The organism is Yersinia alsatica (assembly GCF_902170305.1).
GTDB classification, from domain to species: domain Bacteria; phylum Pseudomonadota; class Gammaproteobacteria; order Enterobacterales; family Enterobacteriaceae; genus Yersinia; species Yersinia alsatica.
The window spans coordinates 230,686-346,028 of sequence record NZ_CABHWW010000028.1 but is presented as its reverse complement, the minus strand read 5'-3'; the positions used below and the strand labels follow the sequence as shown (position 1 = coordinate 346,028).

Below are 115,343 nucleotides of genomic sequence, written 5' to 3'. Positions count from 1 at the left end.
AAGCACGGTTTAATTCGCGCACTTGCTGAACACTAATGTGCCTATCGGTAATGTTCGCAAAAAATGCATGATGAGGAGATATGGGGATAAAAGGTTGTAAACCATCAGTATCTCCAGGGTAGTAATCAGCAACTAAAAACTCCCCTCTACTCGCTGTTAATATCCCCCACTTAGTATGCCCCATATGACGAGAAATCTTGCTCAGCATTACATGAATCTCAAGACCCGATGCAAGGTGGTGTAACAAGCCGTCATTTTCTAAAATGAAGCTATATCCATTTTTTTCTAGAATCTCTTGTTCATCAATAGATAAACGATGACCGAGTCCGTTGTTGAAATGCACATCATTTCTCTCCTTGTCCCTTGCAAGACCTCGTAAACGCCACAAGTGATAGTAACGGCTAATATCGTCATGCCTTCTCTCAGTAAAAGGAGTATCAATGTTGTCTATGACATTAAAAAAAGCGGTTTCGATACTGATCATATAGCCTTTTTCAGACCGATGATCCCAAGCTCGTTTTGCACAAAAAATTGCGGCGTCTGGTTTACGCTGCACCCATCGAGAAAGAGGTTTATCAAAAACAGCGACTGTCCCCTTTTCATCTGTAAACTTTTTTATGCAATGCGCCGCATGGATATGTTGATCAACGGATAATTGGTGAGGGTTTTTCTTTTGGACTCTTCTAAAAGTTGGTTGTGTCATAAGGATTTTCCCGGTGCCCATAACCGAAAAGTCAGCATCAACTCACCTTCAGGAGATACATTCAAGTCTCTCCTCATTTCTTGGAGCAGTAGTGACAACAACTGATCATGACGTTCAAGGGTTCGGCTCGGATTGCTTGACTTTGTTTCGTCCTGAAACGCTTGCAGGGCTTTGATCACTGATGCGGGCGCAACAAGATTAAGGTTGTTGCAAGCTACGGCAAACCGCTTTTGTCCCTGTAAATTGTTATCGCCTTCAAGAATGTCACTCAGACTAGAAACAAGTTCTTTATAGTGAGCTAAGCGTTCTTTTCGCAACTCGGCTTCTCGTTCACGTTTTTTCGTGAACCAGTAGCCAACAACTGCAACTGCTAACGCCGTTGAGGATGCTATTACTGTCGTGACAATTTCGAACGCCATCAACATAACTCCGCTAAACCGAGGACTTTGCCGAAATAGTTTTCGTTGAACCATTTAGAGGCGGCAGCACGATAGCCCTTAATTTTATTGTGCTTCAACTCAGGAAAAAGGCGATCATAACCGGCAACTTTCAGCGCCTCTACATACTCGAGAAACCCTAGTTCTATTAGACGTGGATGAATCGGAACCTGACGAATAGCGTTCACTGTTTTCAGTGATTTTTCACCGCCAGTCAACGCCTCGTCATCTATCACCTTATCCGGCTTATCGAGGTTAAAATCCACATAGGCGACACCGTTTTTGTCCATGCGAATATCCGCCAGATAAAGCTGGCAAAGTTCATTGATACGCCCGCCCAGATACAGCGCCAATAATGGCAGCCAATAGTGATACGGGCGAAAACTCGTGTAACGCCCGTATTGATTGGGCGTTCCCGCCCCGTTCTTAAACCACTCAGCAGAGAAAATTTGTATTAGCTCTTCTTCGGTGAACTGATCGCGGCGATCTTGCTCCCGCACCATAACGCGGCGCTGAGCAAGAACATTCTCGGCAGGGTTATCAAACAGGTAACGCTCGCTCTTGGCCCATTTCATCATTGAACCAAACGACTCAATATGCCTGCCAATCGCATCTCTGCTCATTACCGGCCGACCGTCAGCTAACGCCTTTTCAATCAGCTTGCGTGTATCTGAAATCTTATATTTACGCCGCAATAGATACAAATTGCCGGGCATATTCTGCATTCTGGTGACGTAATCTTTCACCACATCGCGATCCAATTCACCTAGAGGCAAATCTCCCATAATCTTCGTGAAGTGTTCAATTCGGGAGCGAATTTTACCCTCGGTGGCTAGCTTAATATCACCCGTATTTTTATAAACCAGAAACGCATCCAGCAGTTCTGAAACCGTCATGCTTGCATACGTCGGATTGCAATACGGATTGGTGGTAGCAGCCGCAGGAAGTGCTGTTGCGACAACTGCCGGAGCAGTTGGTAGAGTGGGTAACGCTGGCTCCGATTTCGCAAACGCTCTATCCCAGATACTGCGCAGCTTTTCAGCTTGCACATTGTTGATAAAGAGCGAACTCGCTTCCAGCGTAACTCCGGGCAAATCCAACAGCCAAAGTGCAAGTGGATTGCCATTGTTAGCCCTGAATGCAGCTATTTCCACAGCTAGCCCTTTCTGCAACGCCATAAGAGCAAACTGTGGCTGATAAAGCTGCATATATCCGTTTATCGCAGCCTCGGCGCCGTAATGTGCAATGTTGTTTAAAACGAATCCATGCGTATCAGGATCACGCTCAAGCATGCTGAAATCATCAATCAGAAAGCCACGCTGGTTCGCCACAAAGCCATACAACGGCACATTGTCTGCCAGAAGATGCTGAATGACCGTCTCAAGCCCAACCCCAAATGACTCACAAAACAACGACAGGCTGATTTTGCCAGCGCCAGCCAACAGTGGGGCGTTACCCCGAATCTTCTCTTTATCCAATTGTCTGAACTCTTCCAAAGACGCATACCACTTATCCAGCAAACGCGCGGCGATAGCTCTGGCATTTGCAACACGGGTTGTGCGGGTAGATGCATGTATTTCACGCTGCCCTATCAGGGCACGATAACGAACCGGAACGGTGATCCGCAGAACGTATATCCCGCTGGAACGTCGATAGAGATTATAACGCTGAGCCATCGGCTGTATCACTCCTTTGTAGGAGGATCACGAGTGCCATCACGTATGATTTTTAAAAAGACAGTGGAATTAATACGTTAAGGAAGTTTTGGAGCGGGTGAAGGGAATCGAACCCTCGTATAGAGCTTGGGAAGCTCTCGTTCTACCATTGAACTACACCCGCTTCGGTGTGCGGTTTGCATTATAACCGGTTCTTTGACGTGGGCAAGCGAAGATATAGCCTAAGCGCCGGTATTTTAAGCGATTAGATTAAATTAAGCCTAACAGCGGCTGTTTTTATGGAAATATTTTGCTCAGTAAAAAGGGCGCCGTAGCGCCCTAATGGATTTACCGTTAACCGAATTCTCTTATTTTACCGGGCGCATCGCCGGGAACAAGATAACATCACGGATGGTGTGGCTGTTGGTAAACAGCATCACCATACGGTCAATACCAATGCCCAGCCCCGCTGTTGGCGGCAAACCATGTTCCAGAGCAGTGACATAGTCTTCATCATAGAACATCGCTTCGTCATCACCCGCTTCTTTGGCGCTAACTTGATCAGCAAAACGTTGTGCCTGATCTTCAGCATCATTCAGCTCAGAAAAGCCGTTACCAATCTCGCGGCCACCAATGAAGAACTCGAAGCGGTCAGTGATAAACGGATTATCATCATTACGACGTGCCAGCGGAGAAACCTCTGCCGGGTATTCAGTAATGAAGGTTGGCTGGATCAGGTGGCTCTCTGCGGTCTCTTCAAAGATCTCACATTGAATGCGGCCTAAGCCCCAGCTCTTCTCTACTTTGATACCCAATGACTCAGCAATAGCCACAGCTTTGTCCATATCGTCTAAATCAGCCACATTGGTTTCAGGACGATATTTGCAAATGGCTTCTTTCATCGTCAACTTGGCAAAAGGCTTACCAAAATCAAAGGTCTGCTCACCATACTGCACCACACTGCTACCCAATATGGTTTCTGTCAGTGTACGGAACAGCTCTTCGGTCAGCACGATCAAGTCTTTGTAATCCGCATAGGCCATATAGAGTTCCATCATGGTGAACTCTGGGTTATGGCGCGGTGAAACACCTTCATTACGGAAGTTACGGTTGATTTCGAACACCCGTTCAAAACCGCCGACAACCAGGCGTTTCAGATACAGTTCTGGCGCGATACGCAGATACATATCGATATCCAGTGCATTGTGATGAGTCACAAACGGGCGCGCAGAAGCACCACCAGGGATCACTTGCATCATTGGAGTTTCGACTTCCATGAAGCCTTTTTCCACCATGAAACTACGGATACCTGACATCACTTGTGAGCGAACTTTGAATGTATGGCGAGACTCATCGTTAGCGATCAGATCCAGATAACGTTGGCGATAGCGCGTTTCCTGATCAGCCAGACCGTGGAATTTATCCGGCAGTGGGCGCAATGCTTTGGTCAGCAAACGCAGCTCGCTACAGTGGATAGACAACTCGCCGGTTTTAGTCTTAAACAACTTACCGCGCGCACCCAGGATATCGCCCAGATCCCACTTTTTGAATTCTTCGTTATAAACGCCTTCCGGCAGATCATCACGGGAAACGTACAGCTGGATTTTGCCGCCGACATCTTGCAGTGTCACAAATGAAGCTTTACCCATGATACGACGGGTCATCATACGGCCAGCCACAGTCACTTCGATATCCAGCGCTTCTAATTCTTCATTCTCTTTGCTGTCGTACTCAGCATGCAACTGGTCAGAAAGATGCTCACGGCGGAAATCATTAGGGAAAGCAATTCCCTTCTCCCGCAATGCAGCCAGTTTCTCCCGACGAGCTTGTAACTCACTATTGAGCTCTTGCGCTTGCTCAGCGACTTGTGGTTTTTGCTCTGACATCTCAGTTCCTCATAGCCCGGCTTTCAAACTTGCTTCAATGAATTTGTCCAGATCGCCATCCAGTACCGCTTGCGTGTTACGTGTTTCCACACCAGTACGCAAATCTTTGATACGGGAGTCATCCAGAACATAAGAACGGATCTGGCTACCCCAACCAATGTCGGACTTGTTATCTTCCAGAACCTGTTTATCAGCATTTTTCTTTTGCATCTCAAACTCATACAGCTTCGCTTTCAGCTGTTTCATCGCTTGATCTTTGTTTTTATGCTGTGAACGGTCATTCTGGCACTGAGTCACGATATTGGTAGGAATATGGGTAATACGTACCGCAGATTCCGTTTTGTTAACGTGCTGACCACCCGCACCAGATGCACGGTATACGTCAATACGCAGGTCCGCCGGGTTGATTTCGATATCAATGTCGTCATCAACTTCTGGGTAGACAAAGGCAGAACTGAAAGAGGTATGACGACGGCCGCCAGAGTCAAACGGGCTTTTACGTACCAGGCGATGTACGCCAGTTTCAGTACGTAACCAGCCAAATGCGTAATCGCCGATGATCTTAATGGTGGCAGACTTAAGGCCAGCAACATCACCATCAGATTCTTCAATGATTTCAGTTTTGAAACCCTTGGCTTCAGCCCAGCGCAGGTACATACGCAGCAGCATGCTGGCCCAGTCCTGAGCTTCTGTCCCACCGGAACCGGCTTGCAGGTCCAGATAGCAGTTAGCGCTGTCGTATTCACCAGAGAACATGCGGCGGAACTCGAGCTGGCCCAGCTTGCCATCAAGAATATCTAACTCAGCAACAGCTTCGTTAAAAGTCTCTTCGTCGTCAGCTTCAATGGCTAATTCCAACAAACCGGAAACGTCTTCCATACCTTGATCCAGTTGATCAATAGTGGTGACAATTTCTTCCAGCGCGGAACGCTCTTTACCCAGCGCTTGGGCGCGCTCAGGTTCATTCCAGACGTCGGGCTGTTCCAGCTCGGCGTTTACTTCTTCCAGTCGCTCTTTCTTGGCATCATAGTCAAAGATACCCCCTGAGAACATCTGTCCGATCAGACAGGTCCTGAATTCGGTTTTTTACCGGGTTTATTTCAAACATGGTTTAAAGTCTTACGTTGAGTCGTAGATGACGGAATGTCATTAGAACCGGTAATTCTAACGGATCTCAACGACGGTTTATAGCACGTTGACTATATTTGTAGCGCCTTATCCTGCTTACCTAGCGTTACAGCAGTGTAAGTAGCGCTTATTGGCTCGGCCCCTCCATGGACCTTGCCCCTTTGAGGCCACAATCAGCCGGGTTCAAACCTGCCTGCGCTAGATTTATCACTCGAGTGACTGATTAATAAGGCCACAAGTGCTGAATTAATAACTGAACACTGCGATTGCCACGATACTCATTAATATCGAGCTTATAGGCCAGCTTAACTTCACGCACACTGCTGTCGGGCCATAAAGTGGTATCGATATTAAAGGCAATACCATCCAGTAAAGGACCGCCATTCAATGGCTCGACCATCAGTTTCAGATGGCGTTCCCCCACCAGCCGTTGCTGCAAAATGCGGAATTTGCCATCAAATGTCGGTTCAGGGAAAGATTGCCCCCACGGGCCGCCATCGCGCAGTAACTCTGCGGTTTCCAGTGATAACTCGTTGCCCTTCAATTCACCATCTGACCAGATAATGCCTTCTAGCTGCGAGGCATCCATCCATTCACCAACTAAATCTGCAAAACGCTGGCGAAACTCCTCGAACTTATCCTGCTCCAGCGATAAGCCTGCCGCCATGGCATGGCCGCCAAATTTCAGCATCAACCCAGGGTTTAAGGTATCCAAACGCTCAAGAGCATCGCGCATATGTAAACCCGCGACACTACGCCCCGAGCCTTTCAGTAAACCGTCGCCCGCAGGAGCAAAGGCTATGACTGGTCGGTGAAAACGCTCTTTAATCCGCGAGGCTAAAATCCCCACGACCCCCTGATGCCATTCTGGGTGGTACATCGCAATGCCGTAAGGTAATTCAGTGCTGGTACGTTCCAGTTGGTCACACAGTTGCAAAGCTTCAACCTGCATTCCCTGCTCTATCTCACGGCGTGTCTGGTTTAGCGTATCCAGATCGATTGCCAGCGCCCTCGCCTGAGCAATATCGTCACTAAGCAGCAGTGCAACACCGATGGACATATCGTCCAGACGTCCGGCGGCATTAAGCCGAGGGCCGAGGGAGAAACCGAGGTCATTCGCCGCCAATTGGCGCGCATCGCGGTTGGCGACTTCCAGTAATGCACGAATACCGGGGCGGCATTTCCCTGCACGAATACGACTGAGCCCCTGATGCACCAAGATCCGATTATTAGCATCCAGCGGCACGACATCCGCCACAGTACCCAGCGCCACTAAATCCAGTAGCTCGGCCAAGTTGGGTACAGCCAAAGTACGCTGCTCAAACCAGCCGCAATCCCTAAGACGGGCGCGTAGTGCCAGCATTAGATAAAAAGTAACCCCAACGCCGGCCAGTGATTTAGAGAGAAAATCACATCCGACCAAATTCGGGTTAATGATGGCTTCTGCTGCTGGCAAGGTTTCACCCGGCAGATGGTGGTCGGTAACCAAGACTTGGATACCCTTGGCATGCGCCAAATCCACCCCTGCATGGGAAGAAATGCCGTTATCGACAGTGACGATCAGCTCCGCGCCGCGCGCCGCAACTTGCTCGACAACTTCAGGGCTAAGCCCATAGCCATCTTCAAAACGATTTGGCACCAGATAATCAATATTGCTGCCGCCCATGCTGCGTAACGCGAGCACGGCCAGCGCGGTGCTGGTTGCGCCATCCGCATCAAAGTCACCGACAATCACGATACGCCGCCGGTCGGCCAATGCTTGTTGCAACAACGTGACTCCGGCATCAATGCCGTCGAGTTGCTGCCAGGCCAACAAACCTTTTACGCCGCGCTCCAGCTCCTCGGCATTTTTTACACCTCGGCTGGCATAAAGACGGCGCAATAATGGGTGTAATTGCGCAGGCAAATGACTATCGTCCACCGGCTCACGACGGCGGAGTTGAGTTTTCAATGTCACGGAAGATTAACCCGCCGCTTTTACTGAGGCCTGATGCTTATTCAGCATCTGTAGCATTTCTTCTGGCTTCAAATACCCAGGAACGATAGTGCCGTCTTGCAGCACAATGGCAGGTGTCCCCTGAATACCAAACTGCACACCTAACTGGTAATGCTTGCTGATATCGGTTTTACAGGTTGCCGGAGAGATATCGACGCCTTTCATCGCATCGTCGAAAGCTTTGTTGCGGTCAGCCATGCACCAGATAGAGCGCATGTCTTTTTCTGCCTGCGAACTTAAGCCCTGACGCGGGAACGCCAGATAGCGCACGGTAATACCCAGCGCATTATAGTCTTTCATTTGCTCGTGCAATTTATGGCAATAGCCACAAGTAATATCGGTAAATACGGTAACGACGTGTTTTTCCTGCGGCGCTTTATACACAATCATTTCGCCACTTAATGCTTCCAGCTTTTTCACCAGCATCTGATTGGTCACATTCACTGGCTGGTTGCCACTGACGTCATATAGTGGCCCTTGCAACAGATGTTTACCGTCGGCTGAGATATAAAGCACTCCACTTTCTGTCATCACCGTGCTCAATCCGGGGATTGGCGATGGCTGGATATCAGCTTGCTGAATGTCTAATTTTTTCAACGTTTGTTGGATAGCGGCATCATCAGCATGAGCCAGCCCGGTGAATGCAGCGATTAATATCGGCAGCAGCAATAAACTTTTTTTCATTTATAAATCCTATCTCTTTCCACGTCGCTATTATGCGCGCGGATGATGCTGTTGATGTAGCTGCTTCAAGCGTTCAGTCGCTACATGGGTATAAATCTGAGTCGTCGACAGGTCGCTGTGGCCCAGTAACATTTGTACCACACGTAGGTCCGCACCGTGGTTCAACAGATGCGTGGCAAAAGCGTGCCGTAATACGTGGGGCGAAAGCCGTTCACTATCAATACCGGCAAGGATCGCATAGTGTTTGATTCGATGCCAGAAAGTCTGTCGGGTCATTTGCTGACTACGGTTGCTGGGGAATAGTACATCCAGTGACTGACCATTGATAAGCCATGGACGCCCGTGCTCCATGTAATTTTCAATCCAGTACACCGCCTCTTCTCCCAAGGGCACCAACCGTTCTTTGTTCCCTTTACCAATAACCCGCACCACTCCTTGACGTAGACTGACATCACTGATGGTCAGCCCAACCAACTCCGACACCCGTAAACCCGTGGCATAGAGCACCTCCAACATGGCTTTATCACGCAACTCCAGCGGGATATCAACATTGGGCGAATTGAGCAACGCATCAACCTGTGCCTCACTTAAATCTTTCGGCAGGCGCTGCGGTAATTTGGGCGATGAAAGCAGCGCCGTTGGGTCATCTTCACGTAATTTTTCACGGTATAAATATTGAAATAACCGCCGCATAGCACTGAGTAAGCGAGCTGAACTGGTGGCTTTATAACCGCCCTCAATACGCTCGGCAAGAAAGGACTGCAAGTCCTGCGAACCGGCGCGCAATAAATCACTACCGTGGTGTTCTAACCATCCACTCAGTGCATGTAAATCCAAGCGATATGAGGCCAGTGTATTCTCCGCCAGATTCCGTTCCAGCCACAGGGCATCAAGAAACTGTTCAATCAGCGGGTTATTTTGCTGTTGCATGACTGTTTCTCTCTTTGATTGAACTCAGTAGCCATTATGCCTGATGGCGAGACAAATCTGGTACACTCGATGCTATTCCTTATTAGTAATGCTATGGCTATACATCATGAAGATTGGTCTCTTTTACGGCTCCAGCACCTGTTATACCGAAATGGTAGCAGAAAAAATCCGCGATATTCTCGGTGAAGATTTGGTTGATTTACATAATGTAAAAGATGCCAGCCCCCACTTGATGGAAGAGTACTCCATTCTAATTCTGGGTATTCCTACTTGGGATTTCGGTGAGTTACAGGAAGACTGGGAAGCTATTTGGCCACAGCTAACGCAACTTAATCTCAAGGGAAAGATTGTTGCCATGTATGGCATGGGTGATCAATTCGGTTATAGCGAATGGTTCCTCGATGCGCTTGGTATGTTGCATGACCATATTGCGCCATTAGGGGTCAAATTTATTGGTTTTTGGCCTATCGACGGGTTTGAGTTTACCAGCCCAAAACCACTCAGCGCTGATGGTAAACACTTTGTTGGCCTAGCATTGGATGAAGTCAATCAATATGATTTAAGTGAAAAGCGCATCGAACAGTGGTGTGAGCAAATTTTGCTGGAGATGGATGCTCTGCTTTAGTCACATAAACGGGCACTTGGGGTGCCCGTTTTCATTAATGATAATTTAGGTTTATTTCCATAAGCGGAATGAATCTTGTGAGCCGCCTCCGGCTGGTGCCGCATCGATCGCCATCTCTTTAGCTTTAGCTTCAATCTCAGTGGATTCCGTATTTTTTGGCACGGTAAAACGCTGTGGATCTGCCACCTGATACCAATCCAGTCGTCTGGTTAGTAACATGACCGCGGCCAGAATAATAAACAGTAAACTAGCCCCTAATAACAGTGCATTGTCCTCTGATTGCAGCAGGCCAAACAAAACGCCGTACAACAGTAACAAGCCACCCGCAAATAACGCCCCGCGTAACCATCCCCCCAGTACTGCACTCAGATAAACAGCAATCAGCAGGCTACAACTCAAGCTGGCGATAAGATACGCGAGGGTAAAACCAAGATGCTCCGAAAATGCCAGTAACATCAGATAGAACAGCACCAATGCCGCGCCGACCAACAGATACTGGATCGGATGCACGCGCAGTGACGTTAAGCTCTCAAATAGGAAGAAGCTAAAGAAAGTCAGGCCGATAAACAGAATGGCATATTTAATTGCCCGTTCGGTTAACTGGTAGTGATCAACGGGTTCAATCAAGCTGGTGGTGAAAGCCGGTAGCTGGTCAAAATTAAAATTCACACTGTCACTGGCGAAGTGAATATTCATGCTGTTAGCCAGCCAGTTGCTGCTCCAATGTGCACGGAAGCCATTTTCATCAACCTTGCGCTGCAGGGGTAAAAACTCACCGACAAAATTAGGATGCGGCCAGTTGCTTTGTAAAGTCAGTTCGCTGCTTCGCCCTACCGGGATGACGGATAGACTATTGGTGCCCGTCAATGTCAGTTTAAAATCAATATTGAATTTACCCTGCTGAACCTGCGCCAATGTTAGCGGTGCATGGACTCCCTGCCCTGAGCGCCCCAAGAAAGCGCCAGGTTCGAAATTAATTTTTGAGCTTCCCAAGCTTAGGGGCGAAATCTGCTGGATCCCGCGTGAGTCACTCAACGCCAGTACCAGTGATGGTGTGCCAATAATAATTCCTTTACGATCTAAATCATTCAGCGAAGAGGATTCAAATTGCCCGTGGAAGTAGAGTTCTCCTTGATATACCTGAGCTTTATAAATACCCAATTGGCGAACTTCAACATTAGGTGCGCCAGTTATCGTCATAACCTCAGGCAGTAAGTAGCGATGGCGGCTGACCCGCTGCCCCTGTTTCTTGCCATCCACTTCAGTTTCAACCCATTCGCTGTATGGCACCACAATTAACGGGCCAAGGATCTTTTGTGCACGACTGGTACTGTCGCTCACTTTATCGATCACACTCTCCCGGTAACCACTGCGTTCATTAATAACATTCAACAACATTTCTTTTGGAATCATCATCAAAAGAATTAATCCTAGCAGCGTGGCTATTTTCCAAAACAGTACGGATTTGAACATGATTTTCACTCCTTTTAAGGTCAGGAGAGCAGCTTAAGAGAGTGAAGTGAAAGGAGAATGAGGTTATGTGAAGTGAAAGTGAAGTCGGTGGATCAGGTAATATCTAACGGCAGTGTCAAACAAGCGCGAACCCCATGCGGCGGGCGGTTTTCAAGGGAAATATTCCCTTGGTGAATAGCCGCGACCTCACGCACAAAATTCAGCCCCAAACCGGTACTTTTTGGGCTATTGGCGCGCGGTAATGAATAAAAACGGTCAAAAATCTTCTCTTGCGCATAATCAGGAATGCCACTGCCATTGTCTGCAACTGTTATTTGATACTTATCAGCTTGCCGCTGACCACTCACCGTCACCTCGCCATCAGCGGCTGTGAAATCCAGTGCATTATCAATCAGATTGGTCAGCGCCTGGCTAAGTAATAACCCATCGCCGGTTAATACTGCGTTATCGGCACAGATTAGCTGCAAACGGACTCCCCGGCTGGCAGCTTGAGCCTCTTTGGCACTAATGGCTTGTTTCACTATGCTGCTTATCTCTAGGGGAGAAAGCTGCAAATCAACCCGGCTCTCTAGCCGAGCCTGTATTAGCATTTTATCCACCAACTGTTTGATGCGCGCACTTTGCTGTTCAATATTCAGCAGAAAACGCTGGGCTGTAGCCGGTGGTGGGGATTCTCGTAATAGCTCCGCCGCGCCGGTAATGGCCGCCAACGGGCTTTTTAATTCGTGGGTCAGGGTGTGAACATATTGCTCAATGTAAGCTTTGCCGTCTAATTTAAGGCGCATGCTTTCCAATGCACGGGCCAAATCATTCAATTCGCTGCTCCCCATGGCTGGCAATGCCACAACCTGCCCTTCAGAGACTCGTTCGGCATAATCGACCAACTTGCCGATAGCCCGGTTAATCCACCACACAAACCCTAAACCAATCAGCAGGGCTATTCCCAGTAACACCCCGCCCGCCAACAAGATTTTACGTTCACTGCGTTTTATTACCGGTGCCATCGAAATATTGGGCTTGCCAACACTGAGCACGCCAATAATTCTATTCTCCACCATAACCGGAGCTGCCACATACATAACAGAGCTTTGCTCATCATGGGGATCTGTGCGGCTACTGCGAGCACCATACTCACCCCGCAGAGTCAGCCACACATCATTCCAACGCGAATAATCTTGCCCCACCGCTTTGCCCGATGAATCAAAAATCACTCGCCCATCAGCATCGGTTAGATAAACACGATATTCATTGCGATCCTTGCGGATACCTTCAATATTCGCGCCGATGGGCCGCAGATTCAGTGATGCAAAGGCTTGAGCTAACTGACCGCCCGCTACCTTATCTTGCAACATATCTTGGCGAGCAAACTGGGCCAGCAAAGTGGCCGTATCAACCAGCGTACCCTCAGTGGCGCGCCGCACTCCGGGCTTTACCTCTTGCACGAAAATACGAATGACAAAGTAACCCGCGATGGCGACTATCAGAAAATAACCCAGCAATAAGCGCACGCCTATTTTCATCTATTGTTGCTCATATTCGGTATGTCAGGCTGTAGCCCAGCCCGCGATGTGTGCGGATGGGAGACTCTTCATCAAAGGTAGTGCGCAGTTTTGAGCGCAGAGTTTTGATGTGAGTATCAACTGTGCGGTCTTGGCTCTCTTCCGCCTGCGCCCAGACAATATCCATTAGCTGCTGACGTGAGAATACGCGCTCCGGTGCCAGTAATAAGGTTTTCAACAGTAGATATTCATAGCGGGTTAGCCATAAAACCTGCTGATGATAAGTGACTCGCGCCCCGGCTTCATCGAGAGTGAAATGACCAAATTGATGTAAAGCAGTAGATGCCGCCACGGTTTGTGATTTTTGTAAGCGGCGTAATACTGTGCGCACTCTGGCACTCACTTCACGTGGAGAGAAAGGCTTTGCAATATAGTCGTCAGCGCCAATTTCCAGACCGATAATTCGGTCCAGCTCTTCGCTGCGGGCAGTCAAAAAGACCACCGGCAACTCTGGAACCTGCGCCAATAAGCGGCGGCACAGATCAAAACCATTGATGTCTGGCAAGCCCACATCCACTATTGCCAAAGCTGGCGGGCCATTGGCCAGCGCGGCAAGAGCAGGTTCCCCCCGGTCAAACCACCGGAGGGTAAAACCTTCGCTTTCTAAGGTATAAATCAGCGTGTCGGCGATGCTCGGCTCATCTTCTACTAACCAGATTAAGGGCTTCATTAACTGCCCTCCTCATCAGAGCCAAAGGCATGACGCAGCAGCACACACAGTTGCCGCCACTCTTCTTCCGACATACTGTCAGCCGCCAGCCATAAACGTTTGCGGGCCGAGCGACTCCCCGTCTGTTGCAAACTTAATAACGCGCCATAACGGGTAATCCATGGCTGTTTAATGACAATCCATTCATGCCTTTTCCATAGCACCACATTGCCGGGTTTCAGCCGGATCTCGCCCTGACAGGACGTAATATTTTTCTGGCTGCGGATACACTCAAACACCACCAACGTCAGTAATACCAACCAAAGTGCGGTATAACCCTGAGGCCAAGGCGCGACTAATGTCAGTATGACTAAAACGCCATGCGCCAATAAAGAGAAGAGTTGAGTGTGCCAGGATACCCGCAGGTCACATCGCCACTGGGCCACGGGCTTTATTTCGTGCTTGAATCAATTTGACCATTTGACGCAGCTCGCTATCCTGCGGCTCCCCGTGATTCATCAACCAATTAAATAAGTCTGGGTCATCGCACTCAAGTAAACGGATAAATGCCTGCTTCTCATTGTCACTCAAACCATCATATTCATATTCGAAAAATGGCATGATAGAGATATCCAGTTCCCGCATACCCCGACGGCACGCCCAGTGAATACGGGCTTTATTATCGATTTCCATGTCCTGATTGACTCCTCAATGAAGGATATTGTCCGAACCCGGCAGCCGCCCAATTCGGTGTATAAGACTATTGTACCTCAGATAATGGCGAATTTAGATATTGGGATAATAATGGTAAATCGGTGGAATAACTGCTTGCAAAGCTACCCGGCTATTTTACCATTGAGGCATCAGTCACAGCACCTTTTTGATATGCAGGTAAACCATGGCCTATAACACTCCATTTGCTGCTCGACCACTGCTCGCCTCTTCCGAGCTGCCATTAACCTTGATTTCACTTGATGACTGGGCGCTGGTCACGTTAACCGGCGCTGACCGGGTCAAGTATCTGCAAGGGCAAGTCACGGCGGATATTGATGCCCTGCCCACTGATCAACATGTGCTTTGTGCTCATTGCGATGCCAAAGGCAAGATGTGGAGCAACCTGCGGTTATTTTATCGTGGGGAAGGTTTGGCATATATCGAGCGCCGTAGTGTACTTGATAACCAATTGAGCGAACTAAAGAAATATGCGGTGTTTTCTAAAGTGGCGATTGCCGCGCAGCCTGATGCGGTTTTGTTAGGTGTGGCGGGTGCTCAGGCACAAGCCGCGTTGGCGCAAATCTTCAGCGAATTACCCAATGCCGAACATCCGGTCATACAGCAGGGCAATAGTACGTTGCTGCATTTATCACTGCCAGCCGAACGGTTCCTGTTGGTGACAGACAGTGAGCAAGCACAACAAATAGTGGAAAAACTGGCTGACAGCGCACAGCTGAATAACAGCAAACAGTGGCAGGCATTGGATATCGAAGCCGGTTTCCCCATTATTGATACCGATACCAGTGCGCAATTTATTCCGCAAGCAACAAACATTCAGGCGTTGAATGGCATCAGTTTCAGCAAAGGCTGTTACACCGGGCAAGAGATGGTCGCCAGAGCAAAATTCCGTGGTGCCAATAAGCGCGCGCTCTATTGGTTAGTGGGTAATGCTAACCGTGTACCGGCAGCGGGCGAAGATTTAGAGTGGCAATTAGGTGAGAATTGGCGTCGCACCGGTACTGTACTGGCTGCTATTCAGCTCAGTAATGGTACGGTGTGGGTTCAAGCGGTATTGAATAACGATCTGGCATCAGACAGTGTGCTGCGAGTGCGCGATGATGTAGAAAGTGTGCTCAGTATTCAGCCACTGCCTTATTCGCTGGTGGAAGATAAGTAATCGTTGGATTAAACACCAAGAGGCTGATTATTCGGCCTCCGAATACCCACCGCCCCTGTGACTGCAAGCATCAAAGTATAACCAAAGTCATTGGAGTCACAGGTAGGCAGCCAGTGAACTTATCCCGATGAGCTTACTCAAGTAAGTGATTCGGGTAAGTGAGCGCAGCTAACACCCCTGTGACTGCAAGGACGAAGGCTATTTCAGACATACAGATAAATCGCCATAAAATGGCAAACACTCCCGCCCAAGACAAAACCATGCCAAATGGCATGACCAAAGCGAATACGTTTAGAAGCATAGAAAATCACCCCTAGCGTATAGAGCAAACCGCCTATCGCCAGTAGAGCCAACCCGCCAATTTCAAGTTTGACTGCCAACTGATAGATCACAATTAGGGATAACCAGCCCATCGTCAGGTAAGTCACCAACGAGAGCACTTCAAAACGGTGAGCGAAAGCCAGTTTAAATATCACCCCAACCAGCGCTAGCCCCCAGATCACCGCCATCAAACCTCGTGCTAAGGGGGAGTCTAAGCCCACCAAGAGAAAAGGCGTATAGGTGCCAGCGATCAGAATATAAATGGCGCAATGGTCAAACTTTTGTAGCCAGAGTTTCGCCTTGCGGTGTGGAATAGCGTGATACAAGGTTGATGCCAGAAACAGCAAAATGATACTGCCGCCATACAGGCTATAGCTGGTCAGCGCCTTGGTATCAGCCCCGCTATCGACTGCCTGTACCAAGAGCAAAACCAAGCCAATAATGCCAAAGACCACGCCAATACCGTGGCTGATGCTATTGGCGATTTCCTCTGCCCATGGATAAGCCGGCGTGGTGGCAACTGCACAAGTGACCGGAGCCGTCGGTGTTACTGATTTATTCTTCAATACTGATTATCCTGAATATTAATAGTTATCTCATCCACTGAGCACAATGACTGCACAAAAATGCCGCACTCAGGTTAACTGAGAATGATTCCAGTGTACACGTGTAAGCTTAAATATTCTGTCAGCACATGTAACCCGTTATATATTGGGCTCCGTGATTTAGGTAAGTTAGCGCAGCGAATACCGCTTCAACATCAATAACAACCAAGAATAATGAGGTTTGCTATGTCATCAGTTCTGGATTTTGGCCCACTGACAGAGACTATCCAGTTTCTGATGGAAATCGATAAGCTGAAAGATATACAGCGACGAACCAAAGTGATTGCCAGTCTGCGGCAAGAAAATTCGGCCGAGCACAGTTGGCATTTTGCGGTGGCAGCCATGAGTCTGGCACCCTATGCAGGCCCGGATGTCGATATCAATCGCGTGATTAAAATGGCGCTGCTGCACGATATTGTTGAAATCGATGCTGGTGATGTCATTGTTTATGATCTGGTGGCCAGAGCCGCTATTCATGAACAAGAAGTGGCTGCCGCCAAACGCTTATTTGGCCTGTTGCCGCCAGAGTTAGGCAGACAATTTACGCAGCTGTGGGATGAGTATGAAGCCGAAGAAACTGCCGATGCCCGCTTTGCTACTGTGCTGGACCGCATTTTACCCATGCTGATTAACCTGCATACCGAGGGGCAAAGTTGGATAGATAATGGTATTCAGCTGCAGCAAGTCCTTGATCGCAACCAGTTAGTGGCAGAATGCTACCCTGAAATTTGGCAGCATTTATTGCCACAGTTACAAGCGGCGCAGCGGAAAGGCTGGCTGAAGTAGCAAAATATGGCTGCTGTTTATTTCCCGCCAGCCATGTCCAGCACACTGCCGGTAACATAAGAAGCATTGTCTGATAGTAACCAGACAATAGCTTCTGCCACCTCTTGCGGTTGGCCGCCACGTTTCATTGGCAGTGAATTTTTTACGCGATCAACCCGCCCCGGTTCACCACCACTGGCGTGTATGTCGGTATAGATTAAGCCCGGCCGAACGCCATTGACTCTGATACCTTGAGCCGCCACTTCTAGCGACAAGCCGGTGGTCAATGTATCAATCGCGCCTTTGGACGCGGCATAATCCAGATATTCGCCGGGAGCCCCCAACCGCGCAGCAGCAGAAGAGACATTAACAATCGCGCCGCCATTGCCACCGTGGCGCAATGCCATACGTTTGACCGCCTCGCGGCTGCATAAAAAATAGCCGGTCACGTTCGTGGTCAGCACCCGATTAATGCGCTCAGCCGTCAACCCTTCGATAGTGGATTGCGTGAATAAAATTCCTGCATTATTGACCAGTGCCGTGATTGGCCCCAACTGAGATTCCAGCTTTTCAAATAGCGCGATAACCTGAGACTCATCGGCGATATCCGCTTGTAATGCCACCGCCAAGCCGCCCGCTGCCGCGATTTCTGCCACCACCTGTCGGGCAGCCTGCTCATCATTAATATAATTTACGGCTACCCGATAACCGTGTTTTGCCAGCAGTAATGCTGTGGCGCGGCCAATTCCCCGGCTGCCTCCTGTCACTAGCGCGACTTTTTTATGCATATCCTTGCTCCTGATTCAGTCGTGAGTCTGTTTGCAAATTTGAAGAGTAAGAGTAGTCATTGATAACGGGAATACCAATAAAACAAAAGGGCCGCTTGCGCGACCCTCCAGATAACAAAGTAGGGAAATGTACCGCACGGCATAAGCCGTCAGAGCGGCGAACAGTGCAGCCCCCACTAGCCACCAAACTATTCGTAATCAGCCATCGGCACACATGAGCAGAATAAATTACGGTCGCCGTACACATCATCCAGACGTTTCACGCTCGGCCAATATTTATTCTCCATCACCCCGGCAACTGGGAATACTGCCAGCTCGCGGCTGTAAGGATGCTGCCAATCACCCACCAACTCAGCTTGAGTATGGGGCGCATTGACCAATGGGTTATCTTCCAGCGGCCATTCGCCCCGTGCTACTTTTTCGATTTCAGCGCGGATAGCCAGCATTGCGTCGATAAAGCGATCTAACTCAACTTTGCTTTCAGATTCAGTCGGTTCGACCATCAAGGTGCCCGCAACCGGGAAGGACATGGTCGGCGCATGGAAACCGAAATCAATTAAGCGCTTGGCGATATCCATTTCGCTGATACCTGTCGCTTCTTTCAGTGGGCGAATATCCAGAATACATTCATGCGCCACACGGCCATCGTGCCCGGTATACAGCACCGGATAAGCCGCTTTTAGGCGAGTAGCAATGTAGTTGGCATTCAAAATAGCCACCTGACTGGCACGTTTTAGGCCATCAGCTCCCATCATGCGGATATACATCCAGCTGATTGGCAAGATGGACGCACTACCAAAAGGTGCCGCAGACACCGCGCCTTGTTGGGTGGTCATGCCATCAATCTGCACCACACTGTGACCTGGAACAAAAGGTGCCAAATGTGCTTTAACCCCAATTGGCCCCATGCCTGGGCCGCCACCGCCGTGTGGGATACAGAAAGTTTTATGCAAGTTAAGGTGTGAAACGTCTGCGCCAATATAGCCCGGGGTGGTAATCCCCACCTGTGCGTTCATGTTCGCGCCATCAAGGTAAACCTGACCGCCAAACTGATGAACGATCTGGCAAACTTCACGGATAGTTTCTTCGTACACACCATGGGTTGACGGGTAAGTCACCATAATACAAGACAGCTCGTCACCCGCTTCGCCTGCTTTTTGGCGTAAATCGTGCAAATCGATATTGCCTTGTTTATCACAAGCCACCACCACAACCGACATACCGGCCATCTGGGCAGACGCCGGGTTAGTGCCGTGGGCTGAACTTGGGATTAAGCAAATATGGCGGTTCGCCTGATTGCGGCTCTCATGGTAACGGCGGATAGCCAGCAAACCGGCATACTCACCTTGCGCACCTGAGTTTGGCTGCATGCAGACGGCATCATAACCGGTCAGTTGCACCAACCACTGAGACAGCTGACCAATCATCTGCTGATAACCGGCAGCCTGCTCCGGCGGGCAGAATGGGTGCAATTCAGCAAATTCTGGCCACGTGATTGGGATCATCTCAGCGGCAGCATTTAGCTTCATGGTGCAAGAGCCCAGCGGGATCATCGCCTGATTCAGTGCTAAATCTTTGCGCTCTAAACGATGCATATAACGCATCATTTCGGTTTCGCTGTGGTAACGGTTAAATACCGGATGAGTCAGAATCGGGTCTTGGCGCAGCATCGCTGGCTGAATGGACTGGCTATTTTGGCTCACTTTGGCATCAAGCTGGTCAATATCCAAACCGTGGTTATCACCGGCTAATAGGGCAAACAGCGTCTGGATATCTTCACGCGAAGTGGTTTCATCCAGTGTGATCCCTACTGCGCCGTGAATGTCGGTGCGCAGGTTAATCCCGAAGCTTAATGCACGAGCTAGCACCGCCGCTTTATCTTTAACATCAACAGTTAAAGTATCGAACCAGTGCTGGAAACGCAGGGTAAGACCGGCTTGCTGTAAGCCAGCAGCCAGAATATCCGTCATGCGATGAATGCGGCCAGCGATATGCTGCAAGCCCTGTGGGCCGTGATAAACCGCATACAAGCTGGCGATATTGGCTAGCAGCACCTGCGAAGTACAAATATTGGAGTTGGCTTTTTCGCGGCGAATATGTTGCTCACGAGTTTGCATCGCCATGCGCAGCGCGGTATTACCCGCGGCATCGCGAGATACCCCGATAATCCGGCCCGGCATCGAACGTTTAAATTCATCGCGACAAGCAAAGAAGGCCGCATGTGGGCCACCGTAACCCATGGGTACACCAAAGCGTTGAGCAGAACCAAATACTACATCAGCGCCCTGTTTGCCCGGCGCAGTCAATAGCACCAAGGCCATGATATCGGCGGCAACACTGGTAATAATTTTGCGTTTTTTCAGCTCAGACAACAGCGCTGAATAGTCATGCAGTTCGCCCGTGGTGCCCACTTGTTGTAGCAGCACACCGAACACGCCTTCCAGCTCTAGCACTTTTTCGGCGCTATCAACAATCACTTCAAAACCAAAGGTTTCCGCGCGGGTACGTACCACATCCAGTGTTTGTGGATGCACGTCATCGGCAACGAAGAAACGATTCGCATCTTTTAGTTTACTGGCGCGCTTAGCCAGCGCCATGGATTCTGCCGCCGCCGTGGCTTCATCCAGCAAAGAAGCGGATGCCAAATCTAGCCCGGTCAGATCTTGAGTCAATTGCTGGAAGTTCAGCAGAGCCTCAAGGCGGCCTTGAGAAACTTCAGGCTGATATGGGGTATAAGCGGTGTACCAACCGGGGTTTTCCAACATATTGCGCAGGATAACCGGTGGCGTCAGTACTGGGCTGTAGCCCATGCCAATATAAGATTTATAGCGCTGATTCTGGCTGGCAATCCCTTTAAGTTCCGCTAATGCCTGATGTTCAGTGGCAGCATCACCCACTGGCGGCGGGCTGGGCAATTGGATATCTGCCGGAACAATCTGCTGGATTAATGTACTTAACGAGCTGGCGCCAACGGCGGCCAACATCTGTTGCTGTTGTTCAGTTGAAGAGCCGATATGGCGCTGAATAAAAGCATCGTTATGTTCAAGCTGGCTGAGATTCTGAGTCATTTGCTACAAATTCCTGAATAGAGCATGGGACGGGAAGCTGGACTGATTTCATAGGGCGTAATTTTACAGGCAATTTGGACACGGACAGCGCGCCAGAACCGGACCTACACATGAGCTTATAAATCATGAGTAGGTCAGGATTACTCGCTCCGCTCACCCATACGGGCCGCCTTGATAGGCGTTCAAAAGCATTTGCGCTTTTGTCTGAGCACTGCCCTGCTTCAAAATGGCAAATAAAATAGCCCTAACTTCATTTACTCTTCGATAGATGCTAAATAAGCCTCGGCATCTAACAGATTTGCCAGCTCGCCTTCATCAGAGGCTTTAATGCTGAACAACCAGCCGTCAGTATAAGGTGCGCTGTTCACCAACTCTGGTGAGCTTTCCAGTTCAGTATTCACGGCGATAATTTCGCCGCTGATCGGTGCATAAATGTCAGAAGCCGCTTTTACTGACTCGGCAACCGCGCAATCGCTACCCGCAGAAACTTCGCTCCCGACTTCAGGCAAATCAACAAACACCATGTCGCCCAATAATTCTTGCGCATGTTCAGTGATCCCGACGCTATAGACGCCATCACCATCGGCACGAACCCACTCATGAGATGACGCATATTTTAATTCTGCTGGTACATTGCTCATTGCTGCTCCTTAAAAGCGTAGAGCCAAAAAGTGAGGCTCGTATAATTCGGAATAATGACAAATAAATTTACAGCGTGACCGGCTTACCCGCCCGCACAAAACCCGGTTTTGTGACCCGCACCGGCATTTCGCGGTTACGGATTTGTACCACAGCACTTTCACCTATCCCTGCAGGGACACGAGCCAATGCAATACTGAAACCCAATGTTGGCGAGAAAGAACCGCTGGTTATCACGCCCACATGTTGATTGCCCGAAGCATCAGAAAAATGCACTGGCAACTCATTACGTAATACGCCCTTTTCCGTCATGATCAAGCCAACTAGTTGCTCGGTGCCCTTGGCACGTTGCTGTTCCAGTGCTTCACGGCCGATAAACTGACGATCTTCTGGCAACCAAGCCACTGTCCAGCCCATGTTGGCCGCAAGAGGAGAAATGCTTTCATCCATTTCCTGACCGTAGAGGTTCATACCGGCTTCCAGACGCAAAGTGTCACGCGCGCCAAGGCCTGCGGGTTTCACTCCGGCAGCCAACAGTTGCTGCCAAAACTCAACCACACGCTCTTTAGGTAAGGCGATTTCGTAGCCTGCTTCACCGGTATAGCCGGTGGTGGCAATAAACAAATCATCAGCTTGAATACCAAAGAATGGTTTCATGCCTGCAATGGCTTGTTGCTGCTCAGGGGTTAGCAAAGTAGCCACTTTCTTTTGTGCTTCTGGGCCTTGCACTGCAACCAGTGCCAGATCGTCACGCACCGTGACTTCAACCTGATAAGGTTCAGCATGCTGAATTATCCAGTCCAAGTCTTTATCTCGGGTGGCGGAGTTAACCACTAAGCGGAAATAATCTTCACGCAGGAAATAAACAATCAAATCGTCGATAACACCGCCGGAGGCATTCAGCATCCCGGTGTAAAGGGCTTTGCCCGGTTGGGTCAGTTTGGCGACATCATTGGCCAATAGGTAGCGCAGGAATTCACGGGTACGGGTACCCTGTAGATCGACAATGGTCATATGCGAGACATCGAACATACCGGCATCGGTGCGTACGACATGGTGTTCGTCGATTTGGGAACCATAATGCAATGGCATCATCCAGCCATGAAAATCTACCATGCGCGCGCCGCACGCCACGTGCTGCTCATACAGTGGGGTCTGCTTAGCCATCTCTTACCTCAAACAGTTTCATGTAATGAGTGTCTGATACTTTAACTCACCATAAACAGGCATATACCCTAGATAATTCGGGTTGCAGGAAAGCGGCAACTAAGTGAATCCCAGGAGCTTACATCAGTAAGTGACTGGGGTGAACGAAGGCAGCCAACGCACATGCAACGTGAAGTATGACGGGTCTACGCAAACGATACCTTTTACCCAACGTTATCACCGAATTCATCAGGTAACCATAAGCTAAAATAGGCAATAGCATGCTTTAAGACGACAAAAGGCAGGGGTATTGTGCAGAGTTTTTCACTGTAAAACTGCGCACGAAGGCACATAATTAACAATTGAACAGTAAAAACAGCGATATTATATAACTAAATAACCAAAACCCTGTCGGATTCAACTTTTCAGGTTTTGGTTATCCGTGAAAAAAACTAATGCGAAAACTGTGCTGAAATTAGATTATTTCAACTGAGAAGAGATTTAGTGAGCCACAAGATTACTCATCTAGCCAATCGGGTAAATCATTTAACCCCATCGCCTGCCGCACTAACTGCGGCTTCACTCCCGGCAAGTTATCGGCCAGTGTTAACCCAATATCACGCAACAACTTTTTAGCGGGATTACTGCCGGCAAACAGGTCGCGGAACCCCTGCATACTGGCAAGCATCACTGCGGCACTGTGCTTACGCCGGCGTTCATAACGGCGCAGATAGAGATGCTGGCCGATATCTTTCCCCTGACGCTGTAAACGTCGGAGCTCAGTAACTAGCTCGGCGGCATCCATAAAACCTAGATTTACCCCCTGCCCGGCCAATGGATGGACAGTATGAGCGGCATCCCCCACCAGAGCCAACCGATGGGCCGCAAAGCTACGCGCATAGCGCCCGGTCAGCGGGAAGGTTTGCCGCGCACTTTCGAGCTGACATTGCCCCAGCCGCATATCAAAGGCCATACCTAACTCACGGTTAAATTGCTCTGCTGGTAGCGCAACTAACTCAGCAGCGCGCTCGGGGGAGACGGACCAGACTATCGAACTGAGATGAGGGTCACTAAATGGTAGGAAAGCCAGAATACCATCACCGTGAAATACTTGGCGCGCCGTGGCCTGATGGGCTTCTTCGGTGCGAATGGCCGCCACCAGAGCATGATGGGCATAATCCCAAAATGTCAGCGGAATATCGGCATGTTGACGTAACCAAGAGTTAGCGCCATCGGCTCCAACCACCAGCTTCGCACTGAGCATACGATCATCGGTTAAGGTGATAAAAGCTTCGCTTTCGCCCCAAGCCACTTGTTTGAGGCTGGCCGGTGCCAACAGGGTCACATCCGCCAGTTGGCTGGCTCGCTGCCATAATGCTTGCTGAATGACTTGATTTTCAATGATATGTCCGAGATGGCTGAAACCGTATTCATCAGCATGGAACGCAATTTTGCCAAAACTGTCTTGATCCCAAACTTCCATACCGCTATAGGGACTGGCGCGCAGTGCCAAGATGCTCTCCCACACGCCAATTTTTTGCAGTAAGCGCTCACTGGCGGCATTAATCGCCGAGACTCGCAATGCCAATTCGCCGGTTAGCGGGGCTGGTAGCGGCTCTTGAGCGGGTTGATGCTCCAGAATGGCAATACGCAGACCACTACCTTGTAAGCCGCAAGCCAGTGCGAGGCCGACCATTCCGCCGCCAACTATAGCTATGTCATATGATTGCATTCAAATACATTCCCATAATAAATACTAACTTTGTCTACCCACTAGATTTCAGGATGCAGGAAGGCAGTAAACGAGTGAGTCCCGATGAGCTTACACCAGTAAGTGATTCGGAAGGCCGAGAGCAGCCAACACACCTGCAACTTGAAAGATGAAGGGTAGACAAAGTTAGCGCTTAACCCAGCCCAGCGTCCGTCGTGCAAAAGCATCACGAATGGTAGGGATACACTCCATTGACATCAGCGCAAGGTTGCGCCCAACCACCAGTGGCCCATAGCGATTGGCGAACAAGTGAATTAACCCATCGGTTACCCCGATAGTGGCCTGTTGATCTTGCTGCCGCCGCTGTTGATACTGGCTGAGCACCTCATAGTCGCCGGGATCTTTGCCTGCTTGTGCAATGGTTTCAGCCAGTGACATGACATCGCGCAGACCAAGATTAAACCCCTGACCCGCAATCGGATGCAGGGTTTGGGCCGCATTACCCACCAGAGCCAAACGGTGACTAACATGGCGTGAGGCGGTCAGTAATTGCAGTGGGTAGCTATGGCGCTTGCCCGCATGCAGGATTTTCCCCAGACGCCAGCCAAAAGCCCGCTGTAGTTCTGCTATAAAACGGGCATCATTCCAACTATCAACCTGCTGTTTATCTTCTTTGGCATGACACCAGACCAGCGAACTGCGCCCTTGTGACATTGGCAGCAACGCCAATGGCCCATTACGAGTAAAACGCTCAAAGGCTCGGCCATTGGGGAGTTCAGAGGTGGTGACATTGGCAATCACCGCTATCTGTTGATAATCCTGCTGTTGCCACTGAATATTGCACGCCTGAGCTAAAGCAGAATGAGACCCATCCGCTGCCACCAACAATTTGGCGCTCAGTTGTTGGCCGTTATCCAGTGTCACAGTGGCTGATTCCGCAGTACGAACCACTTCAACCACTTTGGCCGGGCAATGCAGAGTCACACCTGACGCTTGCTGTAACAAAGCGAATAGCCGTTTTCCGGCATCAAACAACTCAATCACCTGCCCCAATGCCGGAACGCGATAATCTTGCGCCTGTAAATTCACAAAACCGGAATGACCGCTGTCACTGACGTGAACATGTTTAATGGCGGTCGCGCAGTCTGCCAACGCCGACCAGATACCAATGCTATCGAGCTGCTGGCATGTCCCTTGCGCCAGCGCGATAGCTCTGGCATCAAAGCCCGGATGCTGCCGGTTATCCGGCTGTTGAGCTTCAACCAGTGCCACCGGCACCGCCCCTTTTGTAAGGGATGAAATAGCCAGCGCTAATGTCGCGCCAGCCATACCGCCACCGACAATTATCACGCTCATCAGTTATCTCGCCACCGCCATAAGTGCTTCAATAGCATCGGGATCTTTAACCACACTGGCAGTCAGATTTTCGTTACCGTCGGCGGTAATCACGATATCATCTTCAATACGGATGCCAATGCCGCGATATTGTGGCGGAACATCGGCATCCGGCGCGATATACAGGCCAGGTTCAATGGTCAGCACCATACCGGGTTCAAGAATACGCCCGCGATCGCTGTTGGTATAATCGCCAACATCATGTACATCCAGCCCCAACCAGTGACTCAAGCCATGCATAAAGAATGGCCGATGCGCCTGATCAGTCACTAGCTGTTCAACATCACCTTTCAGGATGCCCAAGTTAACCAAGCCGGTAATCATAATGCGCACCACCTGCGCCGTAACTTCGCGGATGCTGGTCCCCGGCCGGTACAATTCGAGTGATTTATTGATAGATGCCAGTACAATGTCGTAAATCTCGCGCTGTGCTGGGGTGAACTTGCCGTTAACCGGGAAAGTGCGCGTGATATCACCGGCATAGCCTTGATATTCACAGCCCGCATCAATCAACACCAGATCACCGTCGCGCAGTTCACACTCATTTTCGGTGTAATGCAAAATACAGCCGTTTTCGCCACCACCGACTATCGTGTTATACGCCGGATAGCGCGCACCATGGCGAGTAAATTCATGCAGAATCTCCCCTTCCAGTTGGTACTCAAACATACCCGGGCGGCATCTTTCCATCGCGCGGGTGTGGGCCATCGCACTGATTTCACCGGCGCGGCGCATCACCGCGATTTCTTCTTCTGACTTAAACAAACGCATCTCATGCAGCCATGGCCGCCAGTCAGTTAACGTTGCGGGTGCACGCAGATTTTTACGAAAACCGTTACGTAATCTTTCCAGTGCGGCGAACACAATTTTATCAGCATAATCATACTGGCCCTGCGCGTGATAAATCACATCAAGGCGATTAAGCAGCAAATAGAGTTGTTCGTCGATTTCGTCAAAAGGTAAGGCGCGATCGACCCCCAATTTAGCGGGAGCAGCCTCTTGCCCTAAGCGGCGACCAAACCAGATTTCTGCGGTTAAATCCCGCACCCGGTTAAACAGCACACTGTGGTTATGAGTCTCATCACTTTTCACCAGAATCAGCACAGCTTCTGGTTCATTGAAGCCGGTCAGATAACTAAAATCGCTATTCTGCCGATAAGGATATTCAGAATCCGCGCTGCGTGTGGCCTCTGGTGCGGCAAAAATAATGGCTGCACTGCCCGGGGCCATCTTCGCCAACAGCGCCTGACGACGGTTCTGGTATTCTTGCTGAGTCATTACACCCTCCTGAAATATCCGGTTTTCATCATTCAAAACATCATACTAGCTCGTTTAGTGTAATGTCGGCTTACGAATCTCTGGGGCTGTCGGCTTCTCTTGAGTAAATTCTATATGGCATAAAATAGCCGCGACACGCACATACTCGATAACTTCTTCCAACGATTGGGCCAGCTCTTCCTGATCTTCATCTTCGTCATATCCTAGCTGAGCGATATTACGCAAATCATCAATGGCTTCACCCACTTCATCTTTCACTTGTGCCAACTTCGGCTGCAACATTCCAAGCCCTAGCAGGAAATGGTTTACCCAGCCCGATAATGCATCAGCACGGTCAAAAACCGTAATCTCTTCCCCTTCGGGGATCAACAACTGGAACATAAAACCTTCGTTTTCCAGTGCTTCTTGTGTTGCTTCATGTAACTGTTGTAACGGCAAATCCAGCGACTGTGAGAAGGCCACACCCTCGTTGGTCAGGTCATGCACCATTGTGCGCCAGCCATTGTCTTTACTGCCACCGCAGAGCATGCCGCTGATCAGGCCATGCATTTCAGCAGGGGTTAATGCCACTGCTTGTTGGTTTAATGCCAGGGCAAGTGATTGGTAAGTTGGTAATGTATTCTCTATAGACATGCGTATTGGTCATCGTTGGCAGGATAAGTTCGTGTTATGCTACCACCAAGAAAGGTCGCTATACCAGAAAACGCAACGCTATATACCCTATAGATTTCAAGATGCAGGAAGGCGGCAAACACAAAAATCCGCATAAACTTACATCAGTAAGTGATTCGGGTGATTGAGAGCGGCCAGCACAGCTGCAATTTGAAAGATGGTGGGGATAAAAGGGGTTGTATCTTGGTATCGAGGTATATATAGTGACGCCCGCTTTGCAGCTACAAGCAATTTGCCTCTGTTTTTCAGGGCTGGCGCGAAATTAGTCAGGAAGGTCGCATGTCTGCACAACCGGTAGATATTCAAATTTTTGGTCGCTCGTTAAGAGTTAATTGTCCGCCAGAACAACAAGATGCGTTGAACATGGCAGCAGAAGATCTTAACCAACGGTTGCAAGATCTGAAAGTTCGCACTAGAGTCACCAATACTGAGCAGTTAGTTTTCATCGCGGCATTGAACGTATGTCACGAATTGGCTCAGGAAAGATTGAAAACCCGTGACTATGCCTCCAATATGGAGCAACGTATACGGATGCTACAACAGACCATTGAACAGGCATTGCTTGAACAGGGTCGCATCTCTGAACGTCAGGATGCACAGTTTGAATAAATCTCTGTTGAGTGATAGATTCAGCAGTGAGTAAAGAATTTCTCTGAGGTGTTTGCCAGCGGGCCAGTCCCCTGAGCCGATATTTAATACCAACAGAATGTAGTGCCTCCGTAACCGGTGCGCATGCTCGGTCCGCCGAGAAGCCTTAAGGTTGCGACGCTGCGTTCACCTTGAACCATGGGTTCAAGGGTTACAGCCTGCGGCGGCATCTCGGAGATCCCTTTCTTATCCTGTAACCGGTATTTTTTGGTTATTGCGTTTGTTTTTGATACAAGCAGTTTTCTTCTTACTTGTCTCAACCTGCATGTTTTCCATACCCTAAATAATTCGAGTTTCAGGAAGGCGGCACGTGAGCGAGTCCCGGTGAGCTTACATGAGTAAGTGATTCGGGTGATTGAACGCAGCCAACGCACATGCAACTTGAAGTATAACGGGTATAAGTTGATGACATGCCTTTGAATCCGCAACACGCCCTTGAACGGCAAAAAATTCGCAGTGAAATTCGTGAGCGTCGGCGTCTTTTGACTCCCGAGCAACAACAACATTCTGCTCATCTTGCCACCAAACATATCGCTTCCCACAATAAAATTCAGCAAGCCAATACTGTTGCCGTCTTCCTCTCTTTTGATGGTGAACTGGATACTGGCCCACTTATCGAATTATTGTGGCAGCAGAAAAAGCGGGTTTACCTCCCTGTTCTTCATCCTTTTAGCCCCGGCAATCTGTTATTTCTCAACTATCGCCCCGATAGTCAGCTTGTGCGTAATCGCCTGAAAATCCTTGAGCCTCAATTAGATGTGCGCGACGTTCTGCCCTTAAACCAGCTAGATGTGGTGATAACCCCGCTAGTGGCGTTTGACCACCATGGGCAACGTTTGGGTATGGGTGGAGGATTCTATGACCGCACGCTACAGCACTGGCAGCACGGCGGCCCCTATCCTATTGGTCTGGCCCATGATTGCCAGCGAGTAGCGCATTTACCGAGTGAATATTGGGACGTGCCGCTGCCAGAGATAGTGACGCCGGAAAAAGTCTGGCAGTGGTGAGCGGGAATTTTCAGCATAAAAAAACACCCGGTATTTTATAATCACCGAGTGTTTAGTCATTTCTGAACCGCACAACATAGACATACCCAATATCATTGACGTTGCAGCCAAGCTGCAAACACCAAGGGCGAAGGGTATATTAGTAAAGCAAACGTGCGCGAATCGTCCCTGGAATAGCCTTCATTGCCTGCAAGGCTTTTTCTGCATTTTCTGCATCATCAGTTTCAACGTCGATAACCACATAGCCGATTTCAGCACTGGTTTGCAGATACTGTGCGGCGATGTTGACGTTCTGCTCAGCAAAGATTTTGTTGATGCTGGTCAGAATGCCAGGGCGGTTCTCATGGATATGCAACAGGCGGCGGGTATTATCGCCGTGAGCTGGCAGTGAAACCTCTGGGAAGTTAACTGCCGACAGCGTTGAGCCGTTGTCAGAATATTTCGCCAGTTTACCGGCCACTTCATCACCGATATTTTCCTGTGCTTCCTGAGTGGAACCACCGATATGCGGAGTCAATAATACATTATCAAACTCGCACAATGGTGAATTGAACGGGTCTTTATTGGTTGCTGGCTCTTCAGGGAAAACATCAATTGCCGCGCCAGCCAAATGATTACTGGCCAATGCATCACACAGCGCAGGGATATCAACCACGGTACCGCGAGAGGCGTTAATCAGCATCGCGCCCGGCTTCATCAGTGCCAACTGCTCAGGGCCAATCATATTTTTAGTCGAGTGATTTTCCGGCACATGCAGGCTAATCACATCACTCATATTCAGTAAGTCTGACAGGTGGCGAACCTGCTGGGCATTCCCTAACGACAGTTTATTCTCGATATCGTAGAAGAATACTTTCATACCAACACTTTCAGCCAGAATACCCAGCTGAGTACCGATATGACCATAGCCAATGATACCCAGTTTCTTGCCACGGGCTTCATAGGAGCCTACCGCCAGCTTATTCCACTCGCCACGATGTGCTTTGGCGTTAGCGGAGGGAATGCCGCGGAACATCAGCAGTAACTCGCCCAGCACCATTTCGGCTACCGAACGGGTATTGGAGAAAGGCGCATTGAATACCGGCACACCGCGTTTGGTAGCCGCTTTTAAATCAACCTGATTGGTACCGATACAGAAACAACCTACTGCAACCAATTTTTCTGCTGCAGCAAAAACTTCTTCGGACAGATGCGTGCGCGATCGAATCCCGACGAAGTGAGCATCACGAATAGATTCTTTCAGTGATTCGGTGTCTAAGGCACCTTTATGATATTCAATATTGCTATAACCGGCCGCACGCAGATTATCAACCGTGCTCTGGTGCACCCCTTCCACTAACAGAAACTTAATTCTGTCTTTCTCCAGTGATACTTTTGCCATGTCCCCGACCCTATTTTCAGACTTCAGATGTGGCTGCCGATATCGAATGAATCCGGTCAGCACCCTGTCAACATAACAAATATTACGCGGGCGGCAATACAAACGATTGCTTGCCTATCAGCATAACAAACAGTGCAAATGTTAATTTATGGAATAAAAAACTGGCTGGAAGAGAGTTAATGGCAGGTTAAGAAAATGAAATGAGTAAATGTGATATATATCACCAAATTTAACCATTTTAAGAAAAGATATTTAAAGGCAAAAATTATCAGGGTGAAGTCAATAAACCACACCCTGAACAAGGTTTAGCCGATTACTTGAGGACCACGGTCTTAACACCTTCGGCGGTACCAATCAGTGCCACATCAGCACCTCGGTTGGCAAATAGCCCAACAGTGACCACTCCAGCGATACCATTAATTTTATTTTCTAACGCGATAGCATCCAAAATCGTCAAATTATGTACATCCAAAATAACGTTGCCGTTATCGGTCAGAACATTTTGGCGATATTCAGGTAGCCCACCCAATTTAACCAGTTCGCGGGCCACATAAGAACGGGCCATTGGGATGACTTCGACCGGCAGCGGGAACTTACCCAATACATCAACTTGCTTGGATGCATCAGCGATACAAATAAACTTACGGGCAATGGCGGCAATAATTTTTTCGCGGGTCAGTGCTGCACCACCGCCTTTAATCATCTGCATCTGACCGTTAATTTCATCGGCACCATCAACATAGATATCCAGTGCATCGACTTCGTTGCAATCAAATACCTGAATACCGTAACTTTTCAGTTTGGCGGTAGAGGCGTCAGAGCTGGAAACCGCCCCTTCAATTTGACCTTTGATAGAGCCAAGAGCATCAATAAAATGCGCTGCGGTTGAGCCGGTGCCAACCCCAACAATAGTGCCAGGTTTGACGTAATCTAATGCTGCCCAGCCCACTGCTTTTTTAAGTTCATCCTGAGTCATGGTAAGTTCGCGCCTTGATATGAAAGAAAACCTGAAGTCATTATAGAGCATATACACCAGAAATCTTCGCAATAAAGCCCACTTACTGGACGGTTAATTTTAGCTGGATCACAGTTATGCCGGTTTATTTGTGGCGGGTACCGAGGTATTCGGGCATAGAAAAATGATCAAAATGTGGCATAGTGCCTTATTAACTTAATATTTGGAGAGATGACTCCGATGAAACGCCCAGACTACCGTACGCTACAAGCGCTGGACGCGGTGATCCGTGAACGCGGTTTTGAACGCGCGGCACAAAAACTCTGTATCACCCAATCGGCAGTATCTCAACGCATTAAGCAGTTAGAGAATCTGTTCGGTCAGCCACTACTGGTGCGCACAGTGCCACCGCGCCCGACGGAACAAGGCCAGAAACTGCTCGCTTTATTGCATCAGGTTGAACTGCTGGAAGAAGAGTGGCTTGGTAATGACAGTGGCGGCGATACTCCGCTATTGCTGTCATTGGCGGTCAACGCCGACAGTTTGGCAACCTGGCTGCTTCCGGCATTGAAACCGGTGCTGGCAGACTCTCCGATTCGGCTCAATCTGCAAGTTGAAGATGAAACCCGAACCCAAGAGCGGCTACGTCGTGGCGAAGTCGTGGGCGCAGTTAGTATCCAACCTCAGCCCCTGCCGAGCTGTTTGGTCGATCAACTGGGCGCGCTGGATTATCTGTTTGTTGCATCCAAACCCTTCGCTGAGCGATATTTCCCCAACGGCGTCACGCGCTCGGCACTGCTGAAAGCACCAGCGGTCGCTTTTGACCATCTGGATGATATGCATCAGGCGTTTTTACAGCAGAATTTCGATTTATCGCCGGGCAGTGTGCCCTGCCATATTGTTAACTCGTCGGAAGCCTTTGTGCAGTTGGCAAGGCAAGGCACCACCTGCTGTATGATCCCGCATCTGCAAATCGAAAAAGAGCTGGCATCCGGGGAACTGATTAATTTAACGCCGGGGCTATTACAGCGGCGCATGCTGTTCTGGCACCGATTTGCGCCGGAAAGCCGGACAATGAGAAAAGTCACTGACGCCCTATTATCTTACGGGCGTCAGGTTTTACGACAAGACTAGCTTATTTAGCGGCGGCCGGAGCACTGGCGCTGGTTTGTAGCTCAAACACCACATCAACCTGATCATCAAAATGGATGGTCTGCTGTTCGTAAGTTTGAGCGGCATCCGTTGCCGGTGCAGCTTCGGCACTCTTAAACATCCGCGCTACCGGCATTGGCTGGTAGTTAGCTACATGATAACGAATGCTGTACACCGGCCCCAGCTTGACCTTAAATCCTTCAGCCAAAGAGCCCGCTTGGCTAATCGCATTCTCGATAGCTTTTTTACGTGCTTGCTCACGGTAAGTCTCTGGATTAGCAACACCAAGCTCTACGGCTCGAATCTCATTAAGACCCGATTTTAGTGCCCCATCCAGTAACTCATTCAATTTATCAAGCTGGCGCAGTGTTACCTGAACCTGACGCACTGCACGGTAGCCTTTCAATACCGCTTCACCGGTTTTCTGGTAATCGTATTCAGGCTGGGTACGGATATTGGCAGCATTGATATCTTTCTTATCAATGCCACTTTTACGCAGGAAATCAAAATATTGCGCCACGCGGGTATCCGCCTGCTTTTTAGCATCAGCGGCATCTTTGGCAGATACGCTAACTTCAATTGCGATAGTGGCAATATCCGGAGTCGCATCCACACTGGCAGTACCGGAGGTGACAACATGCGGCCCTTCTGGCACTTCGGCGGCTTGAACTTGTAGCGCCAAAGGTAACGTCCCTAATCCCATCATTGCGGCCAAAGCCAATGTCTTCAACTTCACGGAGCCTCCTAAAATACGCATGACAAATAAATCTGCTGCGGTTAGATAACCAGTGAATTCAATTAGTCACAAACACATTTGCAGTTAATTACACTCACTTGTATCTCATTGGCAACCTGATTCATTTGCCGTCAGTAACCTGAAATAACACATCAACCGTAGCATATCTTGGGAATCATGGGATTCAGATTAGTGATAAAAACTCACAGATTTAATCCCTGACGCGCTAACTGAAACGCAATAAACCACATCACGCCGCCCACCAGCAGATTAATCACTCGCTGTGACGTCGGGCGGTTCAGCCACGGTGATAACCACGCTGCCAGCAGAGCCAGTGCAAAAAACCAAGTAACAGAGGCAGTTACGGCACCAAACGCAAACCAAGGCCGAACATCAGGCAGTAGCTGACCTCCGAGGCTCCCCAACACCACAAAGGTATCAAGATAAACATGTGGATTGAGCCAGGTTACTGCTAATAGTGTCACGATGATGCGCCAGCGCCCCTGAGCACCAGCGGCAGCAGAGGAGGCGGTATTATCCCCCCGCCAGGCGGCTAACAGTGCTCCCCAGCCATACCACAGCAGGAATGCGACTCCGCCCCAAGTTACCAGCGCCAGCAGCAATGGTGAGCGGCTCAGTAAAGCACTGCCACCAAAAATACCGGCGCAAATCAAGATGATGTCACTGAGAGCACAAAGCCCGGCACTCATTAAATGGTGTTGCCGCTTAATTCCCTGATTCATCACAAAGGCATTTTGTGGCCCAAGGGGCAAAATCATGGCGGCACTGAGAGCAAAACCTTGCAAATAGACGGCTAACATACTGTTACCTTTGGATAATCCTCAGTATTAACCGAGGGAATAGGAAAGCAATTAGCAGCATATTACGGGGAGATGATCATCAGAGGAAATTGATATTTCTTATCAACTATAAGTAAAACTAATAATTAGTAAATAGGGGGCGATGAGAGGGACGAAAATAAGAGAAACGGGCCCAATGGCAGCCCGTATCAACATCATTTATTTTATGCTGGCTTATTAGATTCAGCGGTTGCTACCTGATGCAAATGCACATCCATCTGCGGGTAAGGAATACCAATTTTATTAGCATCCAGCGCGCGTTTGAAATTCTCCATCAGATCCCAATACACATCCATTGCATCGCCATTGGTGGTCCAGACACGCACGGTGAAGTTCAATGATGAAGGTGCCATCTCATTCAGACGTATCGTCACCCCTTTGTCGTGCATGATGCGTGAATCAGCGGCGATTATGTCGCCCAATACTTTTTTCACCACATCAATATCAGCATCATAAGCCACACCAACCACCATATCGGTACGGCGGTTCGGTTCACGGCTGGTATTGATGATGTTGTTGGCAATAATTTTGCCATTTGGTACCACGATGATTTTATCGTCTACGGTGCGGAGAGTGGTTGAGAAAATCTGCACCTGCACCACAGTACCGGCAACACCGCCCAGATCGACATACTCACCCGCTTTAAACGGACGGAAGGCCACCAGCAACACACCCGCAGCAAAGTTGGACAGCGAGCCTTGCAGCGCCAAACCGACGGCCAAGCCCGCGGCGCCGATGACTGCAATCACCGAGGCGGTTTGCACACCAAGACGGCCAAGCACCGCCACAATGGTAAAGGCCAGAATACTGTAGCGCACCATGGCCGCCAGAAAATCAGCAACCGTGACATCAATACCACGTAATTTCATGACCCGGCCAAGCATGCGAGAGACGATCTTGGCAATGATCGACCCGACAACCAGGATCAACAGCGCAGCAACCAGATTGACGGCATATTGAATCAGCAAATCCTGATTATTGATAAACCAAGAGCTGGCCTCATTAATACTATCAACTACATTTAACTCTTCCATTTTAACCATCCTACAAAAAATTCCCCGCAGGGGAGATTACGCAAAAATTACCACCAATTGATGACTAATATGGCAGTCATACCCGTTTAGGGTAACGAACAATAGGATGTGTTGCCAATTTTGATAGTAATAAATAAATATCAATATTCCTGCTTGAAGCTGTATCAGCAAATTTTCAACCCATAGAAAAAATAGAATATTTATAGAATAAACATTAGCTGGACAGATTTAGCATGAGGGGGGTAGGTCATCCTATTCACTCATTGAGAGAAAATCCATGCCTAGAATTAGACCATCCCACCTTACCCTCAACTTGAATCCTATTAAAGATAGTCAGCCCCAAACAGACGCCGAAAAGCTCCTGGAGTCGCTTAAAATCCATCAGCAGGGATTAATATGGGAAGAGAGTAATCAAGCAATAATACCCAAAGAGAATCAAAGATATAGAGACATTACCACACCGAAAACAACCGCTATCATGGCACCTAACAATACTGCTCTACCCGCTAACCATATAGAGCTAGGAACAGATAAGGGGGTGATACGTAGCCAATATCCGACAAAACAATCGGTTACTCCATATATTGAGATGTTGGGAGAAAGGCGAGCAACAATATTGGTGGTAATCGGTGAGGAAAATATATTTAGCAATGACAATATTAAACCAAAACCTTATCCCCCTTACTTTAAAACAGTGGAAAAGGATGCCTCTTACGAGATAGATATTCGGACTGAAATACACCCTGGTGCCGAAGGTTATACAATCAAAATACCTTATGATGAATCACACCCAAAACTCAAGATTGCAGTTCCAGTTATTCACATTACTGATTGGAAGGATAAAACAGCATTACCTGCTAATGAAATGGTGACACTGGCGAAACGTATCGTTGAGTTACACGATGATAAGTTTAATTTTTATGCTAATCCGGAAAAAGAGGGATTCGCCAGTAGAGCGGTTAAAGCTGAATATAAAGCACTTCCAGTAATTCATTGTAGTGCCGGTGTTGGGCGTACCGGGCAACTTATCGCCGCGATGGAATTGATCAACCCAGAATCATCACAAAGCCTGGAATTAATCATTAAAACCCTGCGAGAACAAGGTGGGCCGTATATGGTACAGACCGACGATCAAATGAAGGCATTAATTGCTTTGGCTCAAAAACTCGATAAGCCGCTGATGTAAAGACGAGCAAACATAAAGAATCTTCAATTTACTGACAAAACGGAAAAAGGCCCCGTAGGGCCTTTTAGGTCAGTCAAAGCTAAGCTGAATTACAGTACGTCGACTGCGTTCAGTTCTTTGAATGCCAATTCCAGACGGGTAATCATGCTAGTCTGGGCAGAACGCAACCACACACGTGGGTCGTAGTATTTCTTGTTCGGCTTGTCAGCACCTTCTGGGTTACCCAGTTGGCCTTGCAGATAGCCTTCGTTCTTCTTGTAGTAGTTCAGAATACCTTCCCATGTTGCCCACTGGGTATCGGTGTCGATATTCATTTTAACTACGCCGTAGCTTACTGCTTCTTTGATTTCAGCAGCAGTAGAACCTGAACCGCCATGGAACACGAAGTTCAGGCTGTTGTGCGGCAGATTGTGTTTCTTAGAAACATAATCCTGAGAATCACGCAGAATAGTTGGGGTCAGTTTCACATTACCTGGTTTGTAAACACCATGTACGTTACCGAAAGAAGCAGCGATAGTGAAACGTGGGCTGATTGCGTTCAGTTTTTCGTAAGCGTAATCAACGTCTTGCGGCTGAGTATACAGGGAAGATGCATCCATATGGCTGTTATCTACGCCATCTTCTTCACCACCAGTACAACCCAGTTCGATTTCCAGCGTCATACCCAGTTTTGACATACGAGTCAGGTACTTGCTACAGATTTCGATGTTTTCTTCCAGGGACTCTTCAGACAGGTCGATCATGTGAGAAGAGAACAGTGGTTTGCCAGTGGCAGCAAAATGTTTCTCGCCTGCATCCAACAAACCGTCTAACCATGGCAGCAATTTCTTGGCGCAATGGTCGGTATGCAGAATAACGGGAACACCATAGTGCTCAGCCATCTGATGTACATGGTGCGCACCAGAAATAGCGCCCAGAATTGCCGCGCCTTGTGGCACGTCAGTTTTCACGCCTTTACCTGCGATGAATGCTGCACCACCGTTAGAGAACTGAACGATAACTGGCGCACGCACTTTGGCTGCTGTTTCCAGCACTGCGTTGATAGAGTCGGTGCCGACACAGTTAACTGCTGGCAGAGCAAAGTTATTTTCTTTTGCTACCGCGAACACTTTCTGCACGTCATCACCTGTGATGACACCTGGTTTTACGAAATCAAAAATTTTAGACATGTACGTTGTCCTGTTTCGTCGACTGAAGATAGCAGCTATCCGGGAGGATAGGCCCTAAATGTAAATCGGTTTTCGCACAACTCAAAGCCCGCAGGCGATGAGCTAAAAGCGAAACGGGCGGCTCTCGCCCCCCGTTATCTAAATTACTGCTTAGCGCGCTCTTCCAGCATCACAACCGCTGGCAGTTTTTTCCCTTCTACGAACTCAAGGAAAGCACCGCCGCCGGTAGAGATGTAAGAGATTTGGTCAGCAATGCCGAACAAGTCGATTGCTGCCAGAGTGTCACCACCGCCGGCGATAGAGAATGCTTCGCTCTCTGCGATGGCGCGAGCCACAATCTCGGTCCCTTTACGGAAGTTAGGGAACTCGAATACACCCACTGGACCATTCCACAGAATGGTTTTGGCGTTTTTCAAGATCTCAGCCAGACGTTCCGCAGATTCGTCGCCCAGATCCAGAATTTGCTCATTATCTTTGATTTGGTTAGCAGGTTTCAGTGTTGCAGCTGCAGTTTCAGAGAACTCGGTAGCAACACGAACATCGGTAGGGACTGGGATATCGCAAGTTTCTAACAGACGTTTAGCTTCTGGAATCAGGTCTGCTTCATACAGAGATTTACCCACATTGTTGCCTTGAGCGGCAACGAAGGTATTGGCGATACCGCCACCAACAATCAGTTGGTCTGCAATTTTAGACAACGCACCCAACACAGTCAGTTTGGTAGAAACTTTAGAACCACCAACGATAGCAACCATTGGACGCGCTGGGTTACCCAGTGCTTTACCCAAGGCTTCCAGTTCTGCTGATAACAGCGGGCCAGCACAGGCGATAGGCGCAAATTTACCAACACCGTGAGTAGAAGCTTGTGCGCGGTGAGCAGTACCAAAAGCATCCATTACATACACATCACACAGTGCGGCATATTTCTTGGACAGAGTTTCGTCGTCTTTCTTTTCGCCTTTGTTAAAGCGAACGTTTTCCAGAACAACCAACTCGCCAGCTGCAATCTCAACGCCGTCCAGATAATCTTTCGCCAGACGTACCGGAGCAGACAATTTGTCTTTCAGGTAGTTAACCACTGGCAGCAAGGAGAACTCTTCGTTGTACTCGCCTTCGGTCGGGCGACCCAGGTGAGAGGTAACCATTACTTTAGCGCCCTGCTTCAGTGCCGCCTCAATGGTCGGCAGAGATGCACGGATACGCGCATCAGAAGTCACTTTGCCATCTTTTACCGGAACATTGAGGTCCGCACGGATCAGCACGCGAAGGCCTGCCAGATCCAGATCGGTCATCTTAATTACAGACATGGTGAATCCTCTTGTTGATTCTCTTTAAAGTTGCATAAGCTGCACATCAACGTTGTAGAAACCGCAATAAATCACGGAAAAACAACACGTTAACATACCATACTAGAAACCACTTCTGGCCATCGCCAATGTCGTATCCAACATTCTATTGGCGAAACCCCATTCGTTATCGCACCATACCAACGTCTTAATCAGGTGCTGCCCACTGACCCTTGTCTGAGTACAATCGACAATAGCACTGTGCGGATCATGGTTAAAATCCGTCGACACCAATGGTAATTCCGTATAGTCAACTATACCACGAAATGAACCTCTTGCTGCCTTTTGCAAAAGCTGGTTAACCTCAGCCACGCCAACTGGGCTTGTCACGCTGACACTTAAATCGATCGCCGTGACATTGATTGTAGGCACCCGCACCGAGATAGCTTCGAACCTGTCGCAAAACTTCGGAAAAATACGGGTAATCCCTGCTGCCAGTTTGGTATCAACCGGGATAATTGACTGACTTGCTGCTCGGGTACGACGTAAATCCTGATGATAAGCATCAATAACCGGCTGGTCATTCATTGATGAATGAATAGTGGTAACAGTGCCGGATTCAATGCCATAAGCCACATCCAACAACTGAATAATAGGAATAATACAGTTCGTGGTACAGGAAGCGTTGGAAACAATTCGATGCTCTGCCTGTAAATCCTGATGATTAACACCATAAACCACCGTAGCATCCAAATCATGACCACCGGGATGGGCAAACAGTACCTTTTTGGCACCGGAGGTTAAATGCGCCTCGCCATCTGCACGGCTGCCATACACACCGCTACAATCCAGAACAACATCAATTCCTAACTCACCCCAGGGTAACTGCTCAACTTCTGGCTGATGTATCAGCCGGATAATATCGTCCCCGACGTATAATTTGTCACATTCCTGACGAACATCCCAAGCAAACCGCCCATGGCTGGAGTCATACTTCAACAGATGGGCCATCCCTTCTGCATTAGCCAACTCATTAATAGCAACCACTGAAATTTCTGCCCGGCGACCTGATTCATACAATGCGCGTAAAACGCTACGACCAATACGGCCAAAGCCATTTATCGCTATACGGATTGTCATGCTACTCCCTGTTTCTGGTTATTATCATGCAACCCCATAGCGTACTTCAGCGCACCCTAAGATGTTAATCGTCTTATCACAATTCAGCCAGAATACTCCCGGCTTTTTCCTCAGCGAAATGAGCTGAAATGGAAACTGAATTATGACTGAAACGCTTCAGCCAGAATAAACCAAACTAATCATAAAAGGAATATCTGCCTGATAAAGGGCACAATTCATCCATCAATTGGTGAAAAAAAAGACTGCCGAAGCAGTCTTTTAACAGGTGTATTACCGGGATTATCATCACCATTTACACCCGACTATAGCTTCTTACTTAAAGCTACAGCAGGTGTTGGTCGCGTTGCGGCTTATTTCAACAACGCCTGAGCTTTCGCCACCACATTTTCGACGGTGAAACCGAACTCTTTGAACAGCAATTCCGCTGGAGCAGACTCACCGAAGGTGGTCATACCCACAACTGCGCCATTCAGGCCAACATATTTGTACCAGTAATCAGCAATACCCGCTTCAACAGCAACGCGAGCGCTAACCGCTGATGGCAATACAGATTCACGGTAAGCCGCGTCTTGTTTGTCGAATGCATCGGTGGATGGCATAGAGACAACACGCACTTTACGACCAGCAGCAGTCAGTTGATCGGCAGCAGCAACCGCCAGTTCAACTTCAGAGCCAGTAGCAATAAAGATCAATTCTGGCTGACCCGCACAATCTTTCAGCACGTAAGCGCCTTTAGAAATGTTCGCTAACTGCTCAGCTGTACGTGGCTGTTGTGCCAGGTTCTGACGGGAGAAGATCAGCGCGCTTGGGCCATCTTTACGTTCCAAGGCGTACTGCCATGCTACCGCAGACTCAACCTGGTCACATGGACGCCAAGTGCTCATGTTTGGTGTGACACGCAAGCTTGCCATCTGCTCAACTGGCTGATGGGTTGGGCCATCTTCGCCCAGACCGATAGAGTCATGGGTGTAAACAAAGATGCTGCGGATTTTCATCAGCGCAGCCATACGTACTGCGTTACGGGCATATTCCACAAACATCAGGAAGGTTGCGCCGTAAGGAATGAAACCGCCGTGCAGCGCGATACCATTCATGATGGCAGACATACCAAACTCACGGACACCGTAGTGAATATAGTTACCCGCCAGATCATCGCTCAGTGATTTAGAGCCAGACCAGATAGTCAGGTTACTTGGTGCCAGGTCAGCAGAACCGCCGAGGAATTCAGGCAAGACCTTACCGAAAGCTTCCAGTGCATTTTGTGATGCTTTACGGCTAGCAATCTTGGCAGGGTTTGCTTGCAACTCTTCGATAAATTTCTTGGATTCAGTCGCCCAGTTAGCTGGCAGTTCACCACTTACACGACGCTTGAATTCAGCAGCCAGTTCTGGATACGCTTTAGCATAAGCAGCGAACTTCTCGTTCCAGGCCGCTTCTTTAGCTTTGCCCGCTTCTTTGGCATCCCATGCAGCATAAATATCCTGTGGGATTTCAAATGCCGGGTATTTCCAGCCCAATGCTTCACGGGTTGCAGCAACTTCATCAGCACCTAATGGTGCGCCGTGGGAGTCATGGGTACCGGCTTTCTTCGGTGAACCAAAACCGATAATGGTTTTGCACATCAGCAGTGATGGTTTGTCGGTAACTTTGTGGGCTTCTTCGATAGCCGCTTTGATGGAATCAGCGTTATGACCATCAACACCACGAACAACATGCCAGCCGTAAGCTTCGAAACGGGCAGCAGTATCATCAGTGAACCAGCCTTCAACATGACCGTCGATGGAGATACCGTTGTCATCATAGAAAGCGGTCAGTTTGCCCAGCTTCATGGTACCCGCCAGAGAACAAACCTCGTGCGAGATCCCTTCCATCATGCAGCCGTCACCCATAAAGGCATAGGTGTGGTGATCGACAATATCATGGCCTGAGCGGTTAAACTGCGCGGCCAGTGTACGTTCTGCAATAGCAAAACCCACCGCATTGGCGATGCCCTGACCCAGTGGGCCAGTGGTGGTTTCTACGCCCGCGGTATAGCCATATTCAGGGTGACCTGGCGTTTTAGAATGCAGTTGGCGGAAGTTTTTCAGTTCTTCCATTGGCAGATCATAGCCAGTGAGGTGCAGCAAGCTATAGATCAACATGGAGCCGTGACCATTCGACAAGACGAAACGGTCGCGATCAGCCCAGTGTGGATTGGTTGGATTATGGTTCAGGTAATCACGCCACAGAACTTCGGCAATATCTGCCATACCCATAGGGGCGCCGGGGTGGCCGGAATTCGCTTTTTGCACTGCGTCCATGCTTAGTGCGCGGATCGCGTTGGCAAGCTCTTTACGAGAGGACATGTTTTACTCCAGGTCGGATTAAAAAAAGCGTTCAAGTTTACCATTTTCTCAGACTCAGCATTGAAACGGCAATCACTAAAACCAAATGAGCTATAACTTCCATATTAATGGCCAATGGAATCTGCTGATTTTCAGAATAAAGCTATAGCTGTAACGCCCAAGGCGCGTTAACCTCGCAACGTTTTTAGCCACACAATGAGCATGTTAAACGCTCGATGGCTGGAAGTGCTCGTTTTTGCAAACAGACCAGTACAAACCATACTTTGCAACAACATTTTTGGGCAAGACCTATTGCCGACAGAGTAGAACAACCGCCGTCGTTTCAACAGCTATTAATGCAATAGATGGTGAGAATGTGAAAATGGTTATAGGCCGAGAAGCATGAATAGATAACCACAGTTAATACGTTGTCCTCACTTATAGAACTGCCCCATCCAATGATAAAAATGGCATAACCACAGGAAGAAAGTGTTATGAAAATTCGTACCTCAATGATTGCACTGAGCCTTACGGCGCTGCTTGGCGGCTGCCAGAATATGAATACCGATGGCTTAATGCAGTCCGGTGCCCAAGCATTTCAGGCGGCAACCCTGAGTGATGCTGATGTAAAAAATCTCAGTGAAAAATCTTGTGCAGAAATGGATCAGAAGGCCCAGATAGCTTCGGCTGATAGTGCCTACGGCAAACGCCTAGCAAAAATCTCAGCCGCATTAGGTGACAATATCAATGGCACGCCAGCCAACTATAAGGTTTACATCACTAAAGAGGTTAATGCCTGGGCGATGGCAAATGGCTGTATCCGTGTATATAGCGGCCTAATGGATATGATGACCGACAATGAAGTGGAGGCGGTACTCGGCCATGAGATGGGCCATGTAGCATTAGGGCATACCCGCAAAGCGATGCAAGTGGCTTATGGTACTACCGCCCTGCGCACTGCGGCCGCCTCCGCCGGTGGCATTGCTGGCCAACTCTCTCAGTCTCAGTTGGCTGACATTGGCGAGAAACTGGTTAACGCGCAATTCTCTCAGAAACAAGAAAGCGAAGCCGATGACTACTCATTCGATCTGCTGAAAAAACAGGGAATTGATCCGCAAGGGTTAGTCACCAGTTTTGAAAAACTGGCAACCATGGAAGCAGGCCGCACCAGCAGCATGTTTGATGATCACCCGTCCTCACAGGCCCGCGCGGATCATATCCGCCAGCGTATTGCCAGCGGCCAGTAACCTGAATCAGCATAAATTCACTCTGCCTGCTCAACGCAGGCATTTTTACCTTCGAGCCCCCCTAGCTTTCACTGAGATCAATCTGGATCTGTCCGGCATCCACTCGTACCTGGTACGTTTGTAAATCGCGATCCCCTGGCTCCCGCAAACATTTGCCAGTTTTCACATCAAATACGGCACCGTGTAATAAGCATTCAATGGTGCCTTCATCAAAAAAACCCGGGCTAAGTAATGCGTTGGCATGAGGGCAAACATCGTCCATCGCGAAATACTCACCATTAATAACATAAACGCCAATACGTTTATCCCCGACACTCGCCGAAAAAGGCGAGTCTGGTTTAACGTACGATGCTTTGCATACGCTGACCCATCCCATACTTAAACCTCCGCAGACATATCATATTGATTAAAGATAGCTGACTAATAGGTAAGCAATAAGAATCTATTTTTCTCATCCTACCTGGCACTGGATAAGTACCCCACATAATAGTGCCGGGTCATGCTGTGATGGATTGGAACATTGCATGGATAGCGCATATAGCAATGCCTGACGAAATGATTCGTCATCAAGAATGGGCGATTATCAGGGGGAAAAGAGAGAGAATTGAATAAGATGTGGGTATCCAGATTGATACCCACATTGAGATCATTTATTTACTCATCTTCAAGATAAGTATAACCGTACAAACCAGACTCAAACTCTTCCATAAACTGAGCCTGGAGCTCGGTATCCAGATCGGTTTCTTTCACTTGATCGTGGAACTGTTTCAGTAATTTTTCTGGGTTCAACTGAACATATTCCAGCATATCCGCGACGGTATCGCCTTCGTCAGTCTGTTCAAATTCAACCGTACCATCAGGGAAAACATACACATCGACAGCGGCGGTATCGCCAAACAGGTTGTGCATGTTGCCCAAGATTTCCTGATAAGCCCCAACCATAAAGAAGCCCAACAGCGGCGGATTCTCTGCATCATACGGCGGCATTGGCATGGTGGTTGCTACCCCATCACCATCAATATAATGGTCAATGGTGCCATCGGAATCACAAGTGATGTCCAGCAAGACGGCGCGACGCTCTGGTGGCTTATCTAGCCCTTCCAGTGGCAAGACCGGGAAAAGCTGGTCGATACCCCATGCATCCGGCATTGACTGGAACAGCGAGAAATTGACATACAGCTTATCAGCCATACGTTCTTGCAGCTCATCAATGATTGGCCGGTGTGCTCGGTTGCTCGGATCTAGCTGCTTTTGGATCTCATTGCAGATACTCAGGTATAGCTCTTCAGCCCAAGCGCGTTGAGTCAGTTCCAACATGCCATGAGCGTACTGAGTATGGACATCGTGCAAGTCCATCTGGCTATCGTGCAGCCATTCGCGCAGTGAGCGGCGATTTTCTGGCTCTTGCATTTCCAGCCAGGTATCCCACAGGCTTTCCAGTGCGCGCGGCGCATCAGCAGCCGGTGGTTGTGGCTCGTTGAACTCATTGCGTTCTACGCCGATAACATTGGAAACCAGCACAGTGTGGTGTGCGGTAACGGCGCGGCCCGACTCGGTAATGACGGTTGGATGCGGTAAACCGTGTTCATTACAAGCATCCCCGATACCCCAGATAACGTTGTTGGCATATTCATTCAGGCCATAGTTAACTGAGCAATCTGATTGAGAGCGCGTCCCTTCGTAATCTACGCCTAAACCGCCACCCACATCGAAGCACTGAATATTGACACCCAGTTTGTGTAGCTCCACATAAAAACGGGCGGATTCGCGCACGCCGGTGGAGATATCACGGATGTTGGAAAGCTGAGAACCTAAATGGAAGTGCAATAATTGCAGGCTTTCCAGACTGTTGGCTTCGCGCAGCATATCCACCAACTGCAATACTTGAGTCGCGGACAAGCCAAATTTGGATTTTTCACCGCCGCTGGCCTGCCATTTGCCAGAACCCTGTGATGCCAGACGTGCACGAACACCCAAGCGTGGCACGACATTCAGGCGCTCGGCTTCTTCCAGTACCATTTTGATTTCTGACATCTTTTCGATAACCAGATAAACCTTATGGCCCAGTTTTTCGCCGATCAATGCCAGACGGATATATTCACGGTCTTTATAACCATTACAGACGATAACTGAGCGGGTCATACCGGCATGCGCCAGAACGGCCATCATTTCCGCTTTAGAACCCGCTTCCAGCCCTAAAGGCTCGCCGGAATTAACCAGAGATTCAATAACCCGACGATGTTGGTTTACTTTAATTGGGTAAACCAAAAAGTAATCGCCTTCATAACCAAACGACTCACGCGCACGTTTAAACGCACCATTAATTGAGCGCAGGCGATGCTGTAAGATTTGTGGGAAACAGAATAGTGCAGGCAAGCGTTGCCCCTGCTCAAGCTGCATTCTTTTGACCAGTTGAGCCAAATCAACACGAGCCTCACGAACATCGGGATCTGGGCAGACACTGATATGACCCAGTTCATTGACGTCATAATAGTTGCCACCCCAGTAGGCGACGTTATACGTGCTCAGCATCTTGCTGGCATTACGATCATTCATGGCAACCTCCTGCATGGAGCGTAAAGAAATATGTGCGCCCGCAGCTGACGGACGGTCAATCAAGTTATCATCAGACATAATTCGCCTCTATTGCGATACTGACGATAAAGTCAGCCACTATCGCAGCTACAACCAGCAAGGACAACCCGCGCGAATGCCAAATTGGCAGAATATTACGCTAAAAAGCGCGACTCTCGAGCGGTTTATCACCCAGCTATTCATTACCCAACAGGGTAAAACACGTTTAAATGAAGAATACGTTTGACTGTAAATACGTATTGAGATTTTGTGAATCGGATTAGCCGCAAAGTCGCCAGGCCAGTCGGATTCAGTGCTTCAGGCAGTGATTAACCCGCCCGCGAATCCTGAGTTGCACCCATGTGGGTATAACATCGGGTTGATGGCGTACAAGAAAGGAAGGTTGCAAGGGGAGATTGAACGTCAGAACGACGCAGCTGTTGATGTGCAGCAACCAGTAGACAACGGATCATTAATCCAACCACCTCCACGCAAGCCGTTCAAGCTGAACGGACAAGACTTAATATAAATAGACAATTTAGGTAACAGTTCGATGACGCTGCCATTTCAGTGCTTATTTGTGATTACGCCCCCTTAAACATTGGGAACTCATCACTAAGTGCAAAACACTGAAAATCTAACAATGAGCTAATGTCATCTTCTGCCATCTTCATCATTGTGTATCAAATAAGCTGCGCGCGCAGTTTATACCTATAACGCGGGCAAAATGCAAAATGAAAATGGCCTGTAACTGTATCAAGCGGTAAATAAATCAACTGACAATCAAAGCGAGAAATATCTTGATGCAAAAAGGGCTGGCATTAATAGCAAAAGCTGACCTAAAATAGACGTCCAGATGTTAATACATCCATACGCTTTAATTGCTAGAATGCCTATTGCGCTGTAAATACAACAGGCTTCTTGATAGATAGACTGCTAAAGGCTTTGCCTAAAGGGGCATTGTAAGGCGCAACGCAGCATGAAACTGGTTCAAATTTGGGTTTCTGTTGTCTGCCCTTAATGCTATGCAGTGACTTTTCACTTGTATTCAAGGTAAAGAAAATAATGGCTAAACACCTATTTACGTCAGAATCGGTTTCTGAAGGGCATCCTGATAAAATTGCTGACCAGATTTCAGATGCGGTACTTGACGCAATTCTTGAACAAGATCCTAAAGCACGTGTTGCCTGCGAGACCTATGTCAAAACGGGTATGGTATTGGTTGGCGGTGAAGTAACCACTAACGCATGGGTTGATATCGAAGAGATCACCCGTCGTACTGTGCGCGAAATCGGTTATGTTAATTCTGAGATGGGTTTTGACGCTAACTCTTGTGCCGTCTTAAGCGCAATTGGTAAGCAATCTCCTGATATCAATCAAGGGGTTGACCGTGCGGACCCACTGGAGCAAGGTGCAGGTGACCAAGGTTTGATGTTTGGTTATGCCACCAACGAAACCAGCGTATTAATGCCAGCGCCGATTACTTATGCTCACCGTTTGGTTGAGCGCCAGGCTGCTGTACGTAAAAATGGCATCTTGCCATGGCTGCGTCCAGATGCAAAAAGCCAGGTTACTTTCCAGTATGACGACGGCAAAATTGTTGGTATTGATGCAGTAGTGCTGTCAACTCAGCATTCAGAAGATATCAATCAGAAAGATTTGCATGAAGCGGTGATGGAAGAAATCATCAAGCCGGTTCTGCCTGCCGAGTGGATTACGTCTGCCACCAAATACTTTATCAACCCAACAGGCCGTTTTGTTATCGGTGGCCCAATGGGTGACTGTGGTCTGACTGGCCGTAAAATTATCGTTGATACCTACGGTGGCATGGCGCGTCATGGTGGCGGTGCATTCTCTGGTAAAGATCCATCCAAAGTTGACCGCTCAGCAGCTTATGCCGCTCGCTATGTTGCTAAGAATATTGTGGCCGCTGGCTTGGCTGACCGCTGTGAGATTCAGGTCTCTTACGCCATTGGCGTAGCAGAACCGACCTCCATCATGGTAGAAGCGTTTGGTACCGAGAAGATCCCTGCAGATCAACTGACTGCATTGGTGCGTGAGTTCTTTGATTTGCGCCCATATGGTTTGATCAAAATGCTGGATCTGCTGCACCCGATCTATCGTGCAACCGCCGCTTATGGTCACTTTGGTCGTGAAAGTTTCCCTTGGGAAAAAACCGACAAAGCGGCATTGCTGCGTGATGCTGCTGGCTTGAAATAAATTTCAGCGTCGGAATTTAAATAATAAAAAACCCGCATTGCGGGTTTTTTTTATCCCTAAGGTTCTATTGAGTCCGACGTCGGCGCTCGATAGCACTGAATATCGCCATTCCTGCCAGCATAGCGGCAACAAAGATGATGCCCTTATACATCCCTGCCCCCAATAATACCAAAGCCGGCCCAGGGCATATCCCCGCCAGCCCCCAGCCGATGCCAAATAACAAACTGCCGCCAATTAATCGTTTATCGATGTTTGTCGCCATCGGTAACTGAATAGGTTGCCCCAGCAAACTGGTTTTGCGCTTTTTAGCCCAAGTAAAACCTAGGGTGGCAACGACAACTGCCGCTGCCATCACCAGAGCCAATGACGGGTCCCACGCCCCACTAATATCAAGAAAACCAAGCACCTTAGCCGGATTAGCCATACCCGCAATAATCAAGCCCAGCCCAAAAATTAGCCCAGCCATCAATGAGAAAAATAAATTCATATTCCCTTCCTAAGTTATTCTATTAGCTAAGAAAATAGATGGCGAACCAGCCATACCGTGACAAAACCGGTGAACATAAAACTGAGTGTCGCGACCAGTGAGCGCGGCGAAAAGCGCGCCAATCCACAGACCCCATGCCCACTGGTGCAGCCAGCGCCATAGCGCGTTCCGATGCCTACCAGCAATCCAGCCACTACCAGCGTGGGCAAGTCGGCTTCGATCTGGATAATCGGTAGCACGGCAAAGAGTGAATAAACCAGAGGAGAAATAATCAAGCCGATGATGAAAGCAGCCCGCCAGGCATTATTATCCCCACGTTTTGGCGGTAACAATCCCCCCAAGATGCCACTAATACCAGCAATACGGCCATTCCAGAGCCATAAGATAGTTGCAGCTGCGCCCAATAATGCCCCACCCGCCAATGCGCTATAGGGGGTAAAGTTGGCCCAATCGATAGTCATACGCCCTCCTTCTCTTGCGGGCAGTAAAGCTGATAGAGAACCTCCAGCAGCGCCAATATTTTGCTGTCGGCGATGGAGTAAAATATTCGTTTGCCTTCTCGGCGAGTGTTCACTAACCCATCACTACGCAGCACACCAAGCTGCTGCGAAAGAGTTGGCTGATGAATGCCTAGTGCGGCCTCCAACTCACCAACCGCTTTTTCTCCCTGGCTCAATTGGCATAACAATAACAATCGATCCTCATTTGCCAATATTCGCAGTACGTCACAAGCCTGCCCTGCCGCCAGCCTCATCAAATCTATGCTCATTCTTTTATCGTCATTCATTTGCTTCTCTGATATTCATTTTCATTCTATATTTTTATATTATATGTTTTTATATAATGATCAACTAAAAATAGTCCTGTCTACTCGCTTGCATCTGGATATCTGGCGTTTTATTCTTCCGCAATATGAGTTCATTAAGAATCCCCATCGCGCTACAGCAAGCGGTTATGCGCTGTTTACGCCATAAATTACAGCTGGCAAATCAGCATCTTGGCACCCATTATCCGGAGCCAAAAATCAACTATCATCAACGTGGTACCAGCGCGGGTAGCGCCTATCTGCAATCGTTCGAGATTCGCCTTAACCCCGTGTTGTTACTAGAAAATCAACAACCTTTTATTGATGAAGTTGTGCCCCATGAACTGGCACATTTGCTGGTTTATCGTCAATTTGGCCGTGTTGCCCCCCATGGCAAAGAGTGGCGCTGGATGATGGAGCACGTACTGCAAGTCCCGGCTAGCCGCACTCATCAATTTGAAGTGACCTCAGTACGCAGTAAGACCTTCAATTATCAATGCAAATGCCAGCAGCACGCTTTAACCATTCGCCGCCACAATAAAGTGCAGCGCGGCGAGAGCGAATATCGCTGCCGACAATGTGGCGAAAAGCTGCAATTTATAGCTGTGAAAAACTGTTAGTAATTATCGTTACTTGTTATAAAACAGCACGTTAACTTGCTATCCATAATCATTATCTATAACCTGCCTGCTTTTCATCATCAGGCTGTTTTGAGATATGTTACGCAAACTTTTGTTCTTGCTGGTTTTATCCTCCCCACTGCTGGCTCTCCCTGGCTACAGCCAAAGCATTAATAACTTTTCCCAAGCCAAAACGGTCGCCGCGAAAATTAACCAAGATGCACCCGGCAGCTTTTATTGCGGCTGCAAGATTGACTGGCAAGGCAAAAAAGGTATTCCAAACCTGAAAAGTTGCGGCTATCAACCGAGAAAAAATGCCCAACGTGCAGCACGGATTGAATGGGAGCACGTGGTCCCAGCCTGGCAATTTGGCCATCAACGCCAATGCTGGCAACAAGGTGGGCGCAAGAATTGTGCTAAAGATCCGATCTATCGCCAGATAGAAACTGATTTGCATAACCTGCAACCGGCTATTGGCGAGGTCAATGGTGATCGCAATAACTTCATGTATTCCCAATGGAATGGTGGCAATGGCCAATATGGTCAATGTGAGATGAAGGTCGACTTCAAAAACAAACTAGCAGAACCACCAGCACGGTCACGCGGGGCAATAGCACGTACCTACTTTTATATGCGCGACCAATATCAATTGCGGCTTTCCAGTCAGCAAAGCAAACTGTTTGATGTCTGGAATCGTCAGTATCCTGTCACTCAATGGGAGTGCCAGCGTGACGAGCGAGTGGCAAAAGCACAAGGGAATCATAACCCTTATGTACAACAGGCTTGCCAGCAGCAAAAAGGCTAATCTAGTATACTGGTCAATATTTTCGTTTCGGGACCTAACTCATGCGCATACCCCGCATTTATCATCCGCAGCCTTTGCAGGCAAATACCGAACTGGCGCTGAGCGACGAAGCAGCCAATCACGTGGGCCGCGTACTGCGTATGGGCGAAGGACAAAGCCTGCAATTATTTGATGGTAGTAATCAGGTATTCGCGGCTGAAATCATTCGGGTCGATAAAAAAAACCTGATTGTCCGGCTGGCTGAAGGGCAACAAGAAGATCGTGAATCTCCCTTGAATCTGCATTTAGGCCAGGTGATTTCCCGCGGGGAGAAAATGGAGTTTACGGTACAAAAATCCATTGAACTGGGTGTCAACGTGATTACTCCGCTGTTTTCTGAGCGCTGCGGCGTTAAGCTGGATGGCGAACGTCTGGCGAAGAAAATTCAGCAATGGCAAAAGATTGCTATCGCCGCCTGCGAGCAATGTGGCCGCAATACTGTGCCAGAAATTCGCGAAGCCATGCAGCTCTCTGACTGGTGCGCGGAGCAAGATGACAGTCTGAAACTCAACCTGCACCCACGCGCCAGCAACAGCATTAATACCCTTCCCGCATCACTCAATAAAGTACGTTTGCTGATTGGCCCGGAAGGCGGCCTCTCTGCTGATGAAATTGCCATGACCTCGCGCCTTGGATTTACTGATATCCTGCTAGGACCGCGCGTTTTGCGTACCGAAACTACCGCCCTTACCGCCATCACTGCTTTGCAGGTGCGGTTTGGCGATCTGGGATAAATTTCGTTCCCATTAGGAGAGAATAATGATCAAGCTCGGCATCGTAATGGACCCAATCTCGTCCATTAATATTAAGAAAGACTCCAGCTTCGCTATGCTGTTGGAAGCACAGCGCCGTGGTTGGGAACTGCATTATATGGAGATGGGGGACCTTTATCTGCGTGGTGGCGATGGTCGCGCCCGCACCCGCCTGCTGAGTGTGAAGCAAGACAAAGAGAGCTGGTTCAGTTTTGGTGCGGAGCAAGATCTGCCGCTGCATGACCTTGATGTCATTTTAATGCGCAAAGATCCTCCATTTGATACTGAATTCATCTACGCCACCTATATTCTGGAACGCGCGGAAGATAAAGGTACGCTGGTGGTAAATAAGCCACAGAGTCTGCGCGACTGTAACGAGAAGCTGTTTACCGCGTGGTTCTCAGAGCTGACCCCAGATACGCTGGTGAGTCGCAGTAAAGAGCACATCCGCAAATTCCATCAGGAACATGGCGACATTATCCTTAAACCTTTGGATGGTATGGGCGGTACGTCGATATTCCGCGTGAAGCAGGATGATCCTAATCTATCCGTTATTATTGAGACCCTGACCGAACTGGGTAGCCGCTTCTGTATGGCACAAAACTTCCTGCCCGCCATTAAAGAGGGTGATAAACGGGTGTTGGTAGTGGATGGCGAACCGGTGCCTTACTGCCTGGCGCGTATCCCGGCTCAGGGTGAAACTCGCGGTAATCTGGCCGCTGGTGGCCGCGGTGAAGCTCGCCCACTCAGTGAAAGTGACTGGAAAATTGCCCGTGCGGTGGCTCCGGTGCTGAAGCAGAAAGGCCTGATTTTTGTCGGATTGGATATTATCGGTGATCGTCTAACTGAAATTAACGTTACCAGCCCAACCTGTATACGCGAGATTGAAGCCGCCTTCCCGGATGTTTCTATTACCGGCATGCTGATGGATGCCATTGAAGTTCGTTTGGCTAATAAAAAAGCGTAATTCGCCTCTCCAAAGAAATTGAAGTTGCAGTCAATCCCGATGAGCTTACTCCGGTAAGTGATTCGGGTTCTTCCCCAAGCCCCCTGTAATTTGCAGCATCATAAGCATCTAAATATAAACACAGAGTTAAAATTTCTTTCTAGGAAATATTCTATATTTAATTAAGAAAAAATAGCCTACTAATACCCCATCGTAATTTTTAATAAATAAAAAGACTGATTCAGCATGATTACTTTCTAGGAAATATTCTCGGTTTTATTGAGAATAATGTCTGAATCAACAACAACACCTCAGTGATTTTATTTTAAAGCTCACTTTTAATGTTCTTTTAATTCCATATAGACACAGAACTTAAATGAAAGAACACTTTTCACCTCTGATATAGCAACCACCTGCACGAAATGAAAAATAAACAAATAAAATCAATATTTTAATCAACATTAAAACTAACAGCCATGATGTCACAATCGAGAATTAATCCTGAAAAAAAATATTAAAAAAACATTAAATACAAAAAACAAATTCTGTAGCACACGAGCAACGTGTTGAGTGGGTTATTTTTAACCTATATCTTTGCCGCATCGATTGTTAAGCAATCCTCCCTATTATATTTAATATCTTTAAATCAGGATTAAACGAAACCATGAAAAAGCAAACTGTATTGCATACTCGTGTATTGCCATTATCACTTATTGTCTCTTATTTAGTTTCCGGTAATGCTTTCGCTAATGCTGGTATCCCTATTGCGAATAGCAGTGACGTTGATATCGTGACCACGGTAGAACAAGACATTACCGATACAGTAGCTAATGCCACCGAAGAAATGGAGAAAGCTAAAAAACAAGCTCAATCAGCAATCAAAAGATTTGCCGGTATAAAGGCCAAGGCTGATGTCTTGGATGTGAAAATAAAAGAGAAACAACAACAACTGGACAATGCCACTCAGTTAGAAAATGAGGTCAAAGCCCAGTTAGCTAATCACTTGGCATCATCAAAAGAGATCAAAAGCAGTATCGCTGCCCTGGACGAAAAAAAAGCAATCACAGAACAGGCGATAGCTTCAGCTCAACAGATTAAAGACAACGCGGATAACCAACTCTATAACGCAAGTATGCCTTTGGATTTGAACACTAAGGCGAAAGCAGCAGCAGAAAACAAATTACAACAAGCTGAAGAGACCCTAAATACAAAAACTACCGAGATGGCACAATTACAGTCAACTCTACAGCAAGCTAAAAGTGATAGTCAGCAGGCAGAGATAGCTAGAGCTGACTATCTGGAAAAGTTCAGAGCCACCACTGATAGTGCTGAAAAGAAATCGTATGAAGGTCTGTTTAAAGCTGAAGCCGACAAGTTAATCAACGCACAAACAACCATTAGAACGACAAACTGGCGGATGGAGAACACACAAGAAGAGATTGATGCAGCCATTGCGGATAAAACGTTACATAGCAATGCAATCATCAAGCACAATTCAACCATTGAACAAGCCCAGAAAGAGATCGTATTAGCGAAGCAGGCGCAAAAAGAAGCCCAAGCATTGCTAGAAGAGTCAAGCAAACAACTCGCCACACTTGAAGAAGAAAAAAACTCTAAATTGCAGCAAAAAAATGCTATCGATGCCGACTATAAAGTCGCAACTGACAAAGTGGGCGATACCGTTTTTGCACGCAGCAACGCGGAAAATGCATTTAAAACAGCAGAAAACGAAAAGAATAACTATGCACAGACACTCGCTGATGCTCAAACTGCAAGAAATGCCGCATTAAAAGTGCAACGCGACCTTGAGAAAGCAAAAGGCAGCATGGTTGCTACAGAGCAAGATGAAATCGATTTATCCGCCGCGAAAAACGAGGCTTTAACAGTAGCGAAAGATGCCAGCACACTGGATGCCAAAATTAACGGTGGCACTCAAAAGGTGCTAGCCGGTGGTGTAGCCAAAGGCAGTGTTATCACTGACGACGGCAAAGTAGATCTGGAAACTGGCTCCCTGGCGGAAAATACCGTCGTTGAAAACGGCACCCTAACCAATGACTCGGGCACGGATATCGGCACTGTCGTCTTAGCTGACGGCAAATATATTCTGACCGGCAGCGCCGTCTCTGAAAATGCCGTGATTTATGGTGACGAAGCCACCTTGTATAGTGGTGATTACATTGTCGATCCCAACTCACTGAATCCAGGGGTGCTGATCTCTGACCAGACCCAGACCAAAGGCATGACGATTAACACCCGTGCCATGGCGATGCTGAACAGTAAAGACGCTAACATGGCCAACACTCAGGTATCGGGCATGTTGTACAACGAAGCCGGTACTGACACCGGGACAAACATCCTTACGGGCGGTGTACTTATCGTCAACGGCACTGATGCCCTTTCCGTTAATGCCAATATCGCCAAAGGTGGCGAGGCAGTAGTGGTTAATGGCGGTACGGCCAGCAATATGGTTAGCGCCGGTAAAATCATTGCGGCTGATGGCGGTATCATTAACTCATTGACTATGCACGGCGGCTCCTTTGATTTATTGGACGGCGCTCAGGCCCGTGATGTAAAAACAACCCGTGGCATGGTGAAAGCTTTCGGCTCATTAAATGGCGCTGAACTGCATGAATCCGCACTGAGTATCGCTAATAGTGCGATGGTATCGGGTGCGCTGAAGGCGGATAAAAGCAGCATTATCAATATTGCTGCTGGCGCTAACACCGCTAATACCGACCTGACTCTGGCTGGGCAGATGACATTTTTTGCCGCCGAGCCAGAAGAAGCCACAGGTTTGCGCACTAAGCGCAGTATCGCCCGTGCCGCTGCTGCACCGCAAAGCCCGCACCACAGTTTTAAGTCAGTGGTGCTGAATGGCGGGACTGTCGATTTAACTCAGGTAGCCAGCAATACCCAACTGAAAATGGGCACCCTGAGCGGCAAAGGCCACTTTAAGCTGAACACTCTGAGCAATGCCACCGGCGCACCTATTCAGGTAATCGGTAAAGCTGACGGCAGCTTTGATATTGAAATTCAGGACAGTGGTGCCACGCCAACCAACCTGAATGTTATCCAGACCGGCAACGGCAGTAATGCCAGCTTTAAGCTCAACCGCAAAACCAGCCAGGGTAACTACCAATACGACCTGATAGATAATGGTAACGGCACCTTCCGGTTAGTGGCCGATACTCACAAACTGACGGCCAGCACTGCCGGTATTTTGGCAGTGGCGAACACCAGCCCGGTCATTTTTAATGCCGAACTGAGTTCCGTGAATAACCGTCTGGACCGGCTGGCGACCTTCTCTCATGAAGATGGCATCTGGCTGACTTACCTGAACAACAGTTTTAAGGTTAATGGTACCGCGACCAACTTTAATCAAACCTTAAACGGCGTAACACTGGGCGCAGATAAAACCGCCGAGATGGATAACGGCAGCATGACACTGGGTGGCTTTTTTAGTCACAGCAATTCATCAATTAAAACGGATTATCAAAGCTCTGGCAAAGTGGATAGCTATGCACTGGGGGCTTATGCCCTGTATCAGCACCGCAGCGGTTACTTTGTTAACGGCGTGCTGAAAGGCAACCAATTTAGCCAGGATGTTAATGTGGAGATGCGTGGTGCAGACACAGCAAAAGGCAACGCGAAGTTTACAGGTTTGGGTCTGGCCATTAAAGCCGGTAAAAACATCGAGCACGGCGCATTAACCGTGACACCTTATGCAGGTATCAGCGGCTTCAATGGCTTTGACAGTGACTATCAGTTATCCAACGGCATGAAGGCGCAGAGCAAAGGTAACCGCTCAGTTATCGGCACTGTTGGCGTGAATACCGGTTACCAAATTAACCTGAAAAATGGTGTCTCTATCAAGCCTTACACCACGTTATCAGTGGATCAGGAATTTGCGAAAGGTAACAAGATGGTGATTAACAATGAACAATTTAGTAATGATCTGTCTGGCACCCGCGCCAATGTAGGGCTGGGGATGAATGCCCAGTTGAGCAAGAATATTTCAGTGACTTCGGAAGTGAAATTCGCCAAGGGCAAGAATATCTCATCCCCGGTCACGGCAAATGTCGGTATCAGCTACAGCTTCTAATCTTACCCAGCAATAAAAGTGGGGGTGGCGTTTCTCTGAGCGCTCCCCCCGTGACTTTATCCTCATTTATCCGCATACTGACATCAGTTCATCCATTAACTCAGCGAATCCCCTATATAATATAATGAATTTACAGCATCATTTTCTTATAGCTATGCCTTCACTGCAGGACCCTCAATTTATGCGCTCAGTTATCTATATCTGTGAACATAACGAAGAGGGTGCGATGGGTTTGGTGATTAACAAACCTATGGACCAGTTCACCGTAGAGACGGTGCTGAAAAAGCTGAAAATCACCCCATCGCCACGAGACCCGGCAATTCGACTGGATAAACCGGTATTGGCGGGTGGCCCACTGGCAGAAGATCGCGGGTTTATCCTGCACTCGCCACGGGAAGGTTTCGGCTCCAGTATCCCTATCTCATCAGATACCATGATAACCACCTCCAAAGATGTATTGGAGACGTTAGGAACACCGGAACAGCCTAAAAATCTGCTGGTAGCACTAGGTTATGCGGGCTGGCAGCAGGGGCAATTAGAACAGGAATTGCTGGATAACGCCTGGTTGACCATTGAAGCAGATACCCAAATTCTGTTTCACACCCCTATTGCTGAACGTTGGCAAGCCGCAGCCAATAAATTGGGCATAAATATCTTTAACATTGCTCCGCAAGCAGGACACGCCTGATGGCTAATCGCACGATTGTTGCCTTTGATTTTGGGACTAAAAGTATCGGTGTGGCCATCGGTCAGGAAGTCACTGGCACCGCCAGAGCACTGACATCATTTAAAGCTCAAGATGGCACTCCGGACTGGCAAAAAGTCGAAAAACTGCTGAAAGAGTGGCAACCAGATTTAGTCGTTGTCGGGCTGCCATTGAATATGGATGGCACCGAGCAGCCACTAACGGCGCGCGCACGTCGATTTGCTAACCGTCTGCATGGCCGATTTGGTGTACAGATAGCCTTACAGGATGAACGTCTTAGCACTGTTGAAGCACGCGCTAATTTGTTTGATAGCGGGGGCTATCGTGCTCTGGATAAAGGCAGTGTCGACGCGGCTTCCGCAGTCATCATTCTGGAAAGTTGGTTTGATGAACAAGCCGGCTGAATAGGTTCATTTGATATTATCACCGGCTATTTTCCACTTTCCATTTCTGCGGCCTAAACCGACAATCCCTGCATAACATGGCACCCAAGCCCGTGGAATTGTATACTGCCTTTATATCTTTCGTACTTGAAGCTGCGGGGTTGTTAGTTTCCTGCATTTACCTGAATAAGCTCATCAGGATTCGTTTGTTTGCCGCCTACCCGCAACACCAAGTTCTGTAGGTAAATGCCAATCAGCGGCTCAAAATATTGCGCACCCCACGTGGGTGTTTTTTACATTTATTGAGGTTTTCTCATGACAAAAGTAACTGTTGCTGCGACTCAAATGGCCTGTTCCTGGGATCTGCCTAAGAACATTGAAAATGCCGAGAAACTGGTACGTCAGGCACATGCCAAGGGCGCACAGATAATCTTGATTCAGGAGCTGTTTGCCGCACCTTATTTCTGTATTGATCAAAGCCCGGAACATTATGCACTGGCCCAAGAGCTGGATAATAGCCCGTTGATCCAACACTTTGCCAAGCTGGCAGCAGAGCTGGAAGTGGTACTGCCACTGAGTTTCTTTGAGAAAGCCAACAATGCTTATTATAACTCACTGGTCATGATTGATGCTGATGGCACCGTTATGGATGTCTACCGTAAAACTCACATTCCTAATGGCCCAGCTTATCAAGAAAAACAATTCTTTATCCCCGGCGATACCGGTTTTAAAGTTTGGCAAACCCGCTACGCTAAAGTGGGCGTGGGCATCTGTTGGGATCAATGGTTCCCTGAAACAGCTCGCAGCCTGGCTCTGCTGGGTGCGGAAGTTATCTTCTACCCAACAGCGATTGGTTCTGAGCCTGCCTATCCTGAAATCGACAGCCAACCGCACTGGACTCGCGTTCAGCAAGGCCACGCTGCGGCAAATCTGGTGCCCGTGATTGCCTCTAACCGCATTGGTACCGAGAAGAGCAAATTTATCGATGGTCTGGAAATGACCTTCTATGGCTCTTCGTTTATTGCTGACCAAACCGGTGCTCTGTTGGCTCAGGCCAACAAAACTGACGAAGCTGTTTTGGTGCACGAATTTGATTTGCAGGAAATTGCCGCCCAGCGCGCGTCATGGGGCTTGTTCCGCGATCGCCGCCCAGAAATGTATCAAGCATTAGCCACTTCTGACGGCAAGACCCGGAGATAATTTATGTCGGCACAAGACAAGGTTTTACAAGGTTCACCGGCACTGTCTGGTACCCCACTGCAGGACGGTTTCTTTATGCCTGCTGAATGGGCTAAACAAGACGCCGTCTGGATGCTGTGGCCATATCGTCAGGATAACTGGCGCGGCAAAGGCATTCCTGCGCAGCAGACGTTTGCCAAAGTTGCAGAAGCCATCAGCCGCACTACGCCGGTGTTTATGGGCGTGCCAGCCGAATTTATGACACAGGCAAAAACCACGCTGCCGGCCAGTGTCACATTGGTAGAAATGGCCAGTGATGATGCCTGGATGCGCGATACTGGCCCAACCATGGTTATCAACGGGGCTGGCGAGCGCCGTGCTGTTGACTGGCAATTTAATGCCTGGGGCGGCCTTAATGGCGGTTTATACAGTGACTGGCAGCAAGATGAGAAAGTTGCCGTTCAAGTCAGTGACTTCCTGAATAATGCCCATTACCGCGCGCCACTGATACTAGAGGGCGGCTCTATTCATACCGATGGTGAAGGCACATTGCTCACCACGGCTGAATGTTTGCTCAATCCCAACCGTAATCCACACTTGAATCAAGCGCAGATTGAGCAGTTACTGCGTGAATATCTTGGCGTCACGCATTTCATCTGGCTACAGGATGGCGTTTATAACGATGAGACCGATGGTCACATCGATAATATGTGCTGTTTTGTGCACCCGGGTGAAGTGGCTTTGCATTGGACTGACGATCAGCAAGATCCACAATACGCACGTTCTGTAGCGGCTTTTGAAGTGCTGTCCAATGCCGTCGATGCCAAAGGCCGCAAGCTGAAAATCTGGAAGCTACCCGCACCAGGCCCACTGTATAACACCGAAGCAGAGACCTTCGATGTGCTGTCCAGTGATGCAGTACCCCGTACCGCCGGTGAGCGGTTGGCCGGATCTTATGTCAATTTCCTGATCAGCAATCAGCAGATTATTTACCCGTTGCTCGATAGCCGTACTGATGGGTTGGCACAAGACCTGTTACAGCAAATGTTCCCTGACTATGCGATTGTCGGAGTTCCTGCTCGTGAGATCCTGTTGGGGGGCGGTAATATTCACTGCATTACTCAGCAGATCCCCGCCGCATAATGACTCTTTGAACTTAAAGCCGCTACCCCGTTAGCGGCTTTTAATCACGCCCCACTTCCCTGCACCTAACAGCCCGAAGCCACCCTAAACAAAATTTACATCTGCTGCCTGCAAGATTGTCGCCCTAATGACAATTATCACTGCTGGCAAATACTCCCTGCTGTTGCCGCTGCGCCATGCCCTGCTCAAAGCTTTGCATCCCCCATTGCCCACCAGCTTGTATCACGGTAGGTAATTGATAAGTTTTACCTTCACGAATCAAGTGACTGGCTGCAGTGGTTTGCGTCAGGATTTCAAATACTGCAATACGCCCGCCACCTGCTTTTGCACACAGTTTTTGCGCAATCACCCCACGTAAGCTGGCGGCTAATTGCGCCTGAATAACCACTTTCTCTGCTGCGGGAAAAACATCAACCAGCCGATCTATGGCCTGAGTTGCGGTGCGAGTATGTAATGTCGCTAACACCAAATGCCCTGTTTCAGCCGCAGTCAGGGCCAATCGAATAGATTTTTGATCCCTTAGCTCCCCCAGCAAAATGATATCTGGATCTTGTCGCAGTGCCCCACTTAAGGCACTGCTAAAAGAGTCGGTATGGCGACCAAGCTCGCGCTGTTGGATCAAACAAGATCTGCTGCTATGAATAAACTCGATCGGATCTTCTAACGTGATGATATGGCGTGCTTGTTTCTGATTGATAGCATTGACCATCGCACTCAAGGTGGTGGATTTACCACTGCCCGTCGCGCCCGTGACCAAAATCAGCCCATTCTCTTGCTCAATAAGTTGATGAATAATGGGAGGAACATCCAATTCCTCCAGCAATGGGCAACTGGCTGAAATAATACGAAAAGCTATCGACAACCCTTGCTGTTGCTGAAAAATATTGGCCCGCAGCCGCTGCCCCGCAACAGTGGTACAGGCACAATCAACCTGCCCCAGATGTCGTAATCGATTTTGTTGCGCCTCACTCAACAAATGTCGACTTAGCCCATTGAGCCAACCCGCGCTGATTCGAGGCCAATGGCTGAAGGTTTTCAATTCCCCCTCAATGCGTAATACCGGGTGATAACCGGTACAAAGATGCAGATCCGATGCATTATGATTTACACTACTCGCCACCTTATTTTCGAAATCCTGTTCAGTGAAGTTATCGTCGAGATGTTTAGGGTTTTCTAAATCAATGCTTTTGGCGGGAATACCGCTAAATACAGGGTCAGCCGAGTCGGTGTTTTTATCATCCTGACAGGTGAAATCCATATCAAACTCCTGGGTCCATATGAGCACAATTGAGCAAAATCTACAGGATGTCAGAACGCGAATCGCAACCGCTGCACGCAATTGCGCGCGCTCTCCAGAAGAAGTGACATTGCTTGCAGTCAGTAAAACCAAACCTGTGACAGCTATCGAAGAAGCCATCGCTGCCGGGCAATACGCTTTTGGGGAAAATTATGTGCAGGAAGGGGTGGATAAAATCCACTATTTCGCTGATAGCCTCCATGCAAACAATCTTGAATGGCACTTTATCGGCCCGTTGCAATCCAATAAAAGCAGATTAGTGGCAGAAAATTTTGCCTGGTGTCATACCGTCGATAGGCTCAAAATTGCCCAACGCCTAAGTGCTCAACGTCCAAGCGAGATGCCCGCGCTGAACGTACTGATTCAAGTCAATATCAGTGATGAGCAAAGTAAATCGGGCATTGCCTTGGCAGAACTGCCCGCACTCGCAGCCAGTATTAGTGAATTACCTCAGCTGCATTTACGCGGGCTAATGGCTATTCCTGCACCAGAAACAGATTATCAGCGACAACTGGCAGTATTTGAGCAAATGAATCAGGCTTTCTTGACTTTAAAAGCCAGCTACCCTCAGATGGATACGCTTTCCATGGGTATGACGGATGATATGGCAGCAGCCATTGCTGCTGGCAGTACGTTAGTGCGTATTGGCACCGCCATTTTCGGCTCCCGCGCGTAAACATCCAATGTAATTTGAGCCGTTTTTGAGCCGCTAACGCCATTGTGGCTTCAAGTATATAAATAGGTTACCCAAAGTAATTGACGTCACAGCAAGGCAGCCAGCGAACTCATCCCGATGAGCTTACACAGGTAAGTGATTCGGGTTAGTGAGAGCCGCTAACGCCGCTGTGGCTTCAAGTACATAAATAGGTTACCCAAAGTAATTGGAGTCGCAGCAAGGCAGCCAGCGAACTCATCCCGATGAGCTTACACAGGTAAGTGATTCGGGTTAGTGAGGGCCGCTAACGCCGCTGTGGCTTCAAGTACGAAGGGTAAAGGAGAAATTATTCAATGCAGCATCGCTACATAACATTCATTGGCGCGGGCAATATGGCGCGCGCGATTATCGCAGGTTTGGTTGCCGGTGGTTATCCGGCAGCAATGATTAGCGTTTGTGCACCTTCAGCTAAAAACCGTGATGCGCTGGCTGCTGAATTTGGTGTCATCAGCAGTGATGATAATATTGCTCAGGCACAAAAGGCTGAAGTGGTGGTTTTGGCGGTTAAACCTCAATTAATGGCTGCGGTATGCCAGCCTTTGCAGGAGAGTGTCGATTTCAGCGGTAAACTGGTACTGTCCATTGCAGCTGGGGTACAAGTTGAACGTTTCTATGCATTATTGGGGAGTAATACCCTCAATCTGGTGCGCATAATGCCCAATACTCCATCGCTGGTGGGGAAAGGCATGAGTGGCCTTTATGCTCCAGAACAGGTTGCGCCGGTAGATCGTGATTTCACGGCTTCGCTGATGAGTTCAGTTGGTAAAGTTTGTTGGGTGAATGACGAAAACGGCATTAATAGTGTAATTGCCGCCGCAGGCAGTGCACCGGCTTATTTCTTCCTGTTTATGGAAGCAATGCAGCAAGAGGCTGAGCGACTAGGTTTTGACAGTGAAACCGCCCGCTTGCTGGTGCAACAAGCCGCCTCCGGGGCCACAGCCTTGGTGGAGGCCAACCCGCAATTGCCTCTGTCGACCTTGCGCGAGCAGGTCACCTCTAAAGGAGGAACCACAGCGGAGGCAATAAGGGTGTTTAATGAGCAACATTTGTCAGAAACCGTTGCCAGCGCCATGCAAGCTGCTATCGTGCGAGCAAAAGAGATGGAAAAGCTGTTCTAGCGGCAGCAAAAATTTACAAAATCCGACACTCCCCCTGTCACTTTCTCGTTAAGATAGGGGTCTATAAGTATGCGAATACATTTTCATTTATACGTATACCCAAAAAATATTAAGGATAAGGACGAAAGCAACTCATGCTAACGCTGACTTTTTTGGCCAAAACGGTCATTGACCTGTATGTGATGGTACTGCTGTTGCGCATCTGGATGCAGTGGGTTCACAGCGATTTCTACAATCCATTCTCACAATTTGTGGTGAAGATTACACAGCCGATTGTTGGCCCATTACGCCGGATTATCCCCTCACTGGGGCCGATTGACAGCGCATCCTTGCTGTTGGCATTCCTGTTGATGACCATTAAATATCCGCTGCTCGTATTGATTCAGAGCGGCTCAATGTCAGTCAGCCTGTACAATTTACTGTTCGGGGTGATTTCATTGGTGAAGGCTGCCGGTTACCTGATTTTCTGGGTAATGATTATTCGTGCATTAATGAGTTGGGTCAGCCAAGGTCGCAGCCCGATGGACTACCTGCTGCATCAGTTAACTGAACCTTTAATGGCACCCATTCGTCGTATTTTACCAGCCATGGGCGGTATCGATTTCTCGGCAATGGTAGTTATTCTAATCCTGTATCTGATCAATTATTTAGGTATGGATTTGCTGGGCGAGCTCTGGTTCGTTCTGTGAGTGCAGTGACAACCTTGCTGGACGGGCTGGCGCTCAGGCTTTATATTCAGCCGAAAGCCAGCCGTGATCAGATAGTCGGTTTGCATGGCGATGAACTCAAAGTCGCCATCACCGCCCCACCCGTTGATGGTCAGGCTAATGCCCATTTGGTCAAATTTATCGCTAAACAGTTTAAAGTAGCGAAAAGCCAAGTCATTATTGAAAAGGGCGAGTTGGGGCGGCATAAACAGATCAAAATCGTTAACCCGCAACAGATCCCACCAGAAGTTGCGGCGCTGCTCGAATAACAGAAACTTCCCGCTAGCATTGGGTGACTGATTGTCAGCCCAAATGAAATTCAGGACCCTTCGATGCAAAAAGTAGTATTAGCCACCGGTAACCCCGGCAAAGTGCGTGAGCTGGCAAACTTGCTGGCCGATTTTGGTTTGGATGTTGTCGCGCAAACCGAACTGGCCGTTGAGTCTGCCGAAGAGACCGGCTTAACTTTTATCGAGAACGCCATATTAAAAGCGCGCCATGCGGCACAAACTACCGGTTTACCCGCTATCGCCGATGACTCAGGTTTGGCCGTCGATGCATTAGGCGGCGCACCGGGGATCTATTCTGCCCGCTATGCTGGCATTGATGCCACTGACCAAGAGAATCTTGAGAAGTTACTCGTCGCCTTGAAAGATATTCCAGATGAGCAACGCGGTGCGCAATTCCACTGTGTGCTGGTCTACATGCGCCATGCCGCGGACCCAACCCCGCTGGTGTTTCATGGTCAATGGCCGGGTGTGATTGCTCACCAACCTGCTGGTGCTGCTGGATTTGGTTATGACCCAATTTTCTATGTCCCTGAATTGGGTAAAACCGCCGCAGAATTAACTCGCGAAGAGAAACACGCCGTTTCCCATCGTGGTCAGGCGCTGAAATTGATGTTGGATGCGCTACGCAATGCTTAAATTACCGCCGCTCAGTCTCTACATTCACATTCCCTGGTGTGTGCAAAAATGTCCTTACTGTGATTTTAACTCTCATGCCCTGAAAGGTGATGTCCCCCATCAGGAGTATGTAGAGCACTTGCTAGCGGATTTGGATGCCGATGTTCCTCTGGTCGATGGCCGAGAAATCAGCACCATTTTTATTGGCGGCGGCACCCCCAGTTTGCTCAGTGCCGAAGCCATGCAGCAATTGCTTGATGGTGTTCGTGCCCGGTTGCCGGTAGCTTTTGATGCTGAAATTACCATGGAAGCCAACCCCGGCGCGGTTGAAGCGGATCGCTTTAGCGGCTATCAACGTGCCGGTATCAATCGTATTTCTATTGGTGTGCAAAGCTTTAGCGCCCAGAAGTTAACGCGCTTGGGGCGGATACACGGGCCTGAAGAAGCAAAACGGGCCGCGGAACTGGCAACCTCACTCAACCTGCGCAGTTTCAATTTGGATTTGATGCACGGTTTGCCGGATCAATCGTTGGAGGAAGCACTGGACGATTTGCGTCAGGCTATTGCATTGAATCCTCCTCATCTGTCTTGGTATCAACTGACTATTGAACCTAATACCGGTTTCAGTTCACGCCCACCGACACTGCCGGATGACGATGCACTGTGGGATATTTTCCAGCAAGGCCATCAGTTACTGAGTGCCGCTGGATATCAACAATATGAAACCTCGGCCTATGCCAAACCGGGCTATCAATGTCAGCACAATCTTAACTACTGGCGCTTTGGTGATTATCTGGGGATTGGTTGCGGTGCTCACGGTAAAATCACCTTTAGTGATGGGCGGATTTTGCGCACCATAAAGACTAAGCACCCCCGCGGCTTTATGCAGGGTAACTATCTGGATAAACAATACGAAGTGGAAGCCGCTGATCGGCCTTTCGAGTTCTTTATGAACCGTTTTCGTTTGCTGGAAGCTGCGCCGCGTGCAGATTTCACCCATTTTACCGGGTTAGCTGAAAGCACCATTCGCCCGCAGTTGGACGAAGCATTAGCGAAAGAATATTTAATCGAAACAGAGGAATACTGGCAGATTACCGAGAAAGGAAAGTTATTCCTTAACTCACTGTTAGAACTGTTTTTATAACTCTGATTTTATAACTCTGAGAAGTAAAATAACAGGTTCAGACACTCTTTAAGTCTGAACCTGTTTTTACCGCAGCATGAGACTAATTTAATGCTTTAAGTAAATCTTTGCGCTGCTGTTCCAACGCCGTCACACGTCCACAGACCTCGTGCCCAAACTGCTGGAAATCCTGTTCCTGATTATTCCATTCATTTTGGATAGCTTGCTGTAACCCACCCAAATTACCCATAATCGCCTGTAATGGATTATTCCCACCACTGCCACTGGTTGCTTGCTTTACACCCATCTCATTCAGGCTGTCTTGCAGTACACCGCCCATGCTTTGCTGAACCAATTGACGGCCATCTTTTTCCACTTGATCAATGGCCTGATGATGGAACGTTAAGCCATCACTGCGTTTCTCAATAATGCGGCTCATTTGCTGCTTAAGCTGGTCATTCAGGGTTGTCAGTCGGTTACGCACATTACTGCTGCTTCCCAGTTGCTGAACAATGACTTTATCGAGCGACACTCGCGCTTTTTCAAGGCGCTGCTGTGCGCCCTGATCTATCCAAGGCAGGTCTTTACGCAACGCGGTCTGGTAGCGGAAAGCCTGCTGGCGCTGCGCGTCAGTCAGCGTCAATGTCTTACCGTTGCGGGTAACATCACCGTCTGGCGAAATCTGCAAATTGCCACTGGCTCCGACAACTTGCACCGATTGCGGGCTGATAATCACATCATCCTGCGGCTTTACACTGCACTGATAGTCAGCTTGTGCCTGCCAAGCGGTCAGCATCAATACCGCCAAACCCATCGTTCGTAATGCTTTTATTTTAGCTAACATAAAACTCCTAAGAAGCTGCGCCATTTAATATTTCTATGGCTCTATCGCTATTTATAACGTGCTAACCCCCACCCTGCCAGAATTTACCTCAGACATGAAGGGAAGCTGTCCTAAAAAATGGAGCGGCCAATCCGCTGTGCCAGTAGCTCTAAGGCAGCGGTTCCGGCAAGAGAGTTCCCTGCGCGGTCTAATTCCGGTGACCAAACCGCAATGCAGAGCTCATCGGGCACAATAGCAATAATCCCACCACCGACCCCCGATTTACCCGGCATACCCACGCGGAAGGCAAATTCACCCGCTCCATCGTACATGCCGCTGGTAATCATTAGCGCATTGATTTGCCGTGCTTGCATCGGCGTAATCAGCGGTTCATGACCACCAATACTGCGCCCCTGATTTGCCAGATAGACAAAACAGCGGGCCAGTTCGACGCAGCTCATGCGCATAGCGCAATAATGGAAATAGGTCTGTAGTACCGTCAACACATCGTTGTTGAAGTTACCAAAAGACTTCATCAGATAAGCAATAGCGGCATTACGGTCTGAATGTTCGAATTCTGAACGAGCCACGCGAGGATCGTAGCTAATGCTATCGTCGTTCACCAGTTGGCGCACCACTTCCAGCATCCGCTGTTTCGGGGCACTCAAGCGGCTTTGCAACATATCACACACCACCAGCGCCCCGGGGTTAATAAAGGGATTGCGGGGTTTACCCTTTTCTAACTCTAACTGAACCAATGAGTTAAAAGGCTGCCCGGAGGGCTCTTTACCTACCCGCTGCCACACATCCTGCTCAGCATAACGAGATAAAGCCAAAGTCAGACTTAATACTTTCGAAATTGATTGGATAGAGAAACGCTCTTCGGCATCTCCAGCCTGAAATATCGTGCCATCCAAGGTACAAACCGCAATACCCAGCTTATCCGCCGAGATCTCGGCCAAGGCCGGAATATAGTCAGCCACTTTTCCCTGACCAACCAGCGGACGTACCTGCTGCAAAATATCTGCCAGCAAAGCATTATCTAAACCCGTTGCCACACCTAAGCCTGTTGTCACAACGATACTCTCCAAAAATCGCCAGTAACTGCTATCGCTAACTGCGCCCGATAAAAACAAAGGCGCCTGCTTAGGCGCCCTTATTGATTATCTGCCGTTAAAACGGAAGATCAATCCCACCAGATATCAAACAGCTCAGTGGTTTCTACATTTTTCAATTTGCGAGCTTCCAGCCATTTAGTCACCAACGCGCGGTGCTCATCGGTGCAATGACCGATCTCTTGCAGGCAAATCAAACCTTCCCACTGCATATAGCCACTGCCATCAAATGCCAGACCGTTAGCTTCAATGACTTCATCGATAAAATCATCGACAGTCTTATCAATCACTTCAACACTGGTCCCTTCAGAGAAGGTCCACTGCACAGAAAAACCTAACTCCTGAAACTCATCGATATGCATTTTTTTGCGTAAACGACGACTACGATTCTTAGCCATTATTCTTTCCTCTCAAACATCAGATCCCAAACGCCATGTCCCAGACGCTGGCCACGTAATTCAAATTTTGTCAGCGGACGTGAGTCCGGACGAGGAACATAATCATTCTGTTCTGAAAGATTGCGGTATCCATTCGCACCGGACATCACTTCCAACATATGTTCCGCATAATGCTGCCAGTCGGTCGCCATATGGAACACGCCACCCACTTTTAGTTTACTTTTTACTAATTCGACAAAAGGTGCCTGAACGATACGACGTTTATTATGGCGTGCTTTGTGCCAAGGGTCAGGGAAAAACAGCTGAACCATATCCAGCGAAGCATCCGGGATCATATTTTCCAGAACTTCAACCGCATCGTGGCACATAATCCGCAAATTACTTAGGCCCGCTTCGTGAGCCGATGCCAGACAAGCGCCCACCCCCGGAGAATGAACTTCTATACCGAGAAAATTCTGCTGGGGATTACTGGCCGCCATAGTGACCAGCGAGGTTCCCATACCAAAGCCGATTTCTAATACCACTGGGGCTTCACGGCCAAACAAGGCAGTTAAATCAACAGGGGTTGCCTGATATTCTACGCCCATCACCGGCCAGTAGTTATCGAGCGCCAGTTGTTGGCCCTTGGTCAGGCGCCCCTGACGGCGGACAAAACTACGAATACGGCGCATGGCACGGCCGTTTTCATCAAATTCCGGAGATATGACGTCATTTATCATGGTGCTTTCTGTCTGTTGGTTGCGTGTATGAACGCGCATTATGCAAAGATACGCCAGTTTATCAACTATGGACGTCAGAAGTACAAAATTAAGCTGTAAATAATGGATATATCCCCATAAACCACCATTCAGGTGTCAGTGCCGCTAACACCACGGTGGTTTCAACTCAAATGGTTTCCCGAACTAATTGGAATCACACGAATGAGTCCCGATGAGCTTACTAAGGTAAGTGATTCGGGTGACAAATCTGCCGGGAGCAGATTTGAACGCTGTTTGCAGCGGCCTCAAAGAGGTGAGGCCCAAGGATGGGCCGAATAATTAAGTGCAGCTAACACCACGGTGGTTTCAAGTACAAAGGGGAAAGGCGGAAAGTTCCGGTTTACAGCCACTAAACTCTATGCTGCAATCCAGCCCTAATTTATTTATCTGCCGGATATCGATACCTGCTTATGATGCAAGCGCAACAATTCGCGCACGTGGTGCTGGAGTGGTACCAACGCTTTGGTCGCAAAACACTGCCATGGCAGTTGGATAAAACACCTTATCAAGTCTGGCTGTCAGAAGTGATGTTGCAACAAACACAAGTTGCGACCGTCATCCCCTATTTCCAACGTTTTATGCAGCATTTCCCTGATATTCGGGCGTTGGCAGCGGCACCGCTGGATGAAGTTTTACATTTATGGACTGGGCTGGGTTATTACGCCCGCGCCAGAAATCTGCATAAAGCAGCTCAGACCGTGGTTGAACGCCATCAGGGTGAGTTCCCTACAACGTTTGACGAAATACTCGCGCTGCCCGGAATTGGTCGCTCAACCGCAGGAGCAATTTTATCGCTGTCGTTGGGGCAACATTTCCCTATTTTAGACGGCAATGTTAAGCGAGTATTGGCTCGTTGCTATGCCGTTGAAGGATGGCCCGGTAAAAAAGATGTCGAAGGCCGTTTATGGCAGATCAGTGAAGATGTCACTCCCGCTAAAGGTGTTGGCCAATTTAATCAGGCAATGATGGATTTAGGCGCTATCGTCTGTACTCGCTCTAAACCCAAGTGCGAACTTTGCCCGCTGAGCCTCGGTTGTCTTGCTTATGCCAACCATAGCTGGGCGCGCTATCCGGGTAAAAAACCCAAGCAGACCTTACCGGAGAAAACTGCCTATTTTCTATTGATGCAGCACGACGCGCGAGTGTGGCTCGAACAACGCCCACCGGTGGGGTTATGGGGCGGGTTATTCTGCTTCCCACAATTTGCAGAGCAAGAAGAACTGAATAATTGGTTACAGCAGCGGGGCCTTGCCCCAAGTGACTTGCAGCAGTTAACGGCTTTTCGCCATACCTTCAGTCACTTCCATTTGGATATTGTCCCGATGTGGCTAGATACTGCATCAAACCGTGGATGCATGGATGATGGCGCAGGTCTCTGGTATAACTTAGCACAGCCACCGTCGGTAGGCTTGGCTGCCCCAGTTGAACGCTTATTGCATCAGTTAGCAAAACAACCGCTAGCAAAGTAATCAGTGGGCACCCAACCATCTACCCAAACAGCTTTATTTGGAGAGGATTTAGCATGAGCAGAACAATTTTTTGCACGTTTTTAAAGAAGGATGCTGAAGGGCAAGATTTTCAGCTCTATCCAGGTGAAATCGGCAAACGTATCTATAACGAAATCTCAAAAGAAGCTTGGTCACAATGGATAACTAAACAGACCATGCTGATAAATGAGAAGAAGCTCAGCATGATGAATGTAGAAGACCGCAAATTGCTGGAACAGGAAATGGTTAATTTCTTGTTCGAGGGGCAAGATGTTCACATTGAAGGTTACACTCCGCCGAGTAAGTAACTACACGGGGCCCTCTTGGTCCCGCTGTTATCCCCTAACTCATTTAAATTGCAGGAAAGCGGCACCAAAGCGAATCTTCAGGAGCTTATATCAATAAGTGGCTGAAGTAAGTGAAGGAAAGACACCGCACCGGCGATTTGAAGTTGACGGGGATATTTTTCATCAATATATGGCTCGTAAGATGAAGAAAATTTTAGCTTTGCTGGTAATTGCACCATTATTAGTGTCTTGCTCAGGCAATAAAAATCAGGCAGAAAACGAAGCCTTTATCAAAGACACTAACGGTTTTGAGATTTTAATGGGCCAATTTGCCCATAACATTGAAAATATTTGGGGATTAAAAGAAGTCCTAATCGCGGGTCCAAAAGATTACGTGAAGTATACGGATCAATATCAAACTCGCAGCCATATCAACTTTGATGCCGGTACCATTACGGTTGAAACTATTGCCACGACTGATCCGGCGGCTCACTTACGTCAGGCCATTATTACCACATTATTGATGGGTGATGATCCCGGTTCGATCGATCTCTACTCTGATGCTAACGATATCCAGATCAGTAAAGAGCCGTTCCTGTATGGACAGGTGCTGGATAACAATGGCGAGCCTATTCGTTGGGAATGGCGAGCAGCTCATTTCGCCGATTATTTATTGCAAACTAAAATGCAAAAACGCACGTCTGGATTGCATGTAATCTGGTCGGTAACTTTGCAATTAGTACCGAACCATTTGGATAAGCGCGCTCATAAATATCTGCCACTGGTACGGCAATCCGCCGAGAGATATGGGGTGGAAGAGTCATTGATTCTGGCTATTATGCAAACAGAATCGAGCTTTAACCCATATGCTGTGAGTGGCTCTGATGCGTTGGGTCTAATGCAGGTTGTTCAGCATACTGCCGGGCGAGATGTCTTCAAATTGAAAGGTAAAAGCGGTCAGCCAAGCCGTAGTTATCTATTTGATCCTGCAAATAATATCGATGCTGGCACTGCTTATTTGGCAATCCTGCAAAATACCTATTTGGGCGGCATTCAAAATGCTACCTCACGGCGTTATGCTGTCATTACCTCTTATAATGGCGGGGCAGGTAGCGTGTTGCGGGTATTCTCCAGCGATAAGAATCAGGCGGTGAATATTATCAACAATATGGCTCCAGGAGATGTATTCCAAACGCTGACCACTAAACATCCATCCGGTGAGTCTCGCCGTTATCTGGTGAAAGTGAATAGCGCGCAGAAGAGTTATCGCCGTCACTAAGTTTGTTGGTACTGAGAAGTCATATAAAAATGGCACAGTTCGCTGTGCCATTTTTTGTAATTAGCTCATTCGAATAACAATCATTCTCAATAAAGTATTATAGTCATACCCACAATCCCATTACTTACACCGGCAGGCTGAATAAATGGACTTCGGACTTACCGTTTTCGAGATGGTGGTAATCTTCTCCACCATGGTCATCGCCTATATTATCTTTGGCCTCACCGGATTTGGCTCTGCACTGATTGCCAGCCCAGTATTAGCACTATTTATTCCCGTGGCTAAAATTGTCCCTTTACTGGCAATTGTCGATATGTTTGCAGCTATTACTAATGTGGCGCGCCATAGCCGCCACGCGGATATAGCAGAGCTTAAGCGGCTAGTGCCCTTAATGATTATTGGCAGCTTGATTGGCGCGACTGTACTGCTGCGCACCCGGCCAGATATTTTGCTATTAGCATTGGGTGTATTTGTCATCCTGTATGCGATTTACTCCCTTAGCCGACGCAAACCCCAAGGGCAATTCAAGCCTATTGCAGCCATTCCTTTTGGCCTAATTGGCGGTATCTTCAGCGCATTATTTGGCAGTGGCGGGTTTATCTATGCCATCTATTTATCCGGACGGATAGCCAGCAAAGACAATTTACGGATCACTCAGACGACACTTATCGGCCTAAGCACCCTAACCAGAGTCATTTTATTTACTCTGGCCGGAGTCTATATGGATTTGTCGATCCTATGGATGGTTTTACTGCTAGTACCGGGGATGTTAGTCGGCTTGGTCATTGCCAATAAAATTAGTTTAGGGCTCAGTCGCGATCAGCTCATTCGCATAATAAATATCTTATTGCTGATTTCCGGCACTGTCTTGCTGGCACGCTATTTCGGTTACTGATAAACCTCATAGTCATCTTTATATTGAGACAGCCGACATGCTCGTCAGCTGTCTATTTTTATTCAGATCACTTGATGACGTAACCAAAAATACGCCGCCACTCCACATCACCTTTTTCAATATAAACACCCTGCAGTTCTGGTGAAAAGCCGGGTAACAAGTTGATGCCCTCTTCTAACGCCAAGAAATAGCGCTGCACTGCCCCACCCCATACTTCTCCAGGCACGACACACAGCACCCCCGGTGGATAAGGTAAAGCCCCTTCTGCAGCAATGCGCCCTTCCGCCTCGGCAATAGGAACCAGTTCGATGTTATCGCGAACAAATTGGATATTGGCATCTTGTGGGTTCATGACCACCGTCGGGAAACCCGCTTTTCTAAACATATCTTTTTGTAATTGCTTAACATCATAACTGACATACAGGTCATGCATCTCTTGGCATAACTGACGCAAAGTATAGCCGCGATAGCGTCCTTCATTCTTACGGTATATGGTCGGCAATACATCACACAACAGTGCATCTTGTTCAATATAGCGCTCAAATTGAACTAACATATCAACTAGATGCGCCATTTTGGCTGGATTCTCTGCCGGGGTCAGTAGGAACAGGATCGAATTAAGATCGCATTTTTCCGGCACAATACCATTCTCACGCAGGAAGGTAGCCAATATTGCCGCTGGCACACCAAACTTAGTATATTGACCACTGCTGGCATCAATGCCCGGCGTCGTCAGCAACAACTTACAAGGATCGACCAGATATTGATCTTGGTTATAACCTTCAAATCCGTGCCAACGTTCATTCGGCACAAAATTAAAGAAGCGAGCATCATTAGCAATAATCTCAGTATCGTAGTCTTGCCAATTCTTACCACCCACTGTCGGTGGAATAAATGGCCGCAACATTGAGCAGCGTTCTAATAATGATTTACGCGTTTCAATACCAAGTTTTACACAATCCATCCACATACGGCGGCCACTGTCACCAGAATGTATTTTGGCGTTGACATCCAGTGCCGCAAATAATGGATAGAATGGGCTGGTCGATGCGTGCAGCATAAACGCATTATTAAAACGCTTATGGTTACAGTGGCGTTTTTGCCCTTTGATGTGGTTATCTTTTTTATGCACCTGTGACGTTTGTGAAAAACCAGCCTGCTGCTTATGCACTGACTGAGTCACAATAATCCCAGGATCATTTTCATTTAATTCCAACAACAGTGGCGAGAAATCCTTCATCATCGGAATAAATTGCTCGTAGCCTACCCAGGCAGAATCAAACAAAATGTAGTCACATAAATGACCAATACTATCAACCACCTGACGCGCGTTATATACCGTGCCGTCATAGGTACCTAATTGGATGATTGCCAATCTGAATGGCCGTGCATCATCTGCACGTTCAGGTGCCACTTCGCGCAACTGTTGGCGTAAATAGCGCTCATCAAAGCAATGAGCATCAATGCCACCAATAAATCCAAATGGGTTACGGGCTGTTTCCAAATAGACAGGTGTTGCCCCGGCTTGAATCAGCGCACCATGATGGTTGGATTTATGGTTATTACGATCGAACAACACCAAATCACCACGGGTCAACAAGGCGTTAGTGACAACCTTATTAGCCGATGAAGTCCCATTCAGAACAAAATAGGTTTTATCTGCATTAAAGACCTTCGCCGCATATTTTTGTGCCTCTTTTGCCGCCCCTTCATGAATCAGTAAATCGCCTAATTTGACATCGGCGTTACACATATCTGAGCGGAAAATTGTCTCGCCATAGAATTCAAAAAATTGGCGACCAGCCGGATGCTTACGGAAGAACTCTCCCCCCTGATGCCCTGGGCAGGCAAAAGTTGAATTTTGCATCTCAACATATTTTTTTAATGTTGAGAAAAAAGGCGGCAATAGGTTTTTTTGATATTCACTGGCAGCAGCTTCTACCTGAGCGTTGTAAAATGCTTTATTTGCCTCGCCGAGGGTAATGACACCTTTAATTAGGGGCAAGTAATCCGCTGATACCGTCTGTTCAGCGGTAACAGCAACAAAAGTAGGGATAGCAAAGCCCAAATCATTCAGCTTTGACAATAGACCGGCATTGGCATCTTCAACCGACATCACCACTGCGGCAACATCGGTAAAATCGGTCTGATTGAGGTATACCACTCCCCGCTGACTTTCTACATAAGAAGCCAAACGAGCGCTTGTTGCTATTTTTAACTGTGTCATGTCACTTACTCTCAAACGGTCAGGTATGAGGCTGCCACTTTGGCATATAGATGACATCACACAATATGGGGAAACTTATGTGATGCCGGCAAATTGATATCTTTAACGCGCACTTTTCCAAGCTAAAATAACAGCCGGAATTAATGAGTGGACTGGTCTCAGCATCGACCAATAGACATCAGTAAAATCAGAGGTCAGCTCTATTTTTAATAATGCCTAACAGTGAGCAACAAGTAGCCTTACCGCATGGAGGGGATAAGAGACTTAGTAGAAGTGACACAGAGGAAACAGTGCCTGAGGCGTTTGATATGCATTGGATAGTGTAAAACTGCCATAACCGCCTCCTGCTTAAACTCTTGAAATGATATGGACTAGAGGAATGAATAGTAACGCTAAATTCGCGCAATAATTGCATGTTTCTGGAGGCTATTCAACCCTTAGGAATCAATAAAAATGCACATTTAGTGAATATCTAAGCTATTGTTATCTAACAAACTGTAAAATAAAAAATCTATAAATCAAATAGATGAAACATTGAATTACAGTGCAAAAATAAACATCCCAACAGTTTTTTAGCTATTTTTGCATGAAAAGAGAGCAACTGATCGCCAATCTATGAGAAACTCATTGACGATTTGGTGCCAATACGGTTTAATGCGCCCCGTTGCCCGGATAGCTCAGTCGGTAGAGCAGGGGATTGAAAATCCCCGTGTCCTTGGTTCGATTCCGAGTCCGGGCACCATATTCAGAGAAACCAGCTTAACAGCTGGTTTTTTGCTTTCTGACGTTTGGACTCTTCATCGAACACGTTCGATTATTCGCTCTGCAAGCAGCGCTCACCCCTGCGGGGCCGTCGCCAGCGACGTTCAACTCCGCTGCGCGGGTTGTCCGAGTCCGGGCACCATATTCAGAGAAACCAGCTTAATAGCTGGTTTTTTGCTTTCTGACGTTTGGACTCTTCATCGAACACGTTCGATTATTCGCTCTGCAAGCAGCGCTCACCCCTGCGGGGCCGTCGCCAGCGACGTTCAATCCCGCTGCGCGGGTTGTCCGAGTCCGGGCACCATATTCAGAGAAACCAGCTTAACAGCTGGTTTTTTGCTTTCTAGCGTTTGGACTCTTCATCGAACACGTTCGATTATTCGCTCAGCAAGCAGCGCTCACCCCTGCGGGGCCGTCGCCAGCGACGTTCAATCCCGCTGCGCGGGTTGTCCGAGTCCGAGCACCCTATTTAGAGAAACCAGCTTATCAGCTGGTGGGATAACTCGAATTCTCGCAAATATAGTCATACAAACGCTGAGTATCTTCTAATGAACAAAGGCGAGTGCCGAGATTAAGTGTCGCCGCACTACCGGCAGCAACGCCAAAACGTACAATATCAAAAAGGTCAGCACCCTCTGCAAGTTTCAGTGTCATCGCACCAACCATGCTGTCGCCGGCACCGACTGTACTCATCTTTTTCACTGGAGGAGGAACTATCTGTACACAATTATCACGATCAACGGCAAGTGCTCCCTGAGGCCCAAGCGATACGACAACCCGTTTAGCTGCACCGCGTTTGACCAATTCTTGAGCTGCATCGCGTACGTCATCAGGATGTATCAATGCTCGCCCTATAAGAGCTGATAGTTCATTCTGATTAGGTTTTACTAGTGCCAACCCTCCCAAATTCAGGCAGGCCTCTAATGCTTCACCAGAGCTGTCAACGATACATAGCAACCCCATCGTTTGAGCCTGCTTGACCAGATAAATTAATTTATCAGTCGTAGTATCTGGCGGTAAACTGCCACTAATAACCAGAATCGATCCTGAAGGAATATGTTGTACTTGCCCCACAAGTAGATCAAATTCTGCATCACTCAGTCGTGCTCCTGGCATAACAAAGCGATACTGTTCACCACTATTATCTACATGGACATGCATGTTCTGCCGAGTCCAATCCTGTGTCTTCAGCGTTTCCGTATGAACACCTTCCTGATTCAGCAACTTTTTCAAGTGTTCACCTGTAGGCCCACCAATAGGGAAAATAGCATTTGCTTGACCGCCAAGATAAACAACAGCGCGCGCAACATTAATCCCCCCACCTCCTGGCTCAAAAATAGGTGCGGTACAACGTAATTTTCCTTCAGGGTAGATTTTGGGGATCGTCGTTGCGCTATCTAGTGAAGGGGATAAAGTTAAAGTGAAAATCTGAGTCATAATAATACAACCTCCTTTTGGTTTTTACTTCGCCAATCCGACAAGTAACAATGGAAATTGTGTATTGGTAACATACTGATAACTATCACAACAATAATCATAAAGCTCAATTTCTTTATAAATTATTTGCTACAATTTTAGCCAGTATAGTGGCTACACTAAGTAAAGCACATAATATCGAGCTTTGTTTGGGTTGTACTATTTTCACTATTTTTACCGTCATCATGCTTATTTTGTATGACGATTACGCTGCATCTATGAGTAATTTAGGTTATAGATAGGATTATTATTAGTTTTGGATTTTTCTCTGAATAGAGGAAAATGAGCACAACAAGGTAGCTCTGAGATAGAAACAAGGAGGATATAAAATGTATGAATCGAGAAATATGCCGTTGATTTCTTTTAGGGCTTTTTTAAAGCGAATACTGTTACACTTCGGTGGCGCTGTACTGCTAGTGATATTCACCCTGTTTATAGGCATGGTAGGACATATACTCTTTGACGAGAATATAGGTTGGCATGACGCGACATTAAATAGCGCATTCATCGCAAATGGTATTGGTCCCTACATTATGCCACAGAGTATTGCGGGCAAGATTTTTTTTGCCTTTTACGGTATGTTTACAAGCCTGGTTTTTATGACCACATTGGGGCTAGTCTTGGCCCCGGTGGCGCATCGAGTGTTACATAAGTTTCATTTAGATGATAATCAAGACTAATACCATGATAGGTGGCGGTAAGGCTCTAGGTAAAATTAACATAACTAAGTCAGCGTTGTGTTTTATTCAAGATGAAGGATAAAATGGCCTAGCAATATTTTATCACATACTATCTTCATGTCTGGATTAGATAAAGCCGCCTCTAATATTGGACATGAGGATTTATAAAGCATCAACATTATTCACAACTCTTATCATCTATATTTACTGGGTCAACATGTGTCATGACATTTAAAACACGATAGTTATTTAATACTGTATTTCTGGCAGCGACTGCAATGTCATGCCCTTTTTTTACCGATAAACGGCCATCAATCTCCAAATGGACATCAACAATAATTAAGTCACCCATTCTTCTTGTCTTCAGGTCATGAATACCTTCAATACCCTCAGTTGCCAATAATGTTGCCTTAATTTTATCTTCCGTTTCAGTGTCTACAGCCCTGTCCATTAAGTCGTGTAGTGAGTCTGACATAAATGAATAACCCATCTTGGCCACTATAAGGCCGACGATAAGAGCAGCAACCGGGTCAAGGAATTTAAAACCTAATAAATTACCGATGATCCCGAGAGCGACAACCAGAGATGAAGCCGCATCAGAACGTGCATGCCAGGCATTGGCGACCAACATGCTGGATTTGACCCGAGTGGCAACGGCCAGCATATAGCGAAAAAGCAGCTCTTTGAGAACCAGAGCAGCTAAGGCTACCCAAAGTGCAATAATGTGTACTTGGGGGATAGCTTCGGGGTGCTGAATTTTATTTACTGCAGACCAGAGCATCCCAATACCAACAACAAAGAGTATCGCTCCCAGAATTAGTGATGCTCCATTCTCATATCGATGATGACCATAATGGTGGTCATCATCAGCACCTTTTTTACTTTTATGATTTGCAATAAGCACAACAAAGTCTGCAACTAAATCAGATAGCGAATGAATGCCATCCGCAATAAGCCCCTGAGATCCAGAGAATATCCCGGTAATTATTTGTCCTAATACTAGAAAAAAATTAACAAATACACTTATCCAGGTACTTTTGCGGGCTGCACGGAAACGCTCATGAGAATCACTATTAATATCATCGACAGTTTTGTTTTCTTGCACTTGATTCTCCAAATAACAACAGACAGCAAATATTAACCAGATGATTGACATTATTAATTACTAAAAATAATTCTTTTTTAAGTCTGGGATTACTGTCCTAAGATGTCACATGTTTTTTAAGTTAAATTTATTTTGTTGTTTTAATAGTGAAATGTAAATACTGAATCAGCTTAATTTTTTCTTAAGCATTTATGATTATGCTTCTTATTATTAGTCATAAAGAGCGATGGTAAGAATATTAGTCTAAAGTTGGCTTCTGCAACGAGTTTCTCAGTAGGGGCAATGTTGCCCTTGTTTGTAGCGATAGTATCTTCGGCGAACTGGGCTTTTAGTTGTACTCACTTGTGCGGCAGAACCAAATTGACACATTCCTGCTTGAACTCATGGCTAAACGTTTTTCTTAGCATTCTCGCGTTGCGCATTATATCTCTAACTAAGTGCCCGGCATGATTAGATCATGACAATACTCAGTTCTGGGATATTTTCTCTCTCGGCTAAAAACCACCTAAGATTGTGGTCTCAGAACAATGGAACAAGCGTATCTGTCGGCAGGATGGATAGATATCGTCGTTTCGAATGTTTCACCGTTATGATCAACATAACGACGGACAATTCTCAGGGCTGGTGAGCCGGGTTCAACGCCAAGGACTTTGGCTATTTTCGGCGACACGCCTACGGCTGTAATCGTCTGACGAACCTCTTCGCTTTTTACGCCATAGTTTTTTTCAATCAGATCACTGATTAAGGCGTAGGGATCACTACGTACCAAACGCCGTATTTTCTCGTAAATTGCGCTGGTGTAGCTGTCAGTCCAGCAAATTATTTGGGGATGGCACCGCAAATGGTGGATCGAGCTGTGAAATTCTCAACCCATCAGGGTTAATACGAAAGCGAAAGATTCAATTCTTTTATAAGGAGATGATTATGGCTCCGGCAATGCCGTCGGTCACCGCCAGATCGGGAGGAATTATCGTAGGTTTAGGTTTGGCCGCTTACCTGTTTGCGACCCAAGCCGTAAGCTGGAAAGACCTACTTAAAGATCAAGCTGCGTGGGATACCGTTATCTGGTTCAGTGTAATCATCAGCCTTGCTAGCGACCTATCCAGCCTCGGTTTTATCAGTTGGATGACCACCAAACTTGAAACGACCATCAGCGGTTTTGGTGCAACAGCCATCGCGGCTGGAGCCCCACCAATGATGGTCGCTATTTGCTTCGGTATTTTCAGTAATCTGATGTGGGGAAATACTGAATATGGCGGCGGATCAGGCCCTATTTACTTTGCTCAGGGTTATTTTGAACGGCCACGTTTCTATAGAATCAATTTCTGTGTAGTGACCTTCAATGTCATTCTGATCTTTGTGGTCGGTCGCGCGTGGTGGAAATTGCTAGGATATTATTGAGCCCATAAGTAGAGCTGGCTATACAGATAAAGTGCCTGATTTACTCTATTGAATAGCTAGCCTAAAAAATGCCCATGATACAACTCAACCCTGATAGTCATTTTACAATGGATAACATTGTTCAATCGGGATTGAGTTCCTTTAGTAATCGACTATTTCTATAAATACAGGAACGTCAGAAAAATAGTGAGTAAGTGCAATGACGAATATAGTAACTTCCAGCAAAGTCTGATGATGAATGGACTGAATTCTAAATAAATTAGCTTGTGATAGTTATTAAACCAGCGCCTGTATTTATACGGCCTGGTTTTTTCACAATAGCTAGATAGGACTCAATCGATAACATGCATTTTTAAAGAAAAAATTCAACGTTCCCCTCCGTTAAAAATACCAATAATCACATTCCCTTCCATATCAAGCTACGAAAAATCATTCATTTAATATAAAACCGAGATTACAAATCCATTTTTTCCATTTAAGATTTTACTTGGATAGCGAAAAACCTTTATAACTGCCTTATATTGCTTATTTTTAAATTTTCATTTTTTTGTACTTTCAGGTAATGCAACGGTTTAAAGATAGATTGTTGTTAAAGATACATTACTCTCTAAACAATACTTCAAGCACATCACTTTTTAGACATAAATCACAGTTGTTAAATTCCATAACTCCCGAGTGAAATTACAGAATTCCCTTGCTATCACGGGGAGTCCAACATGACTATGAAACCTAATGTGTCTGTTTAATTTCATTCATTTCTGGAGCGATAGAATGACTTATTTTTCTGAAATAGCAGGTGTTTATTACGAAGGTGCCAAAACAAAAAAACCATTGGGTTTCCGCCATCACAACCTAAATCTAATCTCAGAAAATAATATTTACTTCATAGGGTTTAGCTGCCAATCCAGCACTATCCGCTGTTCAAGAATGCCCAAAGGATTGCTGTTTCACTGTCATCCCTAAGATATTGGATTGAGTGCTTTCTTCATTGTCTTTTTTAGGCATGTGCTAGTTATGGCACAAAAAACGTGAAATATGCTGTGCGGATGGGATGAATAATCTATTTTTTGTTCCGGCAAAAGGAAATCATAATGAATACCGCCTTTGTACTCAGTACTAAAGATAAAATAGGTTATGGCCTGGGCGATATGGCAAGCGCTCTGGTCTGGCAAACTGCCACGCTGTTTTTAGCCTATTTCTACACCGATGTATTTGGGTTGCCAGCCGCGATTATGGGCACCATGTTTTTACTGGTGCGGGTGGTGGATGCCTTTATTGATCCCTGTATTGGCGCGCTAGTTGATCGCACCCAAACCAAGCATGGTCGCTTCCGTCCATGGCTATTATGGTTTGCTATTCCTTTCGGCGTCAGTTGCCTGATTACTTTTTATGTACCCGATGTTGGGCCCACAGCAAAAATTATTTATGCCTGTGTCACATACAGCCTGCTCAGTCTGGTCTATTCAGCGATTAATGTCCCTTATTGTGCCATGCCCGGCGCACTGACCCTGAATCCGCGTGAGCGGCATTCTATTCAATCCTGGCGTTTTGCTCTGTCATTTATTGGTGGCCTAATTGTTACCGTGATTGCTTTGCCACTGGTGGACTGGTTGGGAAACGGCAATGCGCAGAAAGGGTATTTCTACGCCATGAGTCTGATGGGGTTGCTTGGGGTGGTATTATTTTACTGCTGCTTTGCCATGACTCGGGAGCGATATTCTCCGCGTAATGATACTTCTGGCTCAATGCTGAGTGATTTAAAACTGCTGACAAAAAATAGTCAGTGGCGCATTATTTTTCTGTTTAATATCCTGCTGTTAACCGCAGTAGTGACTCGCGGCTCGGCGACAATGTATTACGTAAAATATGTTCTGTTACGCCCAGATTTAGTGTTCATGTTTATTGTGTCCGGCATGGTGGCTTCTCTCTTGGGGGCATTACTTTCCGAACGCCTGCTAGGTAAATTTGACCGGGTGCGGGCCTATCAATGGACGATTGTGAGTTTTGTGTTTTTTGCCAGCGCGATATTCTTTATTCCCCCTTCATCAGTATGGGTTATCTTAGCCATCAATATCGTATTTAGCTTTATTCAGAACCTTACCACACCGCTACAGTGGACAATGTTCTCTGACGTCGTGGACTACGAAGAGCACCGCACTGGCCGCCGTTTGGACGGGCTAGTATTTTCTACCGCACTGTTCGCCATTAAATTCGGCTTGGCACTTGGCGGGGCTGTAGTCGGCTGGGTGTTAGGTCTGGTGAACTATGTCCCCGGCGAGGTTTCGCAATCTGCCAGTGTACTGACCACCATCAACGTCTTATTCACGCTCATTCCTTCAGCACTATTTATCGCCATGGCCTTGCTGCTGTTTGCTTATAAACTGAATAGCCGTCTGGTCGCAAATATTGCCAACGAACTGGCTGTTAAACGCCAAAGCAGCAATGGTGCGCCGTCTCTGGCCCCGGCAACACAGGAGTAATTCATGACTGTTATTTATAAGGATGCCCAGTATCCGATTAGTGAACGCGTTACCGATCTGTTGTCGCGCATGACCGATGAAGAAAAGTTCGCCCAGATGCATGCTTTCTGGCTGATACTTTCTGCTGATGGGTTGCATAAAGAGCGCACCGATATGAGTGATGAGTTTTCTGGTGCCGGCGCACAGGCCTCCCTACAGGAACGTATAAAACTGGGTGTCGGGCAAATTACTCGCCCACTGGGAACACATATTGTTGATGCCCGAGAAGGCGTGCGCGCCGCGAATAAATTGCAGCGGACGCTTATTGAAGAGACGCGTTTGGGGATCCCGGCGCTGTTTCACGAAGAGTGCCTGGTCGGATTATTATGTAAAGATGCCACGCTATTTCCTTCCTCACTAAACTATGGTTCTACCTGGGATCTGGAGCTTGTGGAGCGCGCCGCTGCGGCCATCGGGCAGGAAGCCCATTCAACTGGATGTCATCAAGGGCTTGCCCCGGTGCTCGATGTTTCCCGCGATGTCCGTTGGGGGCGTACCGAAGAGACATTTGGGGAAGATCCTTGGCTAGTCGGAATGATGGCGACACATTATGTGAAAGGCCTACAGGGGAAGAAACGAGACTTACTGGCCACTCTCAAACATTATGTTGGCCATTCCTTTAGTGAGGGCGCACGTAATCATGCGCCAGTGCACCTCGGTTTTTGCGAACTCAACGATACTTTTCTGCTGCCATTCGAAATGGCAGTAAAGCTGGCGAATGCTGGCTCAGTGATGCCGGCTTATCATGATATTGATAATCAACCAGGTCATTCGGATTCATTCCTGCTGACCACGGTGTTGCGTGAGCAATGGGGCTTTGATGGAATTATCGTGGCCGATTACGGCGGTGTTAGTCTGCTGCATCAGCATCATGGTGTGTCGCACGATGCGGCGGAATCCGCAGCGCTGGCCTTTAATGCCGGTCTGGATGTGGAACTACCGAAAGATGACTGTGCCCGTCATTTGCGTGAAGCCGTCGATCGCGGCCTGATTAGCATGGCAAAAATCGATGAAATCGTTAGTCGCGTGCTGAAAGAAAAATTCAACCTCGGCCTATTTGAACATCCTTATGCCGATGAAAATGCAGTTGAATTACAAAGTGCTACCACCCGTCAAATCGCTCGCGATGTAGCAACTCGCTCAATAACATTGCTGGAAAATAATGGCATCCTGCCGCTAAAAGGTCAGCTACAGGTAGCGGTTATTGGCCCAACCGCCGATGACCCTTTGGCTCTGCTGAGTGGCTACAGTTTCCCGGTACATTTGATCATCAGCGATATGTTGGAGCAAACCACTCAGGTTACCACCCCGCTGCAAGCCATGCGTGAACAGCTTGGCAACGATAATGTTCATTACGCGAAAGGCTGCCATATTATTGAGAAACGTATGGCGGGCGCACCGGTATTCCCCGGCGACAGTAGCAACAAACCAATGCAAAGCTCGCCGGTTTCAACAGATACAAGTCTGATCCCAGAGGCCGTGCGCCTTGCAAGCCACAGTGATGTGGTCGTTCTGTGTGTGGGGGATCTCGCGGGTCTGTTCCAAAGTGGTACGGTTGGCGAAGGTTCGGATACCGATAGTTTGTCACTGCCAGGTGTTCAGCAACAACTACTCGATGAACTGGTGGCTACCGGCAAACCAGTGGTGGTGGTGATGACTGGCGGGCGGCCTTATAACCTCGGTGGGCAAGAAGATCAGGTTGCAGCATTGCTGATGGCTTGGGCTCCAGGGCAAGAAGGTGGCTATGCCATTGCCGATATATTGACCGGCAAAGCTGAACCCGGTGGACGGTTGGTGGTATCGGTACCCAAAAGCGCCGGTGCCATGCCTTATTACTACAACCATAAGCTGAAAAGTGGTGGCACACCGTTTGCCTTCCATTTTGGGGCGCGTTATCCGTTTGGCTACGGTAAAACCTGGACAGAATTCGACTATGGGCAGTTGGAGCAACTCAGTCACGAAGTGGTAAATGAAGGCGGTGAGGTCAAAGTCAGCTTGACTGTGACTAACCGCGGTACACAACCGGGTAGTGAGGTTGTGCAGTTGTATGTGCATGACAAAGTGGCCTCGATGGTTCGTCCGGTACAAGAGTTAAAAGCTTTTCAGCGAGTTTATCTGGCACCGGGTGAATCTGCTCGATTAACATTTCATATTCCCACTGACATGCTCAGCTTTACACGGCGAGATGGCCAGCGCGTAGTGGAACCCGGTGAATTTGATATACGGGTTGGCGCTTCAAGTGATGATATCCGTAGTATTGGTTTGATTAAGGTAACAGGTGAAACTCGGGTATTGAGTGGCAACTGGCGCATGGTCAGTCACTGTATAAGTTAAGTTTCGTACTCCGGCAGAGACCCAACATCCTGTGGTGTTGGGTCAAATAGAATGATTCTCACGCCGAAAATTTATCCTCAAAGGGTTACTGGGATACCAAATTTGGAACAAAGTAAGTTGGCTACTTAATTGATTGGGTTAATACACTACCTGACTGATGGGTAGAATTAACATCGGTTGTAAAGAAGGAATTCCCAGCTTACTCAAAGCACTTCTCTTATAGTAACTGACGGTTTTGTTGCTTAACTGCAAGATAGTCGCAATGTTATTATTTGAGTTCCCTTGTAACAACAATCTCATTACCGTTTGTTCTCGTTTTGATAGTGGCAGATGGCGCTTACGATAAAAAAAACGTTTGGTCGGAGTGGCCTGGAAAAAGACATGTGTTAACCGATCGACAAAATGGCTAATCGGGGCTGCTTGCGCAATCATGGTATAAATAAGGTCGATGCCGTAAAAATAATGCTCTAATAGCCGGATATAAGATATATCGGCGATGATAACGACTCGACAAGTTGCTCGATTCTCCTGCAACCAATTGATGATTAAGCCAAAGGTATTAGTGTAACAATAATCGTAACCATACAGACTTAAAACGACCATATGAGTAGAAGGGAAACGAACCAAATTATCATAAACATCATTCAGTGATTCCGCATGATCAACAATATTAACTGGCTCCATAGCTAATACATTGCTTAAAATATCTTTCATACTGAAACGAGTAAATTGACAGGCATGTTGAATAATAACTTGTTTCTCTTCCATAGAATTAATCCCTATTGATATTTAAAATAAAACGTTACTAAATTTTAGTATTGAATGTCATCGTTACGTTTAAAAAACAAATAGATCAACAAGATAATGGCAACTGCAAGGATAAGTGATGACCACAATAAAGTAGCAATCAGTGGACTATAAACATCTTCAAAAAAGGCAATACCAAAATAAGAGGAATATAGATATCTAACTAAGTCAGGCACAAATTCGACACTAAGCAAAGAAATAAAGCAAAACAACCACGAAAACCAGAAAATATAAAAAAATAAAGCACCAGCCATTTTCATGATATTTTCCTCAATGTGTGTTGAGTATTATTTTTCATCTTGGTTTTGATGGATTAAATCATCTAGCAATAACCTCACCCAGCCACTTATTTAAGTAAGTGACTGGGCGTTTATTAGTTGCCGCTATCTTGCAACCCTGAGCTTATCGATATAATTAATTTGTAAAGATTGTGGTAAATGAAACACCCGTAATATAAGTCATACCACCACTATGAGTACGTGAATATGCTGTATATCCTTGAAGAGTATATCCATTCTCAACATTGAAGGTTACCGTTGTATTCCCTGCCGCTCCCTTCCCACAACTGACGCTTGAACCGCCTGACATGTTAAACACTATTTTTGTCAAATAGATATCACTTCCACCATATGCCCATTGACCATACGTCACATCAACACTAACCACTTCATCCATATTCCCTACAACTTTGAGATCTCCTCCAGTACCACCAGATGAGGCGGTCGTCCACATGTCATCAACAATATCACCACACCTCATATTTATCGTATACCCTCCCTCAGGGCTAATGAGGTTAAGCTGCGGCGTATTAGCACCAGCATTTCCAAATAGGCCGCTAGATATTTGTGGGAATACTGTAAGAGTCCCTTGCTCCTCAAAATCGACGTGATTGTACTGGCCTCGGCCAGTGATAATTGAATTTGAACCACCTACTACTGCTGCTAACCCTGTAGCCATTCCACTTGACGTAATTGAAACAATACTACTGTTGCTTGTACCCCAGACAATAGATGCATTCGAACTCGTAAGTATTACGATTTCAGCCGTATCTGTTGTTGTCGCCGTAATACTGAATTGCACGGTAGCATCTTTGGCTATATTTTTAGATATCGGATCAATCTTGAATGTATAACTATAAAAACTCACTGTCGTGTTGGCATCAACAGGTGATTGGCTACCTGCATCAAACACTGCAGAGATCATAACGCTATTGACCAGTACTTGATTGCTTCTTACCTGCACGGTTGCGAGCCCATTCCCGTCAGTGACGGTACTTTCAACAACATTGCCACCAGAATCAGAAAGGATTACGCCATTATTCCCGCTATCCTGGAACCATTTCACCGGTACTCCTGGAACTGGATTGTTCGTATCATCCAGAACAGTTGCGGTGAAAGTAAATACATCCGTATTATTTGCTACCTTACGGGTTCCACTCCCATCTAAACGCACTGAGCGTACTGCCGCCGTGGCCTCATCCACAATAAAGGTCGAGGTTTTGGCTGCAGTGGTATAAGTACCCACCGTCGCGGTCACCGCGTTGCCTCCGGCTATCCGACTCACCAGTCCCGCTGTCGCTATCCCACTACTGTCAGTGTTTACTGTCAGGCTGGTCTGGCTGATCCCATCAAAGGTTGCGCCGCCGGTCACCGTGAAGATCACATCCACATTCGGCACCACATTGCCATTGCCATCCTTCACTGTGGCACTCAGCCCATTGGTGGCGCTGTTATTTGCCACCGCCCCGCTGGCGACACTGAAGTCGGTCTCCGTAATCTCTGCGGTGGTTTCATCGGCGATAAAGGCCGAATTTTTTGTCACCGGGATGTTCGCCCCCACTGTCGCCGTTACCGGGTGATCACCCGCCACCAGACTCACCAGTGCCGCTGTCACCACCCCGCTATTATTGGTGGTCGCGGTCAGGCTGGTCTGGGTGCCACCGGCAAAGGTCGCTCCGCCGGTGACGACAAAAGTGACACTCACATTCGGCACCGCATTGCCATTACCATCCTTCACCGTGGCACTCAGTGCATTGGTGGCACTGTTGTTAGCCACTGCGCCGCTGGCGACGCTAAAGTCGGTCTCCGTAATCTCTGCGGTAGTTTCATCGGCGATAAAGGTTGAATTTTTCGGTACTGTGACATTGCTTCCCACTGTCGCTGTTACCGGGTGATCGCCTGCCACCAGACTCACCAGCTCGGCGGTTGCCACCCCGCTGTTATTGGTGGTCGCGGTCAGGCTGGTCTGGGTGCCACCGGCAAAGGTCGCTCCGCCGGTCACCACAAAAGTGACACTCACATTTGGCACATTATTACCCCCGGCATCTTTCACCGTGGCACTTAGCGCATTGGTGGCACTGCCATTAGCCACTGCCCCGCTGGCGACGCTGAAGTCGGCCGCCGCAATGACCGCGGTGGTCTCATCGGCGATAAAGGCCGAGTTTTTCGGTCCTGTGACATTGCTTCCTACCGCCGCCGTTACCGAATGTTCACCCGCCACCAGACTCACCAGTGCCGCTGTCGCCACCCCGCTGTTATTGGTGGTCGCGGTCAGACTGGTCTGGGTGCCACCGGCAAAGGTCGCTCCGCCGGTGACGACAAAAGTGACACTCACATTTGGCACCGCATTGCCATTACCATCCTTCACCGTGGCACTCAGCGCATTGGTGCTTGTGTTATTTGCCACCGCTCCGCTGGCGACACTGAAGTCGGTCTCCGTAATCTCTGCGGTGGTTTCATCGGCGATAAAGGTCGAATTTTTCGGTACCGTAGTGCTGGATCCCACTGTCGCTGTTACCGGGTGATCGCCTGCCACCAGACTCACCAGCTCGGCAGTTGCCACCCCGCTGTTATTGGTGGTCGCGGTCAGACTGGTCTGGGTGCCACCGGCAAAGGTCGCACCACCGGTGACGACAAAAGTGACACTCACATTCGGCACCGTATTGCCTCCGGCATCTTTCACCGTGACACTTAGCGCATTGGTGGCACTGTTGTTAGCCACTGCGCCGCTGGCGACACTAAAGTCGGTCTCCATAATCACTGCGGTGGTTTCATCGGCGATAAAGGTCGAGTTCTTCGGTACTGTGACATTGCTTCCCACTGCCGCCGTTACCGGGTGATCGCCCGCCACCAGACTCACCAGTGCCGCTGTCGCCACCCCGCTATTATTGGTGGTCGCGGTCAGACTGGTCTGGGTGCCACCGGCAAAGGTCGCTCCGCCGGTGACGACAAAAGTGACACTCACATTCGGCACCGTATTGCCTCCGGCATCTTTCACCGTGACACTCAGCGCATTGGTGCTTGTGTTGTTAGCCACCGCCCCGCTGGCGACACTAAAGTCGGTCTCCGTAATCTCTGCGGTAGTTTCATCGGCGATAAAGGTTGAATTTTTCGGTACTGTGACATTGCTTCCCACTGTCGCCGTTACCGGGTGATCGCCCGCCACCAGACTCACCAGTTCGGCGGTCGCCACCCCGCTGTTATTGGTGGTCGCGGTCAGGCTGGTCTGGGTGCCACCGGCAAAGGTCGCTCCGCCGGTCACCACAAAAGTGACACTCACATTTGGCACATTATTACCCCCGGCATCTTTCACCGTGGCACTTAGCGCATTGGTGGCACTGTTGTTAGCCACTGCCCCGCTGGCGACGCTGAAGTCGGCCGCCGCAATGACCGCGGTGGTCTCATCGGCGATAAAGGCCGAGTTTTTCGGTCCTGTGACATTGCTTCCTACCGCCGCCGTTACCGAATGTTCCCCCGCCACCAGACTCACCAGTGCCGCTGTCGCCACCCCGCTGTTATTGGTGGTCGCGGTCAGACTGGTCTGGGTGCCACCGGCAAAGGTCGCTCCGCCGGTGACGACAAAAGTGACACTCACATTTGGCACCGCATTGCCATTACCATCCTTCACCGTGGCACTCAGCGCATTGGTGCTTGTGTTATTTGCCACCGCTCCGCTGGCGACACTGAAGTCGGTCTCCGTAATCTCTGCGGTGGTTTCATCGGCGATAAAGGTCGATTTTTTCGGTACCGTAGTGCTGGATCCCACTGTCGCTGTTACCGGGTGATCGCCTGCCACCAGACTCACCAGCTCGGCAGTTGCCACCCCGCTGTTATTGGTGGTCGCGGTCAGACTGGTCTGGGTGCCACCGGCAAAGGTCGCTCCGCCGGTGACGACAAAAGTGACACTCACATTCGGCACCGTATTGCCTCCGGCATCTTTCACCGTGACACTTAGCGCATTGGTGGCACTGTTGTTAGCCACTGCGCCGCTGGCGACACTAAAGTCGGTCTCCATAATCACTGCGGTGGTTTCATCGGCGATAAAGGTCGAGTTCTTCGGTACTGTGACATTGCCTCCCACTGCCGCCGTTACCGGGTGATCGCCCGCCACCAGACTCACCAGTGCCGCTGTCGCCACCCCGCTATTATTGGTGGTCGCGGTCAGACTGGTCTGGGTGCCACCGGCAAAGATCGCTCCGCCGGTGACGACAAAAGTGACACTCACATTCGGCACCGTATTGCCTCCGGCATCTTTCACCGTGACACTCAGTGCATTGGTGGCACTGCCATTGGCGACTGCCCCGCTGGCGACGCTAAAGTCGGTCGCTGCAATCACTGCGGTAGTTTCATCGGCGATAAAGGCCGAGTTCTTCGGTCCTGTGACATTGCCTCCCACTGCCGCCGTTACCGAATGATCACCTGCCACCAGACTCACCAGTGCCGCTGTCGCCACCCCGCTATTATTGGTGGTCGCGGTCAGACTGGTCTGGGTACCACCGGCAAAGGTCGCCCCACCGGTGACGACAAAAGTAACATTCACATTTGGCACCGCATTGCCATTACCATCCTTCACTGTGGCACTCAGCCCATTGGTGCTTGTGTTGTTAGCCACTGCCCCGCTGGCGACACTAAAGTCGGCCGCCGCAATGACCGCGGTGGCCTCATCCGCTATAAAGGTCGAATTTTTCGGTACTGTCGTGCTCGCCCCCACTGCGGCCGTTACCGAGTGATCGCCCGCCACCAGGCTCACCAATTCGGCGGTGGCTACACCGCTGTTATTGGTGGTCGCGGTCAGGCTGGTCTGGGTGCTACCGGTAAAGGTCGCCCCACCGGTGACGACAAAAGTGACACTCACATTCGGCACCGTATTGCCTCCGGCATCTTTCACCGTGACACTTAGCGCATTGGTGCTTGTGTTGTTAGCCACCGCCCCGCTGGCAACACTAAAGTCGGTCGCCGCAATGACTGCGGTGGCCTCATCGGCGATAAAAGTCGAGTTTTTCGGTCCTGTAATATTGCTTCCTACCGCCGCCGTTACCGAATGATCACCTGCCACCAGACTCACCAGTGCCGCTGTCGCCACCCCGCTATTATTGGTGGTCACTACCAAACTGGTCTGGGTGCCACCGGCAAAGGTCGCTCCGCCGCTCACCACAAAAGTGACACTAACATTTGGCACCACATTGCCCCCGGCATCCTTCACCGTGGCACTTAGCGCATTGGTGCTTGTGTTGTTAGCCACTGCTCCGCTGGCGACGCTAAAGTCTGCCGCCGCAATCGCTGCGGTGCTCTCATCCGCAATAAAGGTTGAGTCTTGCGGTGCCGTGGTGTTGGTCCCCACGGCAGCTGTTACCGAATGCACGCCCGCCACCAAACTCACCAGCCGGGCTGTTGCTACCCCACTATTGTCGGTGGTCACGGACAGATGAGTCTGGGTACCACCGGCAAAGGTCGCTCCGCCGCTCACCACAAAAGTGACACTTACATTCGGCACCACATTGCCCCCAGCATCCTTCACCGTGGCACTTAACGCATTGGTGGCAGTGTTGTTAGCTAGCGCTCCGTTGGCGACGATGAAGTCTGTATCTGCAATCTCGGCTGTTGTCGCATCCGCCTTAAAAGTGGTGTTCACACTGGCATTACTACTATTTACCGTCGCCGTCACCACCGTGGTACCCGTCACAGTATTGGTCAACGTCATCGTGGCAATACCATCTGGCCCCGTACTTGCACTCGGGCTGGCCAAATTACCATTATCCACACTGAAGCTGACTACCTCGTTGGGAACGGGATTGCCATTTGCATCGGTGACCAAAACCTGCACCGCATTACGGTCACTGCCATTAGCGGTAGCATTATCAACCGTCACGGTTAGGTTGCCACTGACTATCTCTGCTGTGCCGCTATCGGCAATAAAGACCAATGGCGCTTGCGCACGATTGCCGTTATCCAATGCACCACGGATATGCCCGCCACCAGCTAGCGTACTTCTGATCGTAATATTCGCTTTGCCCTGATTATCCGTAACAGCATTCGGGGTCAATACATTACCCACGGTGGAATCAAAGACGATATTCATCCCTGCTAATGGAGTTGCTACCGTGCCGCTCGTATCAACCACGGTCGCAATATAGCTCACCGGAGCATTACCATCGGCAATCGCTATATGGCTGCCACCACTAAGAGTAAGAGAGATTTGTTGCGGTGATTCTTGCACCACAAGAGTAGTTGTTGCTGTATTGGAGCGATTACCACGCACATCATAAGCAACGGCACTAATCTGATAGTTGTTAGCGGTCTGGAGCTGTTGATAAGGTGGCAGAGTGACAGACGCGGACTCCATGGTCAGCGGTATGATTGATCCTCCCGCAGCAATTAATGCCGGGGCACTCCATTCCATTCTCTCTGCGCCATATTTGGCAGTGATATTACCTGTTAGCGGAAGATTGGTAATCGCATAAGCCGACAGGGTTTCCGGCAATACCAGTTTGATTAAATCCTGTTTCTCATATTGCATGACAATATTGTAATTGCGGTCAACAAGATCGTAGCGGCTGCCCATTAGGCTACGCATCAAGCCAACGGTGTTCTTATTAATTTGATCGATCCAGGGCACCCCAAAGCGGTAATTAAAGTTCAGGCCAAGTTGTAATTCGTTATTGGTATTTTGACCTTTCTTATGTGCCACATCGACCGTGAATAATGGAATTGGCGTGTAATTAACCCCCACAGTGAAAGCCGAAGGGGAATCGCCTAAATCACCCGGATTTGTGCTACCCGAATTCAGGGCGACACCTTTGCCAAAATATTTTTCATACATTAAACGGCCACCCAATTGTGGATAGCTGGGCAGATAAGCCTCCGCACGGACATCAAAACCATTAGCCGGACGTTCGTTATAATCTTCCATATTGGCCAGCACGGACTGATGCCAGTCAGTCAACCGGTAATAACCATTAGCAGAGAATTTAAGGTTGTCAGTCCAAGCTTCACCGCCCACCCCCAAACGACTATTTTTGCCGGTCAGGTCGTAATCATAAAAAGTGTTAACACCAAACATCCAACTGTCGGTGAAGCTTCGCACCCCAAGGCCGACGTTATTGGTTGTTCTTTCCCCGTTGTAACGCACCCCTAACTGACCAAATAACAGATTATTTTGCGTTTCAGTTAATGGGATCAGCACATCGACATTACCGATACTGTTCGAATTGAGTTGCACTCTGGCATTACCATACTGACCTAGCCAGTCCGCTGCCGCTTGCGAGGCTAAACCAGAAGCGACGCCAGTAACGGCACTTTCTGCCGCCCGGCTGCTATTCTCGTTACCCATAATGCCCCAAAGCTGCGTCGCAGCACTGGCAACATTATCTTCTGTTACGGCAAACTTATTGTTCACGTCGATATCATTCTGAATACTGCCTAAATCAGGCAGCTCAATGATATTTTTAGATGTATCTTGCGGTATGAAAAGAGGTGTCGATGGAACATTCAAAGGGGCATCTGACGGTAAAGAAGGCACCAAAAATGGGTTGTCAGATAAAGGGTTATCGGATTGTCCACTGTGCTGAGGTTCCGTGGTGTTGGGCTCTGTCAGGATGTCTGACAAACGCATTCTCGCCATCTGCTCATCTAATTCATTAGCACGAGCAGACGCAGAGATGAGCGGAGTAAACGCAATCACAAGTGGCAGCATTAATTGCACTAATAAAGTATTTAGTGCGACCATCCGCATAAATGATTTATATGAATAGAAACCGTTCATAATAAATTCAAAGTTCCGATTTTTAATTGGCAATATAACTCTAACAATGCAGACATAGAGTCATTGCGTTAGCAACAAAAAGGCGAATATCATCATAGTGATACATATGATGAACTTGCCTATCCTTGTGGCCTAAAGTATGTATATCACTCAAAGGTGATTTAGTTACACGCGCGCATGAAGAATAAGCTGTTTAGCCAGCCAAACAGCCCTAGTTACTCATAAAGTTAATTATCTTTCTGTATAGGAATAGCCAATGAACCCGCTTATCTGAAGCAGAGATAAAGTGCATTTAAAATAACACAATAGAAAATTAGCACTGTTACTGACAAAAAGATTAAACGGGTAAACATGCCATAATACAAAAATACTAAATACGAGAAAGGTAATTCACTTTATTTTGTACTTCGTTGAAAGCAGTGTTTCTAACTCTGGCACACACCATTTTCAATTTTGAATCCAGCTCTAACGAAATAAGCTGCTTAGGATCATTATCAAGTATATTCCTATTCTGCTCCAAGAATGCATACATATCGTTGATCTTATCAAACTGGCCTCTGAATACAGCGAAGTCATTCGCATTCAGCTTTTTAACCATAGAGAAGTTATTGACACATTGATCGTTAGTACTTTTTTTAATGATAGCGGCTGTCTGCTGTTCTGATTCCGTTTTAGCTTTTGTAGTACAGCCCATAAGAGCAGTACTTAGCATTAGTATTGTAATTGCCACGCCTTTCATATATATCCTCACTGATCCTTTATAAGGAGCTGTTTCTATACTTTTTTCTGTTATTATTACGCATTTTAGACAACATACTAAATATGTTAAACGTAATATAAACGAACCTAAACAAAGTTAAAAAATCTAAACTGACACCAAAATCCTGTAGTCCGATGCCTTTATATCACGATCTTTTATGCTATCAAACATTGTTATGTTAGTTTTAAATACCAACAAGACAGGTTCAACCAGTTTATTATTCTTTATAACTATTAATTTAAGGATACATAGATCGTTGATAATGTATTTTTTAGTTATATCTTTCATATTGTCGCACTATATTAGCTAATTCCCCTGAGTGAATTAAATGTATAAAATTCATGTTCAATCACAAATATTGTGGCCGATGTGATAAAAAACCAATTAATGCACTAATATTTTTCAATTAAAAACACAAAACATTATATTATCAAATCAATAACAAAAAACCTTAATTCATAGCATAATAGGTATTTTCTATTCAATAAACAATAATCCAAGAATGTTCTTATATTTAATGCGATGATGAATGAGGATATATCTAGCACAACAAGATTATATGCAAAAACATAGACACTCTGGTTATAGTGATCTTCTCTTTCAGCAATGTATCACTAGGTATGTTTTGTTACAGTAAATCCAACCCCCTTAACCAAGCCGCGGTATGACCATATCAGTACCAACGTCAAAATAGTGAAATATTCTGAGCCTAGCCCCAGAAAACAAAAAGCCAGCTATTAAGCTGGCCTTTTTTTCGGAATTTAGACATTCTTAGTGGTAGAAAGAGAGCGAATACCAAGTATCGATTACATCATTATCAAATACTCTTCCCGTCGTTAATCAGCGACTGAGCGCGTATCTGCTGGTTGGGCTATCAGTGCATATCGGTTCAATAGTTGGCTAAACCGGCTGTCTATCTGTTGGCGTAGAGCTGAAGGTGGCGTTTGTCCTAATGCAGATTGGGCCTGATACTGACGCAGCAGTTCTTCCAGCGGTAATGTTTTTTCCAGCGGTTGCTGAATGGCAAAAACCACCGATTTCAGCTCAGAAACCGTCATATAGCGCCCTTTCTTCTCATCCAGCCCATTCAGACGTTCCGCAAGTTGGCGTAAACGTTCTTGCGCCAGTGCAAATTGTTCCAACTCAGCCACGGGTGCGGCGGCAGCTTCTCGCTGTTGTTGCCACCAAGTATTCAGCCGCTTGACCTCTTGACTGGCCGGCCAAAGTTGTTGTGCCTGTGACAACAATCCATCACCTTGCACCTGTGCCCACAATGGCGGCAACAAGGTTAGTTGCTCTAACAGTGAACCAGTGCCCTGCAATACAGGTTCAGCCAAAGCAACTAATGTTTTATCCGAAGTGTGCTTTTTCAACTCATCGATTGATTTAGCGGACAGAGACACAGGTAAAGCTGCGGTACTGGTCAGCAACGCATCCCGTAGCGGATTAGCTGATATCGACTGCCAGATAAAGCAACCGCCAGCAACCAGCACTGCCATCAGTGATAAACCAGCAACAAAACCATGACTCGCTTTCCAACGAGGAGGGGGCGGCGAAGGCGGCGACAACTCTACCTGAACACGCGCCGGCGCCGGTTCGTTGACAATATAGACCAGTGGTTCACTGACTGCCGACGACGTGAATGCCAGTTCGGGGTGAGATTCTGGGGCTGATATACCGGCATGCCGCACGGGTATGCTTAATCGGTCAGAGGTATCAGAGGCCGCCTCAGTACTTTCCAAACGCAGTGCAGCGTTATGCAACATCAGACGAACGCCGTCCAGTTTGCTCAGGTGTTTAAGCTCCAGCGTTTGCAACTGAGTACACAATTGTTCCAGCGCCCGTTCTGCCCGATAAATCAGAGCCAAATCACCGTAGCACGGTGTCATTGTCCGCCAGACTTGCTGCAACCGATTACTCAGCCATGCCAACAACTCAACCCGGGCATGTGTTTGCGGTGGCCACAATGCAGTCCATTGATGGGAGACTAACCCCGCCAACAACTCCAGCCCCTCGCATAATCCGGCTAACCCCGCAAGCTGCGTCCGAGCCAGCGTAAAATCGACAGTGGTCTGTAACTCAACGCCATTCTGGCGGAACAGCGCCAGACATAAATGTTCCACCCGCCCCCAATTAACATCCGGGCGAGCGGGATGATGTAGCTTGCCGATCTCGTCACGCAGTGCAGTAAATTCAGCGAGATGGCGAGGATCTCCCCCGGTTTTCAGCGTACGTTCAGTATTCAATATCATGTGATGGTCTTCCCTGAACCGGCGTTAAAAGGACTCGCCCGAATTGAGATAATTTTGTTGTTTAAGATGACGTATCAACACCCTACCCTCTGGCATAAACGCCGTACCAAAGTGCACCAGCCCATACTCTTTCAGCTCGGCGTCAATGCCATATTCCAGGTGCCCCGGGGTGGATTGCGGCAGCAACACTACGGTGATACTTTTCAGCCGTGGCTCATATTTCAGCAAGGTGTCAGAGAGCGTGGTCAGCAGTGAATGTGCAGTGCCAGGCATCCCCTGTAGGATTTTGCTCATGTCCGGCAGACCGTAATCTGGTAGATGGCTGAGCGAACCGGCACGGCAATTAAGGATACGCTGCATATTATCGAGTACCGACAGAACCCCTTGATCGACTTCGTTCACCTGATGGAGATCGAGACCACCAGCTACGTTGCCGAACAGCATTTCATAGAGAGAAGGCTGGGACATATTACTTATCCTTCAAAGGTAACAGTGCCATCCCATGATTGTTCAGTTCAATCTGGCGGGCCTTATCGGGATCGAGGTCGTCACGGCTCAACACCAACCGCCACGTGTTATTAGCAATATCAGGTGCCAGAAACATACCTGCGACCGCCACATACTGCGTTTTTTCATCCAGCGGTACATCAATGGACACAGCCGCCCCCGGACGAATACGGATATCTTTTTCAGCAATCAGATCAGCTTTGATGGCCTGACTGTCCTCAGCAAATAGGGAGGGATAATCGGTGCCATCAAACGTTTTGCGATCCTGTAGCTGATAGATACGCACTACCGTGGCTAGCGGAGCACCTGTCGCGTTGTTGTTTACCGCGTCCCGTGCCTGTATATCCAGATGCAGTGTTTTCACCTGCTTATAAAAAATGGATTTTGTCATAGCGACGGTGCCGTCACTCACTTTCTGGGTCAACCCACATCCGCCCAAGGTGAATATCGTGACCAGCATCAGTAATGCAAAACGTGTTTTACCAGCGATAATCGCCATGTTCGTCAGTTTCCCTTCGGTGAAAATTTTCCTGAACACGCTGATAGCGGCCCAGATTAATCGTGATTATTTCAATATCAGTTTGTGCCGTTGACATGACGCGCTGTGTTCGCATCACAGCGGTTCGGCCTAGCAGAATACCGGTGCTTTTCGGCTGGCAGGAAAGTTGGGCATCAGGCAACAACGAGCGTGAGACAGACAACTGCAAACGCACGTTCAGCCGCGACCCCAGATACACCTGCAATAACGCTAAAAAATCTGAGTGTAACTGTCCGCCAGGGAGCCATGCTTTGGCTTCCTCGGGATTATCCGTATCCAGTCGCAGTAATACCTGACTATTAACATCCACTGCGTGACTCCCCATCACCGGGCTGTTGTTCATGCTGACAGGGTGGCGCGCGCTCAGTGCCAGTGGATTGCGCAAGGGGATTCGGCAGTGGTCATGCGCTATCACGTGAGCGTTTGTTTGCGGTGCCAGTAACTGAACCAGCGCAATAATGCCTTCGCTGGTGCGCGTGGGCAGGCGCATCATGCCGGTTAGGGCCAAAAAACGTGATACCGGCGTAGCGATATTCTGTGCACATCCCTCGATACCCAGGCCACAGAGGCTCAACAGATACTGCGAAGTTTTATCCGTACCGCCGGGAGAAAAGCTGGCGGGATAAGAGTACTTACGCCAGATACGGTAGTACTGAGTGATGAGTCGGTGATTGAAAATATCGAGAAAGTCACTGACCGCCTCATACCCTTCCCTGCGCTGGGTAATATCATCGATATACGCGGTGGGCAGCGGCGATTCCACACCATACAATCCCATAAAAGTGGTGCGAATGGTCGGAGGGAGATGTGCATGCTCGGGGATTTCCACCCGTTTAAATTCACTGGCCGGAAAACCCATGCCCGGATGGGGACGAAAACGCACCGGATCATGCCTGACCTGCCAGTGACTACCCAATGGGGGTGCATCCGGCTGGCTTTGCTCCAGTAACTGACAGAAGCGATAAAACTGGGTATACGGCAGTTTATCCCACAGTTGTTCGATTAGCCGGGCAGACGCTGATTGTGATTCTCTTTCCATCGGATACATTTCCCGGCAGGCTGAACGATAAGGGTGAGCTGATTGAACAAATGGATGTCAGCATAAAGGGCAAAGAAACGGTTGAGCATTTCCCCGAACAGATGAATATCACCTTCACCGGTAAAACCGTTACCATCCAGCGTCACTTCAATGTCGATGCCTCGCAGCAGAAAGCCCTTTTCAAAACGCTGAGTCTGGTGGTGCTGCACCTGTTGAATGGCGTCAAGACGGCGATTATTCAGTTCATCCCCCTGCCAGTTGTACAGTTCCAGCGTCCCACGCAGCACTTGTGCGCTGCTCATCAGGTTAAGGTAACTTGAACCCAGATGGCTCAGTACCCGCCACTGGAAGTGATCTTCCGCTGGAGGATAAGACGGTAGCGTAGGCTTACAGAGATTGCGCACTTTCAGCGGCGTCTGTAACACCGCCTCGCAGCGGTCCAACAGCGTGCTCTGTAACGCTTTGCGCGGTAGTTGGCCATTGGTACCGGTAATTTTCAGCGACACTGCCTCGCGGGTGAACAGCCGGTCCACTTCCCACTGCTGCCCCCCGAGGATCAACCAGGTATCGTGTAACCCAGTCACACCCCGTTTCACCCGAGTGTGGAAATAGCGTTCCGGCGCATGCCGTCTCTGCATTCCGCCGCGATGGCGAAAACTGGTAAAAGGGACATAGGTGGCATCCGATGTCCGCTGCGAGCCAGTCACCGAGTCCACGGAGTAAATTTCGGTGTGCCCATCCTGCAAGCGGCGTGGGCGCAGCATATACTCACTTTCCAGCCCGTTGATGGTCAGCGGATCAGCTTCCAGAGAGAACAGGTTAATCACCGGCACACAATGCAGATGAAGTGCATCATCCCTGACCGGCAGATCACTTTGCCACTGACCGTCAAGTACCACTTCGATATCAAACCAGGCAATCCCCGCAGGTAACGTCACTGTTTCCAGCCCATTTAGGTGCACGAACATAAACTTCTCGCGGAAAGTGAAATACTCCAGCAGTAACTGATAGCCACTGAATGCGCTGTCGCCTTTAGGCCACAGCAAGTCTTCGTCGGCAAAGCCGCCGGGTGAAAACCAGCCATCCAGTTTTATTCGGTCAGCCTGATTGGGTAGCCGCAAATAAAGTGCGGCCTGACGCCGGGTCAGTGCCAGATGTAACGCACTGCTAACCGCCGCCTCTCCCGCCAGATAAAAACACAGACGACGCAAGTCCACCTGTGACCAGTCAGCCTGTGGGCTGCATGCCAGCCGCAGACGCAGCACCGAGCGGCCATCCGGTTCTGTAGCCATCACCACGGTTGAGACGGCGAGGGGGTTGAGTGCTATATCACGGGTGGTTCGGTACTGACAGACGGTATTTTTCGGCCCAATGGGTCGGGAATAGACTTCCATTCCAACGGGGACGTTTTCGGTCATTTTCATCGCCGGGATATCCGGGGTCAACGCAACCACCGACAGCGAGGGAATGGTGCGCAGATAGTGTGGCCACAACATACTCACCAGCCCTTCGGTAAACTCCGGCAGGTCGTCATCAATTTTCTCGCGCAATCGCCCCATCGAGAAGGCAAAACCTTCAAACAGGCGTTCCACGTAAGGGTCAGGTGTGCCGGGTTTATCCAGATCTAACATCGCCGCCCGGTCAGGATGCGTTTGGGCGAACTCTTTGGCCGCATCGCGCAGATAGCGCATTTCAGCATCGTAATAACGCAGGGTAAGGTCTTTCATGGTTTTCTTTTTTTATCAGGATAGGGTTATCAATTAACCACACAGCACCGCAGCCCTTGCCGGGTCGAGGGCCACTAATCCGGCGAGCAGGTTTTCCATCTCGCTATGCAACCGTGATTTGTCCGACTCTGTCCGGCTGGCTTTCATGCGCAGCAGCTTCAGGCGACGGGCTTTCACTTCAAACAATAATTCCGGCTCCCATTGGGTGAGTGTCATCTGGGTTGCATTCCCCTCCAGTTCACCCAGCAAATGCAACGCCATATCGTTCTTTCCGTATTGCTCGGCCACCCGTGCCATCAGCAGGCGGATCAGCCACTGATGGCGCGGTGTACGGACATTCGGACGGTTCTGCAGCCAGTTCAACGCCGCTTCCACACCTTCGCTGTCGGCCTGTACCAGCGCTTCCGGCTCCAGTTGTAAAATATCGTCGTCGCCCGCCGTGCTGGCGGAGACAGCAGGTTCACTACCCCAACTGTCTGCTGCCATGACGTGCTGGTTTATCCAGTGCAAGGTCACTTCGTCGGCGAACGGGGTACCATCATTGAACGCCAGCCCTTCAAGCCCCGGCAGGCGGGTCAGTAGCCCATTAAGATCCTGTTTAATGATGTCAGCCCAACGCTCATAGGGTGTGCCCGTTTTCATCAGTGCCTGGTGGGTATACCACTGAAGATCCAGCCACAGATGATTGACGCCCTGAGCGAATAGAATGTCAGTTTGCTCCAACAGTTCCAGCCAGCTTTGTTGCAGATAAAGCCGCTTCAGCAGTGCACGATTTTCCGGTTTTGGCGGAGCCAGACGGGTACATCCATCAGCAGCCAGCGGTGGCAATTCATGCAGTGTATCCAAACGAATACTGTTCATCAGATGATGGCCCGATAGCCAGCCATTCGGCTGGTCGCGCAAAAAAACGGCCAGCAGTTTTGCCTGATCGAGTAAATCACGCCCAGAGGTGACGGCTTTCAAGGCTGGCGCATCAGGTGCAGCGTGACGGGAGGGACTGCTGTTTTGTGGAATGACGGCATCAGGGCCGCCAGACTGCATCAGCCGATTTTCCAGCGCTGTATAAAGGCCACCGAGCTGAGGACGGATAGACTCATCCCAGCAACTCACACTGTCTTCGGTTAACGCCAGCGCCCCTACGATACGTTCAAAGTCAGCTTTGGTGACTTCCGGGTAAAGTGACAGGCTGTCCAGCACTCGGTTACCCGCCAGCCATTCCAGTGCCAGCTTGCGGCTGTTGCCACGCTGCGGATGCAGTTCATCACCAAAACGTTGGACCAATCCAGCCAGCAGGGCCAGACCGTCCGCCAGTCCGCTTTCGCCATCGATGTGCAGTCGCGCCCAGATATAGTAAGTCGCGACACGTACATCCTTGCACGCCCCCGTCAACAGTTTTTCCGCCAGTGCACAGATCAATCCCGTATCTGCGCCAGACAGTTTGTTGACCTCTTCACGCATCTGCTGGAAGTCATCGTCATAACCGGGATCGTCACCTACCGGTGCATCTGCGGCTATGGGGAGCAGCCATTTATCCCAGAGAAAAATCTGCTGCTGTACCTGCTGCGAAAGCGCCTGCTGTTCGACATGACTGGCGGTAAGTAATGTGTGCAACGTAGCCATCAGTCGCCCTCTCCTGTTGTAGTATCCGGTCTCTGAACACTACCTGCGGCATCCACACTGAATATTTGTGTTGGTAACACAAAGTTACGCAGTTTCAGTAAGGCCAGCGGCCCTTCTCCAGCTTCAGTCCGTAGGGTGTAGTTCAGCGGCCGGCCATCAGGTGCTTTCCAAGTGAGATTAAAACTGCTGTTCACTCCCTGATACGGTGTCACCTGAGCTTTCTCCAGTAAACGAATCCACCCCCAAGCTCCGGGGTGATCGGCAAACTGCCGGGTACCAGCCTGAGTGCTTATCCAACTCAGACTGCCACCCGGTGCTTCGGTGTCATTGGGCCAAGTGAAACGCTTCCAAATAGGCAGTTGGTTGTAATAGCTGAGCTTCTGACTGTCGATCACCAGGTCAGTCTGCATCACGTCCTTGGCAGTCCCTGGCCGCAGTTCAAAGCGCATTCCCGCTTCTCCGTCGGCAAACACGACGTCAGACAGGTAACTTAGCTGGTCCACGGCTTTTAGGAACGCTGGGTTGAACGTCAGTCCCTGAGCATTAATACTGTCCGGTACCCAATGGCTGCCCTCTTTGCGCAGCACACCGTTCAGCCGAGTTTGCAGGAAACGGGCAATACGCCCACTGTCGCTGTTAAGGTAACGCGCCAGCAGTGGGAGTGACACTTCACTGCTGGTATCTTTTAAGGGATAGCGTCCGCCAAAGGTACTGTTCCAGTCATCGACAATAGACGCCTGCCACTGGGCATTCAGGCTCTGGGCGGCAGGGGTTAAGACCTGCTGCCACGCCTGTTCCATCGGCTGAACAAACACCGTCTGGCCAAATCCACTCCATTCCTGACCGAGACTGGCGGCCACCAGACTGCCGTAATCACGAGTTTCAGTCAGATCGACCGCCTTGCCCTGAAATACTGTCTGCGCCAGAGTCTGGGTCATGGCCTGAGGGTCGGCAGCATTCACCACCTGTTGAAGTTTAAGACGTACCTGAGTGACCCGGGTCAGGAAGGTTTGCAGACTAAGGTTAGTGTTGCCCTGCCCGCCAGCCTTACCATCCATCAGCGCCAGTACTGGCCCGAAAGTAGCATCCAGCGGCCCTTGGGCACCGGCTTGCTGATCAATAGCAGGCTGCTCATCGCGGTTTAACAGATTCTTGGCTGATTTCACCAGCGAGTCCGACAACGCCTCACCGGTTTGTCCGGTTTTCCCCTGTATACTCAGGGTGTTCATTAGCGCCACCAGAGGGGACTGACGCACATCAGCCATTAGAGTGAGCTGGTCGATAGAGTCCGACAGCGTCTGTGCTGGCTGCCAGTGCAGGCTATTGAGGAAGTCCAGCCAACTGGTGGAAAAATCAGCGAAATAGCGCGTTTTCAGACGTGCCTGCAGGGCTTCAGGAGAATCCTGCTGTAGCACGGCATTCTTACTGTCACTCAGCACCCAGTCCATCTCTTCCCGACGCTCGCTGACCACCTTTTCAATTGCTGGTTTTACTGCGTCCTCCCAGGCTTTACGAGTGAACATCCCCGGCACTACGGCGTCGGTGATAAAGATCCGCTCAGCATCGGTATCCCCAGTCATATCAGACAAGCGCAGATCAGCATACTGGTGCGCGACCTGAACCAACATCTTCTGGTAGAGCGAAGATTCACTGTTGCGGGCACCCAGTTGGCTGATGAGCCGAGTCCGCACCTGACTAACCAGACTTTGATCTGGGTTCAAACCCCAGGCAGGATGCAGGGAAAGATTGCGAGCATAAAAGTCCAGCAGAGCCGGGCCGCTACCCTGCCAGAGACTATCTGGCACACCATCGCGCTGTGGCCAGTCGCGCAGCAGCGTGGAGCTAAACCATGCTGCATCCATTTTTTCCGGACGCGCCAGCATCAGATAGAGTTTTAACTGGTCATAAGCGGGTTTTACCAGCGTGTCACGTAGCGGAGAATCGGGAGGAAGCTGCGCCATGGTATTGAGTTGTTCTTCAAGGTGACGGGCAGCAGCATCACGCAATAAAGGAGTCGCGCTAGCCTGATAGTGCGGCCAGAGTGCCGCCAGCAGCGATTCGTTCTGACTTAGAGCAAACCGGCTGTACCAGGGGGCACCTTGCTGCTGGCGATACTGAAGCCGGTCCAGTGTGTGTTGCAATTCCAGCAGCGCCTGAAGACGTGCCGGGAGGGCCTGCTGCACATTAGCGGCTTGTTTCACCTGAGATTCAGCGGTATTAAGGGTGTCGCGGTTGACCAGGAATGACATCACCATGCCCGCGCCCCACAGCACCATAATCCCTGCAACCGCCATTCCCAGTGTTTTACGCCAGGCGAACCCCAACTTTTTCGCCGCTAAGCCGGTGGGCAATGACGACAATGAATCAACCAGCACATCCCAGCGGTTATCCTTACCCCAGTGGTGTTTCACGCTGCGTTTTGCATCAACGGATGCCGGACTGAAGATAATCCCTGCCAACGGTGAGGGACGATAAGGATTCAGTAACGTCGCAAGGGGGCCTGCGACAGAATCCGGCTGACGTGATAATTGATCAGCCAGTTGCAACAAAAATGGGTGCTGGGTGTTGCTGCTAATCTGTTGCGTGCCCTGCTCAATCAAGGACGGCAGCAGCCGGGCAAGCTGTGCACTCAGTTCATCAGGTTTACAGCCCGCGGGCAGTAAACAACCGACAGATTGTGTGATGCGGTCAACCCCATCATCGGCATGCAATGACCAGACATACAGCGGCAACCGCCAGCCGAGGAGTTCATAACGCGAAGCAAATGCCTGCGCCACGCTGTCCATCATATCGGCAGTAAGTGTTGTTTTAGACTCGTTCTGACCAAGCGTAGTGCGTTGGGCTAAGGCTGAGGTCACCCAGACGATGCCATCCAGCGGGCGTCCGCGCAATTTACGCAAGGACCCCAACCACGTACTATCGGCCTGCGCCCCCAAATCGCCCCCCCACAACAGCACAGTGCCACTGTCTTCCTGCCAGTATTGCGACGTCAGGCCAGGGGTGAGATGTTCAACATCAGCTGCACTGCCGCTGAGTAAGAGAATGCGCACTTTGCGGGGCCAGAAGCGGCCATAGCGAGTCCGGAGAGTCTGTCGCAGTTCACTTACTTTGGTACTGCGGGGAGGTATCGGGGCCAGACGTGATTCCCCGTTAGGATAAATACCGTGATCGCGCCCATTATCTCGATGTTGCCGCCGCTTAATGTAACCGGAGATCGCGGGGGATAGGCGGGCCAGTACCGTGATCAACATCACCAATAGGAAAGCGAACAGTTTTTTATATTGGTTATCCAGCCCGACGGTGTCGCCATATTGCCATATTAGCCAACCAACAGCGGCCAACACCACGGCGGCTAATACTGCACCACTGCCCTGCCGCCACGGATTACTCAACATCTTCATTGCAAACTCCTGGAGAAACCGTACTGACTACCCCGTACTCGGGGCCAAATGAAAAAACGACATAAGGCATATCGTAGTAATAAGCAAAATCCAATCCAAATGCTGCCACTAGCCAGGCAGAGAATGGCCCCGGAATACCGGTTAATGACTCTTGTATCAATACACTTTCAGCGCTGAAGTTAGCTCCTAACTGGTGACCAACAGGAATTATTTTCGGGGTCAATGACATCAATTCAGTGCTATCCCCCAAGATCCCGCCTGCCCGGCAGGCCAGAGACTGGGTTTCCATAAACAAGGCAAGCTCGCTTTCTGTCTGTGCAATATTCAGTTGCATCGGGCGAAGCAGACGCCCTTGTATCGGTAATTGGTGTTTTTGTGCCATGTCATCGGTCGTGAGCAAGAATACAGCCAGCCCGTCGGAGTAGTCCTCATCGCCGTGTAGTTGCAACACCAGGATCAGTTCTGCACCAGTAATGGCATTCTTTATGCCATCATCTATCTTGCTGTATGGCATCTCGGCAGACAGGGTCAACGTTATAGGCGCGAAGCGGGTGGGGATAGTCTTAACCCAGCATTGTTCCCAGACAACTCGCAGTTGTTCGTATTCTGCCGGATCACTGTCAGTCAAGAGAGTCGCACGCAGTTCAATATCAGGGGGCAATGAATTAAGGGCTTGCTGGATGCTAACGAGCAAGGCGGTGATGGCCTGATACTCAGTCCCGTTGTCTTGGGGGAGATAATCAATACGGCGAACAAGCCCGCGTTGAAACTCCACATCTGTTGGGTTATTCGCCAGATACGAGACAGTGATAACGTCCGGTAGCAGAACACAACTCGCCAGCACGGCCATATAACGCTCAGCCCACGTCTGCCACTCTTGTTGCGCCTGTAGAGCTTCATCTTGTAAAAAAGTGTAGTGACTGAGGTCCCGGCCATACATATAGCCCCGGACACAGAATGTCAGCCCCCAACCGATAATGGGTACCGCTGAGACCACCCAAATATTGATAGTTTGTAATCCGACAAACTTGTCGCTAGCATGCAGTGAGAACAATAAAATCCCCACAATAATGGACAACACCCCAGCTAATAACCAACGCCCCAGCGAAGGCCGCGAAGGTTTTTCTGTTATAAACGGTTTTTGGCGATCCCAACCCATGTTTTATCCTATTGAACAATCTGGCGCACTGGAGATAACCTGGCATCCACACTCACAATGGCAACCATCAACGACAACAGCTTTGCCGTCAGAAGCCCATTCAGATGAGCCTTCTATAATGGCATTGACGCCATGCCCTGTTTGAGGACAGCTAATCATATCGCCCATCAGTGCTACTTTTTTGCCATTAACGACCATGCTTGATGTAGCAGAAATAACCTCACCACCGTGCGTTGTTTTATCGCCTAATAAAACAAATCCTTTGGACATTCGGTTTCCCTTAACTTTGGTTCATATCGAGATAACAAAAAACTGTGCACATCTAAAATAATGAGTGTGACGGATAAAGAGTCACACCATAAGCTATATCAGCAGATTAAGATAAAAAGTTTATTGGTGTTATAAACCGGAAATAAGTTATATATAATAATTCATTGTAATGTTCGAAGTTTCTTAAAATCAGGGAAGTATGGTGAAGAGGTCACAACCCCATCAGGGTATGTAACCTCAAAATACTCACCAACTTTTTGCTTATCAGGTTCCATCGCTTTAACAATTAAATTAGAATGAATGACCGGATAAAAAAACACTTTATCTGCCTCATGCATTTTATATATAAAATCAATTTCCTTTACTATAGATAGCGTTTTAGATTGGTCCTTAATTCGATAGGTGGTCATCATTGGATAATAATCCCCACTAATAACCAACTCTTTATATACATCTTTATAAGAACCACTAACTCTTTGAGGTTCCATTTCATCAAATGTAATTATTTCGTTTATCGGTACATTTGTGACATCACCACTTTCAAATAAAGCATTTTTTTTATATTTAATTCCTATTGTGACATTACTTAATTTCCACTGACAATTTCCACCTCCATCGAAAGGGACCTGTGATTCAAAAAGGTCACTATTCTCTACCTGTTTAAGATTAATTTCAGTAAAATGAAATCCAGGTACCTCATAATTTTCGCCATTAGCGTTACTTCGTTTCTTGAAACATTTAATTGAACGGTACATCACACCTAGCGGGAGTGCATCTATTTCATGCGGGATTTTCACCGTAACAGAAACACTCTTCCCGTTCAGCGGAGGAGATAGACGTTCATCCTTTTCGCAGCCAGATAACAAAACTGGCACCATCAAAAGGCTGTACTTAATCAGCTTTTTCAATTTCTTCCTCCGCAACATTCTTAAATCGAGTGAGTGCATTTTTCCACGTATCATCTGACTCTGATATTAACAATGTAACAGGTAGCATATCTTGTAACGAAAGGAAAAGACGGTTCCTGCTTACTTCATTTTTAGAAGTACTACTCTCTGGACTTATTGCTTGATTAAGCCTTTCTGCGAAAAGCTGTCTTTTTCTCTTTCTATCCAAAGGACGATTAGTATCTATTAATTCGATAAGTTGATTATTAACAAAGGGCATATACTGGCTTGACATTAAGTGGTTCATTGGATTAGTTAATGAATCGAGGTTAGGGTTGCTATTCTTCGGAAAATGATAATTAAGACTGTTGGAGTCTAAACAATGTATAAATGTTTTTTGTTCTTCTTCCGACAAACAAGAAACACTTTCATTCAATGACGGTACAAGATAAAGCTTTGCTTTACTTTTACTTTTATATGCGACAGTGATATTAGGGGAACGACGACTACCGCCACCAATCCAAAGAATAGGTTGTTTTTGCGAATGAATTACCGACTGCTCCACCTTAAAAAAGACCACGACATTACCGTAATGCCAATAAGGGTCACCAAATTTCATTCCCCCTGCCTGCAGTTGAATCTCAATAAGAGATAATCGAAATCCTAATAGAGTTCCAAGCGGCCCCCATAAATCATATAACGCATTATCAAGCTCAGCTTCTGGTGGAACACTGGTAACCGAATCAGAATCATTCACATGCCGGTAATGGGTAATACCCTGCAAAGATGAAACAGCCGTTGCAGTGAAAGTACGGGGCATTCCATAAGTGTAAATAACAGGGTTATAATTTTTCAGTGTCGCCGCATGTATAAGTGTTAATGCCCCACCAAGGCTATGACCGCAGATAAAAAGCTCTCGTCCAGCCAATTTCTGTGTAATATCAGTAAATTTATCAGAGAATTTTTGTTGTGCCCGTTCAAAACCATTCAAAAAACCTTTATGAACGCGTCCTATGGCAACCACTGCGGGACAAGGTATTGGGCGAAACGTAGCATCTGTACTGATATCGCCAAATTTTGTGGGTTCAGTCCCTCGCCAAGCAATCAAAATCTGCTTCTGATTACTGATATAAAATAATTGAGTGTCGCCATCTGATGAATCCCCAACACTAGTATCCAGAAATGTAGGATTAACATAACGCTCACTGAACGGGACATCAATTATGACAGGGCGATATAACAACTGTGGAACCTGAGACAAATCCAAACATTGATGATTAAAAAATTTATTAATCTTATCACCACCTGAATAGGCAATGTCAGCCATCAAACCTAAATTCATAGCATTGACAATTGAGTATTCCTTTGTGTGGTGTAACAGCAAGATCCAAGCCATAAAAGGACAAATTCTAATAAGAATACGTGCATTAAAATACATATTGGAAATCAATAACCCAGAGAAGTCAGTGTCAGGAAAATGAAATTTAGGTAGTTTGGTATCTACCCACCCCAGAATGTTAGGTGCTTTATCACAAAGCTGGCCTATTACAGTATAATAACAAATACACCCACTTTCTTTATCCACATTTATTGGAGCCATTTTCATTTGATACGCACTTACTCGCTCAAGACTCAATGGCCGTTTTTCCATTTCATCTGCGAGAGGTTGAGCCTCAATAAGCAGTGTCAGGTCTAGATGATGTAACCCCTCAATACGTATAATGCCACTGGCATCACTATTGCCAGTATACTCTTTTACATGACCACTTCTGGTCGCATCATTAATGGCCCGATATGGCATATTAGCGACAGGATTATTCATCTCATCCAGTAATTGGAATTCAACCCAACTTGTTTGGTCTTTTGTGCTGAGTGATACGGTCTTACTTTCTTCTTTTATTGAAGTATTATGTTCTTTATTACTCACCTGCTAACCTCTTTTATTAGTCCTGAGTTATGTCTTATTAACAAAGAAATCCCCTTGCGAGTTCCTTTTCTTTTTCCATAAATAAGTATTACAAAAATACCAACTAATAAAAAATTTAATTAAATAGTCTTCTTATCGTGAGTAATATAATAATCTTTATCTTCCAATGAATATATAAATTAATTCCTTCACTTCTCAGCAGGCTGGATAAATTGAACCATCAGAATTTATTGAGTCATCAGGCCTATTTTAACTTTTCCTTTAGCTCCATCTCGTTATCATAAGAAAATATTTTGGCGCTAACTTCAAGTTATTACAGTTAACACTTTCAAACTACCCATTGTGGGAAGTTACATCATCCGATGCTATCGTTGCCCCACTGCTGTGCCTGGTATTAGTTCTTTCCCCAGATGCTTCGCATCAATTTATTCTATATCTAAATTAAACTCACTCAATTTCCATTGGCATGTCACCCACCTATAATGCTATTTTCTCTTTAAAGACATCATTATTAATTTTTTTGTATTAATGCATTCAATAAACAATAAGTGAGAAGTAAATTACATTGAACTCAATTTCTCAAAATCAGGAGTTACTTCACCATTCGACGTGACGCTTCCATTTGGATACTCTATACGCCAATTATTACCTTTCTTTTTGATCTTTGGACCAACCATTCTCACAACTTTAGATTCATCAACAGTTGGTGAGAAGTTTATTGTTAAATCACCTCCATCATTATTATTTACTTTATACAATTCAAAATCTTTTTTTCCAAACAAAGATAAAAAAACACCTTCATCAACAATATAGCGTTCTTTAACTATTGGATAGTAAGTTGGAGATACTGTTAGAGGAGTATTAGCAGAGACATAATCACCATTCCGTTCACCTTGATCATCAAAAGCCACCTCAATACCAACTGCAGTCCCTATCTTAACTCCACTATTTTTAATAATATGTTCACTTCTAGAGTACTTGATACCTAAAGTTATACGACTCAATTTCCACTCACATTGCCCACCACCATCTATAGGGATTTTACTTTTATAATTGCCCGATATTTTATCAAAATTCATATTTATATAATTTGTTTGCGTTCCAGATACTAAATATATCTTCATATCTGTATTATATCTTTCTTTTTTACACTTATCAGAAATGTAAAATGCAGCTAATGGTGCTGCCTGTGTATTGTTTGGTGCCTTAATTTCAACATCTACCCATTGATTATCACTCGGCGGTGAAATTGCTCTATTTCTTCCCGCACAACCACTAAGTAATATAACTAACAACACACACACACAAAAAGATGCAATTTTTTAAATTTCATCATTAAAGCTATGCCCAAGCTACTTAATTTTAATCGACTCATACTATTCAGCATCCTCTTAGCCATAAGCCGCAAAACGTTCGAACGCTTCTGTTCTTCCACTCATAAATTTGGTTACTGTTAATGCCTGCAGCAGCAAATCCTCTAGAGACAAAAACAGGTCTTTCAATAAACAATAAGTGAGAAGTAAATTACATTGAACTCAACTTCTCAAAATCAGGAGTTACTTCACCATTAGATGTGACACTTCCGTCGGGATATTCTATGTGAAAGAAATTACCCACACCTCTGTTCTTTGGCCCGATTTTTTTAACAATTTTAGACTCATCCAAGATGGGAAATAATTTTATGTTTACATTCTCATTATTAATAATATTAATTCTATAAGATTCAAAAGCCTCTTTCCCTAGCAAGGACAGTTGAGTAATTTCGCTAGGAAGATACTTTTGGGTAATTATTGGATAATAGGTCGGCGTTAGTGATAAAGGATTTGTAGTAAGTATATAGTCACCATTTTTCGCCCCTTCATCATCAAATGCAACTTCAATACCAACGGCTGTTCCTATCTGGCCTCCACCATTATTAATGAGATGCTCTGTTCTGGAATATTGGATACCTAATGTCACTTTACTTAATCGCCATTTACATTGTCCACCACCATCCATTGGAATTTGACTTCGATAGTTACCTGAGGTTTTATCAATCTCCATATTAATATTACGAGCCTGCGTACCTTTTAGTTGATACAACTTCATATCTACGTTATATCGTTCTTTTTTGCATTCATCAGAAGTGTAAAATGCAACTAATGGAAAAGCCTCGGTATTGTTTGGTGCCTTAATTTCAACATCTACCCATTGATTATCACTCGGTGGTGAAATTGAATTATTTTTTGCCACACAACCCGAAGTACATAGTAAAGATAAAAACAAGATATATATGTTATTGAATCTCATTGACCATCCTTTTTCAAACAATAACGTTGCATGGAAATATCACCTTCTGGTAAAGACTTGGTGATATCCAAAGTCGTAACGAGTAATTTATCAACGGCCAAGAAAGACTTATTTCTGTTATACTCAGATTGAGGTATATCATTTTTATACTTCTCCATTTGCAAAATAAAAACATCCTGTTCTTTTTTATAAACACCATCATTGGTTGTATCATATAACTCCAGCAATCTATCACCAATATATTCAGCATACTTTCCGGATGGATGGTCACCTCCGTTTAGTGCATTTTTAAGCTCTGGATTTCCATGTTTTGGAAATAATTTATCTTTACTTTCTTTATCTATTTCTTGAATGAATTCTTGCTGATTATTTTTCGCATTTTCATCACTATGTGAGCTTAAGCAAGGAACCAAAAATAATTTTGCCTTCTCTGGAAGGCGCTTTCTAATTTTAATTTTAGCACGTGGACTTCGTTCTTCCAACCACTCCAAAACTGACTCTGCTTTGAAAAAGTGCACAACTTCACCATGATGACAAAAAACCTCACTCCCAATCGGGACTAAAGTCTTGACAACAGACCAACTATAACCAAAAACATATCCTAATGGCCCCCATAATTTATAGAAATGATTATCTAATTCTCGCTCTGGAGGTACCGAGGGAACTGCATCATTCTCATTAATATGCCTATAGTGAGGTATCCCCTTTAATTCCCCCATAGCACTCAAAGTAAAAGTACGAGGCATTCCATAAGTATATAATATAGGTTTGTAATCAATGAGTTTAGCTGCGTGTATTAAGGCCAGCGCACCACCTAAACTATGCCCACAAATATATACCCTCCTACCAGCCAAAAGTTCGACTAATCGTTCAATATTCTCTTTAATTTTAGTATTATCGCTGCCATTTATAACCTGAAACGCATCTAAAAATCCCTGATGTACTAATCCATTACTAACAATACCACTACAAGGTATTTTTATATCACAAGTTAGATTAATAGGTTTATAAGTAATATCCGAAACAACGTCCTTGAGACTTGCTGTTCCACGCCAAGCTACAATGACCTCAACACTATTAGCTGCGAAAAATAACTGTGTATCCTTTTTTGCATCAGCACCCTGACTCGAATCTATAAATTCAACATCAGTATAACGCTGGTGAAAAGGCACATCTTTAACAATAGGCTGAAATTTTTTATCATTTACTTGATACGGCACGCGAGCTAGTTCTAGCATTTGCTGTTTAAAAAAATGTGTTATAGACCCCGTTGCTTGCCCATCACCATTCGTATGGTAATCTGCATAAGATAATATTGACATCAAAACCAGATTATAAGCATTCACCAACGAGTAGTCGGGTATATGATGCAAAACTAAAGACCATGCCCGGAAAGGACAAATTTCCAAAACATGGCGGCAATTCAATTTTTTTACCGTCAAACCGGTAAACCGAGTATCCGGGAAATGATATGCTGGCGGTTTCTTTTTATCTTCCCAATTAGGGGTAATCGCCGGTAATTTATCGCACAACTTCCCAATAGTGATGTACTGGTACTCATACCCTTCTTGTTCTGCCAATTTTTTAACCGTTGAATATTTTTCTTCCCTACCGACACGCAGCGATCGAGTCTCCATTTCATCTGCGAGAGGTTGGGCCTCAATAAACAGTGTCAGGTCAAGATGGTATAAACCCTCAATACGTATAATGCCACTAGCATCGCTACTGCCTGTATACTCTTTCACATGACCACTTCTGGTCGCATCATTAATGGCCCGATACGGCATATTAGCGACTGGATTATTCATCTCATCCAGTA

95 protein-coding genes, 2 tRNA genes, 1 other RNA gene and 2 pseudogenes (2 of these 100 only partly in view) are annotated in these 115,343 nt (G+C 47.8%); 35 read left to right on the top strand and 65 right to left on the bottom strand.

What is annotated here, in order from left to right:
• The 9 genes from FTA96_RS18665 to xerD form a co-directional block, all read right to left on the bottom strand.
• Positions 1-703: the 5' portion of a hypothetical protein gene (locus FTA96_RS18665; RefSeq protein ID WP_050073602.1), read on the bottom strand. The gene continues 59 nt to the left of window position 1, outside the view; 703 of the gene's 762 nt are visible here — the first part of the coding sequence; the start codon lies at positions 701-703; its stop codon lies beyond the left edge, outside the window.
• Positions 700-1,122, bottom strand: coding sequence for a hypothetical protein (locus tag FTA96_RS18660; RefSeq protein WP_050073601.1), 423 nt, complete (start codon positions 1,120-1,122; stop codon positions 700-702). Before FTA96_RS18660 ends, FTA96_RS18665 begins: the two co-directional genes overlap by 4 nt.
• Positions 1,122-2,816: a site-specific integrase gene (locus FTA96_RS18655; protein WP_145574517.1), complete on the bottom strand. Its 1,695-nt coding sequence runs from the start codon at positions 2,814-2,816 to the stop codon at positions 1,122-1,124. Before FTA96_RS18655 ends, FTA96_RS18660 begins: the two co-directional genes overlap by 1 nt.
• Before the next feature lie 89 nt (positions 2,817-2,905).
• Positions 2,906-2,979, bottom strand: a tRNA-Gly gene (locus FTA96_RS18650).
• Positions 2,980-3,163: 184 nt separating this feature from the next.
• Positions 3,164-4,681, bottom strand: coding sequence for a lysine--tRNA ligase (lysS, locus tag FTA96_RS18645; protein WP_050109852.1), 1,518 nt, complete (start codon positions 4,679-4,681; stop codon positions 3,164-3,166).
• Between the two features lie 9 nt (positions 4,682-4,690).
• Positions 4,691-5,789, bottom strand: a protein-coding gene (gene prfB, locus FTA96_RS18640) for a peptide chain release factor 2 (protein WP_098906695.1) whose coding sequence is annotated in 2 segments (ribosomal slippage) — positions 4,691-5,713 and positions 5,715-5,789 — 1,098 coding nt in all. Because the reading frame shifts where the segments join, the coding sequence is not laid out codon by codon here.
• A gap of 243 nt (positions 5,790-6,032) precedes the next feature.
• On the bottom strand, positions 6,033-7,766 hold the full coding sequence (gene recJ, locus FTA96_RS18635) for a single-stranded-DNA-specific exonuclease RecJ (protein ID WP_050124076.1): 1,734 nt from the start codon (positions 7,764-7,766) through the stop codon (positions 6,033-6,035).
• A 6-nt stretch (positions 7,767-7,772) separates the two neighbouring features.
• Positions 7,773-8,489 (bottom strand): bifunctional protein-disulfide isomerase/oxidoreductase DsbC, encoded by a 717-nt coding sequence (gene dsbC, locus FTA96_RS18630; RefSeq protein ID WP_050109854.1) that lies wholly within the window; start codon positions 8,487-8,489, stop codon positions 7,773-7,775.
• Positions 8,490-8,519: 30 nt separating this feature from the next.
• Positions 8,520-9,419, bottom strand: a complete 900-nt coding sequence (gene xerD / locus FTA96_RS18625) for a site-specific tyrosine recombinase XerD (RefSeq protein ID WP_004706788.1) — start codon at positions 9,417-9,419, stop codon at positions 8,520-8,522.
• A gap of 106 nt (positions 9,420-9,525) precedes the next feature.
• Here xerD and fldB point away from each other — a divergent pair, with 106 nt between their 5' ends.
• Complete coding sequence (gene fldB, locus FTA96_RS18620) at positions 9,526-10,044, top strand: flavodoxin FldB (protein WP_145531002.1); 519 nt, start codon at positions 9,526-9,528, stop codon at positions 10,042-10,044.
• 51 nt (positions 10,045-10,095) lie between these two features.
• Here the strand turns inward: fldB and creD are convergent, their stop codons facing one another.
• From creD to sdhE, 5 genes are all read right to left on the bottom strand, one after another.
• Positions 10,096-11,517 carry a cell envelope integrity protein CreD gene (creD, locus tag FTA96_RS18615; protein WP_050109856.1) on the bottom strand — a complete coding sequence of 474 codons (1,422 nt, stop codon included), beginning with the start codon at positions 11,515-11,517 and terminating at the stop codon, positions 10,096-10,098.
• A gap of 92 nt (positions 11,518-11,609) precedes the next feature.
• The gene (gene creC / locus FTA96_RS18610) at positions 11,610-13,037 is read right to left on the bottom strand and encodes a two-component system sensor histidine kinase CreC (protein ID WP_134957046.1); all 1,428 of its coding nucleotides are present in this window, start codon (positions 13,035-13,037) and stop codon (positions 11,610-11,612) included.
• A gap of 10 nt (positions 13,038-13,047) precedes the next feature.
• Positions 13,048-13,746, bottom strand: coding sequence for a two-component system response regulator CreB (gene creB / locus FTA96_RS18605; protein ID WP_050109858.1), 699 nt, complete (start codon positions 13,744-13,746; stop codon positions 13,048-13,050).
• On the bottom strand, positions 13,746-14,171 hold the full coding sequence (locus FTA96_RS18600) for a protein YgfX (RefSeq protein WP_050109859.1): 426 nt from the start codon (positions 14,169-14,171) through the stop codon (positions 13,746-13,748). The genes creB and FTA96_RS18600 overlap by 1 nt, the downstream gene beginning before the upstream one ends.
• Complete coding sequence (gene sdhE / locus FTA96_RS18595) at positions 14,152-14,418, bottom strand: FAD assembly factor SdhE (protein WP_050109860.1); 267 nt, start codon at positions 14,416-14,418, stop codon at positions 14,152-14,154. Before sdhE ends, FTA96_RS18600 begins: the two co-directional genes overlap by 20 nt.
• A 205-nt stretch (positions 14,419-14,623) precedes the next feature.
• Between sdhE and ygfZ the strand changes: the two genes are divergently transcribed.
• Positions 14,624-15,616: a tRNA-modifying protein YgfZ gene (gene ygfZ / locus FTA96_RS18590; protein ID WP_050124074.1), complete on the top strand. Its 993-nt coding sequence runs from the start codon at positions 14,624-14,626 to the stop codon at positions 15,614-15,616.
• Between the two features lie 203 nt (positions 15,617-15,819).
• On the opposite strand, the gene trhA is transcribed toward ygfZ, so the two are convergent.
• On the bottom strand, positions 15,820-16,503 hold the full coding sequence (gene trhA, locus FTA96_RS18585; RefSeq protein ID WP_050109862.1) for a PAQR family membrane homeostasis protein TrhA: 684 nt from the start codon (positions 16,501-16,503) through the stop codon (positions 15,820-15,822).
• 225 nt (positions 16,504-16,728) lie between these two features.
• On the opposite strand from trhA, the gene FTA96_RS18580 reads away from it, so the two are divergent.
• Entirely contained in the window at positions 16,729-17,328 is a 600-nt protein-coding gene (locus FTA96_RS18580) for an HD domain-containing protein (protein WP_050135872.1), read from the top strand.
• Positions 17,329-17,345: 17 nt separating this feature from the next.
• On the opposite strand, the gene FTA96_RS18575 is transcribed toward FTA96_RS18580, so the two are convergent.
• From FTA96_RS18575 to FTA96_RS18540, 8 genes are all read right to left on the bottom strand, one after another.
• The gene (locus FTA96_RS18575; RefSeq protein ID WP_050109864.1) at positions 17,346-18,095 is read right to left on the bottom strand and encodes an SDR family oxidoreductase; all 750 of its coding nucleotides are present in this window, start codon (positions 18,093-18,095) and stop codon (positions 17,346-17,348) included.
• A 188-nt stretch (positions 18,096-18,283) separates the two neighbouring features.
• The gene (gene gcvP / locus FTA96_RS18570; RefSeq protein ID WP_145574516.1) at positions 18,284-21,163 is read right to left on the bottom strand and encodes an aminomethyl-transferring glycine dehydrogenase; all 2,880 of its coding nucleotides are present in this window, start codon (positions 21,161-21,163) and stop codon (positions 18,284-18,286) included.
• 254 nt (positions 21,164-21,417) lie between these two features.
• Positions 21,418-21,804, bottom strand: coding sequence for a glycine cleavage system protein GcvH (gene gcvH / locus FTA96_RS18565; protein WP_050097997.1), 387 nt, complete (start codon positions 21,802-21,804; stop codon positions 21,418-21,420).
• Between the two features lie 67 nt (positions 21,805-21,871).
• On the bottom strand, positions 21,872-22,969 hold the full coding sequence (gcvT, locus tag FTA96_RS18560; RefSeq protein ID WP_050135867.1) for a glycine cleavage system aminomethyltransferase GcvT: 1,098 nt from the start codon (positions 22,967-22,969) through the stop codon (positions 21,872-21,874).
• 496 nt (positions 22,970-23,465) lie between these two features.
• Positions 23,466-24,680, bottom strand: a complete 1,215-nt coding sequence (gene ubiI / locus FTA96_RS18555) for an FAD-dependent 2-octaprenylphenol hydroxylase (RefSeq protein ID WP_050135865.1) — start codon at positions 24,678-24,680, stop codon at positions 23,466-23,468.
• A 165-nt stretch (positions 24,681-24,845) separates the two neighbouring features.
• Positions 24,846-26,015, bottom strand: coding sequence for a 2-octaprenyl-6-methoxyphenyl hydroxylase (ubiH, locus tag FTA96_RS18550; protein WP_050135863.1), 1,170 nt, complete (start codon positions 26,013-26,015; stop codon positions 24,846-24,848).
• Positions 26,016-26,018: 3 nt separating this feature from the next.
• Complete coding sequence (gene pepP / locus FTA96_RS18545) at positions 26,019-27,332, bottom strand: Xaa-Pro aminopeptidase (protein WP_057632560.1); 1,314 nt, start codon at positions 27,330-27,332, stop codon at positions 26,019-26,021.
• Positions 27,333-27,386: 54 nt separating this feature from the next.
• Entirely contained in the window at positions 27,387-27,965 is a 579-nt protein-coding gene (locus FTA96_RS18540; RefSeq protein ID WP_050109870.1) for a YecA/YgfB family protein, read from the bottom strand.
• Positions 27,966-28,283: 318 nt separating this feature from the next.
• On the opposite strand from FTA96_RS18540, the gene zapA reads away from it, so the two are divergent.
• The 3 genes from zapA (at position 28,284) to FTA96_RS18525 (ending at position 29,659) form a co-directional block, all read left to right on the top strand.
• A complete protein-coding gene (zapA, locus tag FTA96_RS18535) occupies positions 28,284-28,613 on the top strand; it encodes a cell division protein ZapA (protein ID WP_004706812.1) in 330 nt (109 codons plus the stop codon).
• A gap of 37 nt (positions 28,614-28,650) precedes the next feature.
• Positions 28,651-28,834: non-coding RNA, 6S RNA (gene ssrS, locus FTA96_RS18530), on the top strand.
• Between the two features lie 228 nt (positions 28,835-29,062).
• Positions 29,063-29,659: a 5-formyltetrahydrofolate cyclo-ligase gene (locus FTA96_RS18525; RefSeq protein ID WP_050135857.1), complete on the top strand. Its 597-nt coding sequence runs from the start codon at positions 29,063-29,065 to the stop codon at positions 29,657-29,659.
• A 139-nt stretch (positions 29,660-29,798) separates the two neighbouring features.
• Here FTA96_RS18525 and serA read toward each other — a convergent pair whose 3' ends face one another.
• Together serA and rpiA are read right to left on the bottom strand one after the other, a co-directional pair.
• Positions 29,799-31,040, bottom strand: coding sequence for a phosphoglycerate dehydrogenase (gene serA, locus FTA96_RS18520; protein ID WP_050109872.1), 1,242 nt, complete (start codon positions 31,038-31,040; stop codon positions 29,799-29,801).
• 313 nt (positions 31,041-31,353) lie between these two features.
• Positions 31,354-32,016 (bottom strand): ribose-5-phosphate isomerase RpiA, encoded by a 663-nt coding sequence (rpiA, locus tag FTA96_RS18515; RefSeq protein WP_050109873.1) that lies wholly within the window; start codon positions 32,014-32,016, stop codon positions 31,354-31,356.
• A 219-nt stretch (positions 32,017-32,235) separates the two neighbouring features.
• Between rpiA and FTA96_RS18510 the strand changes: the two genes are divergently transcribed.
• Positions 32,236-33,129: a LysR family transcriptional regulator ArgP gene (locus tag FTA96_RS18510; RefSeq protein WP_004706816.1), complete on the top strand. Its 894-nt coding sequence runs from the start codon at positions 32,236-32,238 to the stop codon at positions 33,127-33,129.
• A 1-nt stretch (position 33,130) separates the two neighbouring features.
• Here the strand turns inward: FTA96_RS18510 and FTA96_RS18505 are convergent, their stop codons facing one another.
• From FTA96_RS18505 to mscS, 3 genes are all read right to left on the bottom strand, one after another.
• Positions 33,131-33,883, bottom strand: a complete 753-nt coding sequence (locus tag FTA96_RS18505) for an oxidative stress defense protein (protein WP_050109874.1) — start codon at positions 33,881-33,883, stop codon at positions 33,131-33,133.
• A gap of 203 nt (positions 33,884-34,086) precedes the next feature.
• A complete protein-coding gene (argO, locus tag FTA96_RS18500; protein WP_050152285.1) occupies positions 34,087-34,704 on the bottom strand; it encodes an arginine exporter ArgO in 618 nt (205 codons plus the stop codon).
• Positions 34,705-34,907: 203 nt separating this feature from the next.
• A complete protein-coding gene (gene mscS, locus FTA96_RS18495; RefSeq protein ID WP_050109876.1) occupies positions 34,908-35,777 on the bottom strand; it encodes a small-conductance mechanosensitive channel MscS in 870 nt (289 codons plus the stop codon).
• Positions 35,778-36,054: 277 nt separating this feature from the next.
• Between mscS and FTA96_RS18490 the strand changes: the two genes are divergently transcribed.
• On the top strand, positions 36,055-36,963 hold the full coding sequence (locus FTA96_RS18490) for a protein-tyrosine phosphatase family protein (protein ID WP_050135848.1): 909 nt from the start codon (positions 36,055-36,057) through the stop codon (positions 36,961-36,963).
• Positions 36,964-37,052: 89 nt separating this feature from the next.
• On the opposite strand, the gene fbaA is transcribed toward FTA96_RS18490, so the two are convergent.
• From fbaA to tkt, 4 genes are all read right to left on the bottom strand, one after another.
• On the bottom strand, positions 37,053-38,132 hold the full coding sequence (fbaA, locus tag FTA96_RS18485) for a class II fructose-bisphosphate aldolase (protein ID WP_050109878.1): 1,080 nt from the start codon (positions 38,130-38,132) through the stop codon (positions 37,053-37,055).
• 143 nt (positions 38,133-38,275) lie between these two features.
• The gene (gene pgk / locus FTA96_RS18480) at positions 38,276-39,439 is read right to left on the bottom strand and encodes a phosphoglycerate kinase (protein ID WP_050109879.1); all 1,164 of its coding nucleotides are present in this window, start codon (positions 39,437-39,439) and stop codon (positions 38,276-38,278) included.
• A 102-nt stretch (positions 39,440-39,541) separates the two neighbouring features.
• On the bottom strand, positions 39,542-40,558 hold the full coding sequence (gene epd / locus FTA96_RS18475; protein WP_050109880.1) for an erythrose-4-phosphate dehydrogenase: 1,017 nt from the start codon (positions 40,556-40,558) through the stop codon (positions 39,542-39,544).
• A 350-nt stretch (positions 40,559-40,908) separates the two neighbouring features.
• Positions 40,909-42,903, bottom strand: coding sequence for a transketolase (gene tkt, locus FTA96_RS18470; RefSeq protein WP_050109881.1), 1,995 nt, complete (start codon positions 42,901-42,903; stop codon positions 40,909-40,911).
• A gap of 473 nt (positions 42,904-43,376) precedes the next feature.
• On the opposite strand from tkt, the gene loiP reads away from it, so the two are divergent.
• Complete coding sequence (loiP, locus tag FTA96_RS18465; RefSeq protein WP_145539114.1) at positions 43,377-44,129, top strand: metalloprotease LoiP; 753 nt, start codon at positions 43,377-43,379, stop codon at positions 44,127-44,129.
• A 61-nt stretch (positions 44,130-44,190) separates the two neighbouring features.
• Here loiP and FTA96_RS18460 read toward each other — a convergent pair whose 3' ends face one another.
• Positions 44,191-44,505 (bottom strand): non-heme iron oxygenase ferredoxin subunit, encoded by a 315-nt coding sequence (locus tag FTA96_RS18460; RefSeq protein ID WP_050109883.1) that lies wholly within the window; start codon positions 44,503-44,505, stop codon positions 44,191-44,193.
• 278 nt (positions 44,506-44,783) lie between these two features.
• Positions 44,784-46,763, bottom strand: a complete 1,980-nt coding sequence (speA, locus tag FTA96_RS18455; RefSeq protein WP_145574515.1) for a biosynthetic arginine decarboxylase — start codon at positions 46,761-46,763, stop codon at positions 44,784-44,786.
• On the opposite strand from speA, the gene FTA96_RS23325 reads away from it, so the two are divergent.
• A complete protein-coding gene (locus FTA96_RS23325) occupies positions 46,684-46,950 on the top strand; it encodes a hypothetical protein (protein WP_186372900.1) in 267 nt (88 codons plus the stop codon). The two genes, speA and FTA96_RS23325, sit on opposite strands and share 80 nt — an antisense overlap.
• Positions 46,951-47,032: 82 nt before the next feature.
• On the opposite strand, the gene FTA96_RS23880 is transcribed toward FTA96_RS23325, so the two are convergent.
• Complete coding sequence (locus FTA96_RS23880; RefSeq protein ID WP_155409025.1) at positions 47,033-47,176, bottom strand: hypothetical protein; 144 nt, start codon at positions 47,174-47,176, stop codon at positions 47,033-47,035.
• Positions 47,177-47,768: 592 nt separating this feature from the next.
• Between FTA96_RS23880 and metK the strand changes: the two genes are divergently transcribed.
• Complete coding sequence (gene metK, locus FTA96_RS18450) at positions 47,769-48,923, top strand: methionine adenosyltransferase (protein ID WP_050109885.1); 1,155 nt, start codon at positions 47,769-47,771, stop codon at positions 48,921-48,923.
• A gap of 64 nt (positions 48,924-48,987) precedes the next feature.
• Here the strand turns inward: metK and FTA96_RS18445 are convergent, their stop codons facing one another.
• The 3 genes from FTA96_RS18445 to FTA96_RS18435 are packed head-to-tail and all read right to left on the bottom strand — an operon-like array spanning position 48,988 to position 50,197.
• Positions 48,988-49,410, bottom strand: a complete 423-nt coding sequence (locus FTA96_RS18445) for a DUF6691 family protein (RefSeq protein ID WP_050135838.1) — start codon at positions 49,408-49,410, stop codon at positions 48,988-48,990.
• A gap of 26 nt (positions 49,411-49,436) precedes the next feature.
• On the bottom strand, positions 49,437-49,871 hold the full coding sequence (locus tag FTA96_RS18440; RefSeq protein WP_050135835.1) for a YeeE/YedE family protein: 435 nt from the start codon (positions 49,869-49,871) through the stop codon (positions 49,437-49,439).
• Entirely contained in the window at positions 49,868-50,197 is a 330-nt protein-coding gene (locus FTA96_RS18435) for an ArsR/SmtB family transcription factor (protein WP_050124058.1), read from the bottom strand. Before FTA96_RS18435 ends, FTA96_RS18440 begins: the two co-directional genes overlap by 4 nt.
• Positions 50,198-50,322: 125 nt before the next feature.
• Between FTA96_RS18435 and FTA96_RS18430 the strand changes: the two genes are divergently transcribed.
• The 9 genes from FTA96_RS18430 to aguA all read left to right on the top strand — a co-directional run bounded on the left by FTA96_RS18430 (position 50,323) and on the right by aguA (position 60,890).
• Positions 50,323-50,835, top strand: coding sequence for a SprT family zinc-dependent metalloprotease (locus tag FTA96_RS18430; RefSeq protein WP_050135833.1), 513 nt, complete (start codon positions 50,323-50,325; stop codon positions 50,833-50,835).
• Between the two features lie 97 nt (positions 50,836-50,932).
• Positions 50,933-51,640, top strand: coding sequence for a deoxyribonuclease I (gene endA, locus FTA96_RS18425; RefSeq protein WP_050124056.1), 708 nt, complete (start codon positions 50,933-50,935; stop codon positions 51,638-51,640).
• Positions 51,641-51,681: 41 nt separating this feature from the next.
• Positions 51,682-52,413: a 16S rRNA (uracil(1498)-N(3))-methyltransferase gene (rsmE, locus tag FTA96_RS18420; protein WP_050109891.1), complete on the top strand. Its 732-nt coding sequence runs from the start codon at positions 51,682-51,684 to the stop codon at positions 52,411-52,413.
• 25 nt (positions 52,414-52,438) lie between these two features.
• A complete protein-coding gene (gshB, locus tag FTA96_RS18415) occupies positions 52,439-53,398 on the top strand; it encodes a glutathione synthase (protein ID WP_050124055.1) in 960 nt (319 codons plus the stop codon).
• Positions 53,399-54,041: 643 nt separating this feature from the next.
• Positions 54,042-57,479: an autotransporter outer membrane beta-barrel domain-containing protein gene (locus FTA96_RS18410; RefSeq protein WP_145574513.1), complete on the top strand. Its 3,438-nt coding sequence runs from the start codon at positions 54,042-54,044 to the stop codon at positions 57,477-57,479.
• Between the two features lie 124 nt (positions 57,480-57,603).
• Positions 57,604-58,167, top strand: coding sequence for a YqgE/AlgH family protein (locus FTA96_RS18405; protein WP_050124053.1), 564 nt, complete (start codon positions 57,604-57,606; stop codon positions 58,165-58,167).
• The gene (gene ruvX, locus FTA96_RS18400) at positions 58,167-58,589 is read left to right on the top strand and encodes a Holliday junction resolvase RuvX (RefSeq protein WP_005157116.1); all 423 of its coding nucleotides are present in this window, start codon (positions 58,167-58,169) and stop codon (positions 58,587-58,589) included. The genes FTA96_RS18405 and ruvX overlap by 1 nt, the downstream gene beginning before the upstream one ends.
• A 294-nt stretch (positions 58,590-58,883) precedes the next feature.
• Positions 58,884-59,768: an N-carbamoylputrescine amidase gene (gene aguB / locus FTA96_RS18395; RefSeq protein WP_050109895.1), complete on the top strand. Its 885-nt coding sequence runs from the start codon at positions 58,884-58,886 to the stop codon at positions 59,766-59,768.
• 3 nt (positions 59,769-59,771) lie between these two features.
• The gene (gene aguA / locus FTA96_RS18390) at positions 59,772-60,890 is read left to right on the top strand and encodes an agmatine deiminase (protein ID WP_050146618.1); all 1,119 of its coding nucleotides are present in this window, start codon (positions 59,772-59,774) and stop codon (positions 60,888-60,890) included.
• 124 nt (positions 60,891-61,014) lie between these two features.
• On the opposite strand, the gene FTA96_RS18385 is transcribed toward aguA, so the two are convergent.
• The gene (locus tag FTA96_RS18385) at positions 61,015-62,148 is read right to left on the bottom strand and encodes a type IV pilus twitching motility protein PilT (protein WP_186372896.1); all 1,134 of its coding nucleotides are present in this window, start codon (positions 62,146-62,148) and stop codon (positions 61,015-61,017) included.
• 19 nt (positions 62,149-62,167) lie between these two features.
• Here FTA96_RS18385 and FTA96_RS18380 point away from each other — a divergent pair, with 19 nt between their 5' ends.
• From FTA96_RS18380 to hemW, 6 genes are all read left to right on the top strand, one after another.
• The gene (locus tag FTA96_RS18380; protein ID WP_145574511.1) at positions 62,168-62,863 is read left to right on the top strand and encodes a YggS family pyridoxal phosphate-dependent enzyme; all 696 of its coding nucleotides are present in this window, start codon (positions 62,168-62,170) and stop codon (positions 62,861-62,863) included.
• A 332-nt stretch (positions 62,864-63,195) separates the two neighbouring features.
• On the top strand, positions 63,196-64,020 hold the full coding sequence (gene proC, locus FTA96_RS18375; RefSeq protein ID WP_050111208.1) for a pyrroline-5-carboxylate reductase: 825 nt from the start codon (positions 63,196-63,198) through the stop codon (positions 64,018-64,020).
• Between the two features lie 134 nt (positions 64,021-64,154).
• Positions 64,155-64,709, top strand: coding sequence for a YggT family protein (locus FTA96_RS18370; RefSeq protein WP_050111209.1), 555 nt, complete (start codon positions 64,155-64,157; stop codon positions 64,707-64,709).
• Complete coding sequence (gene yggU / locus FTA96_RS18365) at positions 64,706-64,996, top strand: DUF167 family protein YggU (protein WP_050152294.1); 291 nt, start codon at positions 64,706-64,708, stop codon at positions 64,994-64,996. The genes FTA96_RS18370 and yggU overlap by 4 nt, the downstream gene beginning before the upstream one ends.
• A 63-nt stretch (positions 64,997-65,059) precedes the next feature.
• Entirely contained in the window at positions 65,060-65,653 is a 594-nt protein-coding gene (locus FTA96_RS18360; protein WP_050111211.1) for an XTP/dITP diphosphatase, read from the top strand.
• Positions 65,646-66,776, top strand: a complete 1,131-nt coding sequence (gene hemW, locus FTA96_RS18355; RefSeq protein ID WP_050111212.1) for a radical SAM family heme chaperone HemW — start codon at positions 65,646-65,648, stop codon at positions 66,774-66,776. The genes FTA96_RS18360 and hemW overlap by 8 nt, the downstream gene beginning before the upstream one ends.
• An 82-nt stretch (positions 66,777-66,858) precedes the next feature.
• Here hemW and FTA96_RS18350 read toward each other — a convergent pair whose 3' ends face one another.
• From FTA96_RS18350 to trmB, 4 genes are all read right to left on the bottom strand, one after another.
• A complete protein-coding gene (locus tag FTA96_RS18350; protein WP_145507937.1) occupies positions 66,859-67,599 on the bottom strand; it encodes a YggN family protein in 741 nt (246 codons plus the stop codon).
• A 110-nt stretch (positions 67,600-67,709) separates the two neighbouring features.
• Positions 67,710-68,636 (bottom strand): glutaminase B, encoded by a 927-nt coding sequence (gene glsB / locus FTA96_RS18345; RefSeq protein WP_050111218.1) that lies wholly within the window; start codon positions 68,634-68,636, stop codon positions 67,710-67,712.
• Between the two features lie 128 nt (positions 68,637-68,764).
• Positions 68,765-69,091, bottom strand: a complete 327-nt coding sequence (locus tag FTA96_RS18340) for a YggL family protein (protein WP_145574510.1) — start codon at positions 69,089-69,091, stop codon at positions 68,765-68,767.
• Entirely contained in the window at positions 69,091-69,810 is a 720-nt protein-coding gene (trmB, locus tag FTA96_RS18335; protein WP_145529879.1) for a tRNA (guanosine(46)-N7)-methyltransferase TrmB, read from the bottom strand. Before trmB ends, FTA96_RS18340 begins: the two co-directional genes overlap by 1 nt.
• A 449-nt stretch (positions 69,811-70,259) precedes the next feature.
• On the opposite strand from trmB, the gene mutY reads away from it, so the two are divergent.
• The 4 genes from mutY (at position 70,260) to FTA96_RS18315 (ending at position 73,797) form a co-directional block, all read left to right on the top strand.
• On the top strand, positions 70,260-71,318 hold the full coding sequence (mutY, locus tag FTA96_RS18330; protein ID WP_186371493.1) for an A/G-specific adenine glycosylase: 1,059 nt from the start codon (positions 70,260-70,262) through the stop codon (positions 71,316-71,318).
• 53 nt (positions 71,319-71,371) lie between these two features.
• Positions 71,372-71,644, top strand: a complete 273-nt coding sequence (locus FTA96_RS18325) for an oxidative damage protection protein (protein WP_004716003.1) — start codon at positions 71,372-71,374, stop codon at positions 71,642-71,644.
• Between the two features lie 181 nt (positions 71,645-71,825).
• Positions 71,826-72,902 (top strand): membrane-bound lytic murein transglycosylase MltC, encoded by a 1,077-nt coding sequence (gene mltC / locus FTA96_RS18320; RefSeq protein ID WP_050111220.1) that lies wholly within the window; start codon positions 71,826-71,828, stop codon positions 72,900-72,902.
• 145 nt (positions 72,903-73,047) lie between these two features.
• Complete coding sequence (locus FTA96_RS18315) at positions 73,048-73,797, top strand: sulfite exporter TauE/SafE family protein (protein ID WP_050111216.1); 750 nt, start codon at positions 73,048-73,050, stop codon at positions 73,795-73,797.
• Between the two features lie 67 nt (positions 73,798-73,864).
• Here the strand turns inward: FTA96_RS18315 and speF are convergent, their stop codons facing one another.
• Positions 73,865-76,024: an ornithine decarboxylase SpeF gene (gene speF / locus FTA96_RS18310; protein WP_050111217.1), complete on the bottom strand. Its 2,160-nt coding sequence runs from the start codon at positions 76,022-76,024 to the stop codon at positions 73,865-73,867.
• A gap of 666 nt (positions 76,025-76,690) precedes the next feature.
• On the opposite strand from speF, the gene FTA96_RS18305 reads away from it, so the two are divergent.
• Positions 76,691-76,766 (top strand) — tRNA-Phe (locus FTA96_RS18305).
• Positions 76,767-77,272: 506 nt separating this feature from the next.
• Here FTA96_RS18305 and pfkB read toward each other — a convergent pair.
• Positions 77,273-78,223 carry a 6-phosphofructokinase II gene (pfkB, locus tag FTA96_RS18300; protein ID WP_145574508.1) on the bottom strand — a complete coding sequence of 317 codons (951 nt, stop codon included), beginning with the start codon at positions 78,221-78,223 and terminating at the stop codon, positions 77,273-77,275.
• Between the two features lie 368 nt (positions 78,224-78,591).
• On the opposite strand from pfkB, the gene FTA96_RS18295 reads away from it, so the two are divergent.
• The gene (locus tag FTA96_RS18295; RefSeq protein ID WP_050124094.1) at positions 78,592-78,942 is read left to right on the top strand and encodes a hypothetical protein; all 351 of its coding nucleotides are present in this window, start codon (positions 78,592-78,594) and stop codon (positions 78,940-78,942) included.
• 178 nt (positions 78,943-79,120) lie between these two features.
• Here FTA96_RS18295 and FTA96_RS18290 read toward each other — a convergent pair whose 3' ends face one another.
• A complete protein-coding gene (locus FTA96_RS18290) occupies positions 79,121-80,047 on the bottom strand; it encodes a cation diffusion facilitator family transporter (protein WP_145574506.1) in 927 nt (308 codons plus the stop codon).
• Positions 80,048-80,552: 505 nt separating this feature from the next.
• Positions 80,553-80,867, bottom strand: a pseudogene (locus tag FTA96_RS18285) (UTRA domain-containing protein); the annotation flags it as partial.
• Positions 80,868-81,019: 152 nt separating this feature from the next.
• Here FTA96_RS18285 and FTA96_RS18280 point away from each other — a divergent pair.
• From FTA96_RS18280 to FTA96_RS18270, 3 genes and pseudogenes are all read left to right on the top strand, one after another.
• A pseudogene (locus FTA96_RS18280) lies at positions 81,020-81,448 on the top strand (anion permease); the annotation flags it as partial.
• Positions 81,449-82,539: 1,091 nt separating this feature from the next.
• The gene (locus FTA96_RS18275; protein WP_050111225.1) at positions 82,540-83,928 is read left to right on the top strand and encodes an MFS transporter; all 1,389 of its coding nucleotides are present in this window, start codon (positions 82,540-82,542) and stop codon (positions 83,926-83,928) included.
• Between the two features lie 3 nt (positions 83,929-83,931).
• Positions 83,932-86,301: a glycoside hydrolase family 3 N-terminal domain-containing protein gene (locus FTA96_RS18270; protein ID WP_145532885.1), complete on the top strand. Its 2,370-nt coding sequence runs from the start codon at positions 83,932-83,934 to the stop codon at positions 86,299-86,301.
• A 138-nt stretch (positions 86,302-86,439) separates the two neighbouring features.
• Here FTA96_RS18270 and FTA96_RS18265 read toward each other — a convergent pair whose 3' ends face one another.
• The 18 genes from FTA96_RS18265 to FTA96_RS18180 all read right to left on the bottom strand — a co-directional run.
• Positions 86,440-87,069: a LuxR C-terminal-related transcriptional regulator gene (locus tag FTA96_RS18265; protein WP_050111227.1), complete on the bottom strand. Its 630-nt coding sequence runs from the start codon at positions 87,067-87,069 to the stop codon at positions 86,440-86,442.
• A 44-nt stretch (positions 87,070-87,113) separates the two neighbouring features.
• On the bottom strand, positions 87,114-87,368 hold the full coding sequence (locus FTA96_RS18260; protein ID WP_145506620.1) for a hypothetical protein: 255 nt from the start codon (positions 87,366-87,368) through the stop codon (positions 87,114-87,116).
• Positions 87,369-87,522: 154 nt separating this feature from the next.
• Complete coding sequence (locus FTA96_RS18255; protein ID WP_145574504.1) at positions 87,523-95,148, bottom strand: Ig-like domain-containing protein; 7,626 nt, start codon at positions 95,146-95,148, stop codon at positions 87,523-87,525.
• 370 nt (positions 95,149-95,518) lie between these two features.
• Entirely contained in the window at positions 95,519-95,887 is a 369-nt protein-coding gene (locus tag FTA96_RS18250; RefSeq protein ID WP_032911743.1) for a hypothetical protein, read from the bottom strand.
• Between the two features lie 857 nt (positions 95,888-96,744).
• Positions 96,745-98,160 carry a VasL domain-containing protein gene (locus tag FTA96_RS18245; RefSeq protein ID WP_145574502.1) on the bottom strand — a complete coding sequence of 472 codons (1,416 nt, stop codon included), beginning with the start codon at positions 98,158-98,160 and terminating at the stop codon, positions 96,745-96,747.
• Positions 98,161-98,184: 24 nt separating this feature from the next.
• Entirely contained in the window at positions 98,185-98,628 is a 444-nt protein-coding gene (tssE, locus tag FTA96_RS18240) for a type VI secretion system baseplate subunit TssE (protein ID WP_391592632.1), read from the bottom strand.
• Between the two features lies 1 nt (position 98,629).
• Positions 98,630-99,166 carry a type VI secretion system lipoprotein TssJ gene (gene tssJ, locus FTA96_RS18235; protein ID WP_050108373.1) on the bottom strand — a complete coding sequence of 179 codons (537 nt, stop codon included), beginning with the start codon at positions 99,164-99,166 and terminating at the stop codon, positions 98,630-98,632.
• Entirely contained in the window at positions 99,147-100,253 is a 1,107-nt protein-coding gene (gene tssG, locus FTA96_RS18230; protein WP_186372895.1) for a type VI secretion system baseplate subunit TssG, read from the bottom strand. Before tssG ends, tssJ begins: the two co-directional genes overlap by 20 nt.
• Positions 100,208-101,971, bottom strand: a complete 1,764-nt coding sequence (gene tssF / locus FTA96_RS18225; RefSeq protein WP_050134364.1) for a type VI secretion system baseplate subunit TssF — start codon at positions 101,969-101,971, stop codon at positions 100,208-100,210. The genes tssG and tssF overlap by 46 nt, the downstream gene beginning before the upstream one ends.
• Before the next feature lie 33 nt (positions 101,972-102,004).
• Positions 102,005-103,591, bottom strand: coding sequence for a type VI secretion system protein TssA (tssA, locus tag FTA96_RS18220; protein WP_145574500.1), 1,587 nt, complete (start codon positions 103,589-103,591; stop codon positions 102,005-102,007).
• Positions 103,591-106,992 carry an ImcF-related family protein gene (locus FTA96_RS18215; RefSeq protein WP_145574498.1) on the bottom strand — a complete coding sequence of 1,134 codons (3,402 nt, stop codon included), beginning with the start codon at positions 106,990-106,992 and terminating at the stop codon, positions 103,591-103,593. The genes tssA and FTA96_RS18215 overlap by 1 nt, the downstream gene beginning before the upstream one ends.
• Positions 106,976-108,151, bottom strand: a complete 1,176-nt coding sequence (locus tag FTA96_RS18210; protein WP_050108381.1) for a hypothetical protein — start codon at positions 108,149-108,151, stop codon at positions 106,976-106,978. Before FTA96_RS18210 ends, FTA96_RS18215 begins: the two co-directional genes overlap by 17 nt.
• Before the next feature lie 3 nt (positions 108,152-108,154).
• Positions 108,155-108,421, bottom strand: coding sequence for a PAAR domain-containing protein (locus tag FTA96_RS18205; protein ID WP_050108383.1), 267 nt, complete (start codon positions 108,419-108,421; stop codon positions 108,155-108,157).
• Positions 108,422-108,582: 161 nt separating this feature from the next.
• Complete coding sequence (locus FTA96_RS18200; protein WP_145574496.1) at positions 108,583-109,329, bottom strand: hypothetical protein; 747 nt, start codon at positions 109,327-109,329, stop codon at positions 108,583-108,585.
• Positions 109,313-111,235: a lipase family protein gene (locus FTA96_RS18195; RefSeq protein WP_235897524.1), complete on the bottom strand. Its 1,923-nt coding sequence runs from the start codon at positions 111,233-111,235 to the stop codon at positions 109,313-109,315. The genes FTA96_RS18200 and FTA96_RS18195 overlap by 17 nt, the downstream gene beginning before the upstream one ends.
• Before the next feature lie 560 nt (positions 111,236-111,795).
• Positions 111,796-112,533 (bottom strand): hypothetical protein, encoded by a 738-nt coding sequence (locus FTA96_RS23580; protein WP_235897523.1) that lies wholly within the window; start codon positions 112,531-112,533, stop codon positions 111,796-111,798.
• A 226-nt stretch (positions 112,534-112,759) separates the two neighbouring features.
• Positions 112,760-113,524, bottom strand: coding sequence for a hypothetical protein (locus FTA96_RS23575; protein ID WP_050108392.1), 765 nt, complete (start codon positions 113,522-113,524; stop codon positions 112,760-112,762).
• Positions 113,521-115,343, bottom strand: the 3' portion of a protein-coding gene (locus FTA96_RS18180) for a lipase family protein (protein WP_145529500.1). It continues 94 nt past the right edge of the window; 1,823 of the gene's 1,917 nt are visible here — the last part of the coding sequence; its start codon lies beyond the right edge, outside the window; its stop codon occupies positions 113,521-113,523. The genes FTA96_RS23575 and FTA96_RS18180 overlap by 4 nt, the downstream gene beginning before the upstream one ends.

Coding starts and splice junctions, on each gene's coding strand:
- FTA96_RS18660 (WP_050073601.1), bottom strand. CDS start 1,122: ATGGCGTTCGAAATTGTCACGACAGTAATAGCATCCTCAACGGCGTTA.
- FTA96_RS18655 (WP_145574517.1), bottom strand. CDS start 2,816: ATGGCTCAGCGTTATAATCTCTATCGACGTTCCAGCGGGATATACGTT.
- lysS (WP_050109852.1), bottom strand. CDS start 4,681: ATGTCAGAGCAAAAACCACAAGTCGCTGAGCAAGCGCAAGAGCTCAAT.
- dsbC (WP_050109854.1), bottom strand. CDS start 8,489: ATGAAAAAAAGTTTATTGCTGCTGCCGATATTAATCGCTGCATTCACC.
- xerD (WP_004706788.1), bottom strand. CDS start 9,419: ATGCAACAGCAAAATAACCCGCTGATTGAACAGTTTCTTGATGCCCTG.
- fldB (WP_145531002.1), top strand. CDS start 9,526: ATGAAGATTGGTCTCTTTTACGGCTCCAGCACCTGTTATACCGAAATG.
- creD (WP_050109856.1), bottom strand. CDS start 11,517: ATGTTCAAATCCGTACTGTTTTGGAAAATAGCCACGCTGCTAGGATTA.
- creC (WP_134957046.1), bottom strand. CDS start 13,037: ATGAAAATAGGCGTGCGCTTATTGCTGGGTTATTTTCTGATAGTCGCC.
- creB (WP_050109858.1), bottom strand. CDS start 13,746: ATGAAGCCCTTAATCTGGTTAGTAGAAGATGAGCCGAGCATCGCCGAC.
- sdhE (WP_050109860.1), bottom strand. CDS start 14,418: ATGGAAATCGATAATAAAGCCCGTATTCACTGGGCGTGCCGTCGGGGT.
- ygfZ (WP_050124074.1), top strand. CDS start 14,624: ATGGCCTATAACACTCCATTTGCTGCTCGACCACTGCTCGCCTCTTCC.
- FTA96_RS18580 (WP_050135872.1), top strand. CDS start 16,729: ATGTCATCAGTTCTGGATTTTGGCCCACTGACAGAGACTATCCAGTTT.
- FTA96_RS18575 (WP_050109864.1), bottom strand. CDS start 18,095: ATGCATAAAAAAGTCGCGCTAGTGACAGGAGGCAGCCGGGGAATTGGC.
- gcvP (WP_145574516.1), bottom strand. CDS start 21,163: ATGACTCAGAATCTCAGCCAGCTTGAACATAACGATGCTTTTATTCAG.
- gcvH (WP_050097997.1), bottom strand. CDS start 21,804: ATGAGCAATGTACCAGCAGAATTAAAATATGCGTCATCTCATGAGTGG.
- gcvT (WP_050135867.1), bottom strand. CDS start 22,969: ATGGCTAAGCAGACCCCACTGTATGAGCAGCACGTGGCGTGCGGCGCG.
- ubiI (WP_050135865.1), bottom strand. CDS start 24,680: ATGCAATCATATGACATAGCTATAGTTGGCGGCGGAATGGTCGGCCTC.
- ubiH (WP_050135863.1), bottom strand. CDS start 26,015: ATGAGCGTGATAATTGTCGGTGGCGGTATGGCTGGCGCGACATTAGCG.
- pepP (WP_057632560.1), bottom strand. CDS start 27,332: ATGACTCAGCAAGAATACCAGAACCGTCGTCAGGCGCTGTTGGCGAAG.
- FTA96_RS18540 (WP_050109870.1), bottom strand. CDS start 27,965: ATGTCTATAGAGAATACATTACCAACTTACCAATCACTTGCCCTGGCA.
- zapA (WP_004706812.1), top strand. CDS start 28,284: ATGTCTGCACAACCGGTAGATATTCAAATTTTTGGTCGCTCGTTAAGA.
- FTA96_RS18525 (WP_050135857.1), top strand. CDS start 29,063: ATGCCTTTGAATCCGCAACACGCCCTTGAACGGCAAAAAATTCGCAGT.
- serA (WP_050109872.1), bottom strand. CDS start 31,040: ATGGCAAAAGTATCACTGGAGAAAGACAGAATTAAGTTTCTGTTAGTG.
- rpiA (WP_050109873.1), bottom strand. CDS start 32,016: ATGACTCAGGATGAACTTAAAAAAGCAGTGGGCTGGGCAGCATTAGAT.
- FTA96_RS18510 (WP_004706816.1), top strand. CDS start 32,236: ATGAAACGCCCAGACTACCGTACGCTACAAGCGCTGGACGCGGTGATC.
- argO (WP_050152285.1), bottom strand. CDS start 34,704: ATGTTAGCCGTCTATTTGCAAGGTTTTGCTCTCAGTGCCGCCATGATT.
- mscS (WP_050109876.1), bottom strand. CDS start 35,777: ATGGAAGAGTTAAATGTAGTTGATAGTATTAATGAGGCCAGCTCTTGG.
- FTA96_RS18490 (WP_050135848.1), top strand. CDS start 36,055: ATGCCTAGAATTAGACCATCCCACCTTACCCTCAACTTGAATCCTATT.
- fbaA (WP_050109878.1), bottom strand. CDS start 38,132: ATGTCTAAAATTTTTGATTTCGTAAAACCAGGTGTCATCACAGGTGAT.
- pgk (WP_050109879.1), bottom strand. CDS start 39,439: ATGTCTGTAATTAAGATGACCGATCTGGATCTGGCAGGCCTTCGCGTG.
- epd (WP_050109880.1), bottom strand. CDS start 40,558: ATGACAATCCGTATAGCGATAAATGGCTTTGGCCGTATTGGTCGTAGC.
- tkt (WP_050109881.1), bottom strand. CDS start 42,903: ATGTCCTCTCGTAAAGAGCTTGCCAACGCGATCCGCGCACTAAGCATG.
- loiP (WP_145539114.1), top strand. CDS start 43,377: ATGAAAATTCGTACCTCAATGATTGCACTGAGCCTTACGGCGCTGCTT.
- FTA96_RS18460 (WP_050109883.1), bottom strand. CDS start 44,505: ATGGGATGGGTCAGCGTATGCAAAGCATCGTACGTTAAACCAGACTCG.
- FTA96_RS23325 (WP_186372900.1), top strand. CDS start 46,684: ATGGCAACCTCCTGCATGGAGCGTAAAGAAATATGTGCGCCCGCAGCT.
- speA (WP_145574515.1), bottom strand. CDS start 46,763: ATGTCTGATGATAACTTGATTGACCGTCCGTCAGCTGCGGGCGCACAT.
- FTA96_RS23880 (WP_155409025.1), bottom strand. CDS start 47,176: ATGATCCGTTGTCTACTGGTTGCTGCACATCAACAGCTGCGTCGTTCT.
- metK (WP_050109885.1), top strand. CDS start 47,769: ATGGCTAAACACCTATTTACGTCAGAATCGGTTTCTGAAGGGCATCCT.
- FTA96_RS18445 (WP_050135838.1), bottom strand. CDS start 49,410: ATGAATTTATTTTTCTCATTGATGGCTGGGCTAATTTTTGGGCTGGGC.
- FTA96_RS18440 (WP_050135835.1), bottom strand. CDS start 49,871: ATGACTATCGATTGGGCCAACTTTACCCCCTATAGCGCATTGGCGGGT.
- FTA96_RS18435 (WP_050124058.1), bottom strand. CDS start 50,197: ATGAATGACGATAAAAGAATGAGCATAGATTTGATGAGGCTGGCGGCA.
- FTA96_RS18430 (WP_050135833.1), top strand. CDS start 50,323: ATGAGTTCATTAAGAATCCCCATCGCGCTACAGCAAGCGGTTATGCGC.
- endA (WP_050124056.1), top strand. CDS start 50,933: ATGTTACGCAAACTTTTGTTCTTGCTGGTTTTATCCTCCCCACTGCTG.
- rsmE (WP_050109891.1), top strand. CDS start 51,682: ATGCGCATACCCCGCATTTATCATCCGCAGCCTTTGCAGGCAAATACC.
- gshB (WP_050124055.1), top strand. CDS start 52,439: ATGATCAAGCTCGGCATCGTAATGGACCCAATCTCGTCCATTAATATT.
- FTA96_RS18410 (WP_145574513.1), top strand. CDS start 54,042: ATGAAAAAGCAAACTGTATTGCATACTCGTGTATTGCCATTATCACTT.
- FTA96_RS18405 (WP_050124053.1), top strand. CDS start 57,604: ATGAATTTACAGCATCATTTTCTTATAGCTATGCCTTCACTGCAGGAC.
- ruvX (WP_005157116.1), top strand. CDS start 58,167: ATGGCTAATCGCACGATTGTTGCCTTTGATTTTGGGACTAAAAGTATC.
- aguB (WP_050109895.1), top strand. CDS start 58,884: ATGACAAAAGTAACTGTTGCTGCGACTCAAATGGCCTGTTCCTGGGAT.
- aguA (WP_050146618.1), top strand. CDS start 59,772: ATGTCGGCACAAGACAAGGTTTTACAAGGTTCACCGGCACTGTCTGGT.
- FTA96_RS18385 (WP_186372896.1), bottom strand. CDS start 62,148: ATGGATTTCACCTGTCAGGATGATAAAAACACCGACTCGGCTGACCCT.
- FTA96_RS18380 (WP_145574511.1), top strand. CDS start 62,168: ATGAGCACAATTGAGCAAAATCTACAGGATGTCAGAACGCGAATCGCA.
- proC (WP_050111208.1), top strand. CDS start 63,196: ATGCAGCATCGCTACATAACATTCATTGGCGCGGGCAATATGGCGCGC.
- FTA96_RS18370 (WP_050111209.1), top strand. CDS start 64,155: ATGCTAACGCTGACTTTTTTGGCCAAAACGGTCATTGACCTGTATGTG.
- FTA96_RS18360 (WP_050111211.1), top strand. CDS start 65,060: ATGCAAAAAGTAGTATTAGCCACCGGTAACCCCGGCAAAGTGCGTGAG.
- hemW (WP_050111212.1), top strand. CDS start 65,646: ATGCTTAAATTACCGCCGCTCAGTCTCTACATTCACATTCCCTGGTGT.
- FTA96_RS18350 (WP_145507937.1), bottom strand. CDS start 67,599: ATGTTAGCTAAAATAAAAGCATTACGAACGATGGGTTTGGCGGTATTG.
- FTA96_RS18340 (WP_145574510.1), bottom strand. CDS start 69,091: ATGGCTAAGAATCGTAGTCGTCGTTTACGCAAAAAAATGCATATCGAT.
- trmB (WP_145529879.1), bottom strand. CDS start 69,810: ATGATAAATGACGTCATATCTCCGGAATTTGATGAAAACGGCCGTGCC.
- mutY (WP_186371493.1), top strand. CDS start 70,260: ATGATGCAAGCGCAACAATTCGCGCACGTGGTGCTGGAGTGGTACCAA.
- FTA96_RS18325 (WP_004716003.1), top strand. CDS start 71,372: ATGAGCAGAACAATTTTTTGCACGTTTTTAAAGAAGGATGCTGAAGGG.
- mltC (WP_050111220.1), top strand. CDS start 71,826: ATGAAGAAAATTTTAGCTTTGCTGGTAATTGCACCATTATTAGTGTCT.
- FTA96_RS18315 (WP_050111216.1), top strand. CDS start 73,048: ATGGACTTCGGACTTACCGTTTTCGAGATGGTGGTAATCTTCTCCACC.
- speF (WP_050111217.1), bottom strand. CDS start 76,024: ATGACACAGTTAAAAATAGCAACAAGCGCTCGTTTGGCTTCTTATGTA.
- pfkB (WP_145574508.1), bottom strand. CDS start 78,223: ATGACTCAGATTTTCACTTTAACTTTATCCCCTTCACTAGATAGCGCA.
- FTA96_RS18295 (WP_050124094.1), top strand. CDS start 78,592: ATGTATGAATCGAGAAATATGCCGTTGATTTCTTTTAGGGCTTTTTTA.
- FTA96_RS18275 (WP_050111225.1), top strand. CDS start 82,540: ATGAATACCGCCTTTGTACTCAGTACTAAAGATAAAATAGGTTATGGC.
- FTA96_RS18270 (WP_145532885.1), top strand. CDS start 83,932: ATGACTGTTATTTATAAGGATGCCCAGTATCCGATTAGTGAACGCGTT.
- FTA96_RS18265 (WP_050111227.1), bottom strand. CDS start 87,069: ATGGAAGAGAAACAAGTTATTATTCAACATGCCTGTCAATTTACTCGT.
- FTA96_RS18260 (WP_145506620.1), bottom strand. CDS start 87,368: ATGAAAATGGCTGGTGCTTTATTTTTTTATATTTTCTGGTTTTCGTGG.
- FTA96_RS18255 (WP_145574504.1), bottom strand. CDS start 95,148: ATGAACGGTTTCTATTCATATAAATCATTTATGCGGATGGTCGCACTA.
- FTA96_RS18250 (WP_032911743.1), bottom strand. CDS start 95,887: ATGAAAGGCGTGGCAATTACAATACTAATGCTAAGTACTGCTCTTATG.
- FTA96_RS18245 (WP_145574502.1), bottom strand. CDS start 98,160: ATGATATTGAATACTGAACGTACGCTGAAAACCGGGGGAGATCCTCGC.
- tssE (WP_391592632.1), bottom strand. CDS start 98,628: ATGTCCCAGCCTTCTCTCTATGAAATGCTGTTCGGCAACGTAGCTGGT.
- tssJ (WP_050108373.1), bottom strand. CDS start 99,166: ATGGCGATTATCGCTGGTAAAACACGTTTTGCATTACTGATGCTGGTC.
- tssG (WP_186372895.1), bottom strand. CDS start 100,253: ATGTATCCGATGGAAAGAGAATCACAATCAGCGTCTGCCCGGCTAATC.
- tssF (WP_050134364.1), bottom strand. CDS start 101,971: ATGAAAGACCTTACCCTGCGTTATTACGATGCTGAAATGCGCTATCTG.
- tssA (WP_145574500.1), bottom strand. CDS start 103,591: ATGGCTACGTTGCACACATTACTTACCGCCAGTCATGTCGAACAGCAG.
- FTA96_RS18215 (WP_145574498.1), bottom strand. CDS start 106,992: ATGAAGATGTTGAGTAATCCGTGGCGGCAGGGCAGTGGTGCAGTATTA.
- FTA96_RS18210 (WP_050108381.1), bottom strand. CDS start 108,151: ATGGGTTGGGATCGCCAAAAACCGTTTATAACAGAAAAACCTTCGCGG.
- FTA96_RS18205 (WP_050108383.1), bottom strand. CDS start 108,421: ATGTCCAAAGGATTTGTTTTATTAGGCGATAAAACAACGCACGGTGGT.
- FTA96_RS23575 (WP_050108392.1), bottom strand. CDS start 113,524: ATGAGATTCAATAACATATATATCTTGTTTTTATCTTTACTATGTACT.